At 66.6% G+C, this 111197-nt stretch carries 112 protein-coding genes and 5 tRNA genes; 80 read left to right on the top strand and 37 right to left on the bottom strand.

All coding sequences use genetic code 11. From position 1 onward, the window contains the following. Positions 1–168 precede the first annotated feature (168 nt). Complete coding sequence (locus AC1DR7_RS02525) at positions 169–405, top strand: hypothetical protein (protein ID WP_256776164.1); 237 nt, start codon at positions 169–171, stop codon at positions 403–405. Between the two features lie 59 nt (positions 406–464). Here AC1DR7_RS02525 and AC1DR7_RS02520 read toward each other — a convergent pair whose 3' ends face one another. Together AC1DR7_RS02520 and AC1DR7_RS02515 are read right to left on the bottom strand one after the other, a co-directional pair. Continuing rightward, positions 465–1550, bottom strand: coding sequence for a 4Fe-4S dicluster domain-containing protein (locus AC1DR7_RS02520; RefSeq protein ID WP_457321543.1), 1086 nt, complete (start codon positions 1548–1550; stop codon positions 465–467). A gap of 2 nt (positions 1551–1552) precedes the next feature. Continuing rightward, positions 1553–1849, bottom strand: coding sequence for a hypothetical protein (locus tag AC1DR7_RS02515; RefSeq protein WP_256776162.1), 297 nt, complete (start codon positions 1847–1849; stop codon positions 1553–1555). Between the two features lie 184 nt (positions 1850–2033). Between AC1DR7_RS02515 and AC1DR7_RS02510 the strand changes: the two genes are divergently transcribed. The 5 genes from AC1DR7_RS02510 to AC1DR7_RS02490 all read left to right on the top strand — a co-directional run bounded on the left by AC1DR7_RS02510 (position 2034) and on the right by AC1DR7_RS02490 (position 5852). Further along, positions 2034–2471 carry a group III truncated hemoglobin gene (locus AC1DR7_RS02510; RefSeq protein ID WP_457321547.1) on the top strand — a complete coding sequence of 146 codons (438 nt, stop codon included), beginning with the start codon at positions 2034–2036 and terminating at the stop codon, positions 2469–2471. A gap of 45 nt (positions 2472–2516) precedes the next feature. After that, positions 2517–3926, top strand: coding sequence for an oxygen-independent coproporphyrinogen III oxidase (hemN, locus tag AC1DR7_RS02505; RefSeq protein ID WP_478050965.1), 1410 nt, complete (start codon positions 2517–2519; stop codon positions 3924–3926). A 67-nt stretch (positions 3927–3993) separates the two neighbouring features. After that, positions 3994–4950 (top strand): hypothetical protein, encoded by a 957-nt coding sequence (locus AC1DR7_RS02500; RefSeq protein WP_478050966.1) that lies wholly within the window; start codon positions 3994–3996, stop codon positions 4948–4950. 50 nt (positions 4951–5000) lie between these two features. Further along, positions 5001–5087, top strand: a tRNA-Leu gene (locus tag AC1DR7_RS02495). A gap of 72 nt (positions 5088–5159) precedes the next feature. Then, positions 5160–5852, top strand: coding sequence for a glutathione S-transferase family protein (locus AC1DR7_RS02490; protein WP_457320473.1), 693 nt, complete (start codon positions 5160–5162; stop codon positions 5850–5852). Between the two features lie 27 nt (positions 5853–5879). On the opposite strand, the gene AC1DR7_RS02485 is transcribed toward AC1DR7_RS02490, so the two are convergent. Beyond that, positions 5880–6326 carry a phosphohydrolase gene (locus tag AC1DR7_RS02485; RefSeq protein WP_478076381.1) on the bottom strand — a complete coding sequence of 149 codons (447 nt, stop codon included), beginning with the start codon at positions 6324–6326 and terminating at the stop codon, positions 5880–5882. 136 nt (positions 6327–6462) lie between these two features. Between AC1DR7_RS02485 and AC1DR7_RS02480 the strand changes: the two genes are divergently transcribed. The 5 genes from AC1DR7_RS02480 (at position 6463) to AC1DR7_RS02460 (ending at position 11770) form a co-directional block, all read left to right on the top strand. Next, positions 6463–7458: a TraB/GumN family protein gene (locus AC1DR7_RS02480; RefSeq protein ID WP_457320477.1), complete on the top strand. Its 996-nt coding sequence runs from the start codon at positions 6463–6465 to the stop codon at positions 7456–7458. Positions 7459–7569: 111 nt separating this feature from the next. Further along, the gene (locus AC1DR7_RS02475; RefSeq protein ID WP_457320479.1) at positions 7570–8025 is read left to right on the top strand and encodes a BLUF domain-containing protein; all 456 of its coding nucleotides are present in this window, start codon (positions 7570–7572) and stop codon (positions 8023–8025) included. A gap of 296 nt (positions 8026–8321) precedes the next feature. Then, the gene (locus AC1DR7_RS02470) at positions 8322–9608 is read left to right on the top strand and encodes a nucleotide sugar dehydrogenase (RefSeq protein ID WP_478050968.1); all 1287 of its coding nucleotides are present in this window, start codon (positions 8322–8324) and stop codon (positions 9606–9608) included. A 30-nt stretch (positions 9609–9638) separates the two neighbouring features. Continuing rightward, positions 9639–11261 (top strand): FMN-binding glutamate synthase family protein, encoded by a 1623-nt coding sequence (locus AC1DR7_RS02465; RefSeq protein WP_256776153.1) that lies wholly within the window; start codon positions 9639–9641, stop codon positions 11259–11261. Beyond that, positions 11261–11770, top strand: coding sequence for a GNAT family N-acetyltransferase (locus tag AC1DR7_RS02460; RefSeq protein ID WP_478052636.1), 510 nt, complete (start codon positions 11261–11263; stop codon positions 11768–11770). Before AC1DR7_RS02465 ends, AC1DR7_RS02460 begins: the two co-directional genes overlap by 1 nt. 256 nt (positions 11771–12026) lie before the next feature. On the opposite strand, the gene AC1DR7_RS02455 is transcribed toward AC1DR7_RS02460, so the two are convergent. Next, the gene (locus AC1DR7_RS02455; protein WP_478050970.1) at positions 12027–13274 is read right to left on the bottom strand and encodes a TIGR03862 family flavoprotein; all 1248 of its coding nucleotides are present in this window, start codon (positions 13272–13274) and stop codon (positions 12027–12029) included. A 9-nt stretch (positions 13275–13283) separates the two neighbouring features. After that, positions 13284–13724 (bottom strand): FKBP-type peptidyl-prolyl cis-trans isomerase, encoded by a 441-nt coding sequence (locus tag AC1DR7_RS02450; protein ID WP_256776150.1) that lies wholly within the window; start codon positions 13722–13724, stop codon positions 13284–13286. A gap of 64 nt (positions 13725–13788) precedes the next feature. Between AC1DR7_RS02450 and AC1DR7_RS02445 the strand changes: the two genes are divergently transcribed. The 4 genes from AC1DR7_RS02445 to AC1DR7_RS02430 all read left to right on the top strand — a co-directional run bounded on the left by AC1DR7_RS02445 (position 13789) and on the right by AC1DR7_RS02430 (position 16833). Continuing rightward, a complete protein-coding gene (locus tag AC1DR7_RS02445) occupies positions 13789–14154 on the top strand; it encodes a DUF6164 family protein (protein WP_457320005.1) in 366 nt (121 codons plus the stop codon). 54 nt (positions 14155–14208) lie between these two features. Continuing rightward, positions 14209–14964, top strand: a complete 756-nt coding sequence (locus AC1DR7_RS02440) for a sulfurtransferase (RefSeq protein WP_478050971.1) — start codon at positions 14209–14211, stop codon at positions 14962–14964. 207 nt (positions 14965–15171) lie between these two features. Then, entirely contained in the window at positions 15172–16158 is a 987-nt protein-coding gene (locus AC1DR7_RS02435) for an LLM class flavin-dependent oxidoreductase (RefSeq protein WP_256776147.1), read from the top strand. Between the two features lie 165 nt (positions 16159–16323). Further along, the gene (locus AC1DR7_RS02430) at positions 16324–16833 is read left to right on the top strand and encodes a pyridoxamine 5'-phosphate oxidase family protein (RefSeq protein ID WP_256776146.1); all 510 of its coding nucleotides are present in this window, start codon (positions 16324–16326) and stop codon (positions 16831–16833) included. Positions 16834–16884: 51 nt separating this feature from the next. Here AC1DR7_RS02430 and AC1DR7_RS02425 read toward each other — a convergent pair whose 3' ends face one another. Together AC1DR7_RS02425 and AC1DR7_RS02420 are read right to left on the bottom strand one after the other, a co-directional pair. After that, complete coding sequence (locus AC1DR7_RS02425) at positions 16885–17541, bottom strand: exopolysaccharide biosynthesis protein (RefSeq protein WP_256776145.1); 657 nt, start codon at positions 17539–17541, stop codon at positions 16885–16887. Further along, positions 17525–18835: a CNNM domain-containing protein gene (locus AC1DR7_RS02420; protein ID WP_256776144.1), complete on the bottom strand. Its 1311-nt coding sequence runs from the start codon at positions 18833–18835 to the stop codon at positions 17525–17527. The genes AC1DR7_RS02425 and AC1DR7_RS02420 overlap by 17 nt, the downstream gene beginning before the upstream one ends. Positions 18836–19117: 282 nt before the next feature. Here AC1DR7_RS02420 and AC1DR7_RS02415 point away from each other — a divergent pair, with 282 nt between their 5' ends. After that, positions 19118–19744 carry a DUF47 domain-containing protein gene (locus AC1DR7_RS02415; protein WP_256776143.1) on the top strand — a complete coding sequence of 209 codons (627 nt, stop codon included), beginning with the start codon at positions 19118–19120 and terminating at the stop codon, positions 19742–19744. Between the two features lie 13 nt (positions 19745–19757). Next, positions 19758–20879, top strand: a complete 1122-nt coding sequence (locus tag AC1DR7_RS02410) for an inorganic phosphate transporter (RefSeq protein ID WP_457320542.1) — start codon at positions 19758–19760, stop codon at positions 20877–20879. A gap of 498 nt (positions 20880–21377) precedes the next feature. Here the strand turns inward: AC1DR7_RS02410 and AC1DR7_RS02405 are convergent, their stop codons facing one another. Beyond that, positions 21378–21929 carry a GNAT family N-acetyltransferase gene (locus AC1DR7_RS02405; RefSeq protein WP_478052521.1) on the bottom strand — a complete coding sequence of 184 codons (552 nt, stop codon included), beginning with the start codon at positions 21927–21929 and terminating at the stop codon, positions 21378–21380. A gap of 600 nt (positions 21930–22529) precedes the next feature. Then, positions 22530–24419, bottom strand: a complete 1890-nt coding sequence (gene parE, locus AC1DR7_RS02400; RefSeq protein ID WP_478052854.1) for a DNA topoisomerase IV subunit B — start codon at positions 24417–24419, stop codon at positions 22530–22532. Between the two features lie 163 nt (positions 24420–24582). Here parE and AC1DR7_RS02395 point away from each other — a divergent pair, with 163 nt between their 5' ends. From AC1DR7_RS02395 to truD, 8 genes are all read left to right on the top strand, one after another. Beyond that, positions 24583–24822, top strand: a complete 240-nt coding sequence (locus tag AC1DR7_RS02395) for a hypothetical protein (RefSeq protein WP_256774136.1) — start codon at positions 24583–24585, stop codon at positions 24820–24822. A gap of 381 nt (positions 24823–25203) precedes the next feature. Next, a complete protein-coding gene (locus AC1DR7_RS02390; RefSeq protein WP_457320780.1) occupies positions 25204–26868 on the top strand; it encodes a CTP synthase in 1665 nt (554 codons plus the stop codon). Between the two features lie 7 nt (positions 26869–26875). After that, a complete protein-coding gene (locus tag AC1DR7_RS02385) occupies positions 26876–27259 on the top strand; it encodes a hypothetical protein (RefSeq protein ID WP_478052853.1) in 384 nt (127 codons plus the stop codon). 137 nt (positions 27260–27396) lie between these two features. After that, positions 27397–28683, top strand: coding sequence for a phosphopyruvate hydratase (gene eno / locus AC1DR7_RS02380; protein ID WP_256774133.1), 1287 nt, complete (start codon positions 27397–27399; stop codon positions 28681–28683). Between the two features lie 5 nt (positions 28684–28688). Then, entirely contained in the window at positions 28689–29039 is a 351-nt protein-coding gene (gene ftsB, locus AC1DR7_RS02375) for a cell division protein FtsB (protein ID WP_256774132.1), read from the top strand. Further along, complete coding sequence (gene ispD / locus AC1DR7_RS02370; protein ID WP_478076385.1) at positions 29036–29734, top strand: 2-C-methyl-D-erythritol 4-phosphate cytidylyltransferase; 699 nt, start codon at positions 29036–29038, stop codon at positions 29732–29734. The genes ftsB and ispD overlap by 4 nt, the downstream gene beginning before the upstream one ends. A 36-nt stretch (positions 29735–29770) precedes the next feature. After that, a complete protein-coding gene (gene ispF / locus AC1DR7_RS02365; protein ID WP_457321349.1) occupies positions 29771–30268 on the top strand; it encodes a 2-C-methyl-D-erythritol 2,4-cyclodiphosphate synthase in 498 nt (165 codons plus the stop codon). Next, complete coding sequence (gene truD / locus AC1DR7_RS02360) at positions 30265–31311, top strand: tRNA pseudouridine(13) synthase TruD (protein ID WP_478051011.1); 1047 nt, start codon at positions 30265–30267, stop codon at positions 31309–31311. Before ispF ends, truD begins: the two co-directional genes overlap by 4 nt. A 180-nt stretch (positions 31312–31491) precedes the next feature. Here truD and AC1DR7_RS02355 read toward each other — a convergent pair whose 3' ends face one another. Then, positions 31492–32031, bottom strand: coding sequence for a Smr/MutS family protein (locus AC1DR7_RS02355; RefSeq protein WP_457318907.1), 540 nt, complete (start codon positions 32029–32031; stop codon positions 31492–31494). Between the two features lie 188 nt (positions 32032–32219). Between AC1DR7_RS02355 and surE the strand changes: the two genes are divergently transcribed. From surE to AC1DR7_RS02335, 4 genes are read left to right on the top strand one after another with little or no spacing between them, the layout of a single operon-like run. Continuing rightward, positions 32220–32999 (top strand): 5'/3'-nucleotidase SurE, encoded by a 780-nt coding sequence (surE, locus tag AC1DR7_RS02350; RefSeq protein ID WP_478051010.1) that lies wholly within the window; start codon positions 32220–32222, stop codon positions 32997–32999. Continuing rightward, the gene (locus AC1DR7_RS02345) at positions 32996–33673 is read left to right on the top strand and encodes a protein-L-isoaspartate(D-aspartate) O-methyltransferase (RefSeq protein ID WP_256774127.1); all 678 of its coding nucleotides are present in this window, start codon (positions 32996–32998) and stop codon (positions 33671–33673) included. The genes surE and AC1DR7_RS02345 overlap by 4 nt, the downstream gene beginning before the upstream one ends. Positions 33674–33692: 19 nt before the next feature. After that, complete coding sequence (locus AC1DR7_RS02340; RefSeq protein ID WP_256774126.1) at positions 33693–34307, top strand: YqaA family protein; 615 nt, start codon at positions 33693–33695, stop codon at positions 34305–34307. Further along, entirely contained in the window at positions 34304–35083 is a 780-nt protein-coding gene (locus tag AC1DR7_RS02335) for a peptidoglycan DD-metalloendopeptidase family protein (RefSeq protein ID WP_256774125.1), read from the top strand. The genes AC1DR7_RS02340 and AC1DR7_RS02335 overlap by 4 nt, the downstream gene beginning before the upstream one ends. A gap of 223 nt (positions 35084–35306) precedes the next feature. Here AC1DR7_RS02335 and AC1DR7_RS02330 read toward each other — a convergent pair whose 3' ends face one another. Both AC1DR7_RS02330 and yhbY read right to left on the bottom strand, forming a co-directional pair. After that, on the bottom strand, positions 35307–35681 hold the full coding sequence (locus AC1DR7_RS02330) for an Mth938-like domain-containing protein (RefSeq protein ID WP_256774124.1): 375 nt from the start codon (positions 35679–35681) through the stop codon (positions 35307–35309). Positions 35682–35696: 15 nt separating this feature from the next. Then, positions 35697–36002, bottom strand: a complete 306-nt coding sequence (gene yhbY, locus AC1DR7_RS02325; RefSeq protein WP_256774123.1) for a ribosome assembly RNA-binding protein YhbY — start codon at positions 36000–36002, stop codon at positions 35697–35699. Positions 36003–36067: 65 nt separating this feature from the next. On the opposite strand from yhbY, the gene rlmE reads away from it, so the two are divergent. From rlmE to AC1DR7_RS02245, 16 genes are all read left to right on the top strand, one after another. Then, entirely contained in the window at positions 36068–36700 is a 633-nt protein-coding gene (rlmE, locus tag AC1DR7_RS02320) for a 23S rRNA (uridine(2552)-2'-O)-methyltransferase RlmE (RefSeq protein ID WP_457318903.1), read from the top strand. 53 nt (positions 36701–36753) lie between these two features. Beyond that, on the top strand, positions 36754–38700 hold the full coding sequence (gene ftsH / locus AC1DR7_RS02315; RefSeq protein WP_256774121.1) for an ATP-dependent zinc metalloprotease FtsH: 1947 nt from the start codon (positions 36754–36756) through the stop codon (positions 38698–38700). Between the two features lie 97 nt (positions 38701–38797). Further along, a complete protein-coding gene (locus AC1DR7_RS02310; protein WP_256774120.1) occupies positions 38798–38983 on the top strand; it encodes a hypothetical protein in 186 nt (61 codons plus the stop codon). Between the two features lie 87 nt (positions 38984–39070). Next, a complete protein-coding gene (locus AC1DR7_RS02305; protein WP_457318901.1) occupies positions 39071–39598 on the top strand; it encodes a hypothetical protein in 528 nt (175 codons plus the stop codon). A gap of 32 nt (positions 39599–39630) precedes the next feature. Next, positions 39631–40530 (top strand): dihydropteroate synthase, encoded by a 900-nt coding sequence (gene folP, locus AC1DR7_RS02300; RefSeq protein WP_457318900.1) that lies wholly within the window; start codon positions 39631–39633, stop codon positions 40528–40530. Beyond that, positions 40530–41483, top strand: a complete 954-nt coding sequence (gene miaA / locus AC1DR7_RS02295; RefSeq protein WP_478051009.1) for a tRNA (adenosine(37)-N6)-dimethylallyltransferase MiaA — start codon at positions 40530–40532, stop codon at positions 41481–41483. The genes folP and miaA overlap by 1 nt, the downstream gene beginning before the upstream one ends. A gap of 107 nt (positions 41484–41590) precedes the next feature. Further along, positions 41591–41875 (top strand): RNA chaperone Hfq, encoded by a 285-nt coding sequence (gene hfq, locus AC1DR7_RS02290; RefSeq protein WP_137190031.1) that lies wholly within the window; start codon positions 41591–41593, stop codon positions 41873–41875. A 26-nt stretch (positions 41876–41901) separates the two neighbouring features. Continuing rightward, on the top strand, positions 41902–43212 hold the full coding sequence (gene hflX, locus AC1DR7_RS02285) for a ribosome rescue GTPase HflX (RefSeq protein ID WP_478076380.1): 1311 nt from the start codon (positions 41902–41904) through the stop codon (positions 43210–43212). Positions 43213–43370: 158 nt separating this feature from the next. Further along, the gene (locus AC1DR7_RS02280) at positions 43371–43865 is read left to right on the top strand and encodes a CinA family protein (RefSeq protein ID WP_256774115.1); all 495 of its coding nucleotides are present in this window, start codon (positions 43371–43373) and stop codon (positions 43863–43865) included. Positions 43866–43900: 35 nt separating this feature from the next. Next, positions 43901–45577 (top strand): 2-polyprenylphenol 6-hydroxylase, encoded by a 1677-nt coding sequence (gene ubiB, locus AC1DR7_RS02275; RefSeq protein WP_478051008.1) that lies wholly within the window; start codon positions 43901–43903, stop codon positions 45575–45577. 452 nt (positions 45578–46029) lie between these two features. Continuing rightward, on the top strand, positions 46030–46680 hold the full coding sequence (gene lexA, locus AC1DR7_RS02270; RefSeq protein ID WP_256774113.1) for a transcriptional repressor LexA: 651 nt from the start codon (positions 46030–46032) through the stop codon (positions 46678–46680). A gap of 204 nt (positions 46681–46884) precedes the next feature. After that, positions 46885–47925, top strand: coding sequence for a recombinase RecA (gene recA, locus AC1DR7_RS02265; RefSeq protein WP_256774112.1), 1041 nt, complete (start codon positions 46885–46887; stop codon positions 47923–47925). A gap of 111 nt (positions 47926–48036) precedes the next feature. Beyond that, the gene (gene recX / locus AC1DR7_RS02260) at positions 48037–48528 is read left to right on the top strand and encodes a recombination regulator RecX (protein ID WP_256774111.1); all 492 of its coding nucleotides are present in this window, start codon (positions 48037–48039) and stop codon (positions 48526–48528) included. A 107-nt stretch (positions 48529–48635) separates the two neighbouring features. Continuing rightward, positions 48636–51284, top strand: a complete 2649-nt coding sequence (gene alaS, locus AC1DR7_RS02255) for an alanine--tRNA ligase (RefSeq protein ID WP_478052852.1) — start codon at positions 48636–48638, stop codon at positions 51282–51284. A gap of 145 nt (positions 51285–51429) precedes the next feature. Continuing rightward, positions 51430–51633, top strand: coding sequence for a carbon storage regulator CsrA (gene csrA, locus AC1DR7_RS02250; RefSeq protein ID WP_019183311.1), 204 nt, complete (start codon positions 51430–51432; stop codon positions 51631–51633). Between the two features lie 81 nt (positions 51634–51714). Continuing rightward, a tRNA-Ser gene (locus tag AC1DR7_RS02245) sits at positions 51715–51807 on the top strand. 47 nt (positions 51808–51854) lie between these two features. Here the strand turns inward: AC1DR7_RS02245 and AC1DR7_RS02240 are convergent. Continuing rightward, the gene (locus AC1DR7_RS02240; RefSeq protein ID WP_457321949.1) at positions 51855–53075 is read right to left on the bottom strand and encodes an ISL3 family transposase; all 1221 of its coding nucleotides are present in this window, start codon (positions 53073–53075) and stop codon (positions 51855–51857) included. A gap of 380 nt (positions 53076–53455) precedes the next feature. On the opposite strand from AC1DR7_RS02240, the gene AC1DR7_RS02235 reads away from it, so the two are divergent. From AC1DR7_RS02235 to AC1DR7_RS02220, 4 genes are all read left to right on the top strand, one after another. Then, positions 53456–55600, top strand: a complete 2145-nt coding sequence (locus AC1DR7_RS02235; RefSeq protein ID WP_478076384.1) for a TonB-dependent siderophore receptor — start codon at positions 53456–53458, stop codon at positions 55598–55600. Positions 55601–55841: 241 nt separating this feature from the next. Continuing rightward, positions 55842–56519: a hypothetical protein gene (locus tag AC1DR7_RS02230; RefSeq protein WP_478051924.1), complete on the top strand. Its 678-nt coding sequence runs from the start codon at positions 55842–55844 to the stop codon at positions 56517–56519. Next, positions 56516–57370, top strand: a complete 855-nt coding sequence (locus tag AC1DR7_RS02225) for a hypothetical protein (protein WP_478051923.1) — start codon at positions 56516–56518, stop codon at positions 57368–57370. Before AC1DR7_RS02230 ends, AC1DR7_RS02225 begins: the two co-directional genes overlap by 4 nt. A 115-nt stretch (positions 57371–57485) precedes the next feature. After that, positions 57486–58244, top strand: coding sequence for a hypothetical protein (locus AC1DR7_RS02220; RefSeq protein ID WP_457322325.1), 759 nt, complete (start codon positions 57486–57488; stop codon positions 58242–58244). A 9-nt stretch (positions 58245–58253) separates the two neighbouring features. Here the strand turns inward: AC1DR7_RS02220 and AC1DR7_RS02215 are convergent, their stop codons facing one another. After that, positions 58254–58955: a pirin family protein gene (locus AC1DR7_RS02215; RefSeq protein WP_478052120.1), complete on the bottom strand. Its 702-nt coding sequence runs from the start codon at positions 58953–58955 to the stop codon at positions 58254–58256. Positions 58956–59092: 137 nt separating this feature from the next. Between AC1DR7_RS02215 and AC1DR7_RS02210 the strand changes: the two genes are divergently transcribed. Both AC1DR7_RS02210 and AC1DR7_RS02205 read left to right on the top strand, forming a co-directional pair. After that, entirely contained in the window at positions 59093–60019 is a 927-nt protein-coding gene (locus tag AC1DR7_RS02210) for a LysR family transcriptional regulator (protein WP_457320697.1), read from the top strand. Between the two features lie 162 nt (positions 60020–60181). Beyond that, entirely contained in the window at positions 60182–61324 is a 1143-nt protein-coding gene (locus tag AC1DR7_RS02205; RefSeq protein WP_457320699.1) for an alpha/beta fold hydrolase, read from the top strand. A gap of 486 nt (positions 61325–61810) precedes the next feature. Here the strand turns inward: AC1DR7_RS02205 and AC1DR7_RS02200 are convergent. The 9 genes from AC1DR7_RS02200 to AC1DR7_RS02160 form a co-directional block, all read right to left on the bottom strand. After that, positions 61811–61887: transfer RNA gene (locus AC1DR7_RS02200), tRNA-Arg, on the bottom strand. Between the two features lie 83 nt (positions 61888–61970). Further along, positions 61971–62047 (bottom strand) — tRNA-Arg (locus AC1DR7_RS02195). A gap of 61 nt (positions 62048–62108) precedes the next feature. Beyond that, positions 62109–62948: an alpha/beta hydrolase family protein gene (locus AC1DR7_RS02190; RefSeq protein ID WP_457320700.1), complete on the bottom strand. Its 840-nt coding sequence runs from the start codon at positions 62946–62948 to the stop codon at positions 62109–62111. Next, positions 62945–63757 (bottom strand): bifunctional hydroxymethylpyrimidine kinase/phosphomethylpyrimidine kinase, encoded by an 813-nt coding sequence (thiD, locus tag AC1DR7_RS02185; RefSeq protein WP_478053034.1) that lies wholly within the window; start codon positions 63755–63757, stop codon positions 62945–62947. Before thiD ends, AC1DR7_RS02190 begins: the two co-directional genes overlap by 4 nt. Positions 63758–63791: 34 nt before the next feature. Continuing rightward, complete coding sequence (locus AC1DR7_RS02180) at positions 63792–64463, bottom strand: YoaK family protein (protein WP_256774101.1); 672 nt, start codon at positions 64461–64463, stop codon at positions 63792–63794. A 41-nt stretch (positions 64464–64504) separates the two neighbouring features. Beyond that, entirely contained in the window at positions 64505–65011 is a 507-nt protein-coding gene (locus tag AC1DR7_RS02175) for a hypothetical protein (protein WP_457318594.1), read from the bottom strand. Then, the gene (locus AC1DR7_RS02170; protein WP_256774100.1) at positions 65008–66405 is read right to left on the bottom strand and encodes a PhoH family protein; all 1398 of its coding nucleotides are present in this window, start codon (positions 66403–66405) and stop codon (positions 65008–65010) included. Before AC1DR7_RS02170 ends, AC1DR7_RS02175 begins: the two co-directional genes overlap by 4 nt. An 81-nt stretch (positions 66406–66486) precedes the next feature. Continuing rightward, positions 66487–66966 carry a peroxiredoxin gene (locus tag AC1DR7_RS02165; protein WP_457318593.1) on the bottom strand — a complete coding sequence of 160 codons (480 nt, stop codon included), beginning with the start codon at positions 66964–66966 and terminating at the stop codon, positions 66487–66489. Between the two features lie 96 nt (positions 66967–67062). Beyond that, complete coding sequence (locus AC1DR7_RS02160) at positions 67063–67623, bottom strand: glycine cleavage system transcriptional repressor (RefSeq protein ID WP_256774098.1); 561 nt, start codon at positions 67621–67623, stop codon at positions 67063–67065. A gap of 163 nt (positions 67624–67786) precedes the next feature. Between AC1DR7_RS02160 and dapA the strand changes: the two genes are divergently transcribed. Beyond that, positions 67787–68680 carry a 4-hydroxy-tetrahydrodipicolinate synthase gene (dapA, locus tag AC1DR7_RS02155; RefSeq protein ID WP_457318592.1) on the top strand — a complete coding sequence of 298 codons (894 nt, stop codon included), beginning with the start codon at positions 67787–67789 and terminating at the stop codon, positions 68678–68680. A gap of 27 nt (positions 68681–68707) precedes the next feature. After that, positions 68708–69232, top strand: a complete 525-nt coding sequence (locus AC1DR7_RS02150; protein ID WP_478076379.1) for a hypothetical protein — start codon at positions 68708–68710, stop codon at positions 69230–69232. Between the two features lie 212 nt (positions 69233–69444). Here AC1DR7_RS02150 and fdxA read toward each other — a convergent pair whose 3' ends face one another. Both fdxA and AC1DR7_RS02140 read right to left on the bottom strand, forming a co-directional pair. Beyond that, a complete protein-coding gene (fdxA, locus tag AC1DR7_RS02145) occupies positions 69445–69768 on the bottom strand; it encodes a ferredoxin FdxA (RefSeq protein ID WP_108764771.1) in 324 nt (107 codons plus the stop codon). Between the two features lie 108 nt (positions 69769–69876). Continuing rightward, positions 69877–70779 carry an SMP-30/gluconolactonase/LRE family protein gene (locus tag AC1DR7_RS02140; RefSeq protein ID WP_478051496.1) on the bottom strand — a complete coding sequence of 301 codons (903 nt, stop codon included), beginning with the start codon at positions 70777–70779 and terminating at the stop codon, positions 69877–69879. Between the two features lie 212 nt (positions 70780–70991). Between AC1DR7_RS02140 and AC1DR7_RS02135 the strand changes: the two genes are divergently transcribed. After that, the gene (locus tag AC1DR7_RS02135) at positions 70992–72413 is read left to right on the top strand and encodes a sugar porter family MFS transporter (RefSeq protein WP_457318589.1); all 1422 of its coding nucleotides are present in this window, start codon (positions 70992–70994) and stop codon (positions 72411–72413) included. Between the two features lie 66 nt (positions 72414–72479). Here the strand turns inward: AC1DR7_RS02135 and AC1DR7_RS02130 are convergent. Then, positions 72480–72554 (bottom strand) — tRNA-Glu (locus AC1DR7_RS02130). A gap of 50 nt (positions 72555–72604) precedes the next feature. Here AC1DR7_RS02130 and pcnB point away from each other — a divergent pair. From pcnB to AC1DR7_RS02075, 11 genes are all read left to right on the top strand, one after another. Further along, positions 72605–73978, top strand: a complete 1374-nt coding sequence (gene pcnB / locus AC1DR7_RS02125; protein WP_478051497.1) for a polynucleotide adenylyltransferase PcnB — start codon at positions 72605–72607, stop codon at positions 73976–73978. Positions 73979–73981: 3 nt separating this feature from the next. Then, positions 73982–74470 carry a 2-amino-4-hydroxy-6-hydroxymethyldihydropteridine diphosphokinase gene (gene folK / locus AC1DR7_RS02120; protein WP_457318588.1) on the top strand — a complete coding sequence of 163 codons (489 nt, stop codon included), beginning with the start codon at positions 73982–73984 and terminating at the stop codon, positions 74468–74470. Positions 74471–74501: 31 nt separating this feature from the next. Then, positions 74502–75317, top strand: a complete 816-nt coding sequence (gene panB / locus AC1DR7_RS02115; RefSeq protein ID WP_256774091.1) for a 3-methyl-2-oxobutanoate hydroxymethyltransferase — start codon at positions 74502–74504, stop codon at positions 75315–75317. After that, the gene (gene panC / locus AC1DR7_RS02110; protein WP_478076378.1) at positions 75314–76156 is read left to right on the top strand and encodes a pantoate--beta-alanine ligase; all 843 of its coding nucleotides are present in this window, start codon (positions 75314–75316) and stop codon (positions 76154–76156) included. Before panB ends, panC begins: the two co-directional genes overlap by 4 nt. A 202-nt stretch (positions 76157–76358) precedes the next feature. Beyond that, a complete protein-coding gene (locus AC1DR7_RS02105; protein ID WP_478053001.1) occupies positions 76359–79211 on the top strand; it encodes an RHS repeat protein in 2853 nt (950 codons plus the stop codon). After that, positions 79208–82582, top strand: coding sequence for an RHS repeat-associated core and ParB-like nuclease domain-containing protein (locus tag AC1DR7_RS02100; RefSeq protein WP_457488911.1), 3375 nt, complete (start codon positions 79208–79210; stop codon positions 82580–82582). Before AC1DR7_RS02105 ends, AC1DR7_RS02100 begins: the two co-directional genes overlap by 4 nt. Further along, the gene (locus tag AC1DR7_RS02095) at positions 82582–82977 is read left to right on the top strand and encodes a DUF6896 domain-containing protein (protein WP_478054518.1); all 396 of its coding nucleotides are present in this window, start codon (positions 82582–82584) and stop codon (positions 82975–82977) included. Before AC1DR7_RS02100 ends, AC1DR7_RS02095 begins: the two co-directional genes overlap by 1 nt. A 322-nt stretch (positions 82978–83299) precedes the next feature. Beyond that, complete coding sequence (locus AC1DR7_RS02090) at positions 83300–83455, top strand: hypothetical protein (protein WP_457320071.1); 156 nt, start codon at positions 83300–83302, stop codon at positions 83453–83455. A 471-nt stretch (positions 83456–83926) separates the two neighbouring features. Beyond that, a complete protein-coding gene (gene panD, locus AC1DR7_RS02085) occupies positions 83927–84307 on the top strand; it encodes an aspartate 1-decarboxylase (RefSeq protein ID WP_457320069.1) in 381 nt (126 codons plus the stop codon). Then, positions 84304–85818, top strand: a complete 1515-nt coding sequence (gene pgi / locus AC1DR7_RS02080) for a glucose-6-phosphate isomerase (RefSeq protein ID WP_478053052.1) — start codon at positions 84304–84306, stop codon at positions 85816–85818. The genes panD and pgi overlap by 4 nt, the downstream gene beginning before the upstream one ends. A gap of 58 nt (positions 85819–85876) precedes the next feature. Beyond that, positions 85877–86320 carry an XVIPCD domain-containing protein gene (locus AC1DR7_RS02075; RefSeq protein WP_256774084.1) on the top strand — a complete coding sequence of 148 codons (444 nt, stop codon included), beginning with the start codon at positions 85877–85879 and terminating at the stop codon, positions 86318–86320. Positions 86321–86387: 67 nt separating this feature from the next. On the opposite strand, the gene AC1DR7_RS02070 is transcribed toward AC1DR7_RS02075, so the two are convergent. Together AC1DR7_RS02070 and AC1DR7_RS02065 are read right to left on the bottom strand one after the other, a co-directional pair. Next, on the bottom strand, positions 86388–86957 hold the full coding sequence (locus AC1DR7_RS02070; RefSeq protein WP_256774083.1) for a response regulator transcription factor: 570 nt from the start codon (positions 86955–86957) through the stop codon (positions 86388–86390). Then, on the bottom strand, positions 86954–88180 hold the full coding sequence (locus AC1DR7_RS02065) for an ATP-binding protein (protein WP_256774082.1): 1227 nt from the start codon (positions 88178–88180) through the stop codon (positions 86954–86956). The genes AC1DR7_RS02070 and AC1DR7_RS02065 overlap by 4 nt, the downstream gene beginning before the upstream one ends. Positions 88181–88339: 159 nt before the next feature. On the opposite strand from AC1DR7_RS02065, the gene ispG reads away from it, so the two are divergent. The 3 genes from ispG (at position 88340) to AC1DR7_RS02050 (ending at position 91163) form a co-directional block, all read left to right on the top strand. Then, complete coding sequence (gene ispG, locus AC1DR7_RS02060; RefSeq protein ID WP_256774081.1) at positions 88340–89605, top strand: flavodoxin-dependent (E)-4-hydroxy-3-methylbut-2-enyl-diphosphate synthase; 1266 nt, start codon at positions 88340–88342, stop codon at positions 89603–89605. Continuing rightward, complete coding sequence (locus AC1DR7_RS02055; protein WP_256774080.1) at positions 89586–90293, top strand: phosphatase PAP2 family protein; 708 nt, start codon at positions 89586–89588, stop codon at positions 90291–90293. Before ispG ends, AC1DR7_RS02055 begins: the two co-directional genes overlap by 20 nt. Before the next feature lie 222 nt (positions 90294–90515). Continuing rightward, positions 90516–91163, top strand: coding sequence for a response regulator (locus AC1DR7_RS02050; RefSeq protein WP_256774079.1), 648 nt, complete (start codon positions 90516–90518; stop codon positions 91161–91163). A 512-nt stretch (positions 91164–91675) separates the two neighbouring features. Here AC1DR7_RS02050 and AC1DR7_RS02045 read toward each other — a convergent pair. The 5 genes from AC1DR7_RS02045 to zwf form a co-directional block, all read right to left on the bottom strand. After that, entirely contained in the window at positions 91676–92335 is a 660-nt protein-coding gene (locus tag AC1DR7_RS02045; protein ID WP_457320386.1) for a bifunctional 4-hydroxy-2-oxoglutarate aldolase/2-dehydro-3-deoxy-phosphogluconate aldolase, read from the bottom strand. A gap of 270 nt (positions 92336–92605) precedes the next feature. Continuing rightward, on the bottom strand, positions 92606–94522 hold the full coding sequence (edd, locus tag AC1DR7_RS02040) for a phosphogluconate dehydratase (RefSeq protein WP_256774077.1): 1917 nt from the start codon (positions 94520–94522) through the stop codon (positions 92606–92608). A 45-nt stretch (positions 94523–94567) separates the two neighbouring features. After that, positions 94568–95290: a 6-phosphogluconolactonase gene (gene pgl / locus AC1DR7_RS02035; protein WP_457320388.1), complete on the bottom strand. Its 723-nt coding sequence runs from the start codon at positions 95288–95290 to the stop codon at positions 94568–94570. Further along, the gene (glk, locus tag AC1DR7_RS02030; protein ID WP_256774075.1) at positions 95287–96294 is read right to left on the bottom strand and encodes a glucokinase; all 1008 of its coding nucleotides are present in this window, start codon (positions 96292–96294) and stop codon (positions 95287–95289) included. Before glk ends, pgl begins: the two co-directional genes overlap by 4 nt. Continuing rightward, positions 96291–97727: a glucose-6-phosphate dehydrogenase gene (gene zwf / locus AC1DR7_RS02025; protein ID WP_478051858.1), complete on the bottom strand. Its 1437-nt coding sequence runs from the start codon at positions 97725–97727 to the stop codon at positions 96291–96293. The genes glk and zwf overlap by 4 nt, the downstream gene beginning before the upstream one ends. A 352-nt stretch (positions 97728–98079) precedes the next feature. Between zwf and AC1DR7_RS02020 the strand changes: the two genes are divergently transcribed. After that, positions 98080–99171, top strand: a complete 1092-nt coding sequence (locus AC1DR7_RS02020; protein WP_256774073.1) for an ABC transporter ATP-binding protein — start codon at positions 98080–98082, stop codon at positions 99169–99171. Between the two features lie 277 nt (positions 99172–99448). Here AC1DR7_RS02020 and ygfZ read toward each other — a convergent pair whose 3' ends face one another. Continuing rightward, the gene (gene ygfZ / locus AC1DR7_RS02015; protein ID WP_478051648.1) at positions 99449–100312 is read right to left on the bottom strand and encodes a CAF17-like 4Fe-4S cluster assembly/insertion protein YgfZ; all 864 of its coding nucleotides are present in this window, start codon (positions 100310–100312) and stop codon (positions 99449–99451) included. Positions 100313–100351: 39 nt separating this feature from the next. Between ygfZ and AC1DR7_RS02010 the strand changes: the two genes are divergently transcribed. The 10 genes from AC1DR7_RS02010 (at position 100352) to AC1DR7_RS01965 (ending at position 107426) form a co-directional block, all read left to right on the top strand. Further along, the gene (locus AC1DR7_RS02010) at positions 100352–100525 is read left to right on the top strand and encodes a DUF1674 domain-containing protein (protein WP_256774071.1); all 174 of its coding nucleotides are present in this window, start codon (positions 100352–100354) and stop codon (positions 100523–100525) included. Between the two features lie 56 nt (positions 100526–100581). After that, on the top strand, positions 100582–100974 hold the full coding sequence (gene sdhC / locus AC1DR7_RS02005; RefSeq protein WP_256774070.1) for a succinate dehydrogenase, cytochrome b556 subunit: 393 nt from the start codon (positions 100582–100584) through the stop codon (positions 100972–100974). Beyond that, the gene (gene sdhD / locus AC1DR7_RS02000) at positions 100971–101357 is read left to right on the top strand and encodes a succinate dehydrogenase, hydrophobic membrane anchor protein (protein WP_088432212.1); all 387 of its coding nucleotides are present in this window, start codon (positions 100971–100973) and stop codon (positions 101355–101357) included. The genes sdhC and sdhD overlap by 4 nt, the downstream gene beginning before the upstream one ends. 31 nt (positions 101358–101388) lie before the next feature. Continuing rightward, a complete protein-coding gene (gene sdhA, locus AC1DR7_RS01995) occupies positions 101389–103179 on the top strand; it encodes a succinate dehydrogenase flavoprotein subunit (RefSeq protein WP_256774069.1) in 1791 nt (596 codons plus the stop codon). A 163-nt stretch (positions 103180–103342) separates the two neighbouring features. Then, positions 103343–104128 carry a succinate dehydrogenase iron-sulfur subunit gene (locus AC1DR7_RS01990; RefSeq protein WP_038689041.1) on the top strand — a complete coding sequence of 262 codons (786 nt, stop codon included), beginning with the start codon at positions 103343–103345 and terminating at the stop codon, positions 104126–104128. 126 nt (positions 104129–104254) lie between these two features. Further along, on the top strand, positions 104255–104503 hold the full coding sequence (locus tag AC1DR7_RS01985) for an FAD assembly factor SdhE (protein ID WP_128095617.1): 249 nt from the start codon (positions 104255–104257) through the stop codon (positions 104501–104503). After that, positions 104454–104903: a hypothetical protein gene (locus AC1DR7_RS01980; RefSeq protein WP_256774067.1), complete on the top strand. Its 450-nt coding sequence runs from the start codon at positions 104454–104456 to the stop codon at positions 104901–104903. Before AC1DR7_RS01985 ends, AC1DR7_RS01980 begins: the two co-directional genes overlap by 50 nt. A gap of 23 nt (positions 104904–104926) precedes the next feature. Continuing rightward, positions 104927–106168, top strand: a complete 1242-nt coding sequence (locus AC1DR7_RS01975; RefSeq protein WP_256774066.1) for a lipoprotein-releasing ABC transporter permease subunit — start codon at positions 104927–104929, stop codon at positions 106166–106168. After that, a complete protein-coding gene (gene lolD, locus AC1DR7_RS01970) occupies positions 106161–106874 on the top strand; it encodes a lipoprotein-releasing ABC transporter ATP-binding protein LolD (RefSeq protein ID WP_256774065.1) in 714 nt (237 codons plus the stop codon). The genes AC1DR7_RS01975 and lolD overlap by 8 nt, the downstream gene beginning before the upstream one ends. Positions 106875–106961: 87 nt before the next feature. Beyond that, positions 106962–107426: a DUF6491 family protein gene (locus tag AC1DR7_RS01965; protein ID WP_457319174.1), complete on the top strand. Its 465-nt coding sequence runs from the start codon at positions 106962–106964 to the stop codon at positions 107424–107426. Positions 107427–107579: 153 nt separating this feature from the next. Here AC1DR7_RS01965 and AC1DR7_RS01960 read toward each other — a convergent pair whose 3' ends face one another. The 3 genes from AC1DR7_RS01960 to ftsY all read right to left on the bottom strand — a co-directional run bounded on the left by AC1DR7_RS01960 (position 107580) and on the right by ftsY (position 110534). Then, a complete protein-coding gene (locus AC1DR7_RS01960) occupies positions 107580–107849 on the bottom strand; it encodes an oxidative damage protection protein (protein ID WP_038689032.1) in 270 nt (89 codons plus the stop codon). 3 nt (positions 107850–107852) lie between these two features. After that, on the bottom strand, positions 107853–108992 hold the full coding sequence (gene mutY, locus AC1DR7_RS01955) for an A/G-specific adenine glycosylase (RefSeq protein WP_457319173.1): 1140 nt from the start codon (positions 108990–108992) through the stop codon (positions 107853–107855). A 153-nt stretch (positions 108993–109145) separates the two neighbouring features. Then, complete coding sequence (gene ftsY, locus AC1DR7_RS01950; protein ID WP_457319172.1) at positions 109146–110534, bottom strand: signal recognition particle-docking protein FtsY; 1389 nt, start codon at positions 110532–110534, stop codon at positions 109146–109148. Between the two features lie 199 nt (positions 110535–110733). On the opposite strand from ftsY, the gene AC1DR7_RS01945 reads away from it, so the two are divergent. Continuing rightward, positions 110734–111021, top strand: coding sequence for a hypothetical protein (locus AC1DR7_RS01945; RefSeq protein WP_478052525.1), 288 nt, complete (start codon positions 110734–110736; stop codon positions 111019–111021). The last annotated feature ends 176 nt before the right edge of the window (positions 111022–111197 follow it).

The raw sequence follows: 111197 nt of genomic DNA, 5'->3' as shown, positions 1-111197 counted from the left end.
AGCGACGCTGTCGCCCAAATCGGTGTGCCGATTGACTTGGCGCGAAGACCGTGCAAATTTTGGGTGAAATGCAAGTGAATCCTTCGCTGTCTTTGTTCCTTTTGCGCGGCAAGCTGCACACAGGGTGGTTGCTCGTCTCCGATGCAGGGCAAGTCCAAGGGAGGTCGTATGCAATACGGCGTACATGACTTGGCTGATGGCGTGCGCACCGAGCTGGAAGCCAGTTACAGCAAGCACGGGTGCGGCCCGGAATTCTGGACCACCTATCAACAGGTGTTGGAACGGCTGGTGCCCAAGGGTCGCAGTCGCACCCAGGTCACCAACGAGCTGGCGTTGATCATCGAGCAGCTGGGCATCGTCCGGCGCGCGCAGATGGTGCCGCCGCGGACCACCGGCACACGCTGATACCGGTTGGGGGACCGGCGCCGTCGATCGATGGCAGGCGCGTAGCGGGATGCCGCCGTTTAAAACCGATGCACACCGATGCCCAGCAGCACCAGCAGGGTGCCGAGGGCTGCCAGCGTGCGCGGTCGCAGCCAGCGGCGTGCGTGTTGCTGTACCCGATTGGGGCTGGCAGGGGCGATCAGCCCGGTCGGGAAGTGCCATCCGCGCATCTGCGCATCACAGGCATCCACGCAGGCACCGCAGGCGATGCAATCGGGGTGCGGCCCGCTACGGATATCCAGCGCCATCGGGCAGACCGCCACGCAGGCCTTGCAGTCCACGCAATCGCCCAGACGGTCGTCGGGAAAGTGCGGCATCGGCCCAGCCAACGCCGGATGCGCGGCACGGAAGGCGTAGTCGCTGGCACTGACCGGATCGAGCAGGCCGCGCCCGCGCTGCATCACCGCGCCCTGTCCGGGCGCACGCGGGCCACGCGGTTCGCCACGGCGTGCGTCGTAGTGCACCTGGGGCGTATCGGTATCGCACAGGCTCGGGCAGAGCCGCGCGTAGGGGCACAGGTCGATGCAGACCTGCTCGCGCAGGAAGCCGGCATTGCCCCACGTGGCCAGCGCATAGAACACCACCCAGAACGTCTCCCAGCCACTCCAGTCCGGTGGCCACAGGCCCGCGACCAGGTCACGGATCGGACTGAACAAGCCCACGAAGGTCACCCCGGTCCACAGCGCCAGCAGGGCCCAGGCCAGGTGCTTCACCACGCGCGCCAGCGCTGGCTGGCGCAGGCGCCGGGCGCTGCTGCGTTCGATCCAGCCGAACATGCCGCTCCACAGCGTCTGCGGGCAGCCGTAGCCGCACCAGACCCGCCCGGCCACGTTGGTCAGCAGCACCAGGCCGACGGCGAGTACCGCCAGCAATCCGAGCAGTACGCCCAGGTCCTGTGGCCACAGGGTCAGCCCGAACAGATCGAAGCGGCGGTTCGGCAGGTCGAACAACAGCGCCTGGCGGCCCTCCCAGCGCAGCCACGGCAGCAGATAGAAGCCGGCCAGCAGCGTGGACGAGAGCAGCGCGCGCCAGCGCAGCGCGGCGCGCGGACGCGGCAGGGGCGCTGCAGGCGGCGGGACCAGATGCAGGTGGAGGCGTGCGGGCATGGTCAACCCAACGGCACGTCGTCGTCGTCGCGGCGCAGCGGCCGCAACAGGTACCAGGTGACGCTGCTGGCCGCAGCGGTCACCGCCCAGAACATGAAAAAGCCGAGCGTATAGCCGAGCTCGCGGCTGATCGCGTGCTGCGGAAAGCTGATGTCGCGCAACCGCAGCGGATCGACGAAGGCGAAGAACACCATGCTGGCCAGGCCGGCGGCGACGAAACTGGGCCACAGGATGGCGCCCCAGTGCTGGATGAGCAGCCGGCGCCGGCTGGCCTCGGGCGGGTCGTGCAGGTCGGTCATTGCAGCCACGGTCAGGAGGGAGGGGCAGGGCGCGGCTATACTCCCGGCGGTCGTGGACCGGGCGCGCGCAGCCTGTCTGGACTCACAGACTAGGGCGCGCGATCGGCGCCGACATTGATTCTGATCAAAGCCGCTGCGCTGCCCCTGCGCGCATGCTGGCCACCATCGGCCGTAGAGGAACGCCATGCCGGATCCATCCCCCTTCCCGATGCCCGCGCCCTCGCTGGCGTTGTGCAGCGAAGACCAGGTCACCCGGCTGGTCCACGATTTCTATGCGCGCGTGCGCGACGAGCCGCGTCTGGCCCCGGTGTTCACCGCGCGCGTGGACGACTGGGACGCGCACCTGGCGCACCTGGTCGATTTCTGGTCGGCGATGCTGCGCGGCACCCGCCGTTTCAGCGGCGCGCCGATGCCCAAGCACATGGCCATGGACGAACTGGACCGCGATCTGTTCGACCGGTGGCTGGCGCTGTTCCGGCAGACCACCGCCGAATGTGGCAATGCGCCGATGCAGCGCCTGGCCGACGATGTCGCTGCGCGCATCGCCGATACCTTCTGGCGCCGGTTCCAGATGTTGCGTTGGCCGCAGTTGCCGGTGGTCGGGGCGTCGCGGCTGGATTGATCTGGCGCAATGCGCGCGTCCGGCTGCGCGCGCAAGCTGTCAGGCATGGACACGATCTCGCCTGCCGCCGCCGGGCTTGCCTGGCACTTCGACCCGGAACTGCTGCGTCGCCACGACCGGCCCGGCCCGCGCTACACCTCCTATCCGACCGCGCCGCATTTCCACGATGGCTTCGGCGAGCACCAGCTGCGCGCGGCGATCAGCGCCAGCAACGCCTGCGCCCGTCCGTTGTCCTTGTACGTGCACGTGCCGTACTGCAGCAGCCCGTGCTTCTACTGCGGCTGCAACCGGGTGATTACCCGCGACCACGGCAAGGGCGTGGCCTACGTGGCGCGCGTACTGAGCGAGGCGGACCAGATCGCACCGTTGTTCGATGTCTCGCGCGAGGTGATCCAGCTGCACCTTGGCGGTGGCACGCCGAACTTCCTCGCTGCCGCGCAGCTGCGCGAACTGGTCGACGGGCTGCGCCAGCGCTTTCGTTTCAGCAGCGCGGCCAGCCGCGATTTCTCGATCGAACTGGACCCGCGCTTCGTCAGCCGCGCCGACATCGCCACGCTCGCTTCGCTCGGTTTCAACCGCGCCAGCCTGGGTATCCAGGATTTCGATCCGGTGGTGCAGCGGGCGATCAACCGCGTGCAGGACGTGGAGCAGACGCTGGACATCCTGCGCGCCTGCCGCGACCACGGCCTGCGCTCGGTCAACGTGGACCTCATCTACGGGCTGCCGCACCAGACCCTCGCCGGCTTCGCGCAGACCCTGGAAACGGTGCTGCGCGAGCGCCCGGACCGCCTGGCCATCTACGGATATGCGCACCTGCCGCAGCTGTTCAAGGCGCAGCGGCAGATCCCCGATGAGGCGCTGCCCAGCCCCGAACAGAAGCTGGCCCTGCTGGGACTGGCGGTGCGCCGACTGTCGCTGGCCGGGTACCAGTACGTGGGGATGGACCACTTCGCGCTGCCCGACGAAGACCTCTCACAGGCGCAGCGTGCCGGCCAGCTGCACCGCAACTTCATGGGCTACACCACCCATGCCGACACCGACCTGGTCGGACTGGGCGCCAGTGCGATCAGCCATATCGGTAACAGCTACAGCCAGAACCCGCGCGAGCTGCCGGGCTGGGAGGCGGCCGTGGATGGCGGTCGCCTGCCGGTCTGGCGCGGCCTGCAGCTGGACGCCGACGATGTGCTGCGCGCCGAGCTGATCGGCCAGCTGATGTGCCAGGGGGAAGTGGACGGTGGCGCACTGGCGCGGCGGCATGGCGTTGACTTCGAGGCGTACTTTGCCGATGCGCTGGTCGCGCTCGATGCCCTGCAGCGCGATGGCCTGGCCGAGTACACCGACGGCGTGGTGCGCACCACCGAACGCGGTCGACCACTGCTGCGCCTGCTGGCGATGTGCTTCGACCGCTACCTGGCACGCCCGGATCAGCCGGCGCGCTACTCGCGGGCCATCTGATCGCAGGTCATCGGTGCGGACACACGCGTGTAGTACGCTCCGCTGGCCTCGGTGAGCGGAGCGGTGCATGAAGAAGATGCTGTATTTCTGGGCGGTGTACCTGCTGTTCTTTGCGATCGCGTTCCCGTGCATCCTGTATTACACGCTCGGTTATCCGGTGGACGACGTCGATCGGGTCGCGCCGGGATGGGGCGGGCTGTTGCTGGTCGTGTCGACAGCGCTGTGGTCACTGCTGGCCTGGGCCTATGCGTGGACGCTGCTGATGGCCCCGTTCCGGGCGCGGGCGCGTTCGCAGGCGATCCAGCGCGCGGCGATACGCCGCCGGGCACGCGTGGTGCAGGCGAAGGACACCGGGCGGCGCCTGCGCGGTTGGCCGGTCTGGAACCTGATACTGGCCTTCGACAACCTGTCGGGCACGCCGATCCAGGACGAGATGCTGGCCGTGGACAGCAAGCCGCAGCTGCACCGCTTCGCCGTGGGCAACACCCTCGACGCACTGCTCAGCGACGATCCTGGCCGCTACCCGAACCTGCTGCTGGAGGCGGCAATGCCGGAAGTGGACCATGCGCGGGTGATTCGGCGCGGCGTGATCGGTGTGCTCCTGCTGGCGACGCTGCTGGGCTACTACGCGTGGTCGTGGAGCGACCAGAGCCAGGGGCAGGGATGGACCTTCCTCACGCCGTGGCACCCGCTGATCGTCATGCCGGCGAGCCTGTGCGTCTATCTGCTGCTGGGTTGGCTGTTTACCCGCAGGGTCGGGATTGATCGCCGTGCCGAGGCGTTGAACTACCGTGGCGTTGGCACCGAGGCACGGGTCGTGCAGGTGCGCCAGACCGGGGCGGAGGTCAATCAGCAGCCGGAGTTCGAATTCAGCCTGGCGTTCGAGGACCGCCAGGGCCGCGCGCATACCGCTACCGTGCGCAAGGTGATCAGCCTGCTGGACCTGGACCGCATCCCACGCGAGCGAGCGCGCATCCTCTATCACCCCGACGCCCCCACGCAGGTGGGCATGCCCGACCTGTGAGCCGTCGCATTCCCAAATCGGGCCGGATCAGGCACCCTATGCGCGCCGTGGCCCGGATGGCGAAACTGGTAGACGCATCGGACTTAAAATCCGCCGGAGGCAACTCCATGCCGGTTCGATTCCGGCTCCGGGCACCAACAGTGTGACGTAAACGCGGTGGTTTTTGCCGCTAGCATGGCGGTTCCCTTCCTGCCCGCGCAGCGACCGCCATGCTCACCCTCCATATCGGCAACAAGAACTACTCGTCCTGGTCGATGCGCCCGTGGGTGCTGATGACCCAGGCCGGGATCGCGTTCGACGAAGTGTTGCTGCGCTTCGACAGTTTCGATCCGGATTCGCAGTTCAAGCGCCAGGCCACGGCGCTGTCGCCCTCGGCCACGGTGCCGGTGCTGGTGGATGGCGATCTGGTGGTGTGGGACACGCTGGCGATCGCCGAGTACCTGTCCGAACGTTTCCCGGACAAGCACCTGTGGCCCCAGGCGGTGGCCGAGCGCGCACGCGCACGCAGCGTCTGCGCGCAGATGCACAGCGGCTTTGGTGCGTTACGCCAGTACTTCCCGATGAATATCGAGGCGAGCCTGCCCGAGGTCGGCGCGCGCGTGCTGCGCGAGCAACCGGCGGTGGTCGAAGACCTGCAGCGGGTGCAGTCGTTGTGGGAGGACCTGCTCGCGCGGCATGACGGTGCGCTGTTGTTCGATCGTTTCAGTATCGCCGATGCGTTCTTCGCGCCGGTGGTGATGCGTCTGACGACCTATTCGCTGCCGGTCACGCCTCGCGTACAGCGCTACCTGGACGCGGTGCTGGCGCTGGCGGGTGTGCAGCAGTGGGTGGCGGGTGCCCTGGCCGAGCAGGATTTCCGCCCGTTCGAAGAGCCCTACCGGGATGCGCCGACGCCGCGATGACGGGGCGTGCCGCCGCGGCCGGGGTGATCAGGCCGGAGCCCACGGCAGCGCAGCGCCCAGCGCCAGCAGCGCATGCGCGTACTTGTCGGCCAATCGCTGCTGCACGTCGGCCGGCAGGTAGCGCAGGCGGGCCGGGTCGCTGTTGTCGGCGATGTCGGCCAGCTTGACCTTCAACGCCAGCGGGTTGGCGCGGATGGCGGCGTAGTAGTCCTCCGCAGGGAGATCCTTGCGCCGCGTCAGGCACGCCACCGCGGCACGGATGTGCGCGGGGAACGATGCCACCTCGGCGGAGAACGCAGGGCAGTCTTCGACCACGTCGTGCAGCCAGGCCACCGCTTCGGCGTCGGCATCCCCCTGCACGCGGGCAGCCACGCGTGCGACGTGGCCGATGTAGGGCTGGCCGGCCTTGTCGATCTGGCTGGCGTGGGCGCGGCGGGCGAGGGTCTGGGCGTTGCGCAGGGTGTCGATGGGCATTCTCCTTGTGACCGGTCGCTGCATTATGCGTGCGGCGGCCAAACGCAAACTTTACGCAGCCGTGCGCGGGCCCCCGTAGGCTGCGCTCGACCCCCAACACAGGCAAGGCAACATGGCCAGCGCGGCACGGACACGGATGGCAGGCATGCTCATAGCGGCGATGGCGTGCGCAGCGGGAGTGCAGGCGCAGAGCCCGCCCCGTGGCACGCCGCCGACGGTGGTTGATCTGGCACCGGTGGTGGTGTCCGGCGTACAGCCCGGACCGGGCATGTGGAAGGTGACCGCCGGCAACGGGCATGTGCTTTGGATTCTGGGCACGGTGTCGCCGCTCCCGGCCAAGCTGGAGTGGCGTGCCGATGAGGTCCAGGCGGTGATCGCCAGCGCCGGCGAAGTGCTCGGCACCCCGGGCTGGACCGTCGATGCCGACGTCGGCTTCTTCAAGGGCCTGACCCTGTTGCCTTCGGCAATGAAGGCCGCACACGATCCGCAGGGGCGACGGCTGGAGGAGATCCTGCCGGCGCCGCTGTACGCGCGCTGGCTGCCGCTCAAACAACGCTATCTGGGCCGCGACGGCGGGGTGGAAAAGGATCGTCCGCTGGTCGCGGCGACCCGCCTGTATGCCGAAGCGTTGAAGTCGGTCGGGCTCGGCCGCGGCACGCCGGTGTCCGCCATTCTGGACAAGGCCTACAAGGCGCGCGGGTTGAAGCCGGTGGTGACCCGGGTGGTGATCAAGGTCGATGATCCGCGCCAGGCACTCAAGGAAGTGCGCGCCAGCACATTGCAGGACGTGCAGTGCTTCCAGCGCACCCTGGACGTGGTGGAACACCAGTTGCCGCTGCTGGTGGAACGCGCCAATGCGTGGTCGGTGGGCGACACAGAGACGCTGCAGCGGCTGGCGGTGCAGAGCCAGTACGACGCCTGCGTCGGCGCGGTCGCCGACAGCGAGTTCGGCCGGCGCCGTGGGCTGCTGGGCGTGGAGCAGCAGGCGGCCGACAAGTGGCTGCAGGTGGCGCGCGCGGCACTGGCTCGCAACGCGACGACCTTCGCGGTCGTCCCGGTGCATACGCTGGTGCAGCCGGGCGGCTACCTGGCCCGTCTGGAGCAGGACGGCCTCCAGGTGGAAGCGCCCTGAGCCTGCGGCATCTGTACGCAGGTCAGCGTGTGCTGGCGCGCACAGTTCTCATCGACCTGGGTGTACAGCTTCGTGGCATAGTCTGGGTAGTCAACAGGGGGCTACACGAGCATGCCATTGCGTGCGATCGCCTATACCAGCGTCGCCTTTGAAGGGATCCAGGCATCGGATATCGATCGGATCCTGATGGCGGCATCCAGTTTCAACAAGGTGGCCGGCGTCACCGGGGTGCTGATGTTCGATGGCACCCGTTTCCTGCAGTACTTCGAGGGACCCGAAGACGGCGTCGATTCGGTCTACCAGCGGGTGGCCAATGCGCGAAGTCATCTGCACCTGCGCGAACTGGCGCGCGGAACCGTGGCCACCCGGCATTTCCCGCGCTGGACGATGACCTCCGCGGCGATCGAACCGGCTGTGCTCACCGGCATGATCGAACGGCCCTGGGAAGGCTTCAATGTGGCCCCGGGTTTCGACGGGCACGGCCCGGTCGGCTTTGCACGGCTGCTTGAATTGTGGACCGGCGTGTCGGGTGAGCTGGAGCCGGCGGCGGTGATGCTGGGCTCGTAACGGAACGGTTCTTTACTCGTAACACGATTCTCACGAGTGGTTGCCTATTATCTTCCTACCAGCTGTGACCGGTCCTGCGGAAATTCCGTCAGGCTGTTCTGAAAGGGTAGTAACCGCAGCTGGACCACTTGTTGGCCGTCGTCCGTACTCTCCGCGGACGGCGGCTTTGTTCTTTGTGGCGGCGGTGCTCCCGCGTTAGGCTTGTACTACTCGTTCCCTGGCGCAGCCCCCTCCATGAGTTCTTCCTGCTTCCTGCGTTGCGCTTTCCGTGCCGATCCCGCGCGGAGGCGGGGCTGATGGCCGCCGCTGTCGGCGCTGCCGTGCAGGCGCGGATCGCGGTGATCGGGCTGGGCTACGTCGGCCTGCCGCTGACCGTTGCCTTCGGGTGCCGCCAGCCCACAGTGGGCTACGACATCGATCGTGCGCGCGTACAGGAACTGCAGCGCGGCCACGACCACACCCTGGAGATGGAGCCGCACGAACTGGCGGCGGCGGTGCAGGCGCGTTACAGCCACGACCCGGCCGAGCTGGTCGATTGCAACGTCTATATCGTGACCGTGCCGACCCCCATCGACGCCTTCGAGCAGCCGGACCTTGCACCGCTGCGCAGCGCCTCCACGCTGATTGCCAACGTGCTCAAGCCGGGCGATCTGGTCATCTACGAATCCACCGTGTACCCGGGCACCACCGAAGAAGTGTGCGTGCCGCTGCTGGAAGCCGGTTCTGGCCTGCGCTTCAACGAGGATTTCTACTGCGGCTACAGCCCGGAGCGGATCAACCCGGGGGATCGCCAGCGGCGCCTGGCGGACATCCGCAAGATCACCTCCGGGTCGACCGTCGAGGTCGCCGCGGTGGTCGATGCGCTTTACGCCGGGATCATCACCGCCGGCACCTGGCCGGCACCGTCGATCCGCGTGGCCGAAGCGGCCAAGGTGATCGAAAACATCCAGCGCGACGTCAACATCGCGCTGGTCAACGAGCTGGCGTTGATCTTCGACCGGCTCGGCATCGATACCCAGGACGTGCTCGACGCGGCCGGCAGCAAGTGGAATTTCCTGCCGTTCCGCCCCGGCCTGGTCGGCGGCCACTGCATCGGCGTGGACCCGTATTACCTGCTGCACAAATCCGAGAGCGTGGGCTACCACCCGGATCTGATCCACACCGCCCGCCAGGTCAACAACCGGGTCGGCGCCCACGTGGCGCAGCGTGTGCTGGCCCTGCTGGCCGGGCGCGACAAGGCACCGTCCGACGCGCGCATCCTGGTGCTTGGGGTGACGTTCAAGGAGAACTGCCCGGACCTGCGCAACAGCCGTGCGCTGGAGCTGGCGCAGACCCTGCAGGCCAGTGGCGCGCACGTGGACGTGCAGGACCCCTGGGTAGGCCCGGCGGCGCTGGCTGGCAGTGGCGTGCACTGGGTGGAGCAGGCCGCGCCCGGCGCGTTCGACGCGGTGGTACTGGCGGTGGCGCATGACCAGTTCCGCGCCTTCGATGCCGCCGCCATCGGCGCGCTGCTCGCGCCCGGTGGCGTGGTCTACGACGTCAAGTCGGTATGGCCGCGGGACGTGGTGGACGGCCGGTTGTAGACTCGAACGCGTTATTGATCGAGGAAAGCCATGCATCGTTACCTGGTTTACATGCTCGCCATCCTGCTGTTTCCGGTCTGCCTGTGGCTGGCCACGATCTGGCCGGCCTGGTACTGGGGCGTGGGCGTGACCGCCGCGCTCGCCCTCCTGGGCACCTGGGATCTGCTGCAGAAACGCAGCACGCTGCGTCGCAACTACCCGGTGATGGCGCACTTCCGTTACGGGCTGGAATCGATCGGCCCGGAGATCCGCCAGTACTTCGTGCAGAGCGACCTGGAGGACGTGCCGTTTTCGCGGCAGCAGCGCGCGCTGATCTACCAGCGCTCCAAGAATGAAATGGACGTGGTGCCGTTCGGTACGCTGCGCAGCACCTATGCGGTGGACTACGAGTGGATCAACCATTCGCTGGCGCCGACCGAGATCGCGCACAGCGATTTCCGCGTGCTGATCGGGCCCAACTGCGCCAAGCCGTATTCGGCCAGCGTGTTCAATATTTCGGCAATGAGCTTCGGCTCGCTGTCGGCCAACGCGATCCGCGCACTCAACGAAGGCGCGCGGCGTGGCAGTTTCTACCATGACACCGGCGAAGGCTCGATTTCGCCGTATCACCGGGAAATGGGCGGTGATCTGGTCTGGGAAATCGGCTCGGGTTACTTCGGTTGCCGGGGCGATGATGGGCACTTCAGCGAAGAGAAGTTCGTCGCCAACGCCACCCATGACCAGGTCAAGATGATCGAGATCAAGCTGTCGCAGGGCGCCAAGCCCGGTCATGGCGGGGTGCTGCCGGCAGCCAAGGTCAGCGCGGAAATCGCGATCACCCGCGGCGTGCCGGTGGGCGTGGAGTGTGTGTCGCCGTCCAAGCATTCCGCGTTCAGTACCCCGGTGGAGCTGCTGCAGTTCGTGGCGCGGCTGCGCGAGCTGTCCGGTGGCAAGCCGGTCGGCTTCAAGCTGGCCATCGGACATCCGTGGGAGTGGTTCGGTATTGCCAAGGCCATGCAGGAAACCGGGCTGCTGCCGGACTTCATCGTGGTCGATGGCGCCGAAGGCGGTACCGGTGCGGCCCCGGCCGAGTTCGTCGACCATGTCGGCGTGCCAATGCACGAAGCGCTGCTGCTGGTGCACAACACCCTGGTCGGGCTGGACCTGCGCGACCGCATCAGGATCGGCGCGGCCGGCAAGGTGACCAGTGCGTTCGAGATCGCACGCACCATCGCGCTTGGCGCGGACTGGTGCAATGCCGGGCGTGGCTTCATGTTCGCGCTGGGCTGCATCCAGTCGCTGAGCTGCCACACCGACAAGTGCCCGACCGGTATCGCCACCCAGAATCCGAACCGCTGGCGTCACCTGGATGCCGTGGACAAAGCCACCCGCGTGCACAGCTACCACGACAACACCGTGCGCGCGCTGCGCGACCTGCTGTGCGCGGCCGGCTTGAACCACCCGTCCGAGCTGGGACCCGAGCACATCCTGCGGCGGGTGTCGCCGGTGGAAATCCGCTCGCTGGCCTCGCTGTACCGTTATCTGAGTCCGGGCGAGCTGCTGCGGCAGGTGCCCGATCACGCCGTGTTCCATGATTACTGGGGCGATGCGCGCAGTGATTCGTTCCAGCCGCCGGCGCGGATCCAGGCGCTGCGCACGAGCAAGTCGCGCTGATGGCGGATGCGATCGGACCGCCACAGGACACGCATGCAGCCGGGCAGGGCCCGATATTGCGGCGTGGACGCCCGGAGGAGGCCGATGCCCTGTGGGTGCTGCGCACCCGCTGCGTGCGCGAGCTGTGTAGCGCAGCCTATCCGCCCGAGGTGATCGCGCCGTGGGCCGCCTCGCGGCCGCCTGCGCATTATCGTGAGCTGATCGGGCAGGGCGGCTGCATCGTCGCCGAGGACGATGCGGGCACGCTGCTGGGCTATGGCGTGATCGATCAGCAGGGCAACGAGATCGATGCGTTGTTTGTCGACCCCGACTACGGCGGGCGTGGCATCGGCAGCGTGCTGATGCACGCGCTGCAGGCGCTGACCGATCCGACCCGCCCGCTGGTGCTGTCGGCCTCGCTCAATGCGGTACCGTTTTACCAGCGTGCCGGATTCAAACCGCTGCGCGAAGAAACCTACCCGCACCCCAGCGGCGTTGCCCTGGCGTCGGTGCGCATGCAACGCGGCTGATCCCGGCCGGCGCGCACCACCGTCGCAACCACCCCGCTATTGCCGGCCGCTGGCCGGCTCCTCAGCACCGTCAGAAGCACCAAGGTAGTGCCGGCCGCTGGCCGGCTCCTCAGCATCGTCAGAAGCACCTGGTAGTGCCGGCCGCTGGCCGGCTCCTCAGCATCGTCAGAAGCACCAAGGTAGTGCCGGCCGCTGGCCGGCTCCGCAACACCGTCGGACGCATCCGGCAGCGCCGGCCAACGGCCGGCACAACCGGTCACAGGTTGCGCAGGTACTCCACCACCCCGCGCCCCGCCCGCAACCCGCTCGCATAGCAGGCAGTGAGCAGGTAGCCCCCGGTCGGCGCTTCCCAGTCCAGCATCTCGCCGGCGCAGAAAGTACCCGGTAGATCGCGCAGCATCAGCTGCGTATCGAGCGCTTCCAGCCGCACGCCACCGGCGCTGCTGATCACCTCCGCGATCGGACGCGGGCGCAGCAGGGGCAGCGGCAGGCGCTTGAGCGCGGCGGCGATGCGCGGCGGTGGCAATTGACCGGCGTCCTTGCCCAGGATTTCGAACAGCAGCGCCGACTTGACCCCGCCCAGGCCCAGCTGGCGACGCAGGTGCTCGCCGAAACTGCGGCCCTGGCGCGGACGCTGCAGCTTGTCCAGGACCTGCGCTTCGGTCTGGCCCGGCAGCAGGTCCAGGTGCAGGTGCACCCGGCCGTCGCGGGCGAGGGTGTCGCGCAGGTCGGCGGCCATCGCATAGATCAGGCTGCCCTCGATACCGTCGGCGCTGATCACGCACTCGCCCTGCTGCGACCGGAGCTGGCCGTCCAGCGCGGTCCAGTAGGCCACCACCGGCTTCAACGGGGCGCCGGCCTGGCGCTCGCGGAAGTAGGTGGTCCAGTCGATGTCGAAGCCGCAGTTGGCCGGCTGCAGGGGGGCGATGTCCACGCCACGCGCGGCCAGCGGCGCCACCCACGCGGCGTCGGAGCCCAGCTCGGGCCAGCTGCCGCCGCCCATCGCCAGCACCACCGCATCGGCGTGCACGTCCACCTCGCCGTTGGGCGTGTCGAAACGTAGTGCGCCATCGTCCTGCCAGCCGGTCCAGCGGTGCTGCACATGCAGGCGCACGCCCTGTTCCTTCAAGCGGCGCACCCAGCCGCGCAGCAGCGGGGCGGCCTTGCGGTCGACCGGGAATACCCGGCCCGAGCTGCCCACGTAGGTGTCCACCCCGAATCCGTGGGCCCACCCGCGCAGCGCCGGCCCGTCGAAATCGGCCAGCCATGCGCCCACGTCGGCCGCGCGCTCGCGGTAGCGCGAGACGAACAGCGCGTGCGGATCCGAATGCGTCAGGTTCAAACCGCCCTTGCCGGCGATCAGGAACTTGCGTCCCGGCGACCCCTTGGCTTCATACACATCGACGTGGTGGCCGGCGGCGCGCACGGTTTCGGCGGCCATCAGCCCGGCCGGGCCACCGCCGATGATCGCCACGCGCCGCGGCGCGCTGTCTGGACTACGCATGCGGCAAACTCAGTTCGGCTTGACGTCGAGCAGCTCGACATCGAACACCAGCGAAGAACCGGGGCGGATCGGGCCGGCGCCACGGTCGCCGTAGCCGTACTCGGCCGGGATCATGAGGGTGCGCTTGCCGCCCACCTTCATGCCGGCAAAGCCTTCGTCCCAACCCTTGATGACCTGGCCCTGGCCCAGGTTGAAGGTGAAGGGTTCGCCACGGTCGACCGAGCTGTCGAACTTCTCGCCATGCTTGTCAGCGGCGCGCTCGTCATAGATCCAACCGGTGTAATGCACGGTGACCTTGTTGCCTGGAGTGGCCTCGGCGCCAGTGCCCGGCTGGGTATCGATCTTCTCGAACTGGGCGATGCTGCCACCCGGCGGCGGGCCAGGCGGGGTGCAGCCGGCGAGCGCCAGCAGTGCCAGGGGAGCAAGCAGGTAGGAGGACAGGCGACGCATGGCGGCTCCGGATCGCAAAAACGGGACGCAAGGGTAGCGCATCGCCGGGCGCTATCATGGGCACATGTCGAAACTGCTGCTCAACCTGCGCAACGTCGCGGACGATGAAATCCAGGACGTGACCGCCCTGCTGGACCAGGCGGGCATCGCCCATTACCGCACCGAACCCAGCCCGTGGGGCATCTCCTGGGGCGGAATCTGGATCCGCGACAATGACGACCTGCCGCGCGCCAAGGCGCTGATGGCGCCCTACCAGGAGGCCCGCGGCGTGCGCGTGCGTGCCGAACGGGAGGCCGCGCTGCGTGATGGCACCGCCGAAACCTTCGGCAGCCTCCTCCAGCGCCGACCGCTGTTCGTGGTCGCCATGCTGCTGGGCATGCTGGCTGCGGCGGCGCTGGTACTGCTGCCATTCGTACTGCTGCGGGGCTGAATCACCGCCGGCGGTGGGCCCGGCGGTGCGGCCGGCGCGATTTATAATGGGCCGATGATCGCCAATACCGCCGCCTACCACTTCACCCCCATCGCCGACCCGGATGCGCTGTGCGCGACCCTTCTGGAGCGGGCAACCGCCGCAGGGCTGCGCGGCACCATCCTGGTGGCGGGCGAGGGCATCAACCTGTTCCTGGCCGGCAGTGAGCCGGGCATCGACGGCTTCTACGCCCCCCTGCAGGCCGACCCGCGTTTTGCCGGGCTGCGGGTCAAGACCAGCTACAGCCAGATGCAGCCGTTCGCGCGGCTCAAGGCCAAGGTCAAGCCGGAAATCATCAGCTTCCGCATCGATGACGGCCAGCCGCTGGCCTATCCGCGCGCCCCGTCCGTCGACCCGGCCACCGTGCAGCGCTGGCTGCGCCAGGGTCACGACGATGCTGGCAAGCCGGTGGTGATGCTGGATACCCGCAACATCCAGGAAATCGAGTACGGCACCTTCCAGGATGCGCTGGTGCTGCCGATCACCAAGTTCACCGACCTGCCGGATGCGCTGGCTCCGCACCGAGAGGCCCTGCGTGACAGCACCGTGGTCAGCTTCTGCACCGGCGGCATCCGCTGCGAGAAGGCCGCGCTGTGGATGCGCAATGACGGCATGGACAACGTGCTGCAGCTGGACGGCGGCATCCTCGGTTATTTCGAGGCGGTGGGTGGTGAAGGGTATGCGGGCCGCTGTTTCGTATTCGACGAGCGCGTGGCGCTGGACGCCGAACTGAAGCCGCTGGTTGATCAACCGGGGACCGGGGCGGCCTGAGGGCGGTTTTCCGAGGGTGCCGGGGCGGCCGGTCACCTGTTTCAGGTAGTGCCGAGCCATGCTCGGCAGCCCAGCAACCTGCGGCCCGAGCTTCATCGAGCAACCTCACGAACCCGAACCGCAGGAATCAGCGTCCCGCTGCCGGCACTGGCGGCACGTCAGCGCCGGCCCCATGTCGGTGGCATGACTTCTGGATGGAACGCGCGCATGCAACTGTCGATTCTTGATCTGGCCCCGGTCTGTGAGGGCAGTGACACGACCCAGGCCTTCGCCAACATGCTGGACCTGGCCCAGCACGCCGAGGGCTGGGGCTTCCATCGCTACTGGCTGGCTGAACACCACAACATGCCCGGCATCGCCAGCGCCGCCACTGCGGTGCTGATCGGCCACGTGGCCGGTGGCACTCGCCGCATCCGCGTCGGCGCCGGCGGGATCATGCTGCCCAACCACTCGCCGCTGCAGGTGGCCGAGCAGTTCGGCACCCTGGCCTCGCTGTATCCGGACCGCATCGACCTCGGCCTGGGCCGTGCGCCCGGCACCGACCAGCCCACCGCCCGCGCGCTGCGTCGCTACTTCGACAGCGCCGACCAGTTCCCGCAGGACGTGCGCGAGCTGCTGCACTACTTCGAACCGGCGCAGGCCGGCCAGGCGGTGCGTGCCGTGCCCGGCGCGGGCATCCCGGTGCCGGTGTGGCTGCTTGGCTCCAGCTTGTTCAGCGCTCGCCTGGCTGCCGCGATGGGCCTGCCGTTCGCCTTCGCCTCGCACTTCGCCCCGGATGCGATGGACCAGGCGCTGGCGGTGTACCGCAGCGAGTTCCGTCGTTCGCAATATCTGGACGCGCCGTACGCGGTGCTCGGCTTGAACGTGGTCGCCGCCGAATCCGAAGCGGAGGCCAAGCGCCTGTTCACCACCCAGCAGCAGAGCTTCGTCAATCTGCGCCGTGGCAAGCCCGGCCTGATCCCGCCGCCGATCGACGACATCGAAGCGTTCTGGCAGCCGCATGAAAAGCAGGGGGTGCAGAGCGCACTGGCTTGCGCGGTGGTGGGCGATGTGCGCCAGGTCGGCGAGGGCATGGCGGCGTTCGCCGCGCGGCACAAACCCGATGAAATCCTGATCACCGCCAACATCTACGACCACGCCGCACGCAAGCGTTCGTTCGGTCTGGCGATGCAGGCGTGGAAGGCGAACAGTTAAGCGCCACGCCATGCGTGGCTGACGCAATGCCGGCCCTGTTGAAGGGGGCAGCCACGCATGGCGTGGCTCTCCCGGGAAGGATGCGAAGGTGGTGTGACCCTGCGATTCACACGGCCGTGGCTGCCGATCGGCTGTGATGGTGGCTCCCGTTGCAGGAGTTACCCCATGGCAGAGCTCGATCGCCAACAGCACATCAAACAACTCGCCGGCATGATCCGCGATGTCGACATCGCCATGTTCACTACCGTCGGCGTCGATGGGCGTCTGTACAGCCGCCCGCTCGGCACCCAGGAAGTCGAATTCGATGGTGACCTGTGGTTCGCCACGGAAGCCCACAGCCCCAAGGTGGCCGAGCTGGCGCTCAATCCGCGCGTCAACGTGTCTTACTCGTCGCCCTCGGGCAACACCTATGTGTCCGTCTCCGGCACCGCGCGCGTGGTGGATGACCGCGCCAAGATCGAGGAACTGTGGTCGCCGGCGATGAAGGTGTTCTTCCCGGGCGGCAAGGACGATCCCAACCTGCGCCTGATCCACGTCAGCGCCGAATCGGCCGAGTACTGGGATGGCCCGGGCGGCTTGCTGGGCAAGGCGCTGTATTTCGTGTTGTCGGCGGTGACCGATGATCCCGGTACGTTGTCCGATACGGGCACCGTGGATCTCAAGCCCGGGGCATGACGTCCCGGTGGCCGGGGTGCAGCCGACCCACGGTCGGCTCTACCCGGCGCCTCAGAACCAGCGCTGGAACTGCTCCACCGTGTAGCTCAGCAGCTGGCCCGAGCTGAATCCGAAGAACAGCACTGCGGCGACCGCGCCGATCCAGTTGAACAGCATCAACATCCCATCGCGTTCGAGCAGCGCCAGCGCGAACAACAGCAGCTGGAAGCCGAACAGGTAGTTGGTGAAGGGAATCGGCAGCGACAGCAGCACCGCGACCAGGATCAGCAGCAGCCCGGTGAACGCATGCGCCGGATACGGCACCACCAGTGCCGGCATGCGCGGCTTCAGCAGCCGGTCCAGGCGCCGCAGCGGCCTGTCGATGCGCGCCAGGAAACGGTGCATCGTGCCGCGCCTGGGCCCGCGGCGGGCAATGAATTTCGGCAGCCACGGCCGATGCAGGCCGAACAGCATCTGCGCCCCGATCAACAGGATCAACGGACCGCTCACCGCGCCGGCCACGCCGGGGATCGGGATGAACGCCGGCAGGATCGCCACGAACAGGAACACCCCGAACGCGCTCTGCTGCAGGTCCTGGAGGATCTTGCCCAGCAGCAGCCGTGCGTCCGGATCACCCTGGTCGAACATCGCCAGCAGGGTCCGGATGCCCTCGTTGCGGTACTCGTCCGGACCCGGCGCCGGGGTCGGCGGATCAGCCGGTGAGTTCATCGGTCTCTTCTTCGGACAGCGTGCGCAGCAGCAGCTTGTCCACACGCGCGCCATCAAGGTCCACGATCTCGATGCGCCAGCCGGCCCAGTCGAAGTACTCGCCCGCGTGCGGGATGCGCCCGAAGTAGTGGATGCACATGCCGGCCAGCGTGTAGTAGTCGCCGTCCTCGCCATCGGGCAGCTCGGCGTTGCCCATCAGTTCGCGCAGGTCCTCGATCGACAGCGAGCCATCGACCAGGAACGAGCCGTCTTCGCGCATCACCACCAGCGCGTCCTCGTCCACGTTCTCCACCGACTGCAGGCGCCCGACCACCGCGCCCATCAGGTCGCTGATCGTCACCAGGCCCTGGATTTCACCGTACTCGTCCACCACCAGCGCCATCGACTGCTGTTCTTCGCGGAAGATCTCCAGCAGTTTCATCGCATGGGTGGATTCGGACACGTACAGCGGTTCGCGCAGGTTCTGGAACAGCGAATGGTCATCGCGCACCAGCCGGGTGACCAGGCTTTTCACTTCCAGCACGCCGACGATGTCCTGGTCGTTGCCGCGATACACCGGGTAACGCGAGAACTCGTTCTCGCGCATGGTGGCGATGTTCTTCTCCGGGTCGGCCATGGTGTCCAGCCAGGCGATCCGGTTGCGCGGGGTCATCAGGCTGTCGGCGGTGCGGTCGCCCAGGCGCATCACCCGGTTCATCATGTCGCGCTCGTGCGCGTCGATCACGCCGGCCTCGTGGCTCTCGGCCACCAGCATGCGGATCTCTTCTTCGGTCACCGACGCGGCCTCGTCCTTGCCCAGGCCCAGCACGCGCAGCACCAGTCGGGTGCTGTGCGAGAGCAGCCAGACCGCCGGGAAGGCGATCCGTGACAGCCAGCCCATCGGCCACGCGACCAGGCCGGCGATGTCCTCCGAGCGGGTGATCGCCAGTCGCTTGGGCACCAGTTCGCCAAAGATCAACGTCAGGAAGGTGATCAGGGCCACCGCCAGCGCCTTGCCCACCTCACCCGAATAGGCAAAGGCCGGGAACATCCCGTGCAGCCACGTCGCGATGGCCAGGCCGATCGCCTCGCCACCGAACACGCCGGTCAGGATGCCGATCAGGGTGATCCCGATCTGGACCGTGGAGAGGAAGCTCTCCGGCTTTTCAGAAAGTTCCAGGGCGCGCTCGGCGCGCTTGCTGGTGCTGGCCATCTGCTTGAGGCGGCTCTTGCGCGAGGTCATGACCGACATCTCGGACATGGCGAAGAAGCCGTTGAGCAGGATCAGGGCCAGGACAATAATCAGTTCAAACACGGGCGTCGTCCCCGGTTGGTGGCAGGGAGGGCGTGTTCAAGCGATGTCGGCTACCGGAGGGCGCGTAAGCGCGGCGGTGCGGCGGGGGGTAAGGGTCGTCGTCCATAGAGTGCGCCCGAAGGCGCCCGCGCATCTTAACAAAAGGCCGGGGCAGGGGAGCAACCAGAGTCGTTCAGACTGGGCCGTTCCAGCGTGAAGATGACGGGGAGTACCCGGATTGGACATCAAACCGTCATAATTCCGCCCGGTGCCGTCCTTCCTCGACGGCGAATAGGTTTCTCAATGTTCTCTCTGCAGACCATTTTCGGCTCCGGCAAACAGTTCTACACCCTGCTGGACGAGGCTGCCCAGGCCGCCCAGGACAGCGCCAAGGCGCTGCACGCGATGCTCCGCGACGCCGACCGCCAGCCTGCGCTGGACGCCTTCAAGCTGGCCCGCCTGCGCGAACGCGCCGCCTCGGACAAGATCAGCCAGGCGCTGGTGGACAGCTTCATGACCCCGATCGAGCGCGAGGACATCGAAGCGCTGGGCTCGGCGCTGTACAAGATTCCCAAGCAGGTCGAGAAGTTCGCCGACCGCTATTCGCTGGCCACCCAGCACCTGGAGCACATCGATTTCGCGCCGCGCGCGGCGATGCTCGAGCAGGCCGCCAGCGTGGTGGTGGAGATGGTCAACGACCTGCGCCACATGAACCTGGACCGGATGACCGCGCTCAACGAGCGGCTGCGCTCGCTGGAGAACGAGGCCGACCGGCTGATGCTCGAGCTGTACCGCGACATCTACTCCGGCCGCCTGGACAACCTGCAGATGTTCCTGCTCAAGGAGTTCTTCGAGATCCTGGAAAAGGCCATCGACCGGTGCCGCGAGGCCGGTGTGGTGGCGTACCAGATCGTGCTGAAGAACAGCTGACGGACGCCACAGCATGCTGACCCTTGTCCTGGTGGTGATCCTGGCCGCGCTCGTCTTCGAGTTCATCAACGGCTTCCACGACACCGCCAACTCCATCGCCACCGTGGTGGCGACCAAAGTGCTCTCGCCCGGCTGGGCGGTGATGCTCGCGGCCTTCATGAACCTCCTCGGCGCCCTGACCGGCACCGCCGTGGCGCTGACCATCGCCTCGGGCCTGCTCAACACCAACGTGGTCGATGTGACCCCGCAGGTGATCCTGTGCGCGCTGCTGGGCGGCATCATCTGGAACCTGATCACGTGGTGGAAGGGGCTGCCGTCCTCGTCTTCGCACGCCCTGATCGGTGGCCTGTGCGGCGCTGGCCTGGCCGCGGCCCACAACAACTGGGATGCGCTGATCTGGTCCGAACGCATCGGCACCTGGGCCCAGAACAAGGGCCTGCTGTGGAAGGTGTTCCTGCCGATGATCACCTCGCCGATCGCAGGTTTCCTGCTCGGCATTCTGGTGATGCTGCTGCTGTGGGCGATCATCGCCGGCATGGCCAAGGCCGGTGGCTGGCTCGGGCGCATGGCGCGGCCGCGCATCGTCAATGCGTTCTTCGGCAAGGCACAGATCGCCTCGGCGGCCTACATGGGCTTTGCCCACGGCCACAACGATGCGCAGAAGACCATGGGCATCATCGCCATGACCCTGATCGGCGCCGAGGCGACCGGTGCGTTGAACGAACTGCCGTCGTGGCTGGCCTTCATGCACCCCGATGCCAGCGCCGGTGACGGCATCGCGATGTGGATCGTGCTGACCTGTGCGGTGGTGATGGCGGCCGGTACGGCCTCGGGCGGCTGGAAGATCATCAAGACGCTGGGCCACAAGATGGTGAAGCTGCACCCGATCCACGGCTTCGCCGCGGAGACGAGCTCGGCCACGATCCTGACCCTGGCGGCGCACTTCGGCATGCCGGTCTCGACCACGCACAGCATCTCCACCGCGATCATGGGCGTGGGCTACGCCAAGAACCCGCGTTCGCTGCGCTTCGGCGTGATCGAGCGCATCGTCTGGGCCTGGATCCTGACCATCCCGGCCGCCGGCGGCTGTGCGTACCTGATCCTGCGCCTGTTCGAGCTGTTTGGCTGGGCGTAAGTCGCGTTGAATCGGTAGTGCCGAGCCATGCTCGGCTGCAACGAAAAACCCGCCGAAAGGCGGGTTTTTCGTTTTTTCTCCCAAGGAATAGGGGGAGCGTGTTGTTGCAACTGCCGCAGTAGAGGGCGCGCGGCGGTTGGTTTGTCCAAGAGCGGCGTGGATCAGGTGGCGTCTTCGCTTGGGTCTGTCGCGAGCGTCAGGGCCCCGTAGCGACCGGTAGGCCCCTGGCGCAAATGTCCCCCGGCCTGGCGGCCTCCTCCTTTATTTTGCCCAGGAGCCTACCGCCCCCTACGGGGCTCGGCTTGCGGAGCTAAGCGGAACCTAGGCTTTTTTGGCGCTGGTCGGTGAGTCGGGCGCTGGGCGCCCATRCCCTTGGAGGCGAAATAAAGGAGGAGGGGGCGGCCGCAGGCCGACCCCGGGGGACATTCGCCGGAAAGGGTATGGGCGCCCAGCGCCCGACCCACCGACCACCGCCGAGCGTGGCTCGGCGCTACCCACTCAGCGGACGCGTTCCCGTGCCAGCAACCCGTACAACGCCGAATCGGACAGCTCCCCGCCCACGCACCAGCGTTCGCGCAGCAGGCCTTCGCGCTGGAATCCGATGCGCTCCAGCACCTTGGCAGACGGTGCGTTGCGCGGATCGATCTCCGCTTCCAGCCGGCGCAGGCCGCGGTCATCGAACAGGTAGTCGACAAAGCACTGCAGCGCCTCGTGCATGTAGCCCTTGCCCTGTGCCTGCGGGGCGAGGTTGTAGCCGATCTCGGCGCGCCCGGAGGCCTCCTCGATGCCGAACACCACGCAGATGCCCAGCAGTGGGCCGTCGGCCTGCTCGCGGATGCCGAGCTTGAGCTGGATGCCCTCGTCCATCGCGGCGAGGTCGTCGAGGATCTGCGCGTAGGCCTGCTTCAACTCCGTCCAGGCCGCGTGGTTCCAGTAGCGCATCACCGTCGGGTCGGACTGGATGGCAAAAAGCGCGGTACCGTCGCTGGCGCGGATCGGGCTCAGCACCAGGCGCGCGCTGTGCAATTGCAGGGTCGAATCGAAGTGCATGGGAGTCCGTGTCGGCAGCCGGCACGTGGCCGGTCGTGTCGGGGAATTATGGCGGGGCCGGGAACAAAAACAGGTGCCTCTCCCATTCTGGATTTTTATGACGCGACGGTCGATGGGGTCGGGCGCTGGGCRCCCATGGCCTTTCCGGCGACGCCCCCGGCGTCGGCCKGCGGCCGCGTCCTCCTTTGTTTCGCTGGCATCCWGCGACTTGCCGAGCATGGCTCGGCACTACCGGTCTCCTCCAAGGGCATGGGGGCCAAGCGCCCGACCCACCGACCAGCGACAGAAAAGTCTGGCTTCCACCTGCGTACCGCAAGCCGAGCCCCGTAGCAGCCGGTAGGCCCCTGGGCAAAATAAAGGAGGAGGCCGCCCCGCGGCTCGGGGACATTTGCGCCAGGGGCCTACCGGCTGCTACGAGGCCCTCACGCTCGCGACAGACCCGAGCGAAGACACCGCCCGATCCAAGACACCCCGTCCAGCCCCGCATCGCCGTACTCAAAATGCTGCGGACCCTGGATCAGCCGCCCCTTGATCGGGACGGGAACCCAAAGAAAAAGCCCGCCATGAGGCGGGCTCTCCTGCGTCGGCGTCAGGCGCGGATCAGACTTCCAGCGATGCCAGATCGCCCTTGTTCTCCAGCCACTGCTTGCGGTCGGAGGCGCGCTTCTTGGCCAGCAGCATGTCCATCAGCGAATGGGTCTGCTCGCCATCATCGATGGTCAACTGCACCAGCCGACGCGTATCGGGATGGATGGTCGATTCGCGCAGCTGCGGCGGGTTCATTTCGCCCAGACCCTTGAAGCGGGTGACGCTGACCGTGCCCTTGATCTTCTCGCGCTCGATCTTGTCCAGCATCGTGCGCTTTTCTTCCTCGTCCAGGGCGTAGAACACCTGCTTGCCCACATCGATACGGAACAGCGGCGGCATCGCCACGAACACGTGGCCGGCATCGACCAGCGCCGGGAAGTGCTTGAGGAACAGCGCCGTCAGCAGCGTCGCGATATGCAGGCCGTCCGAGTCGGCGTCGGCCAGGATCACCACCTTGCCGTAGCGCAGCCCGGTGATGTCGTCCTTGCCCGGATCGCAGCCGATCGCAATGGCCAGGTTGTGCACTTCCTCCGAGGCCAGCACGCTGCCCGAAGAGACTTCCCAGGTGTTCAGGATCTTGCCGCGCAGCGGCATGATCGCTTGGAAGTCCTTGTCGCGGGCCTGCTTGGCACTGCCGCCGGCCGAGTCGCCTTCGACCAGGAACAACTCGGTGCGCGAGAGATCCTGGCTGATGCAGTCGGCCAGCTTGCCGGGCAGGGCGGGGCCCTGGGTGACCTTCTTGCGGGTCACCAGCTTTTCGGTTTTCAGGCGCGCGCTGGCGCGCTCGATGGCCAGCTGGGCGATCTTTTCGCCGATCTCCACGTTCTGGTTCAGCAGCAAGCTGAAGGCGTCGTGCGCGGCGCCTTCGACGAAACCGGCCGCCTGGCGCGAGGACAGGCGTTCCTTGGTCTGGCCGCTGAACTGCGGGTCGGTCATCTTCAGCGACAGCACGAACGACACGCGGTCCCACACATCTTCCGGGGCCAGCTTGACGCCGCGCGGCAGCAGGTTGCGGAAGTCGCAGAACTCGCGCAACGCCTCGGTCAGGCCGGTACGCAGGCCATTGGCGTGGGTGCCGTGCTGGGCGGTCGGGATCAGGTTGACGTAGCTCTCCTGGACCAGCTCACCCTCGGGGATCCAGGCCAGGGCCCAGTCCACGATTTCATTTTCTTTCTTGAGGTGGCCCACGAACAGATCGGCCGGCAGCATCTCGCGCTCGCCGAGTTCGGCTTTGAGGTAGTCGCTCAGGCCGTCTTCGTAGTACCAGCTGTCCTGCTCGTCGGTGGCTTCGTCGCGCAACTTGACGGTCAGTCCCGGGCACAGCACGGCCTTGGCGCGCAGCAGATGGCGCAGCGCGCGCAGGTTGTATTTGGGCGTATCGAAATACTTCGGGTCGGCCCAGAACCGCACGCGGGTACCGGTGTTCTTCTTGCCGACGCTGCCGACCACTTCCAGCGGGGTGGCGCGATCGCCATTGCGGAAGGTGATGCGGTGTTCGCTGCCGTCGCGCTTGATATGCACCTCGACCAGGGTCGACAGCGCATTGACCACGCTGACGCCTACGCCATGCAGGCCGCCGGAGAAGGTGTAGTTCTTGTTGTTGAACTTGCCGCCCGCGTGCAGGCGGGTCAGGATCAGTTCGACGCCGGGGATTTTCTCCTCGGGGTGGATGTCCACGGGCATGCCACGGCCGTCATCGCTGACCTCGCAGCTGCCATCCTTGTACAGGGTGACCTCGACCGTACGGGCATGCCCGGCCAGGGCTTCGTCGACGGCATTGTCGATGACTTCCTGCGCCAGATGGTTCGGGCGCGCGGTGTCGGTGTACATGCCGGGGCGGCGCTTGACCGGGTCCAGGCCGGACAGGACTTCAATATCGGCGGCGTTATAGCGGGCGTTCATCTGTCTTCATAAAGCGCAAAGCGACGGCGAAGTTTGCGGTCTGGACGGTTTTTTTGCACGCCACACGTTCAGGGCCCGGCCGACCGGGGTTCGATAGACTGTGCCTGGTGGAATCCGTCCCCCGGAATCCCCATCCCAAGCCGAGACCGCGAGGAGCCATCCCATGAAGAAGTTGCTGACCATCGTTGCCATTGCCGCCGCCGTCCTGGCCGTGCCGCTGGCTATGGCGCAGAACGCCGGACAGGGCCAGCCCACGCCGCAGCTGGGCGAGCAGGCCGACAAGGCCCAGTCCGAGGCCGACGCCAAGGCCAAGCGCCGCGCCCAGGCCACCGCCGAGATGAAGGCCAAGGGCGAGCAGGCCCCGCAGAAGGAAGAAGAGGAAGAGGCGAAGAAGAAGCGCTGACCCCTTCCGATGCCCTCATGGACGCCCCGGCACTGCCGGGGCGTCTTTTTTTTGTGAAGGCCGCATGCCAGCGCTTGGGCTTGTGGCCTTCAATCTGTAAACTAGCGCTTTCCGGGAGCAGTATGTGTCATCCATCAGCGAATGGACTGGCCTGATCGTGCGCGATCGCCAGCAGGGTAGGCAGGAGGTGACGGTCCATTCAGCGACCGGCACGGCCAACCCGACCTCGCCGACCGGCCGCTTCGCTGCTTCCCCGATCCCGTCCCCGGCGCGTGTGTCCTCCGCAGCCGGCGGCCCGATCCCCCTCCATTTTCCCTTTGCGTCGTCCGTCGCCCCGCGCGCCGGCGTCGTCTCCCCCTTCCTGACAGGACACCCCCAGCCATGACTCCCTTGATCTTCGTAACCGGCGGCGTAGTGTCCTCGCTCGGCAAAGGCATTGCCGCCGCGTCACTCGCCTCCATCCTTGAAGCCCGTGGCCTGCGCGTCACGATGATGAAGCTCGACCCGTACATCAACGTCGACCCGGGCACCATGAGCCCGTTCCAGCACGGCGAGGTCTACGTCACCGACGACGGCGCCGAGACCGACCTGGACCTGGGCCACTACGAGCGCTTCGTGCGCACCCGCCTGAGCCGCAAGAACTCGGTCACCACCGGCCGCATCTACGAGAACGTGATCCGCAAGGAGCGCCGCGGCGACTACCTCGGCGCCACCGTGCAGGTCATCCCGCACATCACCGATGAAATCCGCCGCTGCATGGACGAGGCCACCGAAGGCTTCGACGTGGCGCTGGTGGAAATCGGCGGCACCGTGGGCGATATCGAATCGCTGCCGTTCCTGGAGGCCATCCGCCAGGTCCGCACCGAGCGCGGCCCGGAGATGGCGCTGTTCATGCACCTGACCCTGGTGCCGTACATCGCCGCGGCCGGTGAGTTGAAGACCAAGCCGACCCAGCACTCGGTCAAGGAACTGCGCTCGATCGGCATCCAGCCGGACGTGCTGCTGTGCCGTTCCGAGCAGGTCGTGCCGGATTCGGAACGCCGCAAGATCGCCCAGTTCACCAACGTTTCCGAGCGCGCGGTGATCAGCGTGCCGGATGTGGACGTGCTGTACCGCATCCCGATGGGCCTGCACGCGCAGGGTCTGGACGAGATCGTCATCAACCAGCTCAAGCTGGGCGACAAGGCCGGTCCGGTCGATCTGTCCGAGTGGGAAGCGGCGGTGGACGCCACCCTGCACCCGCTGGACGAGGTCACCATCGCGGTGGTCGGCAAGTACGTGGACCACCAGGACGCCTACAAGTCGGTCGGCGAGGCGCTCAAGCATGGCGGCCTGCGCCAGCGCACCAAGGTCAACCTGAAGTGGCTGGAAGCACAGGAGCTGGAAGGCACCGACATGGCCGCGCTGAAGGATGTCGACGGCATCCTGGTGCCGGGCGGCTTCGGTGACCGTGGTTTCGAAGGCAAAGTGCTGACCTCGCAGTTCGCCCGTGAGCAGAACGTGCCGTACTTCGGCATCTGCTACGGCATGCAGGCCGCAGTGGTCGATTTCGCCCGCCACGTGGCCAACCTGGACGGTGCCAACAGCACCGAGAACGACCGCCAGTCGCCTAATCCGGTGATCGGCCTGATCACCGAATGGCGCACCGCCACCGGTGATGTGGAAAAGCGCGACGACAAGAGCGACCTCGGTGGCACCATGCGCCTGGGCCTGCAGGAGCAGCGGCTCAAGCCGGGCACGCTGGCCCGCGAGCTGTACGGCAAGGATGTCGTGTCCGAGCGTCATCGCCACCGCTACGAGTTCAACAACCGCTACCGCACCCAGCTGGAAGACGCCGGCCTGGTGATTGCCGGCAAGTCGATGGATGACACCCTGGTGGAAGTGATCGAGCTGCCGCGCGACCAGCACGCGTGGTTCCTGGCCTGCCAGGCGCATCCGGAGTTCCTGTCCACGCCGCGCGAAGGCCATCCGCTGTTCATCGGCTTCATCCGTGCGGCGCGCGAGCGCAAGGCCGGCGGCGCGTTGCCGCAGGCAGCAGGCGTCTGATCGCCGCATGCAGCCGCCATCGGTGCGGGCGGCCGGCATGAGCCAGGATCCGTGGGCGGCGCTGGAAGCGCGCCGCCAGCGCCGGCACTGGCGCGCCTGGCCGTGGGGCTGGGCCGCGCTGCTGCTGTCGATCGGGGCCTGGGCCTGTGCCTTCATGTTGATGGTGCTGGTCATGGCCAGTGTCGGCATGCCCGGTGACGGCAGCCACGCGATGCAGGCCACCGCGCCGTACCTGTACGCCACGCTCGCGCTGGGCGGGGCGACCCTGCTCGGCGGCCTCATCGCCAGCGTGCTGGCCATCCGGCTCCATCGGCAGGCCGTCGGCGGTGGCGCCGCGCTTGCGCTGATGGCGTTGCTGCTGGCCGTGCTGCTGGTGCCTGCGCTGCTCTGACCGCGTGACTCGGCGTTGGCCGGCGACCGCGTCGCAATGCCGATTTGGCAAGCGGCAGGCGGATGGCGATAATCACGCGGCAGCTTTTCAACGCTACTTTCTGGCGTTTCCCCTTCCTGACTGGTAACCGGCCCGCTATGACCACGATCCGCAGCATCCACGCCCGTGAAATCCTCGACAGCCGTGGCAATCCCACGCTGGAAGCTGAAGTCATCCTCGAGGACGGTTCGTTCGGCCGCGCCGCGGTTCCGTCGGGTGCCTCGACCGGCACCAAGGAAGCGGTGGAACTGCGCGACGGCGACAAGACCCGCTACCTGGGCAAGGGCGTGCGCAATGCCGTGTCCAACGTCAACACCACGATCGCCAATGCGCTCAAGGGCTTCGATGCCGCCGACCAGGAAGGCCTGGACCGTCGCCTGATCGATCTGGACGGCACCGAGAACAAGGGCCGCCTGGGCGCCAACGCGCTGCTGGGGGTTTCCCTGGCCAACGCGCACGCCGTGGCGGCGTCGAAGAAGCAGGCGCTGTGGCAGCACCTGGCCAATGGCCGTGATGTGACCCTGCCGGTGCCGATGATGAACATCATCAACGGCGGCGCGCATGCCGACAACAATGTCGACTTCCAGGAATTCATGGTGCTGCCGGTCGGCTTCACCTCCTTCTCCGAGTCGCTGCGCGCCGGCACCGAAATCTTCCATTCGCTCAAGTCGGTGCTCAAGGGCCACGGCCTGAGCACCGCGGTGGGCGACGAAGGCGGCTTCGCGCCGGACTTCCGCAGCAACGTCGAAGCGCTGGACACCATCCTGGAAGCCATCGGCAAAGCCGGCTACACCGCCGGTGAAGACGTGCTGCTGGGCCTGGACGTGGCCTCCAGCGAATTCTTCGAGAACGGCAAGTACAACCTGGTCGGCGAAAACAAGCGCCTGACCTCCGAGCAGTTCGTCGACTTCCTGGCCGACTGGGCCGCGCAGTACCCGATCATCACCATCGAAGACGGCCTGGCCGAGAACGACTGGGCCGGCTGGAAGCTGCTCACCGACCGCATCGGCAACAAGGTGCAGCTGGTCGGCGACGACCTGTTCGTGACCAACCCGAAGATCTTCAAGGAAGGCATCGAGTCCGGCACCGCCAACGCGATCCTGATCAAAGTCAACCAGATCGGCACCCTGACCGAGACGCTGGAAGCGATCGCCATGGCGCACGCGGCCAACTATGCCTCGATCGTCTCGCACCGTTCGGGCGAAACCGAAGACACCACCATCGCCGACATCGCCGTGGCCACCACCGCCACCCAGATCAAGACCGGCTCGCTGTGCCGCAGCGACCGCGTGGCCAAGTACAACCAGCTGCTGCGCATCGAAGAAGCCCTCGGTGCCGGTGCGCGTTACGCCGGTCGTGACGCGTTCGTGTCGCTGAAGCGCTGATCCCCATGCGCAACTGGCGCTGGACGCTGCTGTTGCTCGCGCTGCTGCTGGCGTGGCTGCAGTACCGTTTCTGGTTCGGCCCGGGCAATTCAGGGGAAGTGATGACCCTGGAGGCCCAGGTCGCCAACCAGCAGCGCGACAACGCCGGTCTGCAACAGCGCAACGACGCGCTGGCCGCCGAGGTCAAGGACCTCAAGGAAGGCCAGGCCGCGATCGAGGAACGCGCGCGTAGCGAGCTGGGCATGATCAAGCCTGGCGAGAAGTTCTACCGCGTGGTCGAAGATGCCCCGGTCGCGCCTGCGCGCGGACCGGCGGCCATGGCGCCGCCGGAAGCGCTGCCGCAGGAAGTGCCCTGATGGGCACGGTCTGGGCGGTGGTGCCGGCCGCTGGTCGCGGCACCCGTTTCGGTGGACAGACACCCAAACAGTACCTGGTCGCAGGCGACCGGGTACTACTGGCGCATACGCTGGAAGCCCTGCTGTCGCACCCGGTGGTTGCCGGGGTGATGGTGGCCATCGCCGAGGGCGACACCGACTGGCCGGGCTGGCAGGCGCTGGCCGACAAGCCGATCCTGACCTGCATCGGCGGCGCTACCCGTGCCGCATCGGTGCTGGCCGGGCTGCAGGCGCTGCCCGAAAGCGTGCGTGCCGATGATTTCGTGCTGGTGCATGACGCCGCGCGGCCCAACCTGGCCGCCGCCGATCTGGGCCGGCTGCTGGAAGTGGGGCGCAACGATCCGGTCGGGGCGATCCTGGCCGCGCCGGTGCGCGACACCCTCAAGCGTGCCGGTGACGACGGCGGCATCGATGCCACTGAACCGCGTGCCCGCCTGTGGCGGGCGCTGACCCCGCAGCTGTTCCGCCGCCACCAGTTGGCGCGCGCGCTGCAGGACGCCGCCGATGCCGGCGTGGAGGTCACCGACGACRCCATGGCGATGGAGCGGCAGGGGCTGCGCCCGTTGCTGGTGGAAGGCAGCGAAGACAACTTCAAAGTCACCACGCCGGCCGATCTGTCCCGTTTCGAATTCGAGCTGTCGCGTCGCGGATACTGAGTCCGCGCGCGGCGCCACAACCGCAGGTTTTTTGCAATGAACACGCCTTCCTTTCCTCCGGTCCGCATCGGACAGGGCTACGACGTCCACGCCTTCGGCACGGGCGACCACATCATGCTCGGCGGCATCCGCGTGGCGCACAGCTGCGGCGTGCTCGCCCACAGCGACGGCGACGTGATCCTGCATGCGCTGTGCGATGCGATGCTCGGTGCGCTGTCGCTGGGCGATATCGGCCAGCACTTCCCGCCCTCGGACATGCGCTGGAAAGATGCCGACAGCTGCCGCTTCCTGGCCCATTGCAACAGCCTGCTGCGCGAGCGTGGCTGGCAGGTCGGCAACACCGACATCACCGTGATCTGCGAGCGTCCCAAGGTGGGCCCGCATGCGCTGGCCATGCGCGAGCGCATTGCCGCGCTGCTGGGCGTCGCGCTGGATGCGGTCAGCGTCAAGGCCACCACGTCGGAGAAGCTGGGCTTCACCGGGCGTGGTGAGGGCATCGCCGCGCAGGCCGTCGTGCTGTTGGTGGCACTGTGATCCCGCTTCCGCTGGCATTTGGTGCGCCGCTGCTGAGCGCGAAGATCCGCAGCGTTCCGGAAGATTTCCAGGTGGACGAGCTGCCGGCGTTCGAGCCGAGCGGGGAGGGCGAGCACCTGCTGCTGACCCTCCGCAAGCGCGGCGCCAACACCGTGCACGTGGCCAAAGTGCTGGCCCGGTGGGCCGGATTGCCGGACATGGCGGTGAGCTACGCCGGCATGAAGGACCGGCACGCGGTGACCACTCAGCGTTTCAGCGTGCACCTGCCCAAGCGCATCGCACCGGATCCGGCGCTGCTGGCCTCCGATGAGATCGAGGTGGTCGAGTCGACCTGGCACAACCGCAAGCTGCAGCGCGGCGCGCTGGCGGGCAATCGGTTCAAGCTGGTGTTGCGGGACGTGCAGGGCGATGCGAAGGCGATCGACGAGCGGCTGTCGCTGATCGCCGCGCGCGGACTGCCGAACTGGTTCGGCGAACAGCGTTTCGGCCGCGACGGCGGCAATGTGCCGGCGGCGCTGGCGATGTTTGGCGGCCGACGCGTGCGCCCGGACCAGCGTTCGCTGCTGTTGTCGGCGGCACGCTCGGCCCTGTTCAACCAGGTGTTGGCCGAGCGCGTCGCGCAGGGCAACTGGGACACGCCGCTGGACGGTGAGGTGTGGATGCTGGACGGCAGCCGCAGCGTGTTCGGTCCGGAACCGTGGACGGATCTGCTGGCCGACCGCCTGGGCCGCTTCGACATCCATCCCAGTGGCCCGTTGTGGGGCGAGGGAGCGCTGCGCAGTACCGGCGCGGCCGCCGATCTGGAGCTGGGCGCGATATCGGACGAACAATCGTTGGCGCTGCGTGCTGGCCTGGAAAGTGCGCGCCTGAAGCAGGAGCGTCGCGCGCTGCGCCTGCGCCCGGCGATGCTGCAGCACACCTGGTTGCAGCCGGATGTGCTCGAGCTCAGTTTCGCGCTACCGCCGGGCTGCTACGCCACCGCCGTGCTGCACGAGCTGGGGCCGGTGGAAGACGCAAGCCAGACGCTCCTGACGGCGGATTGATTGCGGCATCCCCCATCAGGGGGGGCGGTAGAGCCACGCCATGCGTGGCTGCGCTCCGATCCGGCACCGCGCACAAGCCACCCATGGGGCGGCTCTACGGCGATCCGGCGCCGCGTGCAGCCACCCATGGGGTGGATCTACCGCGATCAGGCGTCATGTGCAGGCACCCAGCGGGCGGCCTTACCGGTTCGCCAGCAACACCACCACCGCGCCGGTACCGCCTTGCCCAGCCGGCGCCGAATGGAAGGCCAACACGTCGTTGCGCTGGCGCAGCAGGCGGTCGACCAGGTTCTTCAACACCGGTGCGCCGCCATCGGACTGCAGGCCCTTGCCGTGGATGATGCGCACGCAGCCGTATTCGTGCGCGTGCGCTTCCAGCAGGAACTGGCGCAGCAGGTTTTCCGCCTGTACCACCGTGGCCCCGTGCAGGTCCAGCTCGTCCTGCACCGAGTACTGGCCACGCTTGAGCCGCTGGAACATCCGCGCCGGCAGGTTGTCGCGCCGGTAACTGGCGGTGTCGCCCGCTTCCAGCGGGCTGCTGTCGCGCAGCAGGCGCGCGAATTCGCCGCGCGCTTCGTCCTCGTCACGTTCGGCCATGCGCGCGCGCGGCTTCGGCCGCGGCACGGCCGGCGGCGCGGCCGCAGGCTTGCGCAGGGGTTTGACCTCGCCGATTGCCGAGCGGAACAGGGCGGCGGGGTCGTCGTCTTCAGAATGTGACATGCGTACAGCGTAATGCCAGGGGATGGCCGCTGCCTACCGTCATCCGGGGTAGGACGATCTGCCCGCTTGCGGCACAATAGCTGACGCACTTGCGCGGTCGGTGTTCCCCAGACCGGGGAGGGCCGGCCCCGCCAACGCTGGAAAGTGATGGAATCGAAGTCTTGAAAAATCAAGCGGTTAAATCGCAGATGCGGATCTTGGTCAGCAACGACGACGGTGTCGACGCGCCGGGTATCAGGATGCTCGCCTCGGTACTGCGTGACGCCGGTCATGAGGTGACGGTGTTCGCGCCGGACCGTGACCGCTCCGGTGCCAGCAACTCGCTCACCCTGGACCTGCCGATCCGCGTCAAACGCATCGATCATTACACCTGCTCGGTGGCCGGTACGCCCACCGACTGCGTGCACCTGGCGCTGACCGGCGTGCTCGAGTACGAGCCGGACATCGTGGTCTCCGGCATCAACAACGCGGCCAACCTGGGCGATGACGTCATCTACTCCGGCACCGTGTCCGCGGCGATGGAGGGGCGTTTCCTGGGCCTGCCGGCCGTGGCGATGTCGCTGGTGACGCACAACCACGAGCCGCGCAATTTCGAGACCGCCGCGCGTGCCGCGGTCGAGATCGTGACCCGGCTCAAGGCCGATCCACTGCCCGCCGACACCATCCTCAACGTCAACGTGCCGGACCTGCCGTGGCGCGAGATCCGCGGATTCGAGGTGACCCGGCTGGGCAACCGCCACCGCGCCGAGGGCTGCATCGCCCAGCGCGATCCGCGCGGCAACGAGGTGTACTGGATCGGTCCGGCCGGACGCGAGCAGGATTCCGGCCCGGGCACCGATTTCCACGCGGTGCGCAACGGCTTCATTTCGATCACCCCGATCCAGGTCGACCTCACCCGCTACCAGGCGCTGGAGAAGGTGGCCAGCTGGGTCGGCGGGCTGACGGCCGCGCTGGATCGCCCGGCATGAGCCAGCGCCTGCGCCTGCAACCCGAAGCGGTCGGCATCGGCATGACCTCCCAGCGCGTGCGCGACCGCCTGGTCGAGCGCCTGCGCGAAGCGGGCATCGTCGACGAGAACACGCTCAACGCGATCCGCGTGGTGCCGCGCCACCTGTTCATCGACGAGGCGCTGGCCTCGCGCGCGTACGAGGACACCGCGCTGCCGATCGGCCACGGGCAGACCATCTCCCAGCCGTGGGTGGTGGCGCGGATGACCGAGGCGGTGCTGCATTGCTCGCCGAAGAAGGTGCTGGAAGTGGGCACCGGTTCGGGCTACCAGGCCGCGATCCTCGGCGCGCTGGGGCTGGAGGTCTATACGGTCGAGCGCATCGGTGACCTGCTGCGCCAGGCGCGCAAGCGTTTCCGCGCACTCGGCATGAACATCCGCACCAAGCATGACGATGGCCGCGTCGGCTGGGCCGAGCACGGCCCGTTCGATGCGATCGTGGTCACTGCCGCCGCACCGGCGCTGGTCGACGCGCTGGTCGAGCAGCTGGCCATCGGTGGGCGGCTGGTGGCGCCGGTCGGTGGCCCGGGCGCGCAGTCGCTGGTGCAGTTGACCCGTCGCGATGACGGCAGCATCGAACAGCAGGTACTGGCACCGGTCACGTTCGTGCCGCTGCTGTCTGGCATGCTGGATTGATTCACAGGAGCGTTGCGTCATGAAGATCTTTGGTCCGCTGTATGAGCGGGCGATGAAATGGGCCGCGCATGAGCGCGCGCCGACCTATTTGACGGTGTTGAGCTTCATCGAGGCGATCATCTTCCCGGTGATGCCCGAGGTGATGCTGGCGCCGATGTGCGTGGCCCAGCCCAAGCGCGGCTGGTGGTTTGCCACGCTGAGCCTGGGCGGTTCGATGGCCGGAGCGCTGGTCGGCTACGCGCTGGGGCATTTCGCCTTCGAGGCGCTCAAGCCGGTGTTCGCCGCGCTGGGCATGCTGTCGAGCATCGAGAGCGGCATCGCGGTGGTCCAGGCCAAGATGGCCGAATCGCCCTGGGCGGTGTTCACCTTCCTGGTGCTGGGCGGCTTCATGCCGATCCCGATGAAGGTCTTCACCTGGGCATCGGGTATCGTCGGCGTGCCGTTGCCGCAGTATTTCCTGAGCATGTTGATCGGTCGTGGCAAGCGCGTGTTCGTGCTGGCCGCGGTCATCCGTATTGGTGGTCCGCGCGCGGAAGCTGCGCTGCGGCGTTGGATTGAACCGCTGGGCTGGATCGCGACCGTGCTGGTCGTGGCGCTGGTCGCCTGGCTAGTCTGGAGGGCGAAGTTCGCATGAGTGCTGATCGTTTGAGCAGGGGGCTGCGTGTTACCGCGCTGGTGCTGGCGGTGTCCACGTTGGGCGCATGCGGGACGGCCACGGTGGTCAAGCCGTCGTCGCCGGGTCGTGGTGCGCATCCGACGCCGCAGGCATCGGTGGCCAAGCCGGGGCAGACCGCCGTGGTGCGCCGTGGCGATACGCTGTACGCGCTGGCACGCATCCACAACATCACCCCGCGTGACCTGGCCGCCTGGAACGGGCTGGCCGAGCCGTACACGATCTATCCGGGGCAGACGCTGAAGCTGTATCCGGGCGGTGGTGCACCGGGCCGTGCGCCGACCACGGTGGTAACCGCGCCACGTCCGGGCACAACCGCGCCCGCGCCGGCCCCGACCCCGTCGCCGACCACGGCGATCAAGAGCAACATCAGCTGGCGCTGGCCGGCCGATGGCGCGCTCGTGGGCAAGTTCGTCGGTGCCGATGTGACCAAGCAGGGCGTGGACATCGCAGGTACGAGCGGACAACCGGTACGGGCGACCGCGCCGGGCGTGGTGGTGTATTCCGGCGCGGGCCTGGTCGGGTTTGGCGAGCTGATCATCATCAAGCACAGCGATCAGTGGCTGTCTGCGTACGGCCACAACCGCAAGCGGCTGGTCAACGAAGGCCAGAGCGTCAAGGCCGGGGAACAGATCGCCGAGATGGGCCGCACCGGCACCACCCGCGACATGCTCCACTTCGAGATCCGCTACAACGGCAAGCCGGTCGACCCGCTGCTGTACCTGCCGCCGAAATAACTGGCGCGTCCCGGACGGGCGCGCTGTTCCTGGGTAGGGCGACGCCATGCGTCGCCATCTCGGTGCGGGCTCCGTGCGCCGGTTCGGTGTGCAGCCACCCATGGGGTGGCTCTACCGGGCCGGGTTCGCGCGCCGGTTGGGGTGTGCAGCCACCCATTGGGTGGCTCTACATGCACAAAAAAGGCCGCCCCTGGCGGCCTTTCCTGAACAAAMACGACCGCATTCACCCCTTCAGGATGAACGCCGCAGCCACTTTGCGGCCTTCGCCGGCCAGGATGTTGAAGGTCCGCGCGGCGGCCGGGTTGTTCATCACTTCCAGGCCGATCCCACGGGTCAGGCACGCGGCCATGACCGCCGCGGGCGGGAACACCTGGGTATCGCCGGTGCCCAGCACGACCAGTGCCGGGTTCAGCGCCAGCACCGGCTGCAGGTGTTCCGGGGTCAGGGCGGCGATATCGGCCACCGGCCACGCTTCGATCAGCGTGTCCGGGGTCAGCACGAAGCTGCTGGCCAGGGTGCGGTCATTCACTTTCGCGGTGCGCCCATCGGCGGCACGCAGGGCGTAGGCGTAATCGGGCAGTTCGTGGCTCAGTTGCATCTTCAGGGTCCGGGATCAGCCGCGCGGCAGCACGATCTGGCGGTGTTCCTTGCTCGGGCGGTACAGCACGGCCACATGGCCGATGCGCTGCACCAGGGCACTGCCGGAGGCGGTGGTGAGTTCGGCGATCATCGCGTCGCGGGCGTCACGGTCTTCGGCGGCCACTTTCACCTTGATGAGTTCATGGCGTTCCAGAACTTCCTCCAGTTCGGCCAGGAAGGCCGGCGTGACCCCCTTGCCGCCGATCTGCAGCAGGGCTTTCAGATCATGGGCATGGCCGCGGAGGAAGCGGGTCTGGGCAGAGGTCAGGGCAATAGACATTCAGGAACAAGCGGTTAACTGGGGCGATCAGGGTATCATGACCACCCGTTCCGGCCCTATTACCAATGGCTTCCCGTAGCAAGAGCAGTCAACGCTGGTTGAAAGAACACTTTTCCGACCCCTTCGTGAAGAAGGCGCAGGCCGAGGGCATGCGCTCGCGCGCGGCCTACAAGCTGGAGGAGCTGCTCGAGCGGGACCGGCTGCTGAAGCCGCACATGGTGGTGGTCGACCTCGGCGCCGCTCCCGGCGGCTGGTCCCAGCAGGTGCGGCGCCAGATCGGCGACACCGGCCGGGTGCTGGCACTGGACATCCTGGAGATGCCGCCGCTGGCCGGCGTGGAGTTCCTTCACGGAGACTTCAGGGAGCAAACCGTCCTATCGCAGTTTGAAGCCATGCTCGGGGACCAGGCGGTAGACCTTGTGCTCTCGGATATGGCCCCCAATAAAAGTGGTATGGATGCGGTCGACCAACCGCGGATGATGCACCTGGCGGAGTTGGCGATGGATTTTGCCGACAACCATCTCAAGCCCGGTGGCGCGTTCCTGATCAAGCTGTTCCAGGGCGTGGGCTTTGACGACTACGTGCGCGAGATGCGCCGCAGGTACGACAAGGTCGCGATCCGCAAGCCGGAAGCCTCCCGCAAGCGTTCGTCCGAGGTATACGCCCTCGGGCAGGGCAAACGTGCGCAGATCAAGTAAGCTCAACCATACGAATCGCGTCAGGAATTAGAGGAACACCGGAGCCAATGAGGATGAACGACTTGACCAAGAACCTCCTGCTATGGGTGGTCGTCGCCGTGGTGCTGATGGTGGTGTTCCAGAGCTTCTCGCCAAAGAGCAGCGGCGCGGGCGCCCAGGGCGCGACGTATTCGCAGTTCCTGGACCAGGTGGACAGCGGCAACGTCCAGAAGGTGACCTTCGCCGGGGATGTCCGCGGCGGCACCAGCCAGCTCTCCTACACCACCCGTGGCGGCCAGTCGGCCACCATCACCGCGCCCTACGATCGCGACCTGATCAACGTGTTGCGTGGCAAGAACGTGGAAATCGTCCAGGAAGAGCCGTCCAGCGGCATTTCGCTGGGTGCGATCCTGATGAACTTCCTCCCGGTGATCCTGATCATCGGCTTCTGGCTGTTCATCATGCGGCAGATGCAGGGCGGCGGTGGCGGCTCCAAGGGCGCCATGTCCTTCGGCAAGTCGCGCGCCAAGCTGCAGGGCGAGGACCAGATCAAGGTCACCTTCGCCGACGTCGCCGGCTGCGACGAGGCCAAGGAAGAAGTCAGCGAGCTGGTCGACTTCCTGCGCGACCCGACCAAGTTCACCAAGCTGGGCGGCAAGATTCCRCGCGGCGTGCTGATGGTCGGCCCGCCCGGTACCGGCAAGACCCTGCTGGCCCGGGCCATCGCCGGTGAAGCCAAGGTGCCGTTCTTCTCGATCTCCGGTTCGGATTTCGTGGAAATGTTCGTCGGCGTCGGCGCCAGCCGCGTCCGCGACATGTTCGAGCAGGCCAAGAAGCAGGCGCCGTGCATCATCTTCATCGATGAAATCGACGCCGTCGGCCGCCATCGTGGTGCTGGCCTGGGCGGCGGTCATGACGAGCGCGAGCAGACCCTGAACCAGTTGCTGGTCGAAATGGACGGTTTCGAGGGGGGCGAGGGCGTGATCGTCATCGCTGCCACCAACCGTCCGGACGTGCTGGATCCGGCGCTGCTGCGTCCGGGCCGCTTCGACCGCCAGGTGGTGGTCGGCCTGGCCGACGTGCGCGGTCGCGAGCAGATCCTCAAGGTGCACATGCGCAAGCTGCCGCTGGCCGACGATGTCGAGCCCATGGTCATCGCGCGCGGTACCCCGGGCTTCTCCGGTGCGGATCTGGCCAACCTGTGCAACGAGGCGGCGCTGTTTGCCGCGCGTGGCGGCGAGAAGGAAGTCCGCATGGACCACTTCGACCGTGCCCGTGACAAGATCCTGATGGGTGCCGAGCGTCGTTCGATGGCGATGAGCGAAGAAGAAAAGACGCTCACCGCCTACCACGAAGCCGGTCACGCCATCGTCGGCCGCCTGGTCCCCGAGCACGATCCGGTCTACAAGGTCACCATCATCCCGCGCGGTCGCGCGCTGGGTGTGACCATGTACCTGCCGGAAGGCGACAAGTACTCGATGAACCGCGTGGCGATCGAATCGCAGCTGTGCTCGCTGTACGGCGGGCGCGTTGCCGAAGAGCTGATCTTCGGCACCGACAAGGTCACCACCGGTGCCTCCAACGACATCGAGCGCGCCACCAAGATGGCCCGCAACATGGTCACCAAGTGGGGCCTGTCCGACGAACTGGGTCCGATCGCCTATGGCGAAGAGGACGATGAAGTGTTCCTCGGCCGGTCGGTCACCCAGCACAAGAGCGTTTCGGACGACACCGCGCGCCGCATCGATGAAGTGGTGCGCAGCATTCTGGACAAGGCCTATGCCCGGACCACCGAGCTGCTGACCGCCAACCTGGACAAGCTGCACACCATGTCGCAGCTGCTGCTGCAGTACGAAACCATCGACGTGCCGCAGATCGATGCGGTCATGGAAGGTCGCGATCCGCCGCCGCCGATGGGCTGGGACAAGTCCAACAAGGACGGTGGCAGCAACAACAACAACGACAAGGGCGGCGACGCCCGTCCGGTGACGCCGATCGCCGGTCCTGCCGAGCAGCTGTAAGCACGGCAGGGTGAACACGAAGGCCGGGGAAACCCGGCCTTCGTCGTTTCCGCGCCATAATGCGCCCCTTGTTCCTGCTTTCTGTTCCGGAGTCGCCATGTCCACCACGCCCCCACCACCGGTGTCGCACACCGTCGAGATGGTGATCGCCACGGTTGTCGGCGTCGGTATCGGTCTATTCCGCGACAACTTCCTGCTCGGCGCTGGTATCGGTATCGCGCTGGGCATCCTGTTGAGCATCGCCAAGACCCTGTACGTCGATCGCAAGCGCCGCCAGCGCTGACCGGTTGCGCTGGTGGCGCGCGGGCGGCAGCATGCAGCGGTGCAGGTCGCATGCTGCGACCACGCGCCACTTTTCCAGGGGGAAACCATGCGTCATTCGTTGTGCGTCGCTGCCGCGACGCTGTTGAGCTGTGCCACGCCCGCGCTTGCGGCCGATATCCACGTGCAGGATCCGGTGCCCTTCGCGGAGTCGGCCTACATTGCCGACAACATCAAGGCGGAATGCCGGATCTGCGCGCAGCTGGCCAGTGCACTGGGCGCGAAGGCGCCGGTGCATGGCAACCGGATCCTCTTCGACACGGCGCCGATGACGCGTGACAGCGGTCGCGTGCTGCAACTGGAACTGGTCGAAGCGCAGAGCGCGGGCAATGCCTTTGCCGGTCATTTCAAATCCGCCACGGCGCGGGGCGTGCTGTTTCAGGATGGCCAGAAGCTCGCATCGGTCACGGCGCGGCGAACCTCGCGGGCGGCGCGTTCGCCGGCTTCAAGGGGTCTTGTGACGTGCTCGAACGCACCGTCAACGCGATCGGTAGCGACCTCGCCGAATGGCTGGCCAATCCCGTCGATGGCGCCCGCCTCGGCGATCTCTGACGGCCGCTGCGGTACGCCAGCGTAAACTACGCGCTGGCGTACTTCGTGGACCTGCCCATGTTCGACATTTCTCCCCAGCTCGATTGCGGTGGCCGTGCGCTGCGGCTGGATCGCCCGCGCGTGATGGGTATCGTCAACGTCACCCCGGACTCGTTCTCCGACGGCGGCGTGCATGACACCCTGGAGGCTGCCGTCGCCCATGGGCTGCAACTGGTCGCCGAGGGTGCCGACCTGCTGGATATCGGCGGTGAATCGACCCGCCCGGGCAGTGCGCCGGTGTCGCTGGAGGAGGAGCTGCGCCGGGTGATCCCGGTGATCGAGCGGCTGGCGCGGGAAACCCACGTCCCGATCAGTATCGATACCTTCAAGCCGGAGGTGATGCGCGCGGCGGTGGCCGCTGGCGCCGGCATGCTCAACGACATCCACGCACTGCGCCAGCCTGGTGCACTGGCCGCCGCCGCCGACCTCGGCGTGCCGGTGGTGCTGATGCACATGCAGGGCGAGCCGGGCAGCATGCAGGACACCCCGCACTACGATGACGTGGTCGCCGAGGTGCACCGTTTCCTCGCCGAGCGCCTGTTTGCCGCCGAGATGGCCGGCATCGCGAAAAAGAACCTGGTGATCGACCTGGGCTTCGGCTTCGGCAAGACGACCGAACACAACATGATCCTGCTCGCCCGCTCGGCGCGTTTCCTGGACCTGGGCGTGCCGCTGCTGGCCGGCCTGTCGCGCAAGCGCAGCATCGGCGAGCTGACCGGGCGCGAACAGCCGCGCGACCGGGTAGCCGGCTCGGTGGCCGCGCACCTGATCGCCGCCCAGCGCGGGGCGACGCTCCTGCGCGTGCACGACGTGGCTACCACCGTTGATGCACTCAAGGTGTGGGCCGCGGTCGATGCCGTGCCGGCACCGCGCGTGGACGCTGCGCCGGCCATGCCGCGCTGGCCGGACGAGGACTGATGGGCACCGACCAGCGCCCGCTGGCGATCGCGGTGATGGGCCCGACCGCGTCGGGCAAGACCGCCACCGCGATCGGGCTGGCGCGGCAGCTCGGCGGGGAGATCGTCAGCGTCGATTCGGCGCTGGTCTACCGCGGCCTGGACATCGGCTCGGCCAAGCCCGACGCCGCCGAGCGCGCGCAGGCGCCCCACCATCTGCTGGACGTGCGCGACCCGTGGCAGACCTATTCGGCGGCCGAATTTGCCGCCGATGCGGCCCGCGCCGTCGCCGACATCCTCGCTCGTGGCCGCATGCCGATCCTGGCCGGCGGCACCGGGCTGTACTTCCGCGCGCTGCTGCAGGGCCTTTCGCCGATGCCGCCGGCCGATCCGGATACCCGCGCGCGCATCGCCGGGGAGGCCGCAGCCAAGGGCTGGGCCGCCCTGCACACCGAGCTGGCCAGCATCGACCCGGCCGCCGCCGCGCGCATCCATGCCACCGATCCACAACGCATCCAGCGGGCGCTGGAGGTCTACCGGCTCAGCGGGACCCCGATCAGTGCGTGGCAGAAACTGCCCGGCGTGGACCGCCTGCCGGTCCGCACGCTCAAGCTGGTGCTGGCCCCGCGCGAGCGCAGCGTGCTGCACCAGCGCATCGAGACCCGTTTCGACGCCATGCTCGGGCAGGGCTTCCTGGACGAGGTCCGCGCACTGCGCGCGCTGCCGCAGATGGCCCGGGTGGCTGCGCCCCTGGACCTGCCGGCGGTGCGGGCGGTGGGCTACCGCCAGGCCTGGGAGTTCCTGGACGGGCAGGGCACGGCCAGCCAGTTCCGTGAACGCGGCATCCAGGCTACCCGCCAGCTGGCCAAGCGCCAGCTCACCTGGCTGCGCGGCGAGCTTGATGTGCGCTGGTTCGATCCCCATCTTGATCAGGCTTCGCTGGCAGAAGCGGTGTCGACCTTCGTCGCACGCTGACTCCACGCCTTCCCCACTCCAGCCCGTGTACCATCAAGGATTCCGGTGGGCGGCGGGGGCCGCGGAAACTGCCGGAAGACCATAAAAACAATAATCAGGAGTTAGCAATGTCCAAGGGGCAATCGCTGCAGGACCCGTTTCTGAATGCACTTCGGCGCGAACGCGTGCCGGTTTCGGTGTACCTGGTCAACGGCATCAAACTGCAGGGGACGATCGAATCGTTCGACCAGTTCGTGGTGCTGCTGCGCAATACGGTGAGCCAGATGGTGTACAAGCACGCCATTTCCACCGTGGTGCCGGCGCGCAACGTACGGGTTGGCCCGGGTGGCGGCTATGTACAGTCCAATGAAGGTGGCGCCGAAGGCGTCCAAGGTGAAGACGACGTTGAGTAATGCGTTGAGTATTTCTGGAGAACTGCGTGTTTGACCGTTCCAAGCGAGGCGAACACGCACTCCTGATCCAGCCGCACTTCGGCCGGCTCGAAGAAGACGTGCTTGAAGAGTTCACGGACCTGGCCCGCTCGGCCGGTGCGAGCATCGCGGCGACGCTGACCGCGCGCATCGACCGACCGAACCCGTCGATCCTGATCGGCACCGGCAAGCTGGATGAGGTGAAAGCCGCGGCCGATGCCACCGGTGCCGACCTGATCCTGGTCAACCATGCGCTGACACCGGGGCAGGAGCGCAATCTCGAGCGCTTCCTGGAGCGGCGCGTGATCGACCGGAGCGGGTTGATCCTGGACATCTTCGCCCAGCGCGCACGCAGCCATGAGGGCAAGCTGCAGGTGGAGCTGGCGCAGCTGCGCCACATGTCCACCCGGCTGATCCGCGGTTGGACCCATCTGGAGCGCCAGCGCGGCGGCTCCATCGGCCTGCGCGGCCCAGGTGAAACCCAGCTGGAAACCGACCGTCGCCTGCTGCAGAAGCGGGTCGAACAGCTGCAGAAACGGCTGGAAAAGGTCGAGGTGCAGCGCACCCAGATGCGCCGCGCCCGCGTGCGCAGCGAACTGCCGCGCGTTGCCCTGGTGGGTTACACCAATGCCGGCAAGTCGACCCTGTTCAATGCCCTGACCGGTGCCGAGGCCTACGCCGCGGACAAGCTGTTCGCCACGCTCGACCCGACCGTGCGCCGCATCGCGGTCCCGGGTGGCAACGTGGTGCTGGCCGACACCGTCGGGTTCGTGCGCGATCTGCCGCACGAGTTGGTGGCCGCGTTCCGCTCGACCTTGAGCGAAGCGCGCGAGGCCGATTTCCTGCTGCATATCGTCGACGCCGCCGATCCGCACCGCGAGGACCGCATCGCCCAGGTCGACGAAGTGCTGGCCGACGTGGGTGCGGGCGATCTTCCGCAGCTGCTGGTGTTCAACAAGATCGACCGCATCGAGGGAGCCGAAGTGCGTCACGACGCACAGGACGGCATCCCCGATACCGCCCGTCGCGAACGGGTATGGATCTCCGCGCGCGACGGGCTTGGCCTGCCGCTGCTGCAGTCGGTGTTGGGCAAGCGCCTGGGCCTGCAGCACATCACCGGCGCGCTGCGTCTGCCGCCGAGTGCCGGACGCCTGCGTTCGCGCCTGCACCAGCTGGAAGTGGTGCGCGGCGAACAGGCCGACGAGGACKGCTGGCTGCTTGAGGTCGATCTGCCGATCGCCGAGGCCGAAAAGCTGGCGGCCGGCGAGGGCGGCGAGCCGATCCGCGCGATGCTGCCGGAGAAGCTCCCCGAGTGGTGACACGGTAGTGCCGGCCGCTGGCCGGCTCTCCCTCGACGTTCCCCGGCGGTGGGACAGGCGCAGCAAAGGGCGCGCGACGCTGCGTCGCGCCCCCGCACACGACATCCGCGCCGATTTGGGCTAAAACGGGGCGTCCTTCCCCCCGATCCAGGATCACCATGAGCGTCCCCACCGATGCCGAACTCGGCGTCCTTGCCCGTGATGTCGGCCAGCGCCTGCAGCAGGCATCGTTGCAGCTGGTCACTGCCGAGAGCTGCAGCGGCGGCTGGATCGCCAAGGCGATGACCGATGTGGCCGGCTCCTCGGCATTCTTCGACAGCGGCATGGTCGTCTACAGCTACGAGGCCAAGCAGCGCTTGCTCGGTGTTCGCGCGCACACGCTGGAGCAGTTCGGTGCGGTCAGCCGCGAGACCGTGCTGGAAATGGTTTCCGGTGCACTGATCAATTCCGGCGCCGGCATCGCCGTGGCCGTGACCGGCATTGCCGGGCCGGGCGGCGGCAGTCCGGACAAGCCGGTCGGCAGCGTGTGGATCGGCTGGAAGCAGCGCGGTGGCTATGCCCGCGCGCAGCTGTTCCGGTTCGACGGCGACCGCGAAGCCATCCGTCGCCAGACCGTGCAGCAGGCGCTGACGGGAATTTTCGCACCGGTGTGACATCCTGACCGCGTGCGTGGACAGGAGTGGCACCGATGTGGGAAACGCTGGGAACCGTACGCGACCTAGGCCGATTGCAGGAAATCGCCTCGGTCCTGATCCGCTATGGCTTTGGCGATCTGGTACGCCGGATCGGCCTGGCCGATGTACTGGAACGGGCCGGGCGGCTGCTGCACTGGAACGACACGCAGATGCTGCGCATGACCGCGCCCGTGCGGGTGCGGCGTGCGATGGAAGACCTGGGTCCGACCTTCGTCAAGCTCGGCCAGGTGCTGGCCACGCGCGTGGACCTGTTCCCGCCGGACTGGATCGCCGAATTCTCTGAACTGCAGAACGCGGTACCGCCGCTGCCGTATGCGCAGGTGCGCGAACAGCTGGAAGCCGATCTCGGCGCACCGGCCACCGAGGTCTTCGCCTGGCTGGATGAAACCCCGATGGCGGCCGCCTCGCTGGCCCAGGCGCACCGCGCAACCCTGCACGACGGCACCGCCGTGGTGCTGAAAATCCGTCGCCCCGGCATCCGTGAGGTGATCGAAGCCGACCTGCGCCTGCTGGCACGCCTGGCCGAAATCGTGGAAGCGCGCCTGCCGGACCTGCAGCGGTATCGCCCGGCCGAAGTGGTGCAGCAGTTCCAGGTCTCGCTGCGCCGGGARCTGGATTTCGCCGCCGAATGCCGCAACGCCGAGCGCATCGCGCGCAACTTCGCCGGGCGCGAAGACATCCTGATCCCCAACGTGCATTGGCAGTGGACCTGCGAAAGCCTCAACGTGCAGGACTTCGTCGACGGCATCCCCGGCCGCGACCTGGCCGGCGTCGATGCGGCCGGGCTGGACCGCGTGCAGCTGGCCCGTCGCGGCGCGCACATCGTGCTCAAGATGGTGCTCGAAGACGGCTGTTTCCACGCCGATCCGCACCCGGGCAACATCATCTACCTGCGCGACGGCCGCATCGGCGTGATCGATTTCGGCATGGTCGGGGCGATCTCCGAGCAGCGCCGCTTCCAGGTCGCCCAGCTCCTGCATGGGCTGGTCAACCAGGAGCCGGAATCGGTGGCCGACGTGCTGCTCGATTGGGCGGGCGGGGTGGACGTGGATGAGTCGCGGCTGCAGCAGGACATCAGCACGTTCGTCGACCAGTACCGGGGCGTGCCGCTGAAAGACCTGCACATGGGCCTGATGCTGGGCAACATCACCACCTTGCTGCGCCAGTACTCGCTGACCCTGCCGGCCGACCTGGCCCTGATGATCAAGACCTTCCTGACTCTGGAAGGCATGGGCCGGCAGCTGGACCCGCAGTTCGACATGGCCAGCGCCGCGCGTCCGTACCTGGAGCGGGTGATGTGGCAGCGCTATGCGCCCGGCGCCGTGCTCAAGCGGGGCAAGCGCAGCCTGGTGGGGGTGATGGAGCTGCTCGGCGACCTGCCGCGCGACGTGCGTCGGCTGCTGCAGATGGCTCGGCGTGGTCGCCTCCAGCTCAAGGTCGAGACCACCGCGCTGCAGGGCTTCGGCGACCAGGTCAACCGCGCGGCCAACCGTCTGGTGATGGGCATCGTGACCGCCGCGCTAATTATCGGCTCCTCGATCGTCATGCACAGCGTAGGTGGCGTCTCCAGCCGCTGGCTGCTGGCGCTGGGCGTGGCGGGCTTCATCGGCGCCGGCTTCTGCGGCGTGTGGATCCTGTTTTCGATCTGGCGCAGCGGCAAAAACCCGTAGGGTTTTCGCCGCCGGGATCCGCAGGATCCCCGCAATGTGCCGCAAACGCGACCCAACCTCGTAGAGCCGACCGTTGGTCGGCTGCTCTACCCGGCCGGCCTCATGACCGCCGACCTTCCATCCGCCCGGCCTTCGGCACGCGCAACCCAACCCCGTAGAGCCGACCGTTGGTCGGCTGCCTTCTCCCGGCCGCCTCCTATGATCGCTACCCTTCGTCTGCCGCCCATGAGCGCCTGACCTATGGGGTTGCACGCGCTAAACCCCGGAGACAAGACCAAAACCGACACGCGAACGCACCGTCACGCATTGCCGCGCGTTCGCGCGGTCACCGACCAACGGTCGGTGGCTACACGAACTGCCGACGGCTTCGGTGGGGGGATGATCCTGCTGATTCCTGCTCTTCTTCCGTGGGCACTTGCGTGCCCACATCGTTAGTAGTAATACTACTAACCATGGAACTGACCGACACCCAGCAGGCGATCCTGCAGTTGATCGCCGAGCGTATCGAGACCGATGGCGCCCCGCCGTCGCAGACTGAAATCGCACGTGCCTTCGGCTTCAAGGGGGTACGCGCGGCGCAATACCACCTGGAAGCCCTGGAGCAGGCCGGGGCGATCCGTCGCATCCCCGGCCAGGCGCGTGGCATCCGGCTGGTGCAGGCACCGGCGCTGCAGGACGGCCTGCCGGGCTCGCTGTCGGTGCCCGCGCTGCCCGATCATGTGCTGCGCCTGCCGGTGCTGGGCCGGGTCGCGGCGGGTCTGCCGATCGGCGCAGACATCGGCTCGGACGATTTCGTGGTGCTCGACCGGGTGTTCTTCTCGCCGGCGCCGGACTACCTGCTCAAGGTGCAGGGCGATTCGATGATCGACGAAGGCATCTTCGACGGTGACCTGATCGGTGTGCACCGGACCCGTGACGCCCGCTCCGGACAGATCGTGGTGGCGCGCATCGATGACGAGATCACCGTCAAGCTGCTGAAGATGGGCAAGGACCGGATCCGCCTGCTGCCGCGCAATCCCGACTACAAGCCGATCGAAGTCCTGCCCGACCAGGACTTCGCGATCGAAGGCCTCTATTGCGGCCTGTTGCGGCCCAACCGCTGATCCTTCTACAACGCATTACCTGCACGGTCTTTTGTGGCGATTCTCTGGTTCCGCTGAGGTTGGTACGGATGTCCGATAATTTTTTTCCGAACGCCGGGCAGAATCTCAGCCTGTGCGATACGCCAGCCTTAAAGTGAACCCATGGCCAAGAAGACTTCCAAAGACAGCACCTCCACCGATACGACCTCTGCAAGGACCACTCCGATGGACGAGAACAAGAAGCGCGCCCTCACCGCCGCGCTGAGCCAGATCGAAAAGCAGTTCGGCAAGGGCGCCGTGATGCGCATGGGCGACCGTGTCGTCGAGGCGGTCGAGGTCATCCCGACCGGTTCGCTGATGCTGGACATCGCACTCGGCATCGGTGGCCTGCCCAAGGGGCGCGTCGTGGAAATCTATGGTCCGGAGTCCTCCGGCAAGACCACCCTGACCTTGCAGGCCATTGCCGAATGCCAGAAGAAGGGCGGCACCGCAGCCTTCATCGACGCCGAGCATGCCCTCGACCCGATCTACGCCGCCAAGCTGGGCGTGAACGTGGACGACCTGCTGCTGTCGCAGCCGGATACCGGTGAGCAGGCGCTGGAGATCGCCGACATGCTGGTGCGCTCCAGCTCGGTGGACATCGTGGTGGTCGACTCGGTCGCTGCGCTGACGCCCAAGGCGGAAATCGAAGGCGAAATGGGCGACCAGCTGCCGGGCCTGCAGGCCCGTCTGATGAGCCAGGCGCTGCGCAAGCTGACCGGCAACATCAAGCGCTCCAACACCTTGGTGGTGTTCATCAACCAGCTGCGCCACAAGATCGGCGTGATGATGCCGGGCCAGAGCCCGGAAGTGACCACCGGCGGCAACGCCCTGAAGTTCTACGCCTCGGTGCGCCTGGACATCCGCCGCATCGGCGCGATCAAGAAGGGCGATGAGATCATCGGCAACCAGACCAAGATCAAGGTCGTCAAGAACAAGCTGGCGCCTCCTTTCAAGCAGGTCATCACCGAGATCCTCTACGGCGAAGGCATCAGCCGCGAGGGCGAGCTGATCGACATGGGCGTGGAAGCCAAGCTGGTCGAGAAGGCCGGCGCCTGGTACAGCTACGGCGATGAACGTATCGGCCAGGGCAAGGACAACGCCCGCGGCTACCTGCGCGACAACCCGCAGATTGCCCAGCGCCTGGAAGCCGAGCTGCGCGAGAAGTTCCAGCCGGAAGAAGCCGCGCGTGAAGGCGGCGACGACGTCGAAGACGACGCCGAATGAGTTTCCTGCGGGGCAGGGCGGCGCCGTCAGTGACGCCAGCCCTGTCCCGCGGTTTCCGTATTCCCCCGACGGGGGGAGCGCCAAGGACGGCGCATTTGATTGAAGGTCGCCATGTCCGAGTCCGACGCCCCGGCCCCGCGCCGCAAACGCCGTGTCAGTGAGCAGACCCCCGTCCAGCGGGCGTTGGCCCTGCTGGTGCGCCGCGAGCATTCGCGCAAGGAGCTGACCCGCAAGCTGCAGGCGCGTGGCATCGAGAACGACGCCGCAGTGGCTGCGGTCGACAAGCTCAGCGAGGCCGGCTGGCAGGACGACACCCGCTTTGCCGAGAACCTGGTCCGCATTCGCGCCAACACCGGCTATGGCCCGATCCACATCCGCGCCGAACTGGGCACCCATGGGCTGGACAGCGACCAGATCGCCGTCGCCATGGACACCTTTGAAGGCGACTGGAACGAAAACGCGCGTGACCTGGTCTGCCGTCGCTTCGGCGAGGCCGGGCCGCAGGAGCTGGCGCAACGGCGCAAAGCCGCCGATCTGCTGGCCCGTCGCGGGTTCCCGGGGGACAGCATCCGCCTGGCGACCCGTTACGACCCGGAGGACTGAGCGCCCCGGGCCTGATACCCTTTGTGGTTTCGGCGGTCCTGCTGTTGACACCCGGCCATTGGGGCTGCGTGCCATGGACTGACCGGCCCGCATGAAGCCAGCCCCCCATGAACGCATCCGTCAATTTCACTACCTCCCAGATCCGCAGCGATTTCCTTGAGTTCTTCAAGGGCAAGGGCCACACGATCGTGCCGTCGGCACCACTGGTGCCGGGCAATGATCCGACCCTGCTGTTCACCAACTCCGGCATGGTTCAGTTCAAGGACGTGTTCCTTGGCGCCGAAAAGCGCAGCTACGTGCGCGCCGCCGACGTCCAGCGCTGCCTGCGTGCCGGTGGCAAGCACAACGACCTGGATCAGGTCGGTTACACCGCGCGCCATCACACCTTCTTTGAAATGCTGGGCAACTGGTCGTTCGGCGATTACTTCAAGAAGGATGCCATCGCCTGGGCCTGGGAGCTGCTGACCCAGGTCTGGAAGCTGCCGGCCGACCGGCTGCTGGTCACGGTCTACCAGACCGATGACGAGGCCTACGCGCTGTGGCGCGACATGGTCGGCATTCCGGAAGACCGGATCGTGCGCATCGGTGACAACAAGGGCGCACCGTTCGCCTCGGACAACTTCTGGCAGATGGCCGAAACCGGCCCGTGCGGTCCGTGCACCGAGATCTTCTACGACCACGGCGACCACATCGCCGGTGGCCCGCCGGGCTCGCCGGACGAGGATGGCGACCGCTTCATCGAAATCTGGAACCTGGTGTTCATGCAGTTCGACCGCCAGCCCGACGGCACCCTCGTGCCGCTGCCGGCGCCGTGCGTGGACACCGGCATGGGCCTGGAGCGACTGGCCGCGATCCTGCAGCACGTACACACCAACTATGAAATCGACCTGTTCCAGGCGCTGATCCGCAAGGCCAGCGAACTGACCGGCATGGCCGACCTGGAAAACAAGTCGCTGCGCGTGATCGCCGATCACATCCGCGCCTGTTCGTTCCTGATCGTCGATGGCGTGCTGCCGTCCAACGAAGGCCGTGGCTACGTGCTGCGCCGGATCATCCGCCGCGCGCTGCGCCATGGCTGGATGCTGGGCGTGCGCCAGCCGTTCTTCAGCAAGCTGGTGCCGACCCTGGTCGAGCAGATGGGCGTGGCCTATCCGGAACTGCCGGCGCAGGCCGACACCGTGGTGCGCGCGCTGCAGGCCGAGGAAGAGCGTTTCGCAGAAACCCTCGACTCGGGCATGAAGATCTTCGACGACGTGGCCGCCAAGGTCACCGACGGCGTGATCCCCGGCGTGGACGCGTTCCGCCTGTATGACACCTACGGTTTCCCGGTCGACCTCACCGCTGACATCGCGCGCGAGCGCGACATGCGCGTGGACATGGACGGCTTCAACGCCGCCATGGACAACCAGCGCGAGACCGCGCGCGCAGCGGGCAAGTTCGGCGGCGGCGTAACCCTGTCCGCCGATCTGGTGGCCACGCTCAAGCCGACCGTGTTCCTCGGCTACGACCGCCTGCAGGCCGACGGCCTGACCGTGGTGGCCGTGCTCAAGGACGGTCGTCCGGTCACGTCCGCCCAGGCTGGCGATGAGGTGATCGTGATCACCGACCAGACCCCGTTCTACGCCGAATCCGGCGGCCAGGTCGGTGACACCGGCGCGCTCAGCGGCGCGGGCCTGCAGGTGCAGGTCAGCGATACGCAGAAGTTCGCCGGCCAGTTCCATGGCCACGTCGGCAAGATCACGTCAGGCAGCCTGAAGGTCGGCGATACGCTTGCCGGGCAGGTCGACGTCCAGCGCCGCGGCGCGACCATCCTCAACCACTCCGCCACCCACCTGCTGCACGCCGCCCTGCGCGAGGTGCTGGGCACCCACGTGCAGCAGAAGGGCTCGCTGGTGGCGCCGGACCGCCTGCGCTTCGACTTCGCGCACTTCGCCCCGATCAGCGCCGAGGACCTGGCGGTCGTCGAGCGCAAGGTCAACGCGCAGGTGCGGGCCAACAATGCCGTCGAAGTGCACAACATGGCCATGCAGGAAGCGCTGGACTTCGGCGCGATGGCGCTGTTCGGCGAGAAGTATGGCGAGAACGTGCGCGTGCTGAAGATGGGCGATTACTCCACCGAACTGTGCGGCGGCACCCACGTGGGCCGCACCGGTGACATCGGCCTGTTCAAGATCACCTCCGAAGGCGGCGTGTCCTCGGGCGTGCGCCGCATTGAAGCGGTGACCGGGCAGGGCGCGCTGGATTACGTGGCCCACGAAGAGGCCGTGCTTGGCGAAGCGGCGTCGCTGCTCGGCGGCAACGCCGGCGACGTGGTCGACAAGATCCGCCAGCTCGGTGAGCGCCAGAAGAAGCTGGAACGCGAACTGGACGCATTGAAGGCCAAGCAGGCCGCGGGCGCCACCGCCGATCTCGGCGCGTCGGCGGTCGAGGTCAACGGCATCAAGATCCTGGCCGCGCGCCTGGAAGGCTTCGATGCCAAGGCGCTTCGTGACGCAATCGACCGTCTCAAGCAGCAGCTGGGCGACTCGGTGATCGTGCTGGCCGGAACCCAGGACGGCAAGGCAGCCTTGGTCGCCGGCGTGAACGGCAGTGCAATGGGCAAGGTCAAGGCCGGGGAACTGTTGTCGCACATCGCCAGTCAGACCGGGGGCAAGGGCGGCGGCCGCCCGGATCTCGCCCAGGGTGGTGGCGAGGACGGGCCCGCCCTTGCTTCTGCCCTCGCCGCCGTCGTCGACTGGGTCACCCCGCGTATCTGAACATCCTGAAGCCTCCTGCTCCTTGAAGGGTTGGGAGGCCTGACGGTACTATGGCTAATACTTTCCCCCTTTGTCGTGGGGCGCTCCTTGGCTGGGCGCCAAGCCGGTGGGGAAAACACCACCGGTTCCCTGGAGACTTGCAAAAATGTTGATCTTGACTCGCCGTGTAGGCGAAACCCTGATGATCGGTGACTCGGTCAGCGTGACCGTGCTCGGCGTCAAGGGCAACCAGGTGCGTATTGGCATCACCGCTCCGAAGGACGTGGCCGTGCACCGGGAAGAGATTTACCAGCGGATCCAGCGCGGCGACGAGCCGAATGCATCCGGAAGTGAAAATTCTTCGGATTAAGGCTTTACCTTCGGGTGCGAAAAAAGTTATTCTTCGCGCCCCCGCTGAGATGAAACAGCGCAGCGGCGGATCAAGAACACTGGAGCGGTGCCCGAGTGGCTGAAGGGGCTCCCCTGCTAAGGGAGTATAGGGCTTAAAACTCTATCGAGGGTTCGAATCCCTCCCGCTCCGCCAGATGTAAAGAAAGCCCCTGAGCGCAAGCTCAGGGGCTTTTTCTTGGTTCATCGTGGAATACCGGGGAAGGCGGCGCGGATCTTCAGGAAGAAGTACTCCTGATCCCGATAGCCGTAGGCCCGGCGTTTGATGACCTTGATGGTGTTGTTGATGCCTTCGACGATGCTGGTGTTGAGCTGGTGTCGGCAGCGAGACAGGATCCCGTGCAGATAGGCTTTGAGCCGTTGTGCGAACAAGGCCAGTGCAGCGATTCCGCTGCTCTGAGCTTGTTCCAGCCAGCGGTCCCACGCCTGCTGGGCCCAGCCAGGGCGGCGGTAGAACCACAAACGCTTCAGCTCATCGCGCATGAGATAGGCGGTGAGCAGCGGCTGGTTGGCTTCAAGTAGCTCGCTCAGTTGCACGGTTTGCCGCCGATCAAGGTTCTCCTGGTTGCGCAGAAGCAGCCAGCGACTGGACTTGATCACCCGACGGGCTGGTTTGTCGTGCCGCAGCTTGTTGGCCTGGTCGACACGAACCCGGTCGACCACTTCACGGCCATATTTGGCCACCACATGAAACAAGTCGTAGACGATCTCGGCGTTGGGACAGTTGGCCCGAATCTCCAGCTCATAGGCAGTCGTCATGTCGATCGCTACAGCTCGGATCTGCTCGGCGATACCCGTGGGAAGCTGCTTGAAGAAGGACGCGACAGTGTCGCGGGAGCGGCCATTGCCGAGCCACAACACCTGACGACTGATCGGATCGACAACGACGGTGGCGTAGCGATGGCCTTTGTGCAGCGCAAACTCGTCCATCGCCAGATAGTGAATCTGACTCCAGTCCGGCTCTCGAACCGTCTGGCGCAACAGGGCTTTATCCAGTGCTTTGACCGTGTGCCACCCGAGCTGGAAGAAGCGGGAGACCGCCAGGATGTTGCTGGAAGCAAGCAACTGGTTGACTGCCTCAGCCAGCCGGTCCGTAACCCGCTGATAGCGACCCAGCCAGCTCAGCTTCTCCAGCCGCGGACCACCACACTGATCGCACCAGACCCGCCGCCGGGGAACCACCAAAGCAACACGAAACGCCATCATCGGCAGATCCCGTACCCGGCGCACTGTCGTCTCGTGCACCTGCCTGCAGCGGCCGCCGCAGTGCTCGCAGTACATCATCCGTGCCGATGGCTTGAGGTGGATCGTGACAGTCCGACTACCATCCTCAGGCCATGCCACCCGCTCCACCCGATAGCCCTCCCAGCCACCAAGCTTCTCAATCGTTTTCCGGTCCAGCATGGCCTCACCCTTGAGCCGGCAAATCAGGCCTCAAGGGTATCGCTGATCAGACAAGACTCCACGGTAACCCGCGAAGAACCTTTTTCTTTGGCTGTTTGCCGGCCGATTCTGCCTGCGTGCGCCTGGCGACCCGTAGTGCGCGGACCGTCTCGCAGCACCACCGCAGGCCGGTCACCTGCCAGGTGTCGCAATCGCGCCAGTGGCGTAGAATGCCGCTGCCGCCGCGGCGATGCACTGCTCGCCCGGCACTCCCTTTACCTCGAGCCGCCGCCAGAGGATTTTCTTTCCTTTCTGGAGGCGTTGCCGTGTCCGTTGCTCCGATTCGTGTTGCCCAGGCCCTTGCGGGTCGCCGTCGTGCCGATCGTTCGTCGCTGCCGCAGATGTCCCCGCTGAGCCAGGCGATGGCCGGCGTGCTGGGTTTGGCCCTGTTTGCCGCCGCTGCACAGGCCGAAGAGGCGCCGGCGCCACCGAAGCAGGATGCCGCGCAGACCCTGCAGACGGTGCAGGTCACCGCCAACCAGCTGGGTACCGTCACCGAAGGCAGTGATTCCTACACGCCCGGCACGATCGCCACCGCCACCCGGCTGGTGCTGAGTCCGCGCCAGACACCGCAGTCGATCAGCGTGATCACGCGGCAGGAAATGAACGACTTCGGCCTCAACGGCATCGACGATGTCATGAAGGTCACCCCCGGCATCAGCATCGTCACTTACGACAGCGAACGCACCGAGTACTACGCGCGCGGCTTTGCCGTGCAGAACTTCCAGTACGACGGCATTCCGATGGCGCGCGACTCGGCGTACTCGGCGGGCAATACGCTCAGCGACATGGCCATCTACGATCGCGTCGAAGTGCTCAAGGGCGCTACTGGCCTGCTGACCGGCATGGGCGATCCGGGCGCGACCATCAACCTGGTGCGCAAGAAGCCCACCCGCGAACTGGCCGGCAGTGCCACGCTGGGCGCCGGCGCATGGGACAGCTATCGCGCCGAGTTCGATGTCGGCGGGCCGCTGACCGAGAGCGGGCGCGTGCGCGGTCGTGCGGTTGCCGCTTACCAGGACAAGCACTCCAACGTCGACCACTACCAGCGCACCAACCAGGTGYTCTACGGCATCCTCGAGGCCGACCTCACCGACAACACGCTGCTCACCGTCGGCGCCGACTACCAGGACAGCGATCCGCAGGGCTCCAGCTGGGGTGGCATTCCGCTGCTGGACAGCCAGGGCAACTTCAACAACATGCCGCGTTCGTTCAACAACGGGGCGCGCTGGAGCAGCTGGGCGCAGTACAGCCGCACCGCCTTCGCCACGCTCGAACACACCTTTGGCAACGACTGGGTGGCCAAGCTGCAGCTCAACCACCAGGTCAACGGCTACGACGCCCCGCTGGGCGCGGCGGCCGGTGGCAATCCCGACCCGGTGACCGGCGCGGGCGTGAGCATGTGGGTGGGCAAGTACGTCGGCGAGACCACCAGCAACGCGGCTGATCTGTATGTGAGCGGCAAGTTCGAGTGGTTCGGGCGCGAGCACGAGCTGGTGGTCGGTGGCAGCGTGTCGCGCAAGCACTGGATCAACAACGGTTACTCGCCGCAGCCGGGCTACGCGACCGCTGTGGCCGACTACTACGCCTGGACCGGGGATGTGCCCGAGCCGGACTGGCAGTGGGGTTACGGCGATGACCAGATCACCCGCGAGAGCGGTGCCTACGTGGTGGGTCGCTTCGACCTGGCCGATCCGCTCAAGCTGATCGTCGGCAGCCGCATCGCCAACTATAAATCGCCGGACACCGACGAAAGTGGCGTGATCGTGCCGTACGCGGGCCTGGTTTATGACCTCAACCGCAACTTCTCGGTGTTCGCCAGCTACAGCACCATCTTCAAGCCGCAGGGCAACCAGGATGAGCAGGGCAGGGTGCTCGACCCGCTGGAAGGGCGCAGCTACGAAGCGGGCCTGAAGGCGGAGTTCTTCGACGGCCGCTTCAACGCCAGCGCAGCGGTGTTCCAGCTGGACCAGGACAACTTCGCCGAACCCACCGGCGGGCTCACTCCGAGCGGCGGGATCGCCTATCGCGGGTTGATGGGCGTGCGCACCAAGGGCTACGAGCTGGAGATGTCCGGCCAGGTCGCGCCGGGCTGGCAGGTGCAGGGCGGTTACGCGCACAAGATCGCACGCCAGCAGTCCACCAAGGTCTCCACGCTGGAGCCGGAAGACCAGTTCAGCCTGCACACCAGCTATCGCCTGACCGGGCCGATGCAGGGTTGGAGCGTGGGGGGCGGGGCGCGCTGGCAGGGGACCACGTTCGGCACGATCACCAACCCGGCCGACGGCCAGAGCCAGGTCCATCGCACCGAGCCGTATTGGCTGCTGGATGCGATGGCGCGCTACCAGTTCAACGACCAGTTGTCGGCCACGCTCAACGTCAACAACCTGCTCGACAAGCACTACTACACGATCTTCAGCTGGTACAGCACCTACACCTGGGGCGAGCCGCGCAACGTGCGGCTGACGGTGACGTACAAATTCTAAGGTAGTGGTATCGGCACCCCGGCCGGTCCAGGCCGGGGTGCTTTAGCGCGCCTGCTCGCGGTCGGGTGTCGCGCGCCCTGCGCCTGCAATCGGTAAGTGGGTTCCAGATCGCGTCAAGGCGACGCCACGACAAGGGGAATTCCTACTTCAGGCGAAATGCGTCCTCTGTAGCTTCAGGCTTCCGCGCAAAGGCGGAAGCAAGCGCGACATTGCGTCCGCCTGCAGCTCAACGGAGGCCCTGATGAAGGAATCGAACGCACTGAAGTTGGTGATAGCAAGTCTGCTGGCGGCCAGGGCGGCGGGGATGATTCCGGCCGCAGGTGCCGGGGGATACTGCAGCATCCAGACCGGTTGTCAGGTCATTGGATACCGCCCGCCCGGCGGCGGGTTTGGAGGAGGAGGATCATGGGGATCCGGCGATGGATCATCCGATCCCAAGCACGATAATCAGCGGATCGAATGGTGCCAGGACTTTCCCGCAATGGTCTGGGAGGGCGCAGGTTGCGACGTCCACAATCCGCCGCCGCTGCAGGTCAACGGTTGCGGTGCTGCAGGTGGTCCTGGTGTGCCCGATTACCTTATAGCTTCCCCTGCGTTGCAGCCGGGCGCGGCGTATTTCGGATACGTCTTCCGTCAGGCTTGCGACGTGCATGACATGTGTTACGGCACGGCAGGATCGGACAAGCACCAATGCGACGAAAGGCTGCGTGACGACATGATCGCGCAAGCCCAGCAAAGTATGGGCGATTCTGCCTTTGTGGCGTTCGGCGTGTTCGTCGTCGGACAGGCCACCGCATACGCCAAATTCCTGCAGTGGGAGTGGGTTGAGCCGTGGACGTCCCTGCCTGCATTCATCAAGGCGCAGGAAGAAGCCTTCTGTCGGCAGGACAGCGGCATCTTCAAGGGATTGTGTGGATGACGCTCCGGGTTGCCAATTTAAAAGGAAAGAGGGCGGCGTCGATGGGTGCGGTTGTCGTTCTCGGCATCGCCGGTCTTGGTTGCTGGCAGTGGTTGTCCACACGGGATGGAACGGAAGCTGAGCTCGCGACCCAATTCGAATCCTTGAATGATTATGCGCAAGCGGACCGTCGTTTTCGCGAGGAGAGGTCTGGCATAAGGGACCCCAAGACGGCCAGCAACGTGGTCGCCAGACAGACAAGCGTGCAGGACCTTTTCGCGAGAGACCCGCGCCTGCTGGCGTTGTCTGCCGATGAGGCGGCGTGGCTGGATCGGCACTATTATCCAACGCGGAAGGACCTGGAAAGCCTGGCGTCGCTGGACACCAAGGCGCTGCGGGGAACTCGGGATCCTCGCCTGGCCACGCTGCACGGGTTGGCATTGGTTGAGCGGAAGCAGCTCTCAAGCGCGACGGCGGTCCTGATGGGTGCAGCCGCCATGGGCTCGATCTACGCGAGTGAAGAGGCGGCGGTAGCCGAGCGCATGCTGGTGCAGGAGCGGCTCGGCGTTGGTAAGCCGGACCTCGACGCGGTGTATCGCGCTCGTCTCGAGGTTGCAAGGATCCTTGGTGATCACACGGTCCAGTTTCTCATTGACCGGGACATTGCCGAGTTCGATATGTCCGCGCGAGGTGCAGATGTGCAACGGCACACGACAGAATTTCTTCGACACCTGGGTGACGACGCCCAGCTTCGTGGAATTCCTGCACCAGGCCTCGATGCACGTCCAAATGGGGCTCAGTGGTCGGACCTTTACCAGCTGCATCGCGCTGGAGGCGGTGCAGATGTGATCACAGTTTATGAGCGCAAGTAGCGTGAACGCGTGTTTTCGTTGTTCCGATGCCTGGATTGATGGCGCTTTTGCACAGCTTCTGGATTGGGAGCCGAAGGCCCAGCCCAGGACGTTTGACGCGCGTGCGCAGCCATGGATGGCTGCCTTCCTCGTGCACGACAGCTTCAATGGTGTCGATGACTATCTGGAAAACGTGGCCCGGTTTCGGCGATTGGCTGCAAGCGGTCGATTGGGGCGCAGTCTCGAGGCGACGCACCGGGCGGCGAGTTTCCGGGAATTGAAAAAATCGCTGGAGGCACTTACAGGGCTGTCAGCGTTTGCCCACCTGGGCGGCATGCGAATCAACACGGCCAATCCGTTCAGTCGAGGATTTTTGCCGCCCCACCCGAACCAGGCCCAGCGCGCCATGCGGTGCTTGATTGAGCGGCGACGGGAGCTGAGCGCGACGGGGCGCCTTTCGATAGGAGGGGCCCTGGCGTCGTACATTGTCTTTTTGACGATCCACTTGCTTAGCGACGGCAACGGACGTTCAGCGCGCATGATGTTTGCTGCGGATTGTCTAGCAACCGTGCCTGAGATATCCGCACAGAGGATCATGGGTTTGGTGATGTTGCACCAGCAGCGAGGCACGTCCTTTCACCTCGCTGTTGCGTGCGCCAGGGCAGGAGATATGTCCATGATCGCGACATGCTTCGAGTGCGCAGTCGTAGACTCGGGTCCATTGCTCGAGCAGCTGGCGATCGCACTGGCATGGGAGGAGGGAGGCACTGCAGGCCAATTGCCCCCGCACCCCATCAGAGAGCTTCATCGCATGATCGAGATGAGACTCGGCTTCTCTCCCAGCGCCGAAGCGGGCGGCAGGCACGCCGCGCCCCGAGCAGCTCGGGACGCGTAAGGTGGGGCCTTACAGCGGCAGATCGAAGACGATCACTTCGGCGTCGCTGGCGTTCTCCAGCGTCACCTGGGCCTCGTCGCGGATCTGCAGCGCATCGCCGGTGTCCAGGGTGATGCCGTTGACCTGTACCTGTCCGCGGGCAACCTGCACATAGGCGCCGCGGCGCGGGGCCAGCGGCAACTGCACGCGTTCACTGCCCTCGAGAAGGGTGGCGTAGAGGTTCACGTCCTGATGGATCAGCAGCGAGCCGTCGCGACCATCCTTCGAGGCGATCAGCCGCAGCTGTCCACGCTTGGTCTCCGGCGCGAAGTGGGTTTCCTGGTAGCTGGGGGTGATGTTCTCCTGGTCGGGGAACAGCCAGATCTGCAGGAAGTGCACCGGTTCGTCCGCCGAGTGGTTGAACTCGCTGTGGCTGACGCCGCTGCCGGCGCTCATGCGCTGCACATCGCCGTAGCGCAGCACCGAGCCAGTGCCCATCGAGTCCTTGTGCTCCAGTGCGCCGCCCAGCACGTAGGAAATGATCTCCATGTTGGCGTGGCTGTGGGTACCGAAGCCTTGGCCGCCCTGAACGCGGTCTTCGTTGATCACCCGCAGTGGACCGACGCTGACATAGCGCGGGTCGTGGTAGCCGGCAAAGGAGAAGGTGTGGTGGGAGGACAGCCAGCCGTGATCGGCGTGGCCACGGCTGTTGCTCTTGCGGACCTGCAGCATGGGATGCTCCTTGTTCGACAGTTTCGATGATGGTCGGGGTGGCGTTTGCCGCTGCCCTTTCCTGTTGGCGCCAGTATCCGCTTGCACCTCGGGTTTGAAAAACGGATAGTTTCGTAAGCCATCATCGAAAAATTCGAATGCTCAAGCTCAGCCTCGACGCCCTGCAGATCCTTGATGCCATCGACCGACGCGGCTCGTTCGCGGCGGCCGGCAAGGCGCTGCACAAGGTGCCTTCGACCATTTCCTACACCGTGTCCAAGCTCGAGCAGGACCTGGGCGTGCAACTGTTCGACCGCATCGGGCCGCGCGCCCAGCTGACCGCGGCCGGGCAGGCGCTGCTGGAAGAGGGGCGGCACCTGCTGCGGGCGGCCCGCGAGCTGGAGATGCGGGTGCGCCGGGTAGCGTCGGGCTGGGAGGCGGAGCTGACCATCGCGGTCGATTCGATGTTCCCCCCGTCGCTGCTGGCTGAGGACGTGCGCGCGTTCAATGCGGTGGCCGAGCAGACCCGGGTGCGGCTGCTGTGCGAGTCGTTGTCCGGCACCTGGGAGGCGCTGCTGGACCGGCGTGCGGACCTGCTGGTGGGGGCGGCAGGCGAAGGGCCCAGTGGTGGTGGCTATGTGGTCGAGCCGATGGGCGTGGTGGAATTCGTGTTCGCGGTGGCGCCTTCGCATCCGCTGGCCGCGGTCGCCGGTCCCCTGGACCGCGAGCAGCTGGCCGCGCATTGCGCGATCGCGGTGGCTGATTCGGCGCGTCGGCTGCTGCCGCGCACCGTCGGCCTGCTGATGGGGCAGGAAACGGTGACCGTGCCGGACATGGTCAGCAAGTTCCGTCTGCAGTGCGCCGGGCTGGGCTTTGGCTTCCTGCCCGCGCCGTACGTGCGGCACGCGGTGGCGCAGGGCCGGTTGGTGATCAAGCCGGTTGAGGAACCCAAGCCGGACGAGACGTTCTGGCTGGCCTGGCGGCCGGGTGAGGAGGGGGCCGCGCTGCGCTGGTGGCGTACGCGGATGCAGGGGCCGCAGGTGATGGCGGGCTGGTGGCCGACGATGGAGGCGTGGCTGGGGTGAGTGCGGCGCCGCCGGCGACTCCAGGCATCGGCGTCCGCAACGGTCGCGCCCTTCAAGCTGAATCATTGCCGCCGTGTCATCGGATGGTCATACGGATGCGATAGAGCGCCGACCGCGCGATCCGTAACCTGCCTGACTCAATCGGATTCCCCCTGTATCCCCATGAAGCGCCTGCTGCTGTTGTTGCTGGCCGGGGCCGGCCTGTGGCTGGCCGCCTGCTCCCCGCTGACCTCCACCTCCCGCTCGACCTCGCTCAGCGATCGCCTGGTCGCGCCGGGCGGGGTGTCCACGTTGCTGGACATCCCGCGCATCGCCGAGGCCGTGGACAGCGTGCCCAACCGGCACGGCCGGGTGACCGGGCGTGCCGGTGTGCCGATCTTCTGGCGGGCCTTCGACCCGGGCCAGTACGGGTTGCGCTACGCCTATCTGGCCCAGCAGCACGACAACGGCGAGCCGCTGCGCACCGGCCTGGCGCTGGACCTGCCGCATCCGTTCCAGCCGCAGGCACCGCGCGGCACGGTGGTGCTGCTGCACGGCTGGATGATGAACGGCGATGCGATGCTGCCGTGGTCATTGCAGCTGGCCCAGTCCGGCTACCGTGTGGTCACCATCGACCTGCGCAACCACGGGCATTCGGGTGCCGGACCGTCGGGGTATGGCACGTTCGAATCCGATGACGTCATCGATGTGATCAATGCGCTGCAGGCGCGGCATGAGGTGGTTGGGCCGCTGTATCTGTTCGGCGTGTCCTACGGCGCGGCCACTGCGTTGTTCACTGCCGACAAGCTGGGCGACCGGGTTGCCGGGGTGGTGGCGATGGAGTCCTTCGCCAACGCCGGCGATGCCATCCGCAGCATGATTCCGCACCTGATGTCATTGCAGCCCAGGGGCTGGAAGGCGCAGGCGATGGCCGCCTACGGGCGCTGGCGCTACGGCAGCCAGGACATCAACCAGGTGATCGCCGCGGCCAGCCAGCGCCTGGACCTGGACCTGGACCGCGTGGATGTCGCGCGCGCGCTGGCCGATACGCGCGCCTGTGTGCTGTTGCTGCACGGCCAGGACGACCAGCATGTGCAGGTGAGCCAGGGGCGTCGRCTGGCGGCGGCCAGTCCGCGCGTGCATTACATCGAGATGCGCGGCGAAGACCACATCACCTTGCCGTTGCGAGTGGACCTGCTGGGCGGGGTGGTGGACGACTGGCTGGCGCAGGAAGGCCGTGCCGGGGCCCAGTGCGCGTCGCCGGCGTTGCCGGAGGAGGCCGATCGAATGGCAATGGCGCAGGTAGCGGCCACGCCGCGCGGATGATGCGTCGTTCCGTAGACGGGTAGTGCCGGCCGCTGGCCGGCTCCAGGCGGTCTTCCCGAGTGCATCGCGCTGTGTCCTCGCTCGGGTCTGTCGCGAGCGTATGGGCCCCGTAGCGGCCRGTRCGCCCCTGGCGCAAATGTCCCCCGGCCGCGTGGCGGCCTCCTCCTTGATTTTGCCCAGGGGCGTACCGGCCGCTACGGGACTCGGCTTGCGGTAAGCAGTTAAAAGCCAGGCATTTCTGAAGTGGGTCGGTGGGTCGGGCGTTGGGCCCCATGCCCTTTCCGGCGAATGTCCCCCGGCGTCGGCCTGCGGCCGCCACCTCCTCCTTTATTTCGCCTCCAAGGGCATGCGGGCCCAGCGCCCGACCCACCGACTCGCCGACCCGCTGCGTGGGAAAAGATCCAGAGCGCGCTTCGTGCTTGCCCCGCATGGGAGCGGAGAACCAAAAAAAACAGCAGCCGATGGCTGCTGTCTTCGTCTATGCAATGGTGCGCCCGGAGAGATTCGAACTCCCGACCGCCTGGTTCGTAGCCAGGTACTCTATCCAACTGAGCTACGGGCGCATTTGCATTGTCTGGTTGTCTTTCCTGCCGCGCGTGTTGCYACGTTCGACGGGAGGGCAGGGCGGGCCTGCCGTGCGATGTAATGGTGCGCCCGGAGAGATTCGAACTCCCGACCGCCTGGTTCGTAGCCAGGTACTCTATCCAACTGAGCTACGGGCGCGTCAACAGGAGCGGAATTATGCGGATGCACGTCGCATTCGTCAACGCTTTTGTGAAGGTCTTCATTCAAATGAATGAAAAAGCAGCGCTGCCACGGCCGTCGGGGATTTCATCCAGGCGAAGTGATCGGCACGCGCGCCAAGGGCTGCGGGTGACACCACGCTGAGCGTGGCGTCCACCTGCGGCATCTTGGCCAGCAGGCCCTGCATGGAGGAGGGCGGGGCCAGCCAGTCGTGTTCCATCACCACGGCGGTGGCGTGCGCGCGCACGCCGCGCAGACCGGCTTCAAGATCGTCGCCGATGCCCACCCCGGCATAGCGGTTGTTCAGTCCCACCTTGGCCCAGTCGGCGATCAGGCCACGCGCTTCGGTGCCGCCGAAGCCGAGCCGGCGACCGTGCAGCACGCCCTGGCGCTGCGCCAGCCACGGCAGGAACCGGTAGATCAGGGGCAGGGTCCAGCCGCGCGGCGCCGGGAAGGTGCGCCAGTACGGCGTGCCGCTGGCGACCAGCCACAGGCGCTGGAAGACAGCGGGGTGCAGGCCGGCGAAACAGCAGGCCAGCTGTCCGCCGAGGCTGTGGCCACCGATGATGCGTTCGACAGACGCACCGGCATCCAGCTGCGCCAGGCTGGCGGGCAGGTCCAGCGCCAGGATCTCGCGATAGCCCCAATCTTGTGTGTGCGACGGGCGCAGGCTGCTGCTGCCGTTGCCCCGCCATTCGTGCAGGTACACCGCCACGCCGTGTGCGGCCAGCGCGTCGGCCAGTGGCAGGTAGTGGCGCGCGGCCACCCCCAGTGCCGGTAACCAGAGCAGTCGCGCGCGCGGCTGTGCCGGCACCCGCGCCAGCAGCGCGAAGCGATGGCCGTCGGCGGCGACCACCGGAAGTGCCTGTGCGTCGATCATGCCGGGCGTGCTGCGCCGAAGTGGTCGATCACCAGCACCTCGCTGCGGCCGGGGTAGTAACCGCCCTGCAGGCCACGCGCGACGTAGTCGATCGCCGCTTCGCAGGCGTTGGGCAGCGACAGGCCCTGGCACAGCTGCGCGGCGATCGCCGAGGCCAGCGTGCAGCCGGTGCCGTGCGCATCCACTGGCAGCCGGGTATGGATGAACTCTTCGCGGGTGACGCCGTCGAAGTAACGATCGATCACGCGGCTGCCTTCGTCCAGATGGCCGCCCTTGAGCAGCACCGCGCCGGCGCCCAGTTCAAGCAACGCGTCGGCGGCATCTTCGGCATCCTCGGCGGTGATGATGCGACGGCCGAGCAGCAGTTCGGCTTCGGGTGTGTTGGGCGTCAGCAGCGTGGCCAGCGGGATCAGGCGCGTGCGCATCGCCTCCACTGCGCTGGCTTCGAGCAGCCTGGCGCCGCTGGTGGCGACCATCACCGGATCCAGCACCACGTGCGGTGGGCGGTGCTTTTCCAGCGCGTCGGCGACCAGGCCGATCACCTCGGCATTGGCCAGCATGCCCAGCTTCACCGCATGGATATCGAAATCGGCGAAGCAGGCATCGATCTGCGCCTGCAGGAAGTCCAGGGGCGGCACATGCACGGCGGTGACGCCGCGGGTGTTCTGTGCGGTCAGGGCGGCGATCGCCGACAGGCCATGCACGCGGTGCGCGGCGAAGGCCTTGAGATCGGCCTGGATGCCTGCGCCGCCGCCGGAATCGGAGCCGGCGATGGTCAGGGCGGAGACGGGGCTGGAAGCGGGGCTCATGCGGCGATTGTGCAGTGTTTGCCACCGGCGCGCTTCACGGGCGGCGCAGCCACGCCCATGGCCGGTACAGCACGTAGCCCAGGCCGGTGCAGCCGGTCAGCAGTGCCGGGGCGAGCAGGGCGTCGTAGCCGACGCGCAGGAACAGCCACGCACCGATCACACCGCCAGCAAGGAAACCGCTGACGATCAATCCGCTCAGGGTCAGGCGCCGGATCGGCAGCGGCAGGCCACGCAGCAGGTGGCCCAGGCCGATGCCCAGGTCGGTGAACATGCCGCTGAGGTGGGTGGTGCGCACCACCGCGCCGCTGAAGGTGGTGGCCATGGCGTTCTGCAGGCCGCAGGCCATCGCGGCGGCCAGCGCGCCCCAGATCTGCTGCTGCTTGAACAGCGGGATGGACGCCAGCAGCAACAGCGATTCCAGCGTGAGCACCACGCCGTAGCGACGGCCCAGCTGCAGCGCGCTGTCCTGCACGATCATGCCGCTGAGCATGGCGCCCAGGCAGAACGCGATCAGCAGGGCCCACAGGTGCCCGACCACGCGCCAGTCACCCTGCGCCAGGGCCATGCCAAGCTGGCTGGTGGTGCCGGTCATGTGGCTGACGGCCTGGTGTTCGAAGCCCAGGAAGCCGACCACGTTGACCATGCCGGCCACGCACGACAACGCGATCGCGCCGATCCACACCCAGGTGGGCAGCCGGATGCTCATCCGGCGTTCGCGGGAAGGTTCACGACACGATCAACGCATGCTCAACGGCCCGCGGGCGGGCCGTTGAACTGCACCTCGGAGAAGCTGCCGCTGGACGGGTCGAACACCGCACCCCAGAACTGCGCGCCGCCGTCGCAGACCCGGATGGCCTCGCGGGCCGGATCGATGTCGGCAGCGTCGGGCAGGTGGAACGCGTTGAGATAGATGAGCTTGCGCCCGTCCATTTCGATGCCGACGTACTGGCGGTCGAAATCGGCGGCCTTGGGCACCTGCGCGTCGAGCGACGGAAGCTGGGCTTCGAGCTGTTCGACCTCCTTGCGGCTGGGCGCCCAGTAACCGGTGACCCGCCCGGCCTCGCGGCCGGGACTGTCGCGCGAGCAGGTGTCCAGGACCTGGGCGGCGACGATCGGTCGCGTCACCACCCAGGACTGGCCGGTCTTGACCGTGGTCGGGACGCTGGCGCCCGGTCGTGTATTGGCAGGCGTGCAGGCGGCCGCCAGCGCGGCGAGCGCCAGCGGCAGGACGGCACGGGACAGGGAATGGTTCACAACACCTCCGAGGCGTAATCGGCCAGGCGCGAACGCTCGCCACGGCGCAGCGTGACGTGCGCGCTGTGCGGCCAGTTCTTGAAGCGGTCCACCGCGTAGGTCAGGCCCGAGGTGGTCTCGGTCAGGTACGGGGTGTCGATCTGTTCGACGTTGCCCAGGCAGACGATCTTGGTGCCGGGACCGGCACGGGTGATCAGGGTCTTCATCTGCTTGGGGGTGAGGTTCTGTGCTTCGTCCAGGATCAGGTAACGCGACAGGAAGGTGCGGCCGCGCATGAAGTTCAGCGAGCGGATCTTGATCCGGCTGGCGATCAGGTCGTTGGTCGCCGCACGGCCCCACGCACCGCCTTCCTGAGTGTGAGTGAGCACTTCCAGGTTGTCGGTCAGCGCGCCCATCCACGGGGTCATCTTTTCTTCCTCGGTACCGGGGAGGAAGCCGATGTCTTCGCCGACGCTGACCGTGGCACGGGTCATGATGATCTCGCGATAGCGCTGCTGGTCCATCGTCTGGGCCAGGCCGGCGGCCAGCGCGAGCAGGGTCTTGCCGGTGCCGGCAGTGCCGAGCAGGGTGACGAAGTCGATCTCCGGGTCCATCAACGCATTGAGCGCGAAGTTCTGTTCGCGGTTGCGCGCGCTGATGCCCCACACCGCGTGGCTGCCGTGGCGGAAGTCGTTGACCAGCGACAGGGTGATCTTGTCGTTGTCGACCTTGGCCACGCGCAGTTCGACTTCATCCTCGCCGGGCAGGTAGGCGTACTGGTTGGGATGCCAGTTCTCGTCTTCGCTGGCGATGATTTCGTAACTGGTGCGGCCCTTGTCGCTCCAGCTGCGCAGGTTGTCGGTGTGCTTCTTCCAGAAATCTTCCGGCAGCTCGGTGGCGCCGGTGTAGAGCAGGCTGAAATCGTCGAGCGCGCGGTCGTTCTCGTAGTCTTCGGACACGATCCCGGCGATGGCCGCCTTGATCCGCAGGTTGATGTCCTTGGAGACGAACACCACCGGGATCTCGGGCACCTGTTCCTTCAGCGCCAGGATCGCACCGAGGATGGCGTTGTCCGGGATGACCGCGCCGAAGCTCTTGCCCGCATCGAAATGACTGGTCTGGAACCGCAGCAGGCCCACGCTCTGCTTGCCGCGCAGCTGCAACCCGTTCGGGCGCTGCAGCGGGATGCCATCGGCCAGGTTGTCCAGGCCCGAGGCCTGCACCAGCTCATTGAGGAAACGGCTGACCTGGCGCGCGTTGCGGCTTGCCTCGGTGGTGCCCTTCTTGCCGTTGTCCAGCTCTTCGATCACCTGCATCGGCAGGTAGACATCATGCTCCTCGAACTTGAACAGCGCGGTCGGATCGTGCATCAGCACGTTGGTATCCAGTACGTAGATGCGCTTGCCTCGGGTCATCGTCAATTCCTGGTGGCAGAACAGGGACAAGCCATCACGACCTGCGGGGCAGGGTGATGGCCATGGGGGGTGCCGGATTGATCACTGGGTTTTCGCGGCCTTCAGGGCTTCAAGGACGGTGTCTGCGTGGCCGGCCACTTTGACCTTGCGCCACGCCTGCACGATACGACTGTCGGGCGAAATCAGGAAGGTGCTGCGTTCGATGCCACGCACCTGCTTGCCGTACATGTTCTTCAGCTTGATCACATCGAAGGCGGTGCACAACGCTTCGTCGCCATCGCTGATCAGCGGGAAGGCGAAGCCCTGCTTGGCGCAGAAGTTGTCGTGGGATTTGACCGAATCGCGGGAGACGCCGAACACGCGGGCGCCGGCCTGGGTGAACTGCGGGAGCAGCGCGTTGAAGTCGATGCCTTCGGTGGTGCAGCCTGGCGTGCTGTCCTTGGGATAGAAGTACAGAACAAGCCATTGGCCGGCGAGCGTGCCGAGGGTGGTGGTTTCACCGCCGGACAGTGCCAGCGGGAGATCGAGGGTGGATCTGTCCAGGGTGTCGCCGATGTTCATGAGGTCCTTTTTCCGGAGCCTGGGGCAAAGCTGTTACAGACGTGCGTCATCACACCTGCATGAAACATCGCGCGCCCGTGACGAACGCGCGAAAGATCAGAACTTCATCGGATCCATGATCGCGTCGAGGTTCAGGTGGTCGCAGAACTCCAGGAAATCGTCGCGCAGCGCGGCGATGTGCATGTTCGCCGGTACGCCGATGGTGACCTGCGCGGAGAACATTTCCGCCCCGGTCTGCATGGCGCGGTAGCGGGTGCTCTGCAGGTTCTCGATGGTGATGCCCTGGCGGTCGAAGAAATCGGCCAGCTGGAACAGGATGCCCGGCTTGTCGGCGGCGATCACTTCCACGATGTAGGGCAGCAGGTTGGACTGCGCCTGCTTGGCACCGGTGCGGTACCAGACCAGCTTCAGGCCTTCCTCGCGCTCCAGGCGGGTGAGCATGGCTTCCAGCTTTGCCACCGAGTCCCACGAGCCGGTGGCCAGGGCGGTCACCGAGACATCGCGACCCACCGTGGACAGGCGGGCATCGACCAGGTTGCAGCCGCTGTCGGCGATACGCCGGGTGACGGGCAGCAGGGGGGACTCCGGATGCGTCGTATAGGCGTTGATCAGGAGATGGTTTTCGGTCGGCGCAGGCCGCGGCGTGGTGTCGGTCAAGATGGTTCCGGGTGATACAAGGTGAGTCTGAACGGCCGACGACGGCACGTTCGCCGGAGTCCAGCATACTTGCCCGCGCTTTCGACCCGCAAGTAACATGCAAAGTACATCCGGCCGGCGTTTACGCAGGTGGGGTGCCCCCTTTCTTCCGAGCAACGTTTCCTTGTCCCTTTCCGGTCTCATCACCGCGCTGGCCACGCCTTTCCAGGCGAGCGGCGCATTGGATCCCGACGGTTGGCAGCGCTTGCTGCACCTGCAACTGGAGGGTGGTGTTCACGGGGTGGTGGTGGCCGGTTCGACCGGCGAGGCCGCGGCCCTGTCCGACGACGAGTACGACCAGCTGCTGCGCAGCGCGGTGAAAACCGTGGCCGGACGCGTCGCCGTGCTGGCCGGTACCGGTCTGTCGGGGACGGCCAAAACCATCGAGCAGACCCGCCGCGCGGCCGCCAATGGCGCCACCCATGCGCTGGTGGTGACCCCGCCGTACGTGCGCCCGACCCAGGCCGGACTGATCGCGCACTACCGCGCGGTGGCCGACCAGGGCGGTCTGCCCGTGATCCTGTACAACGTGCCCGGGCGTACCGGCTGCGACATGTTGCCGGAGACCGTGGCCGAACTGGCTGCCCATCCCAACATCGTCGGGATCAAGGAAGCGGTGGGCGATGTCGGCCGCGTGCAGGCGCTGCTGGCGCTGCGTTCGCCGGCGTTCGCCATCCTCAGTGGCGATGACGGCACCGCCGCACGCTCGATCCTGTCCGGCATCGATGGCCTGATCTCGGTGGGCTCCAATGCCTTGCCGGGCGCCTACCGGCGCATGTGCGACCTGGCTGCGGCCGGCGAGCGCGACGCGGCCGAGGCGTGGGATGCACGCCTGGAGCCGTTCCATGCATTCTGCGGCGTGGAGTCCAATCCGATCCCGGTGAAGGACCTGCTGCGCCGGATCGGCATCGGCCACGGGCTTCGCCTGCCGCTGCTGTCCCTGTCTGCGGCCCATCACGCCGCTGCCGAACACCTGGCCACCGACATCGGTGCGCTGGAAGCACTATCCAACCACTGATCGACAGTGGTAACCTAGGAGATTCACATGCGTCAATCCGTTTCCGCCATCCGCGTGCTGTCCTTCGCGATCCTGGCCACCGCCACCCTCGTGGGCACCACCGGCTGCTTCAAGCGTGGTGCGAAGGGCGACTACGCGCTCGCGCCGGAAATGCGTCCGCTGGAAGTGCCGCCGGACCTGAACGTCCCGGGCGGCAGCGCCACGGCCCAGGTGCCGGCATTGGCCTCGCAGTCGGCCAGGCCCGCGCCGGCCGCTGCCGGCACGCAGGCACCGGCCGCCAATGCTGCCGGTTTCACCGTGCAGGGCACCAAGGATGAGGCGTTCGGCAAGGTCGGCACCGCGCTGGACGCCATTGCAGGGGTGAAGATCGCCAGCAAGGCCCAGCTGCTGGGTTCCTACGATGTGGCCTATGAAGGCAGCGACTTCCTGGTGCGCGTGGTTGGCGTGGAAGCCGGCGCGTACATCTCCGCCGTTGACCCGCGTGGCCTGCCGGCTACCGGTGCTGCCCCGACCAAGCTGCTGGCTGAGCTGAAGKCGAAGCTGGCGCCGTAAGGGCGTGTGCGGACCCGGCCGTTGTCCGGGTCCGTGCCGCGTGCCGCGATAAGGAAACCGGGTAGAGCCGAGCCATGCTCGGCTGCTTCCGGATCGGCGCAGCCGAGCATGGCTCGGCTCTGCCGGATGGGCTAGCCGAGCATGGCTCGGCGCTAGCGGACATGAAAAGGGCGCCCTTGGCGCCCTTTTTCAGTGCGGCACGCTGGCGTGGCTCAGCGCTCCAGCAGCGGCAGCTTGTCCGGCTTGCCATCCCATTCGCCGGCGTCGGCAGGCGGGTCCTTGCGCACGGTCAACACCGGCCAGGCCTTGGCCAGCTCGGCGTTGAGGCCGACGAACACTTCCTGCCCAGCGGGCACGTCGTCTTCGGGGAAGATCGCGTTGACCGGGCACTCGGGTTCGCACAAGGTGCAGTCGATGCACTCGTCCGGGTCGATCACCAGGAAGTTCGGGCCTTCATGGAAGCAATCCACGGGGCACACTTCCACGCAATCGGTGTGTTTGCACTTGATGCAGTTTTCGGTGACGACAAAAGGCATGGCTGGATCTGGATCCGACAGTAAGCCGGACAATTCTAGAACAGGTTGGCCGCTGGCGCGGGATTGGATGTCACTTGTTGGTGCAACCGGGCCGGCCGCAGGCGCCCATCACCAGCGGAACGGGGTTTCTGGCAGTCCGGCGATGCCGGTTTCCACGACGAACACGCTGCCCGCGTAGGGGGCGGCTGCAAGCGCTTCAGGGCTGTGGTCCAGGCGCGAGCTGGTGACCATCAGCTGGCTCAGCCCCGGTCCGCCCAGCGCGACGCAGGTGGGGTTGCGGACCGGCATCGGCACGATCCGGTCGATCCGTCCGTCGGGCAGGTAACGGACCACCCGCGAGGCGCGCCACTGCGCATTCCACAGGCTGCCGTCGGCATCGATGATCGCCCCGTCCGGCTCCCACGCCGGGTCCTCCAGCCGGGCGAACCGGCGGGGATGGCTGCACTGCGCGCGCTCGGCGTCGTAGTCACAGCACCACAGCTCCGGCCGCACCGAATCGCAGTAGTAGAGGGTGCGGCCGTCGGCGCTGAAGCAGATCGCGTTGGGGATCACCACGCCAGGCAGGTCCAGCAGGCGCAGGCCGTGGCGCGTGCTGTACTGGTAGAAGCGGCCGAGGGGCTCGCGCGCAGGGTCCTCGTTCATGGTGCCGAACACCAGGTTGCCGGCGCGATCGGTGCGCCCGTCGTTGCTGCGGGTGGTGGGCTGTTCCGGTTGCACGTCGGCCAGCCACTGCAGGCGCAGCACGCCATCGGGTGCATCGATATCCACTCGCTGCAGGGAGCCGGCCAGGGCGAGCAGCAGTTGGCCATCCTCGCCTTCGGCCAGGCAGCCGGGGCGGTCGGGCAGGGGCCAGTGGCGGGGCGTGCCGATGGACGCCTCGTACTGCCACAGCCGCCGCGCGCTGATATCCACCCAGAACAGGCACTGCCGACGCGGTGACCACAGCGCGCCTTCGCCGTGGGTGCAGCGGCTGTCGACCAGCAGGGCGGGGGCGGCGGTATCGGCAGGCATCATCAGGGCAGGGGGATCGCGGCAGGGCCGGGCATTCTGCCACCGCCGGGGGCAACGGGTCGTGGGCATCGGCGGTATGCGCGACAGGACGTGTCGTCTCCGGGCCGATCCCGACCGCGGGCATGGTGTCGCTGCCCACACCTGTGCGACGCTGCGGCCATCCCGTGGTCGCGCGGTTGGGCGGCCGTCCTTTTCTTCGGCCAGGTGCGTCCATGTCCACACCGCTTCCCCGATCCGCCAGCAGCGGTGAGAACACCGCGTTCATCGTCCTGATCAGCTGCGTGGCCACCCTCGGTGGTTTCCTGTTCGGCTTCGACAGCGGGGTGATCAACGGCACCGTCGACGGGCTCAAACAGACCTTCCAGTCCAGCCAGGCCGGCATCGGCTTCGAGGTGGCCTCGATGCTGCTGGGCTGCGCGTTCGGTGCGTTCTTCGCCGGTCGCCTGGGAGATCGGCTCGGCCGGCGCGGGGTGCTGATCATCGCCGCGGCGATGTTCCTGCTGTCGGCGCTGGGTGCCGGTGCGGCGCACAGCTCGGCGCTGTTCGTGCTGGCGCGGGTGATCGGTGGCGTCGCGGTGGGTGCGGCCAGCGTGATGTCGCCGGCCTACATCGCCGAGGTGGCCTCGGCGCGCTATCGCGGTCGGCTGGCCACGATGCAGCAGATGGCGATCATCACCGGGCTGTTCTGTGCATTCCTCAGCAACTACCTGCTGGCGCGTGCAGCCGGGGCGTCGACCGAACCGCTGTGGCTGGGCCAGGAGGCCTGGCGCTGGATGTTCTGGATGCAGGCGTTGCCGTCGGCGCTGTTCCTGGTGCTGTTGCTGCGCATCCCGGAAAGCCCGCGCTACCTGGTTGTCAAGGGGCGGCATGCGCAGGCGCTGGGCGTGCTGACCCGGCTGTACGGCGCGGAGGAGGCGCGGGTCAAGGTCGCCGAGATCGAGGGTTCCCTGGCCGGCGACCAGCACCGGCCGCAGCTGTCGGACCTGATCGACAAGCGCGCCGGTGGGCTGCGCCGCGTCGTCTGGATCGGCATCGGCCTGGCCGTGTTCCAGCAGCTGGTCGGCATCAACGTGGTCTTCTATTACGGTGCGGTGCTGTGGCAGGCGGTGGGCTTCTCCGAGAACGACGCACTGCTGATCAACGTGCTCTCCGGTGCGCTCAGCATCGGGGCCTGCCTGCTGACCATCGTGCTGATCGACCGGATCGGGCGGCGACCGCTACTGTGGGTCGGCTCGCTGGGCATGGCGGTGTCGCTGGCGCTGGTCACCGTGGCGTTTGCCAGTGGCACCCTGGACGGCGGCCGGCTGCAACTGTCCGACGGCATGGGGCGGCTGGCGCTGATCGCGGCCAATGTCTATGTGGTGTTCTTCAACATGTCCTGGGGGCCGGTGATGTGGGTGATGCTGGGCGAGATGTTCCCCAACCAGATCCGCGGCTCGGGGCTGGCCGTGGCCGGTGCGGCGCAGTGGAGCGCCAATTTCGCCATTACCGTCAGCTTCCCGGTGCTGCTGACCGGGATCGGCCTGGCCGGTGCCTACGGCATCTACACGGTGGCTGCGGTGCTGTCGATCTTCTTCGTGCTGCGCTATGTGCGCGAGACCAAAGGCAAGGAGCTGGAGCAGATGGAGGGCTGAGCTTGGCCGGCCCTGCAACGCAAAAACCCCGCCGGAGCGGGGTTTCTGGTCGTTCTGCACCGCGACTGGTGCTCCCTAGGGGACTCGAACCCCTGTTTTAGCCTTGAGAGGGCCACGTCCTAACCTCTAGACGAAGGGAGCAGGCTTTGTCGCGAACTGCGCAGCGCGCTAGTATATGGACCTAGATGCCATTGGGCAATCCCGAAAACTCAACCGGAAGCGCCAACATCAATTCTTCTGCTACATCACCGTTCAGCCTGCGCGTGATTCCGCGCGACCAGCACACCATCTCCCGCAAGGACATCAGCCCGAACGCGTTGCGCGTGTTGTACCGGCTGCGGGATTCCGGGTTCGCCGGCTACCTCGTAGGTGGCGCCGTGCGCGACCTGCTGGTCGGTGGCAACCCCAAGGACTTCGACGTGGCCACCGATGCCACGCCCGAGCAGGTCAAGGCGCTGTTCCGCAACTGCCGCCTGATCGGCCGCCGTTTCCGGCTGGCCCATGTCGTGTTCGGTCGCGAGATCATCGAGGTGGCCACCTTCCGCGCCAACATCGATGACGGCAGCGGCGACCGCGAGATGGAAAACGGCATGCTGGTCCGCGACAACGTGTACGGCAGCATCGAGGACGATGCGATCCGCCGCGACTTCACCTGCAATGCCCTGTACTACGCCATCGAGGACTTCTCGGTGCGCGACTACACCGGCGGGTTCGAAGACGTGCAGGCGCGCCTGATGAAACTCATCGGCGACCCCGAGAAGCGCTACCAGGAAGACCCGGTGCGGATGCTGCGCGCGGTGCGCCTGGCGGCCAAGCTCGGTTTCCAGATCGACGACGCCAGTGGCGAACCGCTGCCGCGCCTGGCCGGCCTTCTGGCCGAAGCCGCGCCGGCGCGCCTGTTCGAGGAAGTGCTCAAGTTGTTCCTGTCCGGGCACGGCGTGGCCAGCTTCGAGGGCCTGGAGCGTTACGGCCTGCTGGATGTGATGTTCCCCGAGAGTGCCGCCGCACTGCGCAGCAACCGCAGCGGCGCGTTGCGCCGGATGGTCATCGAAGGCCTGCACAACACCGACCTGCGCGTGGCCAACGACGAGCCGGTGTCGCCTTCGTTCCTGTTCGCGCTGTTGCTGTGGCCGGCGTTCTGCCGCGCGCTGGCCAGCCTGCAGAAGCAGGGCATCGCGCTGGAAGAGGCGCAACGCCGCGCCGCAGACCGGGTGACCCTGCACCAGCTGACCACGATCGCGCTGCCGCGCCGCTTCTCCCTGCCCATGCAGGAGATCTGGCTGTTGCAGGGCCGTTTCAGCTCACGCCAGCGCAAGCGCGTGATCCGCACACTGACCCATCCGCGCTTCCGCGCCGCCTATGATTTCCTGGTACTGCGCCAAGTGGCTTCCAGCGAGCACAGCGCCGATGTGGAGTTCTGGCGCGAGGCCCAGTTGCAGTCCGGCACCGAGCTGGATTCGGCGCTGGATGCCGCGCACGTCGAGGGCGAGGGTGATGAGGACGGCGCACCGCGCAAGCGCCGCCGTCGCCGCCGCCGTCCGGGCGGGACTGCTGCAGGCGAGTAAGCGGTGACCGTCGCCTGCATCGGGTTGGGCGCCAACCTGGGGGACGCCGCGCAGACCCTGCGCGATGCGTTCCAGGCGCTGGCCGCATTGCCGCGCACCACGCTGCAGGCGCGCTCGCAGCTGTACAGCACGCCGGCCTGGGGCAATGAAGACCAGCCGGCCTTCGTCAATGCCGCCGCGCTACTGGATACCGCGCTGAGCGGGCCGGAACTGCTGGACGCGCTGCTGGCGATCGAGCGCGGCTTCGGCCGGGTCCGCACGCTCGGCGTGCACTGGGGCCCGCGCACGCTGGACCTGGACCTGCTGCTGTACGGCGAGGCGGTCATCGACCTGCCGCAGCTGCAGGTGCCGCATCCCTACCTGCACGAGCGCGCCTTCGCGCTGCTGCCGCTGGCCGAAATCGCCCCGGATGCGGTGATTCCCGGGCACGGCCGCGTGCGGGATGCTGTGGTGCGGGTCCCGGCCTGCGGGATCGCGCCAATAGGGGGATAATGCCCCGCTTATCGCCACCGGTTATCAGCTCATGAGTACCCACGCAGACAGCAAGCCCTGGACCGTGCCCGCGTTGGCCGAGGCCAAGCGCAACGGGCAGAAGCTGGTGATGTTGACCGCCTACGACGCCGGTTTCGCGCGTGCGTTCGATGCCAATGGCGTGGACCTGATCCTGATCGGCGACTCGCTGGGCATGGTGGTGCAGGGGCATGATTCGACCCTGCCGGTGACCACCGACGACATGGTCTACCACACCCGCGCCGTGGCCCGCGTGCTGCAGCGGGCGCTGCTGGTGGCCGACCTGCCGTTCGGCGCCGATGCCACCCCCGAGCGCGCGCTGGATGCCTCGTTGCGCCTGCTCCAGGCCGGTGCGGAGATGGTCAAGATCGAAGGCGCCGGCTTCAAACTGGACGTGATTCGTTACCTGGTCGAGCGCGAGATTCCGGTGTGCTCGCACCTGGGCCTGACCCCGCAGTCGGTGCTGCGTCTGGGCGGTTATCGCGTGCAGGGCCGCGGCGACGCCGCCCAGCAGTTGCGTGACGACGCCAAGGCCGCGGTCGACGCCGGCGCCACGCTCATCGTGCTCGAGTGCGTGCCCACCCCGATTGCCACCCAGGTCACCGCCGACGTGGCCGTGCCCACCATCGGCATCGGTGCCGGCCCCGGCTGCGATGGCCAGGTGCTGGTGCTGCATGACTTCCTCGGCCTGGACAGCGGCCATCGCCGACCCAAGTTCGTCAAGGATTTCCTTGCCGAAGGCGGTTCGGTCGCCGGTGCCGTCCGTGCCTACGCCGACGCCGTGCGCGACGGCTCCTTCCCCGACGCAGAACACGCCTACGCCTCATGATCGAAACCGTCACCGAACTGTCCCGCCTGCGCGCCGTCGTCAACGGCTGGAAGCGCGAGGGCCTGCGCGTCGCGCTGGTCCCCACCATGGGCAACCTGCATGCGGGCCACTATTCGCTGGTCACGCTGGCGCGGCAGTACGCCGACCGCGTGGTCTCCAGTGTCTTCGTCAATCCGACCCAGTTCGGCCCGAACGAGGACTTCACCCGCTACCCGCGCACCCCCGAGGCGGACACCACTGGCCTGGAGCAGGCCGGCTGTGACGTGCTGTGGCTGCCGACGGTCGAATCGATGTATCCGTTCGGCGTGGCGCTGGCGGCCAGCGTCAACGTGCCGGGCATCAGCGGCCTGCTGGAAGGCGCGCATCGCCCCGGCCATTTCGATGGCGTGTGCACGGTGGTCTCGCGCCTGTTCAACCAGGTGCAGCCGGACGTGGCCGCCTTCGGCAAGAAGGACTACCAGCAGCTGGCGGTGATCCGGCAGATGGTGGAAGACCTGGCTTTCCCGATCCAGATCGTCGGCGGGGACATCGTCCGCGAAGGCGACGGCCTGGCGATGAGCTCGCGCAACCAGTACCTCAACGCCGAACAGCGCCCGGTGTCGACCACCATCCACCAGGTGCTGCTGGGCATGCGCGAAGGCTTCATCGCCGGCAAGACCCGCAGCCTGATCGAAGCCGAGGCCACCGCCGCGCTGCAGGCGGCCGGCTTCCAGGTCGACTATGCCRTGGTGCGCCTGCCGGACCTGTCCGAGCCGGCAGACGCCAACGACGGCACCCGCGTGGCCCTGATCGCCGCGCGCATCGGCAACACCCGGTTGATCGACAACCTGGAGTTCTGAGGCCAAAGCGGCAGTGTCGACATACGAAGGGCGCCGGAGGGCGCCCTTCGTCATTGCTGGGGATTACTCGAATGGAGACGTGCCTCACTTGCACCGGAACGCGCTGATAGCGTAAGTTCACGTTTCGTTCACATGCGTGAATCCAAGGACAGGGATGGCTCACCTAGGATGTGCAGTGTGGAAGTGCGTGGCGGCAGGGTTGGTGGCGATCCTTGCCTTTGCGCCGCTGGGGGCGAAGGCGCAAAGCGAGGCCAACTTCTCCTGGGATGAACTAGACCGAAGACTGCCGTCCAGTAGCAGGGTCGAGGCTCTCGGGCCGACGCTGATGGGCGATGAGGTCAGCTTGTCCGACGGCGGTCTGGCTTTCTCGGTAGTGGATGTGAGCGTCCCTGGCAACAATGCGCTGCCGGTAGAGTTGAGGCGCCGGTACTCCGTCAAGGATCGCAAGGACACCATCAACGACGGCATGCTGGCCGACTGGCAGATCGATGCCCCTAACATCAGCGGCGTGTTCGCCCCGGACTGGATCAATACCGGTGAGCAGCCTGGCCGCCGGTGCTCGGCGGCCACCCTGCCGCCTGTGCCGATTCGTCATCAGCGTTCCGACTTCTGGCAGGGGCTGACGCTCAACGTCCCGGGCGGTGGAGAGATGCTGCGGCGGGCTGTCAACGCTCCCGCGCCTGCCGATGGAGCGTCTTATCCATGGAACAGCTCCGGGCAGATCCAAGTGGCATGTCTGGCGGCGATCCGCAATGGCGACGGGGAGGGGTTTATTGCACTGGCGCCGGACGGGACCAAATATCGTTTCGATTGGATGGCGCAGAACTCCGATCGTCGGGTGCGGCAGGTAGTCGGCTACAGCCCGAATACCGGGTCACCCTATTCGACGTATCTGAACCGTCGACACAATGCGCTCTACGCCACACGGGTAGAAGACCGCTTCGGCAACGCTGTCGAGTACACCTATGCAAACGCATGGAACCAACCGGCAAGGCTGACCCGCATTGCATCCAGCGATGGCCGCGTACTGAACATCAACTACACCGGCAGTTTTGTCAGTTCCGTCAACGACGGCGTACGCACCTGGCAGTACACCATTGACGGAATCTACAAAACCCTGACCCGGGTCCAATTGCCTGACTCAAGTGCGTGGAATATTCAGTTCTTGGATTTTGCGACGGCGCGCATCGAACACCCGGTGCCCCAGTATGAAACGCCACCCCTCAACGGCGACGGATTTCCGGTCGGCTCGGTGGTCCTGCCGACTGACATCTTCCGTACCTGTTCGGAGCAGATCCTTGCGCCGTCGATCGGCAACGTCGGCAACCCGATCGAAAGCCTCACCGGCACCGTCGTTCACCCGTCTGGCGCGGTTGCTACGTTCACGGTGGACCTGCAGCCGCATGGACGCAGCCATGTGCCATTGACCTGCAGCAACGTGACAACGGTGGGCAGCAATCCGCCCTACTGGGGATATGGCAACGATCCGACCGACGACGTTCCGATCTATCCCATTTTCGCCTACACATTGACACTGCGCAGCAAGACCCTGCAGGGCAAGGGGATGCCTGCGGCGAATTGGACCTATGAGTACCTTCCAAATTTCGGCTTCGACCGCTATCCCGGTACCACCGAGGAATACCCGGTCTGCCCGTACAACACTTCAACGCAATGCGAGCAACCGCTGTGCACGTCCGAAAGCTGTGCCCAATCCAGCATCACCACTGTGCATGAGACGGATGGGCGCTGGCGACGATTCCGTTACGGCAATACGTATCGCTACAACGAAGGCAAGCTGCTGCAGGAAGAGGTCGGTAGTGGCACCTCGGTACTGCGCTCCACAACGTACAGCTACGACCTGAGCCGGGAAGACGCAGCATATCCGGCGCGTTATGGCACCAGTCTGAGACTCAATGGTGATGGCTTCCAGGGGGAATTCCATCGCCCGCAGATCCAGCGGACCATCCAGCAGGACGGCGTGGCGTACACCCGCGCCAGTACGGTGCTGGATGTGTTTTCACGGCCTACGGCCATTGCGCGATCCAACACCATCGGCTACCTGCGCACCGAGTCGGTTGGCTATTTCGACCAGTCTTCGCTGTGGGTGCTTGGCCAGGTCAGCCGTTCCGCTTGCATCGCACCCGCTTCATGCGCCAACGATGTGATGTTCAGCGTGGACTACGACCCATCCCTGGCGGTGCCGTTACGGACCTATCGCTTTGGTGCGATCGATCAGAATCTGACGTATCACGCGGACGGAACAGTTGCCAGCGTGGCCGATGCCAGAAGTTTGGCCGGAATCGATACAGCGGTTCATCTGTTGAACTGGAAGCGCGGCTATCCGCAGACGATTACCTATCCCGGCGGCCAGTCGAAGCGGGCCGTCGTGAACGACCAAGGCTGGATAACCTCTGAAACCGACGAGAACGGCTTCGCCACCAGCTATGCCTACGATTCAATGGGACGATTGAGTCAGGTAGTCTACCCCGCCGGTGACGCGACCATCTGGTTCAACAAGTCGCTGGGGTTCCGCCAGCTCACAAACGCCGATCCGTTGCCACCGGGTGTCATGGCCGGGCAGTGGCAGGAGCTGGTTGCGCAGGGAAACTACCGCAAGGCCACGTATTTCGATTCGATGTGGCGGCCTGTGCTTACCCAGGAATATGACGAGGCGGACCGTGCTTCGACGCTGAGCGTGGTATCGCGGGAGTACGACGCCTCCGGTAGGACTGTGTTCCAGTCCTATCCCAGCCGCGATGCAGTTCCGCCGGCGGTGGGTGAGTGGACGCGCCATGACGCGCTCGATCGAATGACCGAGTCCCGTCGCGATTCCGAGCTAGGCCAGCTTGTCACCCGCAATGAATATTTGCCGGGTAACCAGATCCGGACAATCAATCCCAAGGGAGCAATCACACTCACCGCCTACGATGCCTACGACGAACCGCAGTACGAGCTTCCGGCAAGCATGGATATGCCCGGAGGTATCCATATGGAGATCAATCGCGATGCCCACGGCAAGCCCCTGACCATCAGCCGGGTGGGGGCAGCGCAATGAGCCGCGTCGAACGACAGACAAGGGGAGCGCTGTCGCTTCTCCGCATCCTCATGGGCCTGGTGATGTCGGTCTGGGCGCTTCATGGAGCCGCACAGTCGCCGAATGCCGCGCGCTTCCGCGTTACAGCCACCAGCGGCAGCCAGCTGGTGGCCCCGGGCAACGTAGCGCTAAAGGTCGATCTGCTCGACGCCATCATCAATGGGGTCTATGAAGCAATCGACCATTCCTCTATGTACCTGATGCGCAATGGCGAACTCGTCGTGCTGGATGTCGATTGGGATCACCCGACCACGCAGTACTACAACGAGCAAGGCCTTGCTGCAGGCACCTACGATTTTGTGTTCATGGGGGTGGCGATATCCCACGATGCCTCGGGCAATGAGCGCTACCGGGAAGTACAGTCGCCGCTGGTGCGCGTCACCGTAAGCCAGCCCACGGGCTCGTTGTCGGCGAACCCGTCCAACTGCGTGATTCCTTGGGGCGCCAGTGCGTGCAGCGTCACTGTCTCGTGGAGCTCCAACGCTGCATCGGCGCAACTGTTCATCTCCAATCCCCAAGGGGCTGGTCCGGTTCTGTTGGCGCAAGGGGCAAGTGGATCGCAGGGCGTGTCGTCCATTACGGCTGCGGGCGCACGCCTCTCGCTGCGCGAAGGCGCTTACGTGCTGGCCAACATCGATGTCACCGGCATTCCCACGCCTAACCAGCAGCCGCAGGTCAGCCTTGTCGCACCGCAGGCCCATCAGGTGTTCCAGGCAGGTGCGGCGGTGGTGATGCAGGCCAGCGCCAGTGATGCGGATGACGGCATTGCACGTGTCGAATTCCTTGTCGACGGCCAGTGGGCAGGCGCCTCTACAACGGCTCCGTATGCATTCACCTGGGTGGCAACTGCAGGTGCGCACCAGCTCGTCGCGCGCGCCTTCGACACCCGGGGCGCTCGGGTGGATTCCACATCGATCCCGGTCTTCATTGCGTTGCCGCCATCTGTAACGCTCACCTCGCCTTCGCCCGGTGCGGTTCGGCGGGAGCCAGGCAGCTTTGTCCTGGCGGTTGCGGCTTCCGACCCGGACGGCACCATCCAAAAGGTGGAGTACCTCGTCAACGGCAACGTTGTGGCGACAACGACTGACGCACCGTTCTCGTCCTCGGTGGGCGGATTGCCTTCCGGCGTCTACGCGTTTGTCGCGCGCGCGACAGACAGTCATGGCCTGTCGGCGACCAGTGCACCGGTCAGCGCCACGGTGTTTGCCTCCAGTAGTGGGGCCGAGGGTCAGTCCGTCACACGGCGCTACACCTATAACGCGCGGCAGTTGTTGTGCAGGGTGGAAGAGCCTGAAACCGGCGTCACCCTGACGGGGTACGACCCGGCGGGCAACCTAGCCTGGAGCGCGGCCGGCCTACCGGGCAATGCCGCCTGTGAAGAAGCAGGGGACAGCGTCGAGGTGGCCAGCCGCCGCGTGGACCGCACCTACGATGCGCGCGGGCGCCTTGCCACGCTGCATTTTCCCGACGGCAAGGGGGACCAGATATGGGCCTATACCGCCGATGGCAAGCCCTCGGCGATAAGCGTATCCAACCCTGGCGTCGCGGTCCCGACGGTCACCACCTACGCCTACAACCGCCTGCGCCTGCTGGTGGAGGAAAGTCAGCAGCTTCCGGATGGGCGTGCCTGGACGGCGTCGCATGCCTACGACGCGCATGGCAATCGCAGTAGCATGCGCTACCCCGGTTCGGGACTGGTCGTGGATTACGCGCCTAATGCGCTGGGTCAGCCAACCCGGGTAGGCAGCTTCGCCGCAGGCGTTCAATGGCATGCCAACGGTGCGATCAAGCAGTTCGCGTACGGCAACGGCGTGGTGCGGACCCTTGCCCAGAACACGCGCCAGCTTCCGACACGCGTATCGGACTGCGTGGGGGCTACCGGCTGTTCCGGGTCGGGCACGCGTTTGGATCTTGCGTATGCCTACGACCCTGCCGGCAATCCGGTCGAGATCACCGATCTGCGCAATGGCCGTCAGAGCCGGACTATGCAGTACGACGCCGCGGACCGGCTTGTGCACGTCAATTCGTCGATGTTCGGCGAGGCATTCTACGAGTACGACCCGTTCGATAACCTGCGTCTGAACGTAGTGGCGGCAGGGAGCAGCCCGCGTGCTCACCACTACTGTTACGACCAGAACTGGCGGCTGACCAATGTGAAGGAGGGCGGGTGCAACGGGGCGACCGTCATCGGGCTCAGCTACGACGTCCAGGGCAACCTGCACCCGAAGAACGGCCAGGAGTTCCGCTTCGATTTCGGCAACCGCCTGCGCGAAGTGGTCGGCAAGGACTGGTATGCCTACGACGGGCAGGGGCGGCGCGTATTGAGCTGCAACGGGGCAGGCTGCTCGAATCAGATGTACAGCGCTGACGGCTGGCTGCTGTATGTAGACGATGCACGCAACGGCACCCGCACCGAACACATCCATTTGGGCGATGGGTTGATTGCCCTGCATGACACGGCTGCGGGCAGCGGTGCGGTCAACACCCGATACCAGCACGCGGACCTGCTGGGCTCACCGGTGGCGGAGACGGATGGGTGGGGGGATCTGACAGAGACGCTGGAGTACGAGCCTTACGGCGAGCAGATCAATGGGGTACTGAGGGATCGGCCTGGGTACACCGGGCATGCGTTGGATGCTGCGACTGGGCTGAGTTACATGCAGCAACGGTATTATGACCCTGCGCTTGCAATATTCGTGTCTGCAGATCCAGTTATGGTGGATCTTAAAAATGCGCGCAACTTCTGCAGGTACTGTTATGCGGCGGATAGTCCATATCGCTTTATCGACTCAGATGGGCGTGCAGAAAGTCCAGCGTGGATGCGGTCTTTCATCCCCGGTCAGATTGCATGGGATGCGGCAGTAACATCTGCAGAGCGCGGAGAGTACGGAATGGCCGCCGCGCAGGGGGTGCTGGCTGTCGCGGAAGGCACGATGTCCATTATGACTTTGGGGCATGCGCAAGGTGTCGCGGCCACCGGTCGTGCCGCGTTGATTATGCGAGCGGAGTCCAGATTTGCTGCAGATTCCGCGGAGGTGGTCTCAAATTTGAATCCAAGGAGTCTTCTAGGTCGCCAAGGCCCGAACGAGATGTCAGGAAGTCAAATAAAGAGGATGGCCAATGATATGAGAATGAATGGTTACAATCCGAGTGAGCCAATAGAAGCCGCAACCTTTGAGGGCAAGAGAATTATCATCGATGGTCACCATCGCGCTGCGGCAGCGATTAAGGTGGGCTTGAAGGAGGTTCCAGTGCGTGAAATTCAAGTGACGCCCTCGCAGGGGCGGCAACTTCTTCAAGAGGCGGCAGAGGCAAGAGTGAGGGATTGCTGATGGAATTATTAGATGTCCATTGCCTTCTGAAATTCTCAGGATTGCAAATCGCTCTGGTTGCTGAGTTGGAACGGCGTCACCCCCATTTTCGTGAGGGTTTTCTACTCTCTTTGCCGGGGCGTGGGGTCGTTTTGACGGATAGCGGTGAGTGGAAGTTCAGGAAGCATGGGCTTGGTGTCGTGTTCGTCAGGGCTTCGGACGATTTGACGATCGATGCACATAGATTCTATCCGGACCTCGCCAGTCCGATTGATGCATGGCGCTTGCGCTCTTTTCTTGAGAGCATTCACAAAAGAGAATTCGAAGTCGCGACCGTGCAGGAATCAATTGAAAGGCTAGTTCGTGACGGTATGCTTCGCGAATCAAATCACCCAAAGGTCTACGAGGTGGTCTAGGCAAGCGGCTATCCTGCGAGTAATCATGAGCGTTTCACATCTAGAGAATGGCTTGATCTGAACGAGAATCTCTTTCGCTCGAAGGGATGTCGTGTTCAGTTCAACGATCATGAGGGCGGGCGAGTGAGTCTGATCTCGACGGGCAACACTGCGTCGGGACCATAGCTTGCTGGCACGGTGAAATTTAAGAATTACAGTTCAACTCGGCGTTGGATGGAGAAGTGGTTGCGCTTGAGTCCCTGAAAGGTGTGATCATCGAGGAAGTGGCTGCTCGAGCTTTCTTCGGGTTCATATGATCAAGCGCTGCCTTTGGGAGGGGGCGATGGACTTCGCATTGCTGCGGATTTGGCTGGAAATTCCGGAACAGCGGGTGCAGCCGATACGTGGCGGAGGTGCGGACCACAGGGCTGCAAGTGACCACGGCGTTTGGTTTGAAGCGGATTGCGCCTTTATCACCGTCTTGGATCTAAAAGAGTGACAAGAGTTGAGTGATATTCTCAGCTCGTTTTGTTGGTCCGGTTGAATTCAATCACATTGCTGCAGAGATATAGTTTAATTCGCAGCAACTATGTAGGATGGATCGGGAGCGGAAAAATGGTGGGATGGGATGGAGTTCTCTTCCCTCGCTAGAGTTTTTTGACTCCGATGTTGGAATGAAATTCGGGCTTTCTGAATTTCCAAGTTTCATCGAGGACGCCTGTGCTTATCTGTGGGTAATTCCCAGTTAGGTAGTTGGGGTGCTCCGACGTATGGAGTAAGAGTGCTGATAGATGGTCGCGACGCTTTACAGGCACATCTCATCGCTGGTTGAGATTGGGCCTCAACCCATGATGCCTTGGGTCACACCCGGTGGGTCCGAGCCCCTTGCACCGCAAGCCTCAAGCCTGGCGCGCTGACGCCTGCCCCCCGGGTGCTAGAATTTCCCTTTCCTTTACCGTTGTCGCGCGCCATGCACCTCTCCCTGCTCAAGACCAAGATCCACCGCGCCACCGTCACCCACTCCGAGTTGAACTACGAAGGTTCCATCGCCATCGATGACAACCTGCTGCGGGCCACCGGCATCCGTGAGTTCGAACAGGTGCATATCTGGGACGTCACCAACGGTGCGCGTTTCTCCACGTATGCCATCCGCGCCGAAGCCGGCAGCGGCGTGGTGTCGCTCAACGGCGGCGCCGCGCGCCACGTGCAGGTGGGCGACATCATCATCATCGCCGCGTTCGCCAGCATGAGCGAAGAAGAAGCTGACAGCTTCCGCCCGAAGTTGGTATATGTGGACGGCAAGAACCAGATCTCCCACACCAACGACAGCATCCCGACACAGGCCGCATGACACAGCACAACGGATTCGACCCGCTTCACTCCCATGCCCAGCGCCTGCGTGGCGCGAGCATCCCTTCGCTGCTTGCCGCCGAACCGGAGCGGGCACGAACGTTGGGATTGCGGGTCGGTCCGTTGTACGTCAATTTCGCACGGCAGAAGTACGACCGCGCGGCGCTGGACGCACTGCTGCAGCTGGCCGCCGAGCGCGATGTCGCCGGCGGCTTCCAGCGGCTGTTCCGCGGTGAGACGGTCAATGTGACCGAAGGCCGTGCGGCGCTGCATACCGCGCTGCGCGGCGACCTCAGCGGTGCGCCGGTCGCCGGCGATGCGTTCGCCACGGCCGCCCAGGTACGCGCGCAGATGGGCGAGCTGATCGCCGCGCTGGAAAACACCAACGTCACCGACGTCGTCAGCGTCGGCATCGGCGGTTCGGACCTGGGTCCGCGCCTGGTCGCCGATGCGCTGCGGCCGGTCACCGGCGCGCGCTTCCGCGTGCACTTCGTGTCCAACGTCGACGGCGCGGCCATGCAGCGCACGTTGGCCACGCTGGATCCGGCGACCACCGCCGGCATCCTGATCTCCAAAACCTTCGGCACCCAGGAAACCCTGCTCAACGGGCAGATCCTGCACGATTGGCTGGGGGGCAGCGAGCGCCTGTACGCGGTGAGCGCCAACCCGGAGCGTGCCGCGAAGGCTTTCTCGATTTCCGCCGGCCGCGTGCTGCCGATGTGGGACTGGGTGGGCGGGCGTTATTCGCTGTGGTCGGCGGTCGGGTTCCCGATCGCGCTGGCGATCGGCTTCGAGCGCTTCGAACAGCTGCTGGCCGGTGCCGCGCAGATGGACGACCACGCGCTGACCGCGCCGCTGGCGCAGAACCTGCCGGTGCTGCATGCGCTGACCGACATCTGGAACCGCAACCTGCTCGGCCATGCCACCCATGCGGTGATGACCTACGACCAGCGCCTGGCGCTGCTGCCGGCCTACCTCCAACAGCTGGTGATGGAGAGCCTGGGCAAGCGCGTGCAGCTCGATGGCAGCCCGGTCGCCAGCGACACCGTGCCGGTGTGGTGGGGCGGGGCGGGCACCGACGTGCAGCACAGCTTCTTCCAGGCGCTGCACCAGGGCACCAGCGTGATCCCGGCCGATTTCATCGGCTGCGTGCACAACGATGACCCCTATGTGGTCAACCACCAGGCACTGCTGGCCAACCTGCTGGCGCAGACCGAAGCGCTGGCCAACGGCCAGGGCAGCGACGATCCGCACCGCGAGTATCCCGGTGGCCGGCCGAGCACGCTGATCCTGCTCGACGCGCTCACCCCGCAGTCGCTGGGCGCGCTCATCGCCATGTACGAGCATGCCGTGTTCGTGCAGTCGCTGATCTGGAACATCAACGCCTTCGACCAGTTTGGGGTGGAGCTGGGCAAGCAGCTGGCCAGCCAGCTGTTGCCGGCGCTGCAGGGCCAGGCGCATGCGATCACCGATCCGGTGACGCTGGAAGTGCTGGGTCGGCTGAAGGCCTGAGTCTCTCGCCGGTGTCGGCCACGGGTCGGTGCCGGCCCACCATCAGACAGGAGTCGCAATGCACCAGGACACCCCCGCACCTCGCCCCACGCCCGACCAGGCCGGGCACCCCGACCACGCGATGTACCAGCAGATCCGCGACGGCGTGGCCGCCATCGACGCCCAACATGGGCGCAGTTTCGATGACACCAGCGAGCGCCTCACCGCCAGCCTGTTGCCGCTGGCCAAGGAAAACGGCCTGAGCCGGGTCGATCACGTGGTGCTCAGCCAGCAGGGCACTGAAGCCAAGCCGGGCGAGTACGTGTTCGTGGTGCAGGGCGCGTTGGACAATCCGGCCCACCTGCGGGCGCACACGGCGACCGCCGACGCGGTGCAGACGCCGGTGGACGCCTCGTTCCAGCGGGTGCAGGCCGCCGATGCGCAGTCGGTTGCGCGCGAACGCAGCAATGACGAACAGCTACGCCAGCAGAACCCGCAGCACGCCCCGCACACGCAGGGCTGATTCCCACGCGGTAGCGCCACGCCAGGCGTGGCTGCCTTGTTCCGCGAGGCTCGCGCGATAGGGGGCTTTACGGCCGCTCCGGACTCGGTCGCTTGGCCAGCTTGCGCTGCAGCGACCGCCGATGCATGCCGAGCAGGCGCGCGGCGGCCGATACATTGCCGCCGGTCTCATGCATCGCCTGCTGGATGTGTTCCCACTGCAGGCGGCTGATCGGGGTCATCGCATCCGGTGGCTCCATGTCGCCGTCGTCGGCCGGGCCATCGTCTTCTTCGCCCAGCGCACGCAGGATCATCGGGACCGTAGCCGGCTTGGGCAGGTAATCGTCCGCGCCGAGCTTGATCGCCTCCACTGCGGTGGCGATGCTGGCGTAGCCGGTGACCAGCAGGATCCGCATGTCCTCGCGCAACGCGCGCAGCGGCTGGATCAGCGACAAGCCCGACTCGGCGCCGAGCTTCAGGTCGATCAGCGCATACGCCGGCGGGTTCTGTCGGGCGAGCATCAACGCCGAGGCGGTATCGCTGGCGGTGACCGTTTCCAGGCCCTTGCGGGCCAGGCTGCGCTGCAGGGTGCGCAGGTAGAGTTCGTCGTCGTCGACCAGCAGGCCATGGCTGGCGGCGGGCAGGGCGGGGAAGGTCATGCGGAAGTCTCCGGAGGCGTCAAAGGCAGGCGGAAGCCGACGCGGGTGCCGGCACCGTTGGCCGGCCGCATCCACAGTTCGCCGTCCAGGCGTTCGATGGTGGCGTGGGACAGGGCCAGGCCCACGCCCATGCCCTGGGCCTTGCCGCTGTTGAACAGGGTGCCGGGCAACACCGCCTGGCGGGCGTCGAAGCCGTGGCCGTAGTCGCGCACTTCGCCGATGAGGTCATCGCCCTCGATACGCACTGTCAGGTCCACCTGTGGGCGCTCGGCCTTCTCGCCGGCGTCGGCCGCGTTGTTGAGCAGCACCATCAACAGGTGGCCGATGCCCGGGTCCAGCGGCAGTTTCAGCGGGGCGTCGTCGTTGCGCTTGAGGGTGATGGTCGGGCGTACCAGCCGCCATTGCTCCAGCACCTGCGGCAGGGTTACGTGGTCGCGGCCGGGCGCGTCGCCGGCGGCGGGCCGGGCCAGCGCCAGCACCCGTTCGCGGCACTGCACCAGCAGCTCGCGCAGCGTGTCCACGTCGTCGCGCACTTCGCTGCTGTTGGTCTGGTCGGCGATGTCGTCGGCCAGCAGGGTCATCGTCGCCAGCGGGGTGTTCAGTTCGTGCGCCACCGAGGCGGCGTGGGTGGCCAGGGCGACGATGCCTTCATTGCGCACGAAGCGCTCGCGCAACATCGCCAGTTCGTGTTCGCGCTGGCGCAGCGCCATCGCCAGCCGGGTGGCGAACACCAGCACCACCGTGGCCGAGAGCAGGAAATTGCAGACCACGCCCCACTGGTGCATCTGCATTGCAGTGAACCAGCCGGCGGGCAAGGGCAGGCCGAAGATGCCGCTGACCGCGTAGCCGAGCAGGCAGCTGGCGGCCACGGCCAGGGTCCAGCGCAGCGGCAGTGCGAGCGCGGCCAGGGCGATCAGGATCAGGAACAGCGAACCGAACGGATTGGCGATGCCGCCGCTCCAGCCGACCATCCAGGTCAGCACGGTCACATCGACCAGGATGTGGCAGAAGGCGGTCACTGGCGCGGTATCGGCGCTCTCCACCCGCAGCTGCGCGTACAGGTTGAACAGCGCCAGCGCGGCCACGCCCGCCCACAACGGGCGCTGCGGCAGTTCCAGCCCGAGCACCCAGGTGGCCACCAGGATGGTCGCGGCCTGGCCGGCCACGGCCAGCCAGCGCAGGCTGCACAAGGTGCGGAGGAAGGGGGCGTCGGTACCGGTCATCACCGCACATCCTATGCGCTCGCCGCGCCGCCTGCCTGCGACAATCGGCCGCATCGGCGCTGGCGGTCCCGTAGTCGGCCAACATGCGCGCCAACCACAAGATGAGTGCCAACCAACGGTTGGCACCTACGGTCACGTTTGGCGCGCTAAAATAGCCTGATGCATGACGCCGTCACCCAACCGACCCAACCGTCCGACACGACCGTGTGGGCCCGCCGCCAGACCCAGGCCGTCCGTATCGGCGGTGTGGTCGTAGGCGGAGGCCAGCCCGTGGTGGTGCAGTCGATGACCAACACCGACACCGCCGATGTGGCCGCCAGCGTTAAGCAGGTCGCCGAACTGTGGCGGGCCGGCTCGGAGATGGTGCGCCTGACCGTCAACAATCCCGAGTCGGCCGCAGCGATCCCGCGCATCGTGGAGAAGCTGCGGATGATGGGCATCGAGGTGCCCCTGATCGGCGATTTCCATTACAACGGCCACCAGCTGCTGACCCAGGAGCCGGCCTGCGCCGAAGCCCTGGCCAAGTACCGGATCAATCCGGGCAACGTGGGGTTTGGCAAGAAGAAGGACACCCAGTTCGCGCAGCTGATCGAATTTGCGATCCGCTACGACAAGCCGGTGCGCATCGGGGCCAACTGGGGCTCGCTGGACCAGTCGCTGGCCGCCCGCCTGATGGACGAGAACAGCCAGCGCGCGCAACCGTGGGATGCCGGCCGGGTGCTGCGCGAAGCGCTGATCCGTTCGGCGCTGGATTCGGCCCATACCGCCGTCGAGCTGGGCCTGCCGCGCGATCGCATCGTGCTGTCGGCCAAGGTCAGTGGCGTGCAGGAACTGATCGCGGTGTACCGCGATTTGGCCCAGCGCTCGGACTTTGCCCTGCACCTGGGCCTGACCGAGGCCGGGATCGGCAGCAAGGGCATCGTCGCCTCGTCGGCGGCGCTGGCGGTGCTGCTGCAGGAAGGCATCGGCGACACCATCCGCATTTCGCTGACGCCCGAACCGGGCCAGTCGCGTACCGCCGAGGTGATCGTTGCGCAGGAACTGCTGCAGACCACCGGCCAGCGTGCCTTCACCCCGCTGGTCACGGCCTGCCCGGGCTGTGGGCGGACCACCTCCGAGTTCTTCCAGGAACTGGCCAAGGTGGTACAGAACCACGTGCGCGGGAAGATGCCGGAATGGAAGGTGAGCCACCCCGGGGCGGAAAACATGACGCTGGCGGTGATGGGCTGCATCGTCAACGGGCCGGGCGAATCGCGGCATGCCAACATCGGCATCTCGCTGCCCGGTACCGGCGAAACGCCGGCTGCGCCGGTGTTCGTGGATGGCGAGAAGACGGTGACGCTGCGCGGTGACAACATCGCCCAGGAATTCGTGGCGCTGATCGACGATTATGTCGAACGCAAGTATGTCCGAAGCGTCGGATAAGCCAACGGTGCTGGCCGCCCCCGAGGCGGCCGCCGGTTTCCGCCATTGGATGGCCCACAACGCCTGGCGTTTCGTGCTGCTGTTCGCCGGAGTGCTGCTGCCGCTGGCCGGCTTCGTCGCGCTCGCCGACGAAGTGCATGAGCTGGAGTCGTTCTATTTCGACGCGCCCTTGCTATGGAAGCTGCACGGCCTGCATTCGCCGGGGCTGGACCAGTTCTTCGTGCTGCTCTCCAAGCTGGGCTATGAGTGGTTCCTGATCCCGGCCGACGTGCTGATCGTCGGCATGCTGCTGTGGCGACGGCGCTGGCGTGAAGCCAGTTTCGTGGCGATCTGCTTCGTCGGTTCGGCGTTGTTGAACATGGGCAGCAAGCAGTTTTTCCAGCGCGACCGCCCCAGCCTGTGGGAGTCGATCGCCCCGGAAAGCACGTTCAGCTTCCCCAGTGGGCATGCGATGGGCTCGATGACCCTGGCGGTGACGGTGGTGCTGTTGGCCTGGAACACTCGCTGGCGCTGGCCGGTGCTGGTGGCCGCGCCCTTGTTCAGCGTGCTGGTCAGCGTGTCGCGGGTCTACCTGGGCGTGCATTACCCCTCCGACATCCTGGCCGGTTGGTGTGCGGCTCTGGTTTGGGTGGTAGGGTGCTTCCTGGTCATGTTCAGGCGCCGCGCGCCGTGGCGGCACCGGCACTGAACCGGTCCGGATGCGTGGGATGCCGATTGCGCCGGGGCGCAGGCGTACACTGATAGGCGTAGTAGACCGATATAGCCTGGGGTGAAAGGCTAAGGGGAAGGGCAAGACGGCATGGGTGTGATGCGGGCACCAGAACGCGCTGACAGGGGCTGCTTTTCCTTGTTATCGCCGTACCCCGCCGCTAGGCTTGCCCCCGTTCGCAGCGTTTTAAGAGGTGCGTGGATGACGATTCGAGTGTATCTGGTGGACGATCATGCGCTGGTGCGTACCGGCATGAAGATGATCCTGTCCAACGAGACCGATATCGAGGTAGTCGGTGAAGCGGACTCCGGGGAAGATGCGTTGCCTGAAATCCGCCACCTGCGTCCGGACGTGGTGCTGTGCGACCTGCACCTGCCGGGTGTAAGCGGCATGGAAGTCACCGAACGGGTGGTGCGTGGCGACCACGGCACGCGCGTGGTGATCGTGTCGGTGCTCGAGGATGGCCCGATGCCCAAGCGCCTGCTCGAGGCTGGCGCGTCCGGTTACATCGGCAAGGGCTGCGATGCGCAGGAACTGCTGCGCGCCGTGCGCGACGCGGCCATGGGCCGGCGTTACCTCGGCAGCAGCATCGCGCAGAACCTGGCGCTGTCCAACGTGGAAGGCAGCCAGTCGCCGTTCGACACCCTGTCCCCGCGCGAACTGGAAGTGGCCCTGCTGCTCACCCAGGGCCTGCGCCAGGAAGACATCGCCAAGCGCCTGAGCCTGAGTGCCAAGACGGTAAACACGCACAAGGCGCGCCTGTTCGAGAAGATGGGCATCCACGACAACATCGCCTTGGCGCGCATGGCCAGCCAGTACGGCCTGGTGGATCCGGCGCGACCGATGTAACTGCCGAAGGCATGTGCGGTTCTTTGCCCACACCGGGGCAAGCAGAAGCGTCATTTGACTCTTTCTGGCGCGGGTCGGTGGGTCGGGCGCTGTGCCCCCATGCCCTTTCCGGCGAATGTCCTCCGGCGTCGGCCTGCGGCCGCCACCTCCTCCTTTATTTCGCCTCCAAGGGCATCGGGCCCCAGCGCCCGACCCACCGACCAGTAGGCCCCTGGCGCAAATGTCCCCCGGCCGCGTGGCGGCCTCCTCCTTGATTTTGCCCAGGAGCCTACCGCCCGCTACGGGGCCCTCACGCTCGCGGTAGCCCCGAACGGAGACACCACCCGATCCACCGTCGCCGGCACTGCCCGTCCACACGAGTAGCCTCTCACTCACGCTGCGAAGGCCCTCGCAACGAGACGCGCCGCTCAGATGGGAGAAGAACCATAAAAAAACGCCCGGGCAAGCCGGGCGTTTCGTTGTGGCACGTTACCGGTGGAGCCACCACGCTTGGCGGCTCACCGATACGGACCTCAGTGCGCCCGCACCCGCGCCACGATCTTGGCCGCCTGCGCCGCGCTGTCGCGCACCTTGTCCCACTGACCGTGCTCGATCCAGCTCCCCGGCACCATCCACGACCCGCCGATGCAGACCACGTTCTTCTGCTCCAAGTACTCGGCCGCCGTGTCCTCGGTGATGCCACCGGTCGGGCACAGCTTCAGGTCCGGAATCGGGCCGGCCAGGCCCTTGATCATCGCCAGCCCGCCCACGGCCGAGGCCGGGAACAGCTTGCACACCCGGAACCCACGCGCATACAGCGCCAGCATCTCCGTCGGCGAGGCCGCACCGGGTACCACCGGCAGCACCGCCTGCGCCAACGCATCGGCCATGTGCGCCGGCGTCCCCGGCGTCACCAGGAAATCCGCGCCCGCATCGATCGACTGCTGCATCTGCGCCACCGTCAGCACCGTGCCCGCACCCACCACCACATCGGGCAGCTCGCGCTTGAGCATCGCCAGTGCCTCCATCGCCACCGGCGTACGCAGCGTCAACTCGATCGCCGGCAGCCCGCCTTCCAGCAGCGCGGCACTGACCGCGCGCGCCTGGTCGAGCGTATGCACGGTCACCACCGGCAGGATGCCGGCGGCAAGCAGCAGGGATTCGGCGCGTTTCTGGTGTTCGGCGATGCTCATGTGTTCTTTCTCTCTTCTCAATGACTGAAGCGCAAAAAGCGCCGAAATGTGTCGGGAGGCAGCGGTTGGCCCTGATCAGGACCGTCAAGCGGCATGGGCCCGACGCATGCGTCGGGCGGGTTGGGCAGGACGCCCAACCCTGGCCTTGCTGTGTACGCAGGATCGCGTACACGCGCAAGCCGCTTGCGAGCCCCCATGGATGGGTTTACGGCGTGTCCTGATCAGGGCCAACCGCTGCCTCGGCCAGGACAACCAACCGCTGCGTTTGCTTCAGGCGTCCTTCGCCTCATGCGGCGCATCCGCCGCCGCCGCATCACGACCCAGATCGTACTCGGCGTCGTAATTCCAGATATCGCCCTCGGCCGTCGCCGGCCCGCACGAAATCGAAATCGCGCCCTGGTCGGCCGGACCCACCACGCGCCGGTTCAGCGCGAACAGATTGCGGCCCAGATCGTTCGCCGCCGGTGCGGTGTTGGGTGCCGGCGCGCGCGCGGCGAATTCCGCCGCATCCACCAGCAACTCCAGCGTGCCGGCTTCACCATCCAGGCGGATGATGTCGCCCTCGCGCACCCGCGCCAGCGGACCACCGCGCGAGGCTTCCGGGGTCATGTGGATGGCCGCCGGGAACTTGCCCGATGCGCCCGACAGACGACCATCGGTCACCAGCGCCACCCGCCGTCCCTGGTTCTGCAGCAGCCCCAGCAGCGGCGCCAGCGAATGCAGCTCGGGCATGCCATTGGCACGCGGCCCCTGGTAACGCACCACCGCAACGAAATCGTGCGGCAGCACGCCGGCCGCATGCAGCTTGTTGAGTACCTGCGGCGCATCGACCACCACGGCCGGTGCCTCGATCGTGCGGAACTCCGGCTTTACCGCCGACAGCTTGATCAGCGAACGGCCCAGGTTGCCGCGCAGCAGGCGCAGACCGCCCTGGGCTTCAAACGGCTCGGCCACGCCACGCACCACGCCGGGGTCGGCGCTTTCGCGCACACCGTCGACGTAGGTCAGCGTGCCATCGCGCAGCGCCGGCTCCTGGCCGTACTGGCGCATCCCGCCTTCGGCCACGGTCTGTAGGTCGGCGTGCATCAGCCCGGCGTCCATCAGTTCGCGGAACACGAACGCGGTGCCGCCGGCGGCGGCGAAACGGTTCACGTCGGCCTCGCCGTTGGGGTACACGCGTGCCAGCAGCGGCACCAGCTGCGACAGCTGGTCCATGTCGTCCCAGGTCAGCACGATGCCGGCCGCGCGTGCCACCGCGATCCAGTGGATGGTGTGGTTGGTCGAACCGCCGGTGGCCATCAGCGTCACCACCGCGTTGACGATCGCGCGCTCGTCGATCAGGCGGCCGAGGGGACGGAAGTCATCGCCCAGTGCACTGATTTCCAACGCGCGCTCACCGGCGCGACGGGTCAGCGCATCGCGCAGCGGTGTATCCGGATTGACGAACGACGCGCCCGGCAACTGCACGCCCATCGCCTCGAGCAGGGTCTGGTTGGAGTTGGCGGTGCCGTAGAAGGTGCAGGTGCCCGCGCCGTGATACGAGCCGGCTTCGGCTTCCAGCAGTTCTTCGCGGCTGGCCAGGCCGGCCGCGTAGCGCTCGCGCACTTCGGCCTTCTGCTTGTTCGGGATGCCCGGGGTCATCGGGCCGGCCGGCAGGAAGATCGCCGGCAGGTGGCCGAACGCCAGCGCGCCGATCAGCAGGCCCGGCACGATCTTGTCGCACACGCCGAGGTAGACGCTGGCATCGAACATGTCGTGGCTCAGGCCGATCGCGGTGGACTGGGCGATCACATCGCGCGAGAACAGCGACAGCTCCATGCCGCCGCGGCCTTGGGTGACACCGTCGCACATCGCCGGCACGCCGCCGGCCACCTGCGCGGTGGCGCCCATGTCGCGCGCGGTCTGGCGCAGGATTTCCGGGTAGTGCTCGAACGGCTGGTGGGCCGAGAGCATGTCGTTGTAGGCAGTGATGATGCCCAGGTTCGGGGTGACCCCGCCGCGCAGGCGCGACTTGTCGGTCGGGCCGCAGGCGGCGAAGCCGTGGGCGAGGTTGCCGCAGCTCAGGCGCGAGCGGAACGGGCCGTCGCGCAGTGCGGCATCGATCCCGGCAAGGTACGCGGCGCGAGAGGCGACGCTGCGCTGGACGATGCGCTGGGTGATGGCATGGAGTTGGGGATGCAGGCTCATTGGCTACCGGCTATGAGAGGGCGAACGGAACAACACCGGGAGAGATCAGTCACACCAGTGGACGCGCAGTTTCGCGCCGTCGAGATCGATCGCGTTGAGGATGGGATACAGCTGCGGATTGTTGCTTTCCAGCGCCTGCTTGAGCACTTCCAGCTTCTGCTTGCCGCGTAGCAGCAGCAGGCGCTGGCGGCTCTGCTTCAAGCCGTGCGGGGTGAGCGTGATGCGCAACGGCCACTGATTGGCACCGGGGCAACCGGTGGCGTCCAGCGCGGCGTAGGGCAGGGTGCTTTCCAGTGCGCGGTTCAGGTCCTTGGAGCCGGGAAACAGCGAGGCGGTATGGCCGTCGTTGCCCATGCCGAGCACGCTCAGGCACGGTGTCTGGCTGTGCTGGGCCTGCAGGTTGGCGGTATACACGCACTCGGGCAGCGGCTTGCCGACCCGCACCAGCGGATCGAAATGCGCGCCTTCGGCACGCGCCAGGAAGCTTTCGCGGACCAGCCAGGCATTGCTGTCGCGATCCTGCGGCGACAGCCAGCGCTCATCGACCAGGCTCACTTCGACCCGGTCCCAGTGCACGTCCAGTTCGGCCAGCGCCTGGTAGACCGGGGCCGGCGTGGTGCCGCCGGACAGCAGCATGCGCGCGCGGCCGAAGGTGGTGATGTCCTGGTTGAGCGCCTGTGCCATTTCCGCGGCGATGGCTTCGATCCAACCATCGGCATCGCCGTGGCGGATCAGCGTGAAGCGGTCGGAGGTGTCCAGCGTATTCATGCGTTGATTCCTGGCAGGTCGCGCTCGACATCGGCGGCGTAGGCGGCCGAACCGAGCAGGCCGGCATGCGGGTGCATCACCGCCAGCGAGGGAACGCGGGCCATGATCGAAGAGAAGCGTCCCTTGTGTTCGAAGCGCTGGCGGAAGCCGGAATGCTGCAGGGAATCGAGCATCTTCGGGGTCAGGCCGCCGGTGAGGAACACGCCATCCCAGGCGCCCTGCATCAGCACCAGGTCGCCGGCGATGGCGCCGAACACCGCGCAGAACACATCCACCGTGCGCATCGCCTGCGGGTCGCCGTGCAGCGCACGGGCAGTGACGTCCACTGGCTGCAGCTGGCCCGGATCGATGTCGGCCATCTCGCAGACCGCGCGATGGATGTTGACCAGGCCGGGGCCGCAGATCAGGCGTTCGTTGGAGACGCGGCCGAACTGCTCGGAGAGGATTTCCAGGATGCGGATTTCTTCTGGCGTGCCGGGCGGGAAGCTGACATGGCCGCCCTCGGTTTCCAGCGGATAGCAGCGGCCGTGGCGCAGGATCAGCCCGCCCACGCCCAACCCGGTACCCGGGCCGATCACCGCGTAGTTGCGCGGCTGGCCCGGCTTGCCCGGCACCCACGCCGCACCGCCGACCTGGACCACGTCCTGCGGCTGCAGCAGCGAGATCGCCATCGCCTGCGCGGCGAAATCGTTGATCAGGTGCAGTTCGTCGAAGCCGAGCATCAGCGCGGTGCGGCTGCGCGAGATCACCCAGGGGTGGTTGGTGATGCGCGCCTCGTCGCCGTCCACGCGGCCGGCCACGGCGAACACGCCGCGTTTGGCCTGCGCGCCGACCTGTTCCAGATAGTGCTGCGCCGCCTCGCCCAGCGAGGGGAAATCAGCGACCGCGAATTCGCGGATGCTGTCCTGCTGCAGCGGTGCGTCCAGGCTGGTGTCGGCGAGGGCGAAGCGGGCGTTGGTGCCACCGATGTCGGCAACCAGGACCGGTTGGTTCTGCAGCGTCATGCGTTGCCGTCCTTGCGGTCGGCATCCACTTCGACAGGCAGGAAACCGGCGGCCTCGGCCGGGCCCCATTCGCCGGCCGGGTAGGGCTGCAGCGGCAGGTTGGCGGCCTTCCAGGCATCGCTGACGCTGTCGATCCACGCCCACGCGGCACGCACTTCGTCATCGCGCACGAACAGCGCATGGTTGCCGTTGAAAGCGTCCAGGAACAGGCGTTCGTAGGCGATGCGGCGATGCAGGCCGGTGGGGACGGACAGTTCCAGTTCCAGCGGATGCAGTTCCAGCGCGCCCCATTCCGGGCCGGCCAGCGAGCTCATCAGGCCCAGCTCGATGTTCTCCTGCGGCTGCAGCTGGAAGACGATGCGGTTGGGGGTGGCGTTGCGACGGTGCGGACGCTCGAACAGCCAGTGGGTGACCGGCTTGAGCGTGACCACCACGCGGGTGGTGCGCTCGGCCAGGCGCTTGCCGGTGACCAGGTGGAACGGCACGCCGGACCAGCGCCAGTTGTCGATGTGCGCGGTGACCCCGGCGAAGGTTTCCACGTCGCTGCCTTCCGGCGGCTGGTAGGCCTGGGCCGGCTGGCCGTTGATGGTGCCGGCGGTGTAGCGGCCGCGGACGCTGTCACGGGCGGCGTGCTTGGCATCGAGCGGGCGCAGGGCGCGCAGCACCTTGACCTTCTCGTCGCGGATGCGGTCGGCTTCCAGCGAGGCTGGCGGCTCCATCGCCACCAGGCACAGCAGCTGCAGGATGTGGCTCTGGACCATGTCGCGCAGCGCGCCGGAGCGGGCGTAGTAGGCATCGCGGCCATCCACGCCTTCGCTCTCGGCAACCAGGATGTGCACCGATTCGATGTAGTTGCGGTTCCATACCGCTTCCAGCAGCGTGTTGCCGAAGCGCAGCGCGATCAGGTTCTGCACCGCCGCCTTGCCCAGGTAGTGGTCCAGGCGGAACACGCGGTCTTCGTCGATCCACTGGCCGATGGTGGAGATGATCTCCTCGGCGCTGGCGCTGTCGCTGCCGATCGGCTTTTCCAGCATCAACCGGTGCGGCGCGGCCAGGGCGCCGCCCTTGGCCAGGCCTTCGCAGGTGGAGATGTACAGGCCCGGCGGGATGGCCAGGTAGCTCACGCAGTGACGGTCGACCAGGTCGCTGACCGACTCGGCCACCGAGTCCGGGTTGCGCAGGTCCACCGAGCGGTAGTCGATGCGCATCAGCAGCGAGTGGATGTCTTCCTGGCTGGCCATCGGCATGGCCTGCTGCAGCCGCGGCCGCAGGATTTCGCGGAATCCGTCGGTATCGTGCGGGGACAGGGCCAGCGCACGGATCTTGAAATCTTCCGCCAGCAGGCCGTCGCCCAGCAGGCGCAACAGGGAGGGGAACAGGTAGCGCTGGGCCAAGTCGCCAGTGGCGCCGAACAGGAAGAGGGTGTCGTGCATCGCTCGAGTTTCAGATCCGGGTGACATCGTTGTCAATCGCTTCTCGTCTATGTTCTCGGGGGTCTCGCCGGGCGTGATGTCCGATGTTGCAGAGGCAACATGAACAGGCACGCGCCTGCGCATCATGGGGCATGTTGCGGGCGGATCGGGCGACTGTGGGCTCGCCGATGCGTCGCGGTCATGACCGACCAACGGATACTGCCACGTGAAAACGTTTACATGGCAGAATGAGCAGACTGTATTCGATTGCAGTGGTCGCCGTCATGCGGCACCACGCCATCGACCTGCCATCGGGAGGGCCGAGGGCAGTTCCGCACAACAGCCCGGCAGCGGGCGGACTGGAATGGGTGATATGGCAAAAGTGCAGTTGCAGGGCGTGCGCAAGGTCTACGACAACGGCCAGGTGGCCGTTCAGGGCGCGACCTTCGAAGTGGCCGATGGGGAATTGATGGTGCTGGTCGGGCCGTCCGGCTGTGGCAAGTCGACCTTGCTGCGCATGGTCGCCGGGCTGGAGGAGATCAGCGGCGGCACGCTGACGATCGGCGACCGCGTGGTCAACGACGTGGCGCCCAAGGACCGCGACATCGCCATGGTGTTCCAGAGCTATGCGCTGTACCCGCACATGACCGTGGCCGAAAACCTGGCCTTCGGCCTGAAGCTGCGCGGCCACGACAAGGCCACGATCAGCAAGCGCGTCAACGAGGCGGCCGAAACGCTGGGCCTGACCGACATGCTCGACAAGCTGCCCAAGGCGATGTCCGGCGGCCAGCGCCAGCGCGTGGCGCTGGGTCGCGCGCTGGTGCGCGAGCCGGCGGTGTTCCTGCTGGATGAGCCGCTGTCCAACCTCGACGCCAAGCTGCGCCACAGCGTGCGCACGGAAATCGCGCAGCTGCATCGCAAGCTGGGCACCACCATGATCTATGTGACCCACGACCAGGTCGAGGCGATGACGCTCGGCCAGCGCATCGTGGTGCTCAAGGACGGCGTCATCCAGCAGATCGATACGCCGATGGCGCTGTACGACCGTCCGGCCAACCTGTTCGTGGCCGGCTTCCTCGGCAGCCCGGCGATGAACGTGCTGCGCGGGACGCTGCAGCGCACCGACAGCGGCATCGTGGTGCAGGAAGCGCAGCTGACCGCGCCGCTGGGGCAGGCAACGGTGGATCCGGCCTGGATCGGCAGGACGCTTGCGGTGGGCGTGCGACCGGAGCACCTGCAGCCGGCCGCGGCCGAGGATGCGACGGGCTTCGAGGCGACCATCGACGGCATCGAGCCGGTCGGCAACGAGATCTTCGTCAACATGACCAGTGGCGGCCAGGCGCTGGTGATGCGCGTGGCGCCGCAGGCGTTGCCGCAGGTCGGCGAGAGCATCCGCGTGGCGATCCACCCGAAGGGGCTGCATTTCTTCGATGCGGACACCGGCGAACGCTTGAACGCCGACTGAGGGTGCGGGCGGGTTGGCGGGGGTGCCGGCCAGCGGCCGGCAGGGCACGCGTGGCTGCTGGGTTCATGAGGTTGCCGGCCAGCGGCCGGCAGGGCACGCGTGGCTGCCGGGTCATGAGGTTGCCGGCCAGCGGCCGGCAGGGCACGCGTGGCTGCCGGGTTCATGAGGTTGCCGGCCAGCGGCCGGCACTACGGGGGCTCGGTAGTGCCGGCCGTTGGCCGGCTCCACGCATATGCATCAACGCGCGCGGTGTGGCGCATCGACCAACGGTTGATGCCTACCGCGCCAGACCCTCCAGCAACGGCAGCGGCACGGCGTCGATGCCATCCACCGACAACGGATCGCCGGGCATCTCCAGCGGCAGTACCGCTAGCGCCAGGTCGCCGGCCACGCTGGCCAGGGTGCCGATGGCGGTCCCGTTCTGCTGGACCTGCGCGCCGCTGACTGCGCCGTCGACCACGCGCAGCAACTGCAATGCGCGCTTGGCCTTGCCCAGGAAATGGGTGCGGGCCACGATTTCCTGGCCGGGATAGCAGCCCTTCTTGACGCTGTAACCGTTCAAGCGGTCCAGGCCGAGTTGCTGCGGGGTCCATTGTTCGCGTTGCGGCAGGTCCAGCCGCGGCACGCCGTAGCGCAGATCGGATTGACGCCAGGCCAGATCGAAGCCGGCAGAATCGGCGGCTTCATCGGCGTGCGCCGGGGCAATGCGCAGCGTCCGCGGCAGCGCGTAGCTGCCCACATCCAGCTCCAGCGTCTCACCATGTGCAGCGATTGCTGCGCCCGAGGCGGCGTCCGGTGCGGTAAAGCTGCCGGCCACGATCAGGTCATTGCGGACCGCGATCCTGACCTTGCGACGGAATACAAAACGCTGCAACTGCGACGCAATCGCATCGGCATCACCGTCGGCGAGCACCAGCAGCACCGTGTCCGGGTCCACGCGAATCAGCTGGAACACAGCAATGGTGCGGCCTTTGGCGCTCAGCCAGGCGCTCCATTGCCAATGCCGCTCGGGCAGGGCGGTGACGTCGCTGGAAAACTGGGCGTGGGCAAATGCCGCTGCATCGGTGCCCTCCAGACTGAGCAGCTGGTGACCGGGGAGGCGCGGAAAGCCGTTGAATTCCATGGGCAGGTTGTCAGGCACGTGAACGGGGTCTAAAATTTGTGCGTTGCGAGACCACCCATGATAGGCCAAACAACCCCCACTCCAGAATCCGACTCCGATGCCCCGCAGGTCGACGAGAAGCAGCCGCTTCCCGAGACGCCCGCGGTGCCTGTGGAGATTGGTGGCCGCGGCGGACTCGATCCGGTGCGGTATGGAGATTGGGAGAAAAACGGACGCTGCATCGATTTCTGATCAGCATTGAGCCAACGCGGCATTGCGCCGCCCAGCCGAGACAACGAGCCCAGCGAATGGCCGCCAGAGAACGTCCCCTTTCCCCGCACCTTCAGGTGTATCGCTGGCAGATCCAGATGGCCACCTCGATCCTGCATCGAGCCACCGGCATCTTTCTGTCTGTTGGAGCCCTGATCATTGCCGGCGGCCTGCTCGCCCTGATGATGGGTCCTGAATCCTGGAACTGCTTCACCGGCCATGCCGGCAGCTGGTACGGCAAGCTGTTCCTGTTCGCATGGACCTGGTCCTTCGCCTACCACCTGTGCAATGGCCTGCGCCATATCGTGCAGGACTTCGCGATCGGCTTCTCCATCCCCGCCTTCGTGCGCAGCAGCTGGATCTCGGTGTTCGCCAGCCTGGTGATCACCGCGCTGGTGTGGGCCTACGTCTTCCTGGGAGCGGCCGCATGAACAAGTACCGTACCCCGCTGAAGAACGTGCGTGGCCTGGGCGCCGCCAAGACCGGCACCGAGCACTTCGTGATGCAGCGCCTGACCGCCACCGCGCTGGTCGGCCTGACCATCTGGTTCCTGGTGTTCGTGCTGAGCCTGATCGGCGCCGATTACGTGACCGCCACCGACGCGGTGTCCAAGCCGTGGAATGCGGTGCTGCTGGTCGGCTTCCTGGTCGCGATGTTCTGGCACGCCCAGCTCGGCCTGCAGGTCGTGCTGGAAGACTACATCCACAACTCGCTGCTGGCCCTGGCGCTGCAGACCACGGTGAAGTTCATCGCCGTGCTCGGCGCGATCGTCAGTGTGTTTGCGGTCGCCCGCATTGCGCTCGGCGTTGCCTGAGTCCAGGCACCAAGACAGGAATCCAGATTAGATGTCCGCTTACAAGATTACGGAACACAAGTACGACATGGTCGTGGTCGGCGCCGGCGGTGCTGGCCTGCGCGCTACGTTCGGTCTTGCCGCCAAGGGCCTGCAGACCGTCTGCCTGACCAAGGTCTTCCCGACCCGTTCCCACACCGTGGCCGCGCAGGGTGGCATCTCCGCCGCGCTGGGCAACATGGGTGAGGACGACTGGCGCTACCACTTCTTCGACACCATCAAGGGCTCGGATTGGCTGGGTGACCAGGACGCGATCGAGTACATGTGCCGCGAAGCGATTCCGGCCATCATCGAACTGGAGCACTACGGCGTGCCGTTCAGCCGTACCGAAGAGGGCAAGATCTACCAGCGCCCGTTCGGCGGCATGACCACCAAGTACGGCGAAGGCCCGTCCGCGCAGCGTACCTGCGCCGCCGCCGACCGTACCGGCCACGCCATGCTGCACACGCTGTACCAGCAGTCGCTGGCGCACAACGCGCGCTTCATGATCGAGTACTTCGCCCTCGACCTGATCTTCGATGACGAAGGCGTCTGCCGCGGCGTGCTCGCCCTGGACATGGCCGACGGCTCGCTGCACCTGTTCCGCGCCCACGGCGTGGTGCTGGCCACCGGCGGCTACGGCCGCGCCTACTTCAGCGCCACCTCGGCCCACACCTGCACCGGCGACGGCGGCGGTCTGGTCATGCGTGCCGGCCTGCCGATGCAGGACATGGAGTTCGTGCAGTTCCACCCGACCGGTATCTACGGCGCCGGCTGCCTGATCACCGAAGGCGTGCGCGGCGAAGGCGGCATCCTGCGCAACAGCAACGGCGAGCGCTTCATGGAGCGCTACGCACCGCACTACAAGGATCTGGCCTCGCGCGACGTGGTGTCGCGTTCGATGACCATTGAAATCCGCGAAGGCCGCGGCGTCGGCGAGCACAAGGACCACATCCTGCTCGACCTGACCCACCTCGGCCCGGGCGTGATCGACGACAAGCTGCCGGGTATCGCCGAAAGCGCGCGGATCTTCGCCGGCGTGGACGTGCACTCCCAGCCGATCCCGGTCATCCCGACCGTGCACTACAACATGGGTGGCATCCCGACCAACTACCACGGCGAAGTCGTGCGCAAGGTCGGCGACAACCCCGATGCGGTGGTGCCGGGCCTGTATGCGATCGGCGAAGCGGCCTGCGTCTCCGTGCACGGTGCCAACCGCCTGGGTTCGAACTCGCTGCTGGATCTGGTCGTGTTCGGTCGTGCGGTGGCCAACCGTTGCGCTGAGACCATCAAGTCCGGCGCGCCGCACAAGACCCTGCCGTCGGATGCGTGCGACAAGGCGCTGGGCCTGCTGGACAAGCTGCGTTACGCCAACGGCGACACCCCGACCTCGGTCATCCGCGACAACATGCAGCGCACCATGCAGAACGATGCAGCGGTGTTCCGTACCAGCAAAACGCTGGAAGAGGGCTGCGCCAAGATGTCCGAAATCTTCGACTCCTTCCAGGACGTCAAGGTGACCGACCGCTCGCTGGTGTGGAACTCGGACCTGATCGAAACCTACGAGCTGAACAACCTGCTGCTCAATGCGGTGGCAACGATCAATTCGGCCGAACAGCGCAAGGAAAGCCGTGGCGCGCATGCGCATGAGGACTTCCCGGACCGCGACGACGTCAACTGGCAGAAGCACACGCTGGTCAACGTCGACGACAACGGCAAGTGCAGCTTCGACTACCGTCCGGTGCACATGTACACGTTGAGCAAGGACGTGGACGTGGTGCCGCCCAAGCCGCGCGTTTACTAAGAGACCTGCGGCATGACCTCCGTCCACGCAGCGCTCGCGACCACCGCCACCCACCCGGGTGGGGTGGTACGTGCGCCGCTGGCCGGCGGTGTCGACTTCCTCATCTTCCGTGCAACCCGCGCCTGCTTCGCAGCGCGAGCCGCCTGAGCCAACGAGAACAGCCATGGCCGAGTTTTCCCTCCCCAAGAATTCCAAGATCGGAAAGGGCAAGCACTTCCCCGCCAAGAGCGGTGCGAAGAACACGCGCACTTTCAAGATCTACCGCTGGAGTCCCGACGACGACAGCAACCCGCGTACCGACACGTACGAGATCGACCTGGACAGCTGCGGCCCGATGGTTCTGGACGCGCTGATCAAGATCAAGAACGAGGTCGATCCGACCCTGACCTTCCGTCGTTCGTGCCGCGAGGGCATCTGCGGTTCGTGCGCGATGAACATCGACGGCACCAACACGCTGGCCTGCACCCGCGCCATCGCCGACTGCGGCAAGGCCGAAGTGCCGATCTACCCGCTGCCGCACATGAGCGTGGTCAAGGATCTGGTTCCGGACCTGACCCACTTCTACGCGCAGTACGCCTCGATCAAGCCGTGGATCCGTACCCAGACCCCGCCGCCGCCGGATCGCGAGCGCCTGCAGTCGCCGGAAGACCGCAAGAAGCTCGACGGCCTGTACGAGTGCATCCTGTGCGCGTGCTGCTCGACCAGCTGCCCGAGCTACTGGTGGAACGGCGAGCGTTACCTGGGCCCGGCGATCCTGCTGCAGGCCTACCGCTGGATCGTCGACTCGCGCGATGAAGACACCGGTGCGCGCCTGGACGAGCTGGAAGACCCGTTCAAGCTGTACCGCTGCCACACCATCATGAACTGCTCGCGGACCTGCCCGAAGGGCTTGAACCCGGCGCTGGCCATTGCCGAGATCAAGAAGCTGATGATGGCGCGCCGCGCCTGATTGAGTGGTTTCAGCACCGCCCGCGCGCAGGCGCGGGCGACATCGGCGGCACCGACCGGAAGGTCTGGTGCCGCTGTCGTTTCGGGCGACCCAGCGGTCGCCGCCTTTATGGATGCATCCACGTCGATGGACGAAGCCACTGAACTGAAGAAGCTGCGCTGGCGTTGCCGCCGCGGCATGCGCGAGCTGGACCAGCTGTTCGGCCGTTACCTGGACCGTTGCTGGTTGCAGGCCCCTACCGAAGAGCGCGAGGTTTTCCTGTTCCTGCTGGAGAGCGAGGACGATAAGTTGTGGCGCTGGTTCATGGGTTACGAGGAGTGCCCGCATGCCCAGCCCGCCGCGCTCATCGCCCGGATCCGCGCCCTGCCGGCTTGAGTGGCGCCCCTCGCGCTGGCAGTGCGGGGCGCAGCTGCTGATCACCGCGCTGGCGCCTTGGGCGCTGTGCAGCAGTGACCTGCCCGCCGGGCTGCGCTGGCCCGCATCGCTGCTGGCCCTGTTGTTGGGCGGGGCCGAGGCATGGCGGTATTGGCGGACGCCGGCGCAGCGCATCGTGATTCTGCCTGGTGAAGCCTTGGCACAGGTAGACGGCAAGGCCGTCGAGGACCTGCAATTGTCCGATCGCGGGGTCCTGCTGCAACTGGCCTGGCGCCAGCAGGGGCGGCGGCGCTGGCGGCTGTTCTGGCCCGATACGCTGGCGCCGGCGTCGCGACGTGAACTGCGTCTGGCCGTCCGCGCACACTGCATTTCCCGTTCACGTCCGGCAGTGGCACCATAGCCTGAATTGTCCGGCGCACCTGCATGTTCAAACCCATCCCTGTTTCAATCGGTCTGCGCTATCTGCGCGCCAAACGCCGCAACGGTTTCATCTCCTTCATTTCGATGGCCTCCATCCTCGGTATCGCCCTTGGCGTTACCGTGCTGATCACCACGCTGGCGGTGATGAGTGGTTTCCAGAAGGAAATCCGCGACCGCCTGCTGCAGATGACCGCCCATACCACCATCACCACCGACGGCGCGCCGATGTCGGACTGGCAGCGTGCGGTGGATACGGCCAAGAAGGATCCGCGCGTAGCGGGTGCCGCGCCGTATATCGAGATCCAGGCCATGCTCAGCGGTCCGCGCGTGCAGGGTGCGATCGTGCAGGGCATCGATCCGGCGCTGGAGCCGGGTGTCTCGGTGATCAACCAGAAACTGGTCAAGGGCAGCTTCGACAGCCTTACGACCGGCAGCTACAACCTGCTGGTCGGCAAGGAGCTGGCGATCTGGCTGGGCGTGGATGTCGGCGACACCGTGCTGGTGACGCTGGCCGAAGTGCAGGGCACCCCGGTCGGGGCGATGCCGCGGCTGAAGCGCTTCACCGTCAGCGGCATCTTCGAGGCCGGCTACAACGAAATCGACAAGGGCGTGGCGTTCGCCAACATGGCCGACCTGGAGCGCGTGCTGCGCATGGACGGGGTCACCGGCGTGCGGCTGAAACTGCATGACATGGACAAGGCGCTGGACGTGGGCGTGGACCTGGCCCACACCCTGGGCGGCGGTTACCGGGTCAGCGACTGGACCCAGCAGAACGCCAACCTGTACCACTCGCTGCGCATGGAAAAGGTGGTGATGGGCATCCTGCTCTCGCTGATCATCGCCATGGGCGCGTTCAATCTGGTGTCCTCGCAGGTGATGCTGGTCACCGACAAGCAGGCCGACATCGCCATCCTGCGCACGCTGGGGCTCACCCCGGGCGGGGTGATGCAGGTGTTCATGGTGCAGGGCTCGCTGATCGGCATCATCGGCACCGTTGCCGGCGTGATCGGCGGCATCACCCTGACCTTGAACCTGGAGCGCATCCTCGGTGCGATCGAAACCCTGTTCAACGTCAAGCTGCTGCCGGAGGACGTCTACTACATCACCGGCCTGCCGACCGACATGCAGACCCCGGACATCATCGTCATCACCGTGATCGCGCTGGCCATGAGCTTCCTGGCCACGCTGTACCCCGCGTGGCGCGCCGCCCGCACCCAGCCGGCGGAGGCCCTGCGCTATGAATGAGCCGATCAACCGCGGCGATGAAGTGATCCGCGCCGAAGGGCTCGCCAAGACCTATGCCGAAGGTCGCATGCAGACCCCGGTGTTCAACGGCCTGGATCTGAGCGTAACCGCCGGTGAGACGGTGGCCATCATCGGTGCCTCCGGCGCCGGCAAGAGCACCCTGCTGCACCTGCTGGGCGGGCTGGATACGCCGACCGCCGGTGAGGTGTTCGTGGCCGGCCAGCGCATGTCCGGGCTGTCTGACGGCCAGCGTGGCCAGCTGCGCAACCGCGCGCTTGGCTTTGTGTACCAGTTCCACCACCTGCTGCCGGAATTCACCGCGCTGGAAAACGTGATGATGCCGGGGCTGCTGGGCGGCGAAGCGGTGGCGACGGCCAAGAGCCGCGCGCAGGCCCTGCTGGAATCGGTCGGGCTGGGGCATCGGCTGGAGCACAAGCCCGGCGAGCTGTCCGGCGGCGAGCGCCAGCGTGCCGCCGTGGCGCGCGCGCTGGTCAACCGGCCGGCGTGCGTGCTGGGCGACGAGCCAACCGGCAACCTGGACGACAAGACCGCCGGCACCGTGTTCGAGCTGATGCTGGAGTTGAACCGTGCGTACCACACCAGCCTGGTGCTGGTGACCCACGACCGCAGCCTGGCGCGCAAGCTCGACCGCGTGCTGGAGCTGCGCGAAGGGCGCCTGCACGCACTGGCCCACAGCCAGGTCTGAGCTGGCCGCTGAATGGCCGGCGCGACCATGGCGCCGGCCTCACGCGAGGGGTGCATCATCGGCGCATTCATCCCCGATGGAGGCGCCATGAAGACCCTGATCGCAACCGCCGCGCTGTGCCTGACCCTGGTCGGCTGCGCGACCACCGGCCGCTTGAGCGGCGATGAGCGGCTGGCCCTCTACCGTGCCCATGCCGGCCCGCCGCAGCAGGACATGCCGCTGTACGGATCGTTGTCGGGTTGGACCGAACTGGGCGACAGCGCGTTGGCAGTGTGGACGCGGCCGAGCGAAGGCTATCTGCTGGAACTGCGCGGGCCCTGCCAGGGCCTGGACTACGCGCCGGCGATCGCGCTGACCAGCAGGGTCGGGCGGGTCTCGGCACGCTTCGACAAGGTGCTGGTGCGCGACCCGACCCAGGGCCCGATGAACATGCCGTGCTTCATTGACAGCATCCGCAAGCTGGATGTGCAGGCCCTGCGTTCCTCGGAGAAGCAGCTGCGCCAGGCGCAGGTGCAGGAGCGCGAGGAAGCCCAGGCCGCGCCGGCGAAGTAACTGCGTGCCGGCCGTTCGGCCGTCGCGTAGGGCGTCTCATGATCGGTCGTTGCGTCCCGGCCACTGCCGCGCGCGCGGGCGGAGAATGCATGGCAGCGGGGTGCCGCCGGAGGAGCCGATCGCTGCCGGCTGCAGGTCGGCAGCGCGCTGGAATCACGCCTCGGGAACGAATCCGGCCGGCTTCTCGGCGTCCTTCTCGAACAGGTATTTCACCAGCTCGGTTTCCAGGAACGCGCGGTGCTTGGGATCGCGCGGCGACAGCCGGTTTTCGTTGATCAGCATGGTCTGGTGCGCCAGCCAGGCACTCCAGGCGCTCTTGCCGATGCCGTTGAAGATGCGCTGGCCCAGTTCGCCGGGGTAGGGCACGAAGTCCAGGCCTTCGGTGTCGCGTTGTTCGTACTGGCAGAAAACGGTGCGGGGCATGGCTTACTCGGAATCGGGTGAGGATGGTGCGCGTCGCATTGTACGGCGCTTGGGCGATGCGGGCGGCGCGCCGGTCTCCAGCAGCTTGCGGATCGGGGCGGGCAGGCCAAGCGTGGCCAGTGCCTGGGCATCGACCCAGCGCAGGCCGGGATCTTCCGCGCGCAGGCCCTGCACCCGGCACACCAGTACCTGCAGGTGCAGCCGGTAATGGCTGAAGGTGTGCTGCAGCACCGGCAGCGGCTCGGCATCTTCCAGCGAACCGTCGATGTGCGCGTCGAACCAGTCCTGCAACTGCATGCCGCTGTCGGCCTGCGGCAGCGTCCACAGCTGTGCCCAGATGCCGGTGTCCGGCCGCTTCTGCAGCAATACGCGGCCGCTGCCGTCGCGCAGCAGCAACGCCACCGCCTCGCGTTCGGGCAGGGTCTTGCTCGGTTTGGGCGTGGGCAGCTGGTCCGTGCGGCCTTCGCGGCGTGCCACGCAGTCGTCCTGCAGCGGGCAGATCGCGCACGCGGGCCGGCTGCGGGTGCAGATCGTCGCGCCCAGGTCCATCTGCGCCTGGGTGTAATCGGCCAGGCGCGCGTCGGGCACATGCTGTACGTGTGCTTCGGCCAATGCCCACAGCATTTTTTCCACCGCCGGCAGGCCGGGGAAACCCTCGATGCCGTGGTAGCGGGTCAGCACGCGTTTGACATTGCCGTCGAGGATCGCAAAGCGGTCGTTCCAGGCCTGGCTGAGGATCGCGCCTGCCGTGCTGCGGCCGATGCCCGGCAGCGCATGCAGCGCATCGACATCGCGCGGCAGCTCGCCGCCGTGCAGCTCGACGCAGCGCTTGGCCGCCGCATGCAGGTTGCGCGCGCGGGCGTAGTAGCCCAGCCCGGCCCACTGCGCCATCACCGCATCGTTGCTGGCGGCCGCCAGGGCGGGCAGGGTGGGGAACACCTGCAGGAATTTCAGGAAGTAGGGGATGACCGTGCTGACCTGGGTCTGCTGCAGCATGATCTCCGACAGCCACACCCGGTACGGCGAGCGTGGATGCTGCCACGGCAGATCATGCCGGCCGTGGCCGTCGAACCACGGCAGCAGGCGCGCGACGAAGGCATCGTCGGTGGGCGTGGGGGCGCTGGCGGTTGGCTGGCGTGGCAAGGGGATTCCCGGTGAGGGGGTAGAGCCACCCCATGGGTGGCTGCGCTGAATCTGGCTGCGCCGGCCGCCGCATAAGCGCGGGCCAGCCTGGTCGAGCAGCCACCCATGGGGTGGCTCTACCGGAGGCGCGCGTATGTCCCGCGCGCCGTCCGGTCAGCCGCCCAGTGCGTCGGGCAGCAGCGCGTCGACGAAGGCTTCTGGGTCGAACACGCGCAGGTCTTCCGGACGCTCGCCGATGCCGGCGAAGCGGATGGGAATGTTGAACTCGCGCGCCAGCGCGAACACCACGCCGCCCTTGGCGGTGCCGTCCAGCTTGGTCACCACCAGCCCGGTCACGTTGACCGCGGCATGGAACTGACGCAGCTGCGAAAGCGCGTTCTGGCCGGTGGTGCCGTCGATGACCATGAGCACTTCGTGCGGGGCGGCCGGGTCGATCTTGCCGAGCACGCGGCGGATCTTGCCCAGTTCGTTCATCAGCCCGCCCTGGGTGTGCAGGCGGCCGGCGGTGTCGGCGATCAGCACCTCGGTGCCGCGCGCCTTGCCGGCCTGCAGGGCGTCGAACGCCACCGACGCGGCGTCGGCGTTCTGGCCCTGCGCGATCACGGCCACGCCGTTGCGCTCACCCCAGGCCTGCAACTGGGCCACGGCGGCGGCGCGGAAGGTGTCGCCGGCGGCCAGCATCAGGCTGTGGCCGTCGTCCTTGAAGCGCTTGGCCAGCTTGCCGATGGTGGTGGTCTTGCCGACGCCGTTGACGCCGACGGTGAGCACCACGAAGGGCTTGGCGTTGCGGTCGATGACCAGGGGCTTGGACACCGGCTGCAGGATCGCGATGAGTTCGCCACGCAGCGCGGCCAGCAGCGCGTTGGCATCGGCGAATTCGCGCGCCTTCATGCGCTTGCGCAGGCCTTCGACCAATGCGGTGGTCGCACCGACACCAACGTCGGCGGTGATCAGCGCGGTTTCCAGTTCATCCAGCAGGTCGTCGTCGAGCTTGGGGTTGCGCGAAAACAGACCGCCGAAGCTGCGCGCGATGACGCTGTTGCGCAGCCGGTCGCGCCAACCGGGCTTGCCCGGCGCGGCGGCGGGGGCGCTGTTGTCATCGGGCACGGTGGCCAGCGGCTGCGCGGCTTCCTGCACGATTTCGCTGGCGACCAGCACCGGCGGCGGCAGCGGGGCGGCGATCGGTTCGGCGATGGCGACCGGGGCGGTCTGGACGATGGGTGCGACCGGTGCCGCAGGTGCCGCTACGACCGGCGCCGTCGGTGCCGCAGGTGCTTCCACGACCGGTGCGGCCGGTGCCGGGACGACCGGCGGCGCCGCTTCCGCGGGCGCAACCGGCGCGACCGCTGGTGCAGGCGCGGCCACCGGCATGACGACGCTGGGAACCGTGGCAGCCGGCGGCTGGACGGGCGCGGGCGCCGACGGGCCGTCTTCACTGGCCTGCGGGAACGCCGCTGCCAGCTCTTCGGCCGAGTAGTGCTGGGTCTTGGGCGCGTCCTGCGGAGCGTCCTGGGGCTTTTTGCGACGGAAGAAACTGAGCATTGGATTCGGCGCTGAAATCAGGGGGATATGCTACCACTGCGCCCTTGGACGGCAGTGCGAACGTGGGGTGGTGCAGTGTCGGCGGGCAGCCGACCAACGGTCGGCTCTACAGTCTGTGGTGGTGCGGCCGTTAACGGCTTTGGATGCCTGCGTCATCGGACGCCGGCCATGCATCGTGGAGTGCAGCAGCGTGAACGTGATGTCCATTGCCAGCTCGGGCATGCGTGCCGCGAGCCTTGGGGTACAGGCCGCTGCGGCCAACGTGGCGCGTTTGCCGGTGGAGGCTTCCCCCCGGATCGGGGTGGCACAGAGCTCGGTGGTCGGAGGCGGGGTGCAGGCCAGTCTGGTCGAGGGCGTGCCCGATCCCGGCGCACCGGTTTCAGACCTGCTTGCCGCAAAGGACGCGGTGCTGACCTTCAGTGCCAACGCCGCGTTGATCCGCCGCAGCGACCAGATGCTCGGCGCGTTGCTGGACGAGCGCGCCTGAGACCGGATCGACGCAGCTGACCGGGGGCGCCGGCCGCTGGCCGGCTCCCTGCAGTCACCGGTAGTGCCGGCCGCTGGCCGGCTCCCTTCAGTCACCGGTAGTGCCGGCCGCTGGCCGGCTYCATGCACATGTTTCCGAAGTTAATGTAGTGCCGGCCGCTGGCCGGCTTCATGCAA

Source organism: Stenotrophomonas sp. P5_A9 (assembly GCF_056400525.1).
Note: the sequence above shows the minus strand (reverse complement) of the source record. Positions and strands in the feature narration are given on the sequence as shown.

Coding starts and splice junctions, on each gene's coding strand:
- AC1DR7_RS01965 (WP_457319174.1), top strand. CDS start 106,962: ATGAAGACCCTGATCGCAACCGCCGCGCTGTGCCTGACCCTGGTCGGC.
- AC1DR7_RS02490 (WP_457320473.1), top strand. CDS start 5,160: ATGCTCACCCTCCATATCGGCAACAAGAACTACTCGTCCTGGTCGATG.
- AC1DR7_RS02055 (WP_256774080.1), top strand. CDS start 89,586: ATGTCCGAAGCGTCGGATAAGCCAACGGTGCTGGCCGCCCCCGAGGCG.
- AC1DR7_RS01945 (WP_478052525.1), top strand. CDS start 110,734: ATGTCCATTGCCAGCTCGGGCATGCGTGCCGCGAGCCTTGGGGTACAG.
- AC1DR7_RS02425 (WP_256776145.1), bottom strand. CDS start 17,541: ATGAACTCACCGGCTGATCCGCCGACCCCGGCGCCGGGTCCGGACGAG.
- AC1DR7_RS02210 (WP_457320697.1), top strand. CDS start 59,093: ATGCTCAAGCTCAGCCTCGACGCCCTGCAGATCCTTGATGCCATCGAC.
- AC1DR7_RS02310 (WP_256774120.1), top strand. CDS start 38,798: ATGTCCACCACGCCCCCACCACCGGTGTCGCACACCGTCGAGATGGTG.
- AC1DR7_RS02430 (WP_256776146.1), top strand. CDS start 16,324: ATGGCAGAGCTCGATCGCCAACAGCACATCAAACAACTCGCCGGCATG.
- AC1DR7_RS01985 (WP_128095617.1), top strand. CDS start 104,255: ATGGACGAAGCCACTGAACTGAAGAAGCTGCGCTGGCGTTGCCGCCGC.
- csrA (WP_019183311.1), top strand. CDS start 51,430: ATGTTGATCTTGACTCGCCGTGTAGGCGAAACCCTGATGATCGGTGAC.
- AC1DR7_RS02475 (WP_457320479.1), top strand. CDS start 7,570: ATGCCATTGCGTGCGATCGCCTATACCAGCGTCGCCTTTGAAGGGATC.
- AC1DR7_RS02395 (WP_256774136.1), top strand. CDS start 24,583: ATGAAGAAGTTGCTGACCATCGTTGCCATTGCCGCCGCCGTCCTGGCC.
- AC1DR7_RS02510 (WP_457321547.1), top strand. CDS start 2,034: ATGCCGGATCCATCCCCCTTCCCGATGCCCGCGCCCTCGCTGGCGTTG.
- AC1DR7_RS02340 (WP_256774126.1), top strand. CDS start 33,693: ATGAAGATCTTTGGTCCGCTGTATGAGCGGGCGATGAAATGGGCCGCG.
- miaA (WP_478051009.1), top strand. CDS start 40,530: ATGGGCACCGACCAGCGCCCGCTGGCGATCGCGGTGATGGGCCCGACC.
- AC1DR7_RS02135 (WP_457318589.1), top strand. CDS start 70,992: ATGTCCACACCGCTTCCCCGATCCGCCAGCAGCGGTGAGAACACCGCG.
- AC1DR7_RS02090 (WP_457320071.1), top strand. CDS start 83,300: ATGGACTTCGCATTGCTGCGGATTTGGCTGGAAATTCCGGAACAGCGG.
- edd (WP_256774077.1), bottom strand. CDS start 94,522: ATGAGCCTGCATCCCCAACTCCATGCCATCACCCAGCGCATCGTCCAG.
- recX (WP_256774111.1), top strand. CDS start 48,037: ATGTCCGAGTCCGACGCCCCGGCCCCGCGCCGCAAACGCCGTGTCAGT.
- sdhD (WP_088432212.1), top strand. CDS start 100,971: ATGAACAAGTACCGTACCCCGCTGAAGAACGTGCGTGGCCTGGGCGCC.
- AC1DR7_RS02480 (WP_457320477.1), top strand. CDS start 6,463: ATGGCAGGCATGCTCATAGCGGCGATGGCGTGCGCAGCGGGAGTGCAG.
- rlmE (WP_457318903.1), top strand. CDS start 36,068: ATGGCTTCCCGTAGCAAGAGCAGTCAACGCTGGTTGAAAGAACACTTT.
- AC1DR7_RS02020 (WP_256774073.1), top strand. CDS start 98,080: ATGGCAAAAGTGCAGTTGCAGGGCGTGCGCAAGGTCTACGACAACGGC.
- panD (WP_457320069.1), top strand. CDS start 83,927: ATGCACCTCTCCCTGCTCAAGACCAAGATCCACCGCGCCACCGTCACC.
- AC1DR7_RS02335 (WP_256774125.1), top strand. CDS start 34,304: ATGAGTGCTGATCGTTTGAGCAGGGGGCTGCGTGTTACCGCGCTGGTG.
- AC1DR7_RS01990 (WP_038689041.1), top strand. CDS start 103,343: ATGGCCGAGTTTTCCCTCCCCAAGAATTCCAAGATCGGAAAGGGCAAG.
- AC1DR7_RS02440 (WP_478050971.1), top strand. CDS start 14,209: ATGATCGCCAATACCGCCGCCTACCACTTCACCCCCATCGCCGACCCG.
- AC1DR7_RS02410 (WP_457320542.1), top strand. CDS start 19,758: ATGCTGACCCTTGTCCTGGTGGTGATCCTGGCCGCGCTCGTCTTCGAG.
- AC1DR7_RS02010 (WP_256774071.1), top strand. CDS start 100,352: ATGATAGGCCAAACAACCCCCACTCCAGAATCCGACTCCGATGCCCCG.
- panB (WP_256774091.1), top strand. CDS start 74,502: ATGAGTACCCACGCAGACAGCAAGCCCTGGACCGTGCCCGCGTTGGCC.
- surE (WP_478051010.1), top strand. CDS start 32,220: ATGCGGATCTTGGTCAGCAACGACGACGGTGTCGACGCGCCGGGTATC.
- AC1DR7_RS02390 (WP_457320780.1), top strand. CDS start 25,204: ATGACTCCCTTGATCTTCGTAACCGGCGGCGTAGTGTCCTCGCTCGGC.
- thiD (WP_478053034.1), bottom strand. CDS start 63,757: ATGAGCCCCGCTTCCAGCCCCGTCTCCGCCCTGACCATCGCCGGCTCC.
- AC1DR7_RS02470 (WP_478050968.1), top strand. CDS start 8,322: ATGGCCGCCGCTGTCGGCGCTGCCGTGCAGGCGCGGATCGCGGTGATC.
- glk (WP_256774075.1), bottom strand. CDS start 96,294: ATGACGCTGCAGAACCAACCGGTCCTGGTTGCCGACATCGGTGGCACC.
- pgi (WP_478053052.1), top strand. CDS start 84,304: ATGACACAGCACAACGGATTCGACCCGCTTCACTCCCATGCCCAGCGC.
- AC1DR7_RS02445 (WP_457320005.1), top strand. CDS start 13,789: ATGTCGAAACTGCTGCTCAACCTGCGCAACGTCGCGGACGATGAAATC.
- alaS (WP_478052852.1), top strand. CDS start 48,636: ATGAACGCATCCGTCAATTTCACTACCTCCCAGATCCGCAGCGATTTC.
- AC1DR7_RS02305 (WP_457318901.1), top strand. CDS start 39,071: ATGCGTCATTCGTTGTGCGTCGCTGCCGCGACGCTGTTGAGCTGTGCC.
- AC1DR7_RS02415 (WP_256776143.1), top strand. CDS start 19,118: ATGTTCTCTCTGCAGACCATTTTCGGCTCCGGCAAACAGTTCTACACC.
- AC1DR7_RS02190 (WP_457320700.1), bottom strand. CDS start 62,948: ATGATCGACGCACAGGCACTTCCGGTGGTCGCCGCCGACGGCCATCGC.
- recA (WP_256774112.1), top strand. CDS start 46,885: ATGGACGAGAACAAGAAGCGCGCCCTCACCGCCGCGCTGAGCCAGATC.
- lexA (WP_256774113.1), top strand. CDS start 46,030: ATGGAACTGACCGACACCCAGCAGGCGATCCTGCAGTTGATCGCCGAG.
- AC1DR7_RS02240 (WP_457321949.1), bottom strand. CDS start 53,075: ATGCTGGACCGGAAAACGATTGAGAAGCTTGGTGGCTGGGAGGGCTAT.
- AC1DR7_RS02180 (WP_256774101.1), bottom strand. CDS start 64,463: ATGAGCATCCGGCTGCCCACCTGGGTGTGGATCGGCGCGATCGCGTTG.
- parE (WP_478052854.1), bottom strand. CDS start 24,419: ATGAACGCCCGCTATAACGCCGCCGATATTGAAGTCCTGTCCGGCCTG.
- yhbY (WP_256774123.1), bottom strand. CDS start 36,002: ATGTCTATTGCCCTGACCTCTGCCCAGACCCGCTTCCTCCGCGGCCAT.
- AC1DR7_RS02485 (WP_478076381.1), bottom strand. CDS start 6,326: ATGCCCATCGACACCCTGCGCAACGCCCAGACCCTCGCCCGCCGCGCC.
- ispF (WP_457321349.1), top strand. CDS start 29,771: ATGAACACGCCTTCCTTTCCTCCGGTCCGCATCGGACAGGGCTACGAC.
- AC1DR7_RS02385 (WP_478052853.1), top strand. CDS start 26,876: ATGCAGCCGCCATCGGTGCGGGCGGCCGGCATGAGCCAGGATCCGTGG.
- ftsY (WP_457319172.1), bottom strand. CDS start 110,534: ATGCTCAGTTTCTTCCGTCGCAAAAAGCCCCAGGACGCTCCGCAGGAC.
- AC1DR7_RS02500 (WP_478050966.1), top strand. CDS start 3,994: ATGAAGAAGATGCTGTATTTCTGGGCGGTGTACCTGCTGTTCTTTGCG.
- hemN (WP_478050965.1), top strand. CDS start 2,517: ATGGACACGATCTCGCCTGCCGCCGCCGGGCTTGCCTGGCACTTCGAC.
- AC1DR7_RS02170 (WP_256774100.1), bottom strand. CDS start 66,405: ATGACCCGAGGCAAGCGCATCTACGTACTGGATACCAACGTGCTGATG.
- sdhA (WP_256774069.1), top strand. CDS start 101,389: ATGTCCGCTTACAAGATTACGGAACACAAGTACGACATGGTCGTGGTC.
- AC1DR7_RS01975 (WP_256774066.1), top strand. CDS start 104,927: ATGTTCAAACCCATCCCTGTTTCAATCGGTCTGCGCTATCTGCGCGCC.
- ftsB (WP_256774132.1), top strand. CDS start 28,689: ATGCGCAACTGGCGCTGGACGCTGCTGTTGCTCGCGCTGCTGCTGGCG.
- AC1DR7_RS02345 (WP_256774127.1), top strand. CDS start 32,996: ATGAGCCAGCGCCTGCGCCTGCAACCCGAAGCGGTCGGCATCGGCATG.
- AC1DR7_RS02435 (WP_256776147.1), top strand. CDS start 15,172: ATGCAACTGTCGATTCTTGATCTGGCCCCGGTCTGTGAGGGCAGTGAC.
- AC1DR7_RS02455 (WP_478050970.1), bottom strand. CDS start 13,274: ATGCGTAGTCCAGACAGCGCGCCGCGGCGCGTGGCGATCATCGGCGGT.
- zwf (WP_478051858.1), bottom strand. CDS start 97,727: ATGCACGACACCCTCTTCCTGTTCGGCGCCACTGGCGACTTGGCCCAG.
- AC1DR7_RS02220 (WP_457322325.1), top strand. CDS start 57,486: ATGGCTGCCTTCCTCGTGCACGACAGCTTCAATGGTGTCGATGACTAT.
- AC1DR7_RS02050 (WP_256774079.1), top strand. CDS start 90,516: ATGACGATTCGAGTGTATCTGGTGGACGATCATGCGCTGGTGCGTACC.
- AC1DR7_RS02520 (WP_457321543.1), bottom strand. CDS start 1,550: ATGCCCGCACGCCTCCACCTGCATCTGGTCCCGCCGCCTGCAGCGCCC.
- AC1DR7_RS02450 (WP_256776150.1), bottom strand. CDS start 13,724: ATGCGTCGCCTGTCCTCCTACCTGCTTGCTCCCCTGGCACTGCTGGCG.
- ispG (WP_256774081.1), top strand. CDS start 88,340: ATGCATGACGCCGTCACCCAACCGACCCAACCGTCCGACACGACCGTG.
- AC1DR7_RS02330 (WP_256774124.1), bottom strand. CDS start 35,681: ATGCAACTGAGCCACGAACTGCCCGATTACGCCTACGCCCTGCGTGCC.
- AC1DR7_RS02095 (WP_478054518.1), top strand. CDS start 82,582: ATGGAATTATTAGATGTCCATTGCCTTCTGAAATTCTCAGGATTGCAA.
- AC1DR7_RS01980 (WP_256774067.1), top strand. CDS start 104,454: ATGCCCAGCCCGCCGCGCTCATCGCCCGGATCCGCGCCCTGCCGGCTT.
- AC1DR7_RS02230 (WP_478051924.1), top strand. CDS start 55,842: ATGAAGGAATCGAACGCACTGAAGTTGGTGATAGCAAGTCTGCTGGCG.
- AC1DR7_RS02525 (WP_256776164.1), top strand. CDS start 169: ATGCAATACGGCGTACATGACTTGGCTGATGGCGTGCGCACCGAGCTG.
- lolD (WP_256774065.1), top strand. CDS start 106,161: ATGAATGAGCCGATCAACCGCGGCGATGAAGTGATCCGCGCCGAAGGG.
- AC1DR7_RS02225 (WP_478051923.1), top strand. CDS start 56,516: ATGACGCTCCGGGTTGCCAATTTAAAAGGAAAGAGGGCGGCGTCGATG.
- AC1DR7_RS02070 (WP_256774083.1), bottom strand. CDS start 86,957: ATGACCTTCCCCGCCCTGCCCGCCGCCAGCCATGGCCTGCTGGTCGAC.
- fdxA (WP_108764771.1), bottom strand. CDS start 69,768: ATGCCTTTTGTCGTCACCGAAAACTGCATCAAGTGCAAACACACCGAT.
- sdhC (WP_256774070.1), top strand. CDS start 100,582: ATGGCCGCCAGAGAACGTCCCCTTTCCCCGCACCTTCAGGTGTATCGC.
- AC1DR7_RS02515 (WP_256776162.1), bottom strand. CDS start 1,849: ATGACCGACCTGCACGACCCGCCCGAGGCCAGCCGGCGCCGGCTGCTC.
- AC1DR7_RS02045 (WP_457320386.1), bottom strand. CDS start 92,335: ATGAGCATCGCCGAACACCAGAAACGCGCCGAATCCCTGCTGCTTGCC.
- folP (WP_457318900.1), top strand. CDS start 39,631: ATGTTCGACATTTCTCCCCAGCTCGATTGCGGTGGCCGTGCGCTGCGG.
- AC1DR7_RS02405 (WP_478052521.1), bottom strand. CDS start 21,929: ATGCACTTCGATTCGACCCTGCAATTGCACAGCGCGCGCCTGGTGCTG.
- AC1DR7_RS02465 (WP_256776153.1), top strand. CDS start 9,639: ATGCATCGTTACCTGGTTTACATGCTCGCCATCCTGCTGTTTCCGGTC.
- AC1DR7_RS02165 (WP_457318593.1), bottom strand. CDS start 66,966: ATGAACATCGGCGACACCCTGGACAGATCCACCCTCGATCTCCCGCTG.
- AC1DR7_RS02460 (WP_478052636.1), top strand. CDS start 11,261: ATGGCGGATGCGATCGGACCGCCACAGGACACGCATGCAGCCGGGCAG.
- eno (WP_256774133.1), top strand. CDS start 27,397: ATGACCACGATCCGCAGCATCCACGCCCGTGAAATCCTCGACAGCCGT.
- AC1DR7_RS02280 (WP_256774115.1), top strand. CDS start 43,371: ATGAGCGTCCCCACCGATGCCGAACTCGGCGTCCTTGCCCGTGATGTC.
- AC1DR7_RS02100 (WP_457488911.1), top strand. CDS start 79,208: ATGAGCCGCGTCGAACGACAGACAAGGGGAGCGCTGTCGCTTCTCCGC.
- AC1DR7_RS02215 (WP_478052120.1), bottom strand. CDS start 58,955: ATGCTGCAGGTCCGCAAGAGCAACAGCCGTGGCCACGCCGATCACGGC.
- hfq (WP_137190031.1), top strand. CDS start 41,591: ATGTCCAAGGGGCAATCGCTGCAGGACCCGTTTCTGAATGCACTTCGG.
- pgl (WP_457320388.1), bottom strand. CDS start 95,290: ATGAATACGCTGGACACCTCCGACCGCTTCACGCTGATCCGCCACGGC.
- AC1DR7_RS02075 (WP_256774084.1), top strand. CDS start 85,877: ATGCACCAGGACACCCCCGCACCTCGCCCCACGCCCGACCAGGCCGGG.
- AC1DR7_RS01960 (WP_038689032.1), bottom strand. CDS start 107,849: ATGCCCCGCACCGTTTTCTGCCAGTACGAACAACGCGACACCGAAGGC.
- AC1DR7_RS02355 (WP_457318907.1), bottom strand. CDS start 32,031: ATGTCACATTCTGAAGACGACGACCCCGCCGCCCTGTTCCGCTCGGCA.
- AC1DR7_RS02140 (WP_478051496.1), bottom strand. CDS start 70,779: ATGCCTGCCGATACCGCCGCCCCCGCCCTGCTGGTCGACAGCCGCTGC.
- AC1DR7_RS02065 (WP_256774082.1), bottom strand. CDS start 88,180: ATGACCGGTACCGACGCCCCCTTCCTCCGCACCTTGTGCAGCCTGCGC.